Annotated in this window: 101 protein-coding genes and 3 pseudogenes (2 of these 104 cut by a window edge); 57 read left to right on the top strand and 47 right to left on the bottom strand. The window is 71.1% G+C overall.

What is annotated here, in order from left to right; all coding sequences use genetic code 11:
- Positions 1–854 carry the 3' portion of a class I SAM-dependent RNA methyltransferase gene (locus tag P2L57_RS24480; RefSeq protein ID WP_275818097.1) on the top strand. Its footprint begins 508 nt before the window's first position, so 854 of the gene's 1,362 nt are visible here — the last part of the coding sequence; the start codon falls outside the window, past its left edge; it ends in the stop codon at positions 852–854.
- Between the two features lie 8 nt (positions 855–862).
- Here P2L57_RS24480 and P2L57_RS24475 read toward each other — a convergent pair whose 3' ends face one another.
- A complete protein-coding gene (locus P2L57_RS24475) occupies positions 863–1,489 on the bottom strand; it encodes a glycoside hydrolase family 25 protein (RefSeq protein ID WP_275818095.1) in 627 nt (208 codons plus the stop codon).
- A 139-nt stretch (positions 1,490–1,628) separates the two neighbouring features.
- On the opposite strand from P2L57_RS24475, the gene P2L57_RS24470 reads away from it, so the two are divergent.
- Positions 1,629–1,778 (top strand): hypothetical protein, encoded by a 150-nt coding sequence (locus P2L57_RS24470; protein WP_275818093.1) that lies wholly within the window; start codon positions 1,629–1,631, stop codon positions 1,776–1,778.
- An 82-nt stretch (positions 1,779–1,860) separates the two neighbouring features.
- Here the strand turns inward: P2L57_RS24470 and P2L57_RS24465 are convergent, their stop codons facing one another.
- Entirely contained in the window at positions 1,861–2,412 is a 552-nt protein-coding gene (locus P2L57_RS24465; RefSeq protein WP_275818091.1) for a DUF1697 domain-containing protein, read from the bottom strand.
- A 94-nt stretch (positions 2,413–2,506) separates the two neighbouring features.
- Here P2L57_RS24465 and P2L57_RS24460 point away from each other — a divergent pair, with 94 nt between their 5' ends.
- From P2L57_RS24460 to P2L57_RS24450, 3 genes are all read left to right on the top strand, one after another.
- The gene (locus tag P2L57_RS24460) at positions 2,507–3,772 is read left to right on the top strand and encodes an AAA family ATPase (protein WP_275818089.1); all 1,266 of its coding nucleotides are present in this window, start codon (positions 2,507–2,509) and stop codon (positions 3,770–3,772) included.
- The gene (locus P2L57_RS24455; protein ID WP_275818087.1) at positions 3,765–4,085 is read left to right on the top strand and encodes a nucleotide pyrophosphohydrolase; all 321 of its coding nucleotides are present in this window, start codon (positions 3,765–3,767) and stop codon (positions 4,083–4,085) included. The genes P2L57_RS24460 and P2L57_RS24455 overlap by 8 nt, the downstream gene beginning before the upstream one ends.
- A 140-nt stretch (positions 4,086–4,225) precedes the next feature.
- Positions 4,226–4,696, top strand: a complete 471-nt coding sequence (locus P2L57_RS24450) for a DUF6099 family protein (protein WP_275818085.1) — start codon at positions 4,226–4,228, stop codon at positions 4,694–4,696.
- 89 nt (positions 4,697–4,785) lie between these two features.
- On the opposite strand, the gene P2L57_RS24445 is transcribed toward P2L57_RS24450, so the two are convergent.
- Entirely contained in the window at positions 4,786–5,010 is a 225-nt protein-coding gene (locus tag P2L57_RS24445; RefSeq protein ID WP_275818130.1) for a hypothetical protein, read from the bottom strand.
- Between the two features lie 352 nt (positions 5,011–5,362).
- Between P2L57_RS24445 and egtA the strand changes: the two genes are divergently transcribed.
- From egtA to P2L57_RS24375, 14 genes and pseudogenes are all read left to right on the top strand, one after another.
- Positions 5,363–6,667, top strand: coding sequence for an ergothioneine biosynthesis glutamate--cysteine ligase EgtA (gene egtA / locus P2L57_RS24440; protein WP_275818083.1), 1,305 nt, complete (start codon positions 5,363–5,365; stop codon positions 6,665–6,667).
- Complete coding sequence (gene egtB, locus P2L57_RS24435) at positions 6,664–8,016, top strand: ergothioneine biosynthesis protein EgtB (RefSeq protein ID WP_372515891.1); 1,353 nt, start codon at positions 6,664–6,666, stop codon at positions 8,014–8,016. The genes egtA and egtB overlap by 4 nt, the downstream gene beginning before the upstream one ends.
- Positions 8,016–8,768 carry an ergothioneine biosynthesis protein EgtC gene (gene egtC, locus P2L57_RS24430; protein ID WP_275818081.1) on the top strand — a complete coding sequence of 251 codons (753 nt, stop codon included), beginning with the start codon at positions 8,016–8,018 and terminating at the stop codon, positions 8,766–8,768. Before egtB ends, egtC begins: the two co-directional genes overlap by 1 nt.
- Positions 8,765–9,739: an L-histidine N(alpha)-methyltransferase gene (egtD, locus tag P2L57_RS24425; RefSeq protein WP_275818079.1), complete on the top strand. Its 975-nt coding sequence runs from the start codon at positions 8,765–8,767 to the stop codon at positions 9,737–9,739. Before egtC ends, egtD begins: the two co-directional genes overlap by 4 nt.
- Before the next feature lie 39 nt (positions 9,740–9,778).
- Complete coding sequence (locus P2L57_RS24420) at positions 9,779–10,702, top strand: LLM class F420-dependent oxidoreductase (RefSeq protein ID WP_275818077.1); 924 nt, start codon at positions 9,779–9,781, stop codon at positions 10,700–10,702.
- 41 nt (positions 10,703–10,743) lie between these two features.
- Positions 10,744–11,664, top strand: a complete 921-nt coding sequence (gene mmuM, locus P2L57_RS24415) for a homocysteine S-methyltransferase (protein WP_275818126.1) — start codon at positions 10,744–10,746, stop codon at positions 11,662–11,664.
- Positions 11,665–11,708: 44 nt separating this feature from the next.
- Positions 11,709–13,169 carry a 3' terminal RNA ribose 2'-O-methyltransferase Hen1 gene (locus P2L57_RS24410; RefSeq protein ID WP_275818075.1) on the top strand — a complete coding sequence of 487 codons (1,461 nt, stop codon included), beginning with the start codon at positions 11,709–11,711 and terminating at the stop codon, positions 13,167–13,169.
- Positions 13,166–15,775, top strand: a complete 2,610-nt coding sequence (locus P2L57_RS24405) for a polynucleotide kinase-phosphatase (RefSeq protein WP_275818072.1) — start codon at positions 13,166–13,168, stop codon at positions 15,773–15,775. The genes P2L57_RS24410 and P2L57_RS24405 overlap by 4 nt, the downstream gene beginning before the upstream one ends.
- A 96-nt stretch (positions 15,776–15,871) precedes the next feature.
- Positions 15,872–17,095, top strand: a complete 1,224-nt coding sequence (locus P2L57_RS24400; RefSeq protein WP_275818070.1) for an arginine deiminase — start codon at positions 15,872–15,874, stop codon at positions 17,093–17,095.
- A gap of 119 nt (positions 17,096–17,214) precedes the next feature.
- Positions 17,215–18,213, top strand: coding sequence for an ornithine carbamoyltransferase (gene argF / locus P2L57_RS24395; RefSeq protein ID WP_275818068.1), 999 nt, complete (start codon positions 17,215–17,217; stop codon positions 18,211–18,213).
- A 61-nt stretch (positions 18,214–18,274) separates the two neighbouring features.
- Positions 18,275–18,632: pseudogene (locus tag P2L57_RS24390) on the top strand (amino acid permease); the annotation flags it as partial.
- Entirely contained in the window at positions 18,612–18,734 is a 123-nt protein-coding gene (locus P2L57_RS40850) for an amino acid permease C-terminal domain-containing protein (protein WP_275818124.1), read from the top strand. The pseudogene P2L57_RS24390 and the gene P2L57_RS40850, both read left to right, overlap by 21 nt.
- Before the next feature lie 103 nt (positions 18,735–18,837).
- The gene (locus P2L57_RS24380; RefSeq protein WP_275818066.1) at positions 18,838–19,665 is read left to right on the top strand and encodes an enoyl-CoA hydratase family protein; all 828 of its coding nucleotides are present in this window, start codon (positions 18,838–18,840) and stop codon (positions 19,663–19,665) included.
- Positions 19,650–21,968, top strand: coding sequence for a bifunctional salicylyl-CoA 5-hydroxylase/oxidoreductase (locus tag P2L57_RS24375; RefSeq protein WP_275818064.1), 2,319 nt, complete (start codon positions 19,650–19,652; stop codon positions 21,966–21,968). The genes P2L57_RS24380 and P2L57_RS24375 overlap by 16 nt, the downstream gene beginning before the upstream one ends.
- Here P2L57_RS24375 and P2L57_RS24370 read toward each other — a convergent pair.
- The 3 genes from P2L57_RS24370 to P2L57_RS24360 form a co-directional block, all read right to left on the bottom strand.
- Positions 21,961–22,518 (bottom strand): Uma2 family endonuclease, encoded by a 558-nt coding sequence (locus P2L57_RS24370; RefSeq protein ID WP_372515896.1) that lies wholly within the window; start codon positions 22,516–22,518, stop codon positions 21,961–21,963. The genes P2L57_RS24375 and P2L57_RS24370 overlap by 8 nt on opposite strands.
- 114 nt (positions 22,519–22,632) lie before the next feature.
- Positions 22,633–23,466, bottom strand: a complete 834-nt coding sequence (locus P2L57_RS24365) for a PaaX family transcriptional regulator (RefSeq protein ID WP_275818059.1) — start codon at positions 23,464–23,466, stop codon at positions 22,633–22,635.
- 4 nt (positions 23,467–23,470) lie between these two features.
- A complete protein-coding gene (locus tag P2L57_RS24360) occupies positions 23,471–25,090 on the bottom strand; it encodes an AMP-binding protein (RefSeq protein WP_275818057.1) in 1,620 nt (539 codons plus the stop codon).
- Between the two features lie 173 nt (positions 25,091–25,263).
- Here P2L57_RS24360 and P2L57_RS24355 point away from each other — a divergent pair, with 173 nt between their 5' ends.
- Positions 25,264–26,379 (top strand): acyl-CoA dehydrogenase family protein, encoded by a 1,116-nt coding sequence (locus P2L57_RS24355; protein WP_275818055.1) that lies wholly within the window; start codon positions 25,264–25,266, stop codon positions 26,377–26,379.
- 250 nt (positions 26,380–26,629) lie between these two features.
- Here P2L57_RS24355 and P2L57_RS24350 read toward each other — a convergent pair whose 3' ends face one another.
- On the bottom strand, positions 26,630–28,159 hold the full coding sequence (locus P2L57_RS24350) for a helix-turn-helix domain-containing protein (protein WP_275818053.1): 1,530 nt from the start codon (positions 28,157–28,159) through the stop codon (positions 26,630–26,632).
- A gap of 456 nt (positions 28,160–28,615) precedes the next feature.
- Here P2L57_RS24350 and acnA point away from each other — a divergent pair, with 456 nt between their 5' ends.
- From acnA to P2L57_RS24295, 11 genes are all read left to right on the top strand, one after another.
- Positions 28,616–31,336: an aconitate hydratase AcnA gene (gene acnA / locus P2L57_RS24345; protein ID WP_275818051.1), complete on the top strand. Its 2,721-nt coding sequence runs from the start codon at positions 28,616–28,618 to the stop codon at positions 31,334–31,336.
- A gap of 300 nt (positions 31,337–31,636) precedes the next feature.
- Positions 31,637–33,040, top strand: coding sequence for an N-acetylglucosamine/diacetylchitobiose ABC transporter substrate-binding protein (gene ngcE, locus P2L57_RS24340; RefSeq protein WP_275818049.1), 1,404 nt, complete (start codon positions 31,637–31,639; stop codon positions 33,038–33,040).
- Positions 33,041–33,111: 71 nt separating this feature from the next.
- Entirely contained in the window at positions 33,112–34,044 is a 933-nt protein-coding gene (locus tag P2L57_RS24335) for a carbohydrate ABC transporter permease (protein WP_275818047.1), read from the top strand.
- A 14-nt stretch (positions 34,045–34,058) separates the two neighbouring features.
- Positions 34,059–34,991, top strand: a complete 933-nt coding sequence (locus P2L57_RS24330) for a carbohydrate ABC transporter permease (RefSeq protein ID WP_275818045.1) — start codon at positions 34,059–34,061, stop codon at positions 34,989–34,991.
- Positions 34,992–35,156: 165 nt separating this feature from the next.
- Entirely contained in the window at positions 35,157–36,353 is a 1,197-nt protein-coding gene (locus P2L57_RS24325; protein WP_308292511.1) for an ROK family transcriptional regulator, read from the top strand.
- A 119-nt stretch (positions 36,354–36,472) separates the two neighbouring features.
- On the top strand, positions 36,473–37,570 hold the full coding sequence (locus tag P2L57_RS24320) for a substrate-binding domain-containing protein (protein WP_275818043.1): 1,098 nt from the start codon (positions 36,473–36,475) through the stop codon (positions 37,568–37,570).
- A 262-nt stretch (positions 37,571–37,832) separates the two neighbouring features.
- Complete coding sequence (locus P2L57_RS24315; protein ID WP_275818041.1) at positions 37,833–38,621, top strand: ATP-binding cassette domain-containing protein; 789 nt, start codon at positions 37,833–37,835, stop codon at positions 38,619–38,621.
- Positions 38,618–39,928 carry a sugar ABC transporter permease gene (locus P2L57_RS24310; RefSeq protein WP_372515890.1) on the top strand — a complete coding sequence of 437 codons (1,311 nt, stop codon included), beginning with the start codon at positions 38,618–38,620 and terminating at the stop codon, positions 39,926–39,928. The genes P2L57_RS24315 and P2L57_RS24310 overlap by 4 nt, the downstream gene beginning before the upstream one ends.
- Positions 39,929–40,129: 201 nt before the next feature.
- Positions 40,130–42,049 carry a 1-deoxy-D-xylulose-5-phosphate synthase gene (dxs, locus tag P2L57_RS24305; RefSeq protein WP_275818039.1) on the top strand — a complete coding sequence of 640 codons (1,920 nt, stop codon included), beginning with the start codon at positions 40,130–40,132 and terminating at the stop codon, positions 42,047–42,049.
- A 174-nt stretch (positions 42,050–42,223) separates the two neighbouring features.
- Positions 42,224–43,729 carry an amino acid permease gene (locus tag P2L57_RS24300; RefSeq protein WP_275818037.1) on the top strand — a complete coding sequence of 502 codons (1,506 nt, stop codon included), beginning with the start codon at positions 42,224–42,226 and terminating at the stop codon, positions 43,727–43,729.
- A gap of 47 nt (positions 43,730–43,776) precedes the next feature.
- On the top strand, positions 43,777–45,315 hold the full coding sequence (locus P2L57_RS24295; protein ID WP_275818035.1) for a glycosyltransferase family 39 protein: 1,539 nt from the start codon (positions 43,777–43,779) through the stop codon (positions 45,313–45,315).
- Here P2L57_RS24295 and P2L57_RS24290 read toward each other — a convergent pair.
- Complete coding sequence (locus tag P2L57_RS24290; RefSeq protein WP_275818033.1) at positions 45,310–45,720, bottom strand: PIN domain-containing protein; 411 nt, start codon at positions 45,718–45,720, stop codon at positions 45,310–45,312. The two genes, P2L57_RS24295 and P2L57_RS24290, sit on opposite strands and share 6 nt — an antisense overlap.
- Positions 45,721–45,804: 84 nt before the next feature.
- Between P2L57_RS24290 and P2L57_RS24285 the strand changes: the two genes are divergently transcribed.
- The 3 genes from P2L57_RS24285 (at position 45,805) to ltrA (ending at position 49,704) form a co-directional block, all read left to right on the top strand.
- Entirely contained in the window at positions 45,805–46,698 is an 894-nt protein-coding gene (locus tag P2L57_RS24285; protein ID WP_275818031.1) for a DsbA family protein, read from the top strand.
- An 81-nt stretch (positions 46,699–46,779) separates the two neighbouring features.
- Positions 46,780–47,790, top strand: coding sequence for an SPFH domain-containing protein (locus P2L57_RS24280; protein WP_275818029.1), 1,011 nt, complete (start codon positions 46,780–46,782; stop codon positions 47,788–47,790).
- A 660-nt stretch (positions 47,791–48,450) separates the two neighbouring features.
- Entirely contained in the window at positions 48,451–49,704 is a 1,254-nt protein-coding gene (gene ltrA, locus P2L57_RS24275) for a group II intron reverse transcriptase/maturase (protein ID WP_275818027.1), read from the top strand.
- 85 nt (positions 49,705–49,789) lie between these two features.
- Here ltrA and P2L57_RS24270 read toward each other — a convergent pair whose 3' ends face one another.
- From P2L57_RS24270 to P2L57_RS24250, 5 genes are all read right to left on the bottom strand, one after another.
- A complete protein-coding gene (locus P2L57_RS24270; protein ID WP_275818025.1) occupies positions 49,790–51,919 on the bottom strand; it encodes a 3-hydroxyacyl-CoA dehydrogenase NAD-binding domain-containing protein in 2,130 nt (709 codons plus the stop codon).
- Entirely contained in the window at positions 51,916–53,136 is a 1,221-nt protein-coding gene (locus P2L57_RS24265) for a thiolase family protein (protein WP_275818023.1), read from the bottom strand. Before P2L57_RS24265 ends, P2L57_RS24270 begins: the two co-directional genes overlap by 4 nt.
- A gap of 361 nt (positions 53,137–53,497) precedes the next feature.
- Positions 53,498–54,745 (bottom strand): HRDC domain-containing protein, encoded by a 1,248-nt coding sequence (locus P2L57_RS24260; RefSeq protein WP_275818021.1) that lies wholly within the window; start codon positions 54,743–54,745, stop codon positions 53,498–53,500.
- A gap of 89 nt (positions 54,746–54,834) precedes the next feature.
- Positions 54,835–55,497, bottom strand: coding sequence for a response regulator transcription factor (locus tag P2L57_RS24255; RefSeq protein WP_255930217.1), 663 nt, complete (start codon positions 55,495–55,497; stop codon positions 54,835–54,837).
- Between the two features lie 248 nt (positions 55,498–55,745).
- A complete protein-coding gene (locus P2L57_RS24250; protein WP_275818017.1) occupies positions 55,746–56,369 on the bottom strand; it encodes a DUF3000 domain-containing protein in 624 nt (207 codons plus the stop codon).
- Between the two features lie 123 nt (positions 56,370–56,492).
- Here P2L57_RS24250 and hemE point away from each other — a divergent pair, with 123 nt between their 5' ends.
- From hemE to hemQ, 3 genes are read left to right on the top strand one after another with little or no spacing between them, the layout of a single operon-like run.
- Positions 56,493–57,560 carry a uroporphyrinogen decarboxylase gene (hemE, locus tag P2L57_RS24245; RefSeq protein WP_275818015.1) on the top strand — a complete coding sequence of 356 codons (1,068 nt, stop codon included), beginning with the start codon at positions 56,493–56,495 and terminating at the stop codon, positions 57,558–57,560.
- Between the two features lie 22 nt (positions 57,561–57,582).
- Positions 57,583–59,088 carry a protoporphyrinogen oxidase gene (gene hemG, locus P2L57_RS24240; RefSeq protein ID WP_275818013.1) on the top strand — a complete coding sequence of 502 codons (1,506 nt, stop codon included), beginning with the start codon at positions 57,583–57,585 and terminating at the stop codon, positions 59,086–59,088.
- A 4-nt stretch (positions 59,089–59,092) separates the two neighbouring features.
- Positions 59,093–59,815: a hydrogen peroxide-dependent heme synthase gene (gene hemQ, locus P2L57_RS24235; protein WP_275818011.1), complete on the top strand. Its 723-nt coding sequence runs from the start codon at positions 59,093–59,095 to the stop codon at positions 59,813–59,815.
- Between the two features lie 30 nt (positions 59,816–59,845).
- Here hemQ and P2L57_RS24230 read toward each other — a convergent pair whose 3' ends face one another.
- Together P2L57_RS24230 and P2L57_RS24225 are read right to left on the bottom strand one after the other, a co-directional pair.
- The gene (locus P2L57_RS24230) at positions 59,846–60,709 is read right to left on the bottom strand and encodes a TIGR04222 domain-containing membrane protein (RefSeq protein WP_275818009.1); all 864 of its coding nucleotides are present in this window, start codon (positions 60,707–60,709) and stop codon (positions 59,846–59,848) included.
- Between the two features lie 103 nt (positions 60,710–60,812).
- A pseudogene (locus P2L57_RS24225) lies at positions 60,813–62,145 on the bottom strand (MbnB/TglH/ChrH family RiPP precursor modification enzyme).
- A 205-nt stretch (positions 62,146–62,350) separates the two neighbouring features.
- Between P2L57_RS24225 and P2L57_RS24220 the strand changes: the two are divergent.
- Entirely contained in the window at positions 62,351–62,953 is a 603-nt protein-coding gene (locus tag P2L57_RS24220; protein ID WP_275818007.1) for an ATP-binding protein, read from the top strand.
- A 28-nt stretch (positions 62,954–62,981) separates the two neighbouring features.
- Here the strand turns inward: P2L57_RS24220 and P2L57_RS24215 are convergent, their stop codons facing one another.
- Positions 62,982–63,701, bottom strand: coding sequence for a peptidyl-tRNA hydrolase (locus P2L57_RS24215; protein WP_275818005.1), 720 nt, complete (start codon positions 63,699–63,701; stop codon positions 62,982–62,984).
- Positions 63,702–63,834: 133 nt separating this feature from the next.
- Between P2L57_RS24215 and P2L57_RS24210 the strand changes: the two genes are divergently transcribed.
- From P2L57_RS24210 to P2L57_RS24200, 3 genes are all read left to right on the top strand, one after another.
- A complete protein-coding gene (locus P2L57_RS24210) occupies positions 63,835–64,716 on the top strand; it encodes an ATP-binding cassette domain-containing protein (RefSeq protein ID WP_275818003.1) in 882 nt (293 codons plus the stop codon).
- Entirely contained in the window at positions 64,713–65,378 is a 666-nt protein-coding gene (locus P2L57_RS24205) for an ABC transporter (RefSeq protein WP_275818001.1), read from the top strand. Before P2L57_RS24210 ends, P2L57_RS24205 begins: the two co-directional genes overlap by 4 nt.
- 73 nt (positions 65,379–65,451) lie before the next feature.
- Positions 65,452–65,940, top strand: a complete 489-nt coding sequence (locus tag P2L57_RS24200; protein ID WP_275817999.1) for a GNAT family N-acetyltransferase — start codon at positions 65,452–65,454, stop codon at positions 65,938–65,940.
- An 18-nt stretch (positions 65,941–65,958) separates the two neighbouring features.
- Here P2L57_RS24200 and msrB read toward each other — a convergent pair whose 3' ends face one another.
- The 4 genes from msrB to P2L57_RS24180 all read right to left on the bottom strand — a co-directional run bounded on the left by msrB (position 65,959) and on the right by P2L57_RS24180 (position 69,267).
- Positions 65,959–66,366 carry a peptide-methionine (R)-S-oxide reductase MsrB gene (gene msrB / locus P2L57_RS24195; RefSeq protein ID WP_275817997.1) on the bottom strand — a complete coding sequence of 136 codons (408 nt, stop codon included), beginning with the start codon at positions 66,364–66,366 and terminating at the stop codon, positions 65,959–65,961.
- Between the two features lie 10 nt (positions 66,367–66,376).
- Positions 66,377–67,780: a UDP-N-acetylmuramate--L-alanine ligase gene (gene murC, locus P2L57_RS24190; protein WP_275817995.1), complete on the bottom strand. Its 1,404-nt coding sequence runs from the start codon at positions 67,778–67,780 to the stop codon at positions 66,377–66,379.
- A 77-nt stretch (positions 67,781–67,857) separates the two neighbouring features.
- Positions 67,858–68,325 carry an indole-3-glycerol phosphate synthase gene (locus P2L57_RS24185; protein ID WP_275817993.1) on the bottom strand — a complete coding sequence of 156 codons (468 nt, stop codon included), beginning with the start codon at positions 68,323–68,325 and terminating at the stop codon, positions 67,858–67,860.
- Positions 68,326–68,493: 168 nt separating this feature from the next.
- Positions 68,494–69,267, bottom strand: coding sequence for a pyrimidine reductase family protein (locus P2L57_RS24180; RefSeq protein WP_275817991.1), 774 nt, complete (start codon positions 69,265–69,267; stop codon positions 68,494–68,496).
- A 344-nt stretch (positions 69,268–69,611) separates the two neighbouring features.
- On the opposite strand from P2L57_RS24180, the gene zapE reads away from it, so the two are divergent.
- On the top strand, positions 69,612–70,598 hold the full coding sequence (zapE, locus tag P2L57_RS24175; RefSeq protein WP_372515895.1) for a cell division protein ZapE: 987 nt from the start codon (positions 69,612–69,614) through the stop codon (positions 70,596–70,598).
- Positions 70,599–70,684: 86 nt separating this feature from the next.
- Here zapE and treZ read toward each other — a convergent pair whose 3' ends face one another.
- Positions 70,685–72,427 carry a malto-oligosyltrehalose trehalohydrolase gene (gene treZ / locus P2L57_RS24170; RefSeq protein ID WP_275817989.1) on the bottom strand — a complete coding sequence of 581 codons (1,743 nt, stop codon included), beginning with the start codon at positions 72,425–72,427 and terminating at the stop codon, positions 70,685–70,687.
- 240 nt (positions 72,428–72,667) lie between these two features.
- Here treZ and P2L57_RS24165 point away from each other — a divergent pair, with 240 nt between their 5' ends.
- A complete protein-coding gene (locus P2L57_RS24165; protein ID WP_275817987.1) occupies positions 72,668–73,213 on the top strand; it encodes an FHA domain-containing protein in 546 nt (181 codons plus the stop codon).
- Between the two features lie 7 nt (positions 73,214–73,220).
- Here the strand turns inward: P2L57_RS24165 and P2L57_RS24160 are convergent, their stop codons facing one another.
- From P2L57_RS24160 to glgX, 3 genes are read right to left on the bottom strand one after another with little or no spacing between them, the layout of a single operon-like run.
- A complete protein-coding gene (locus P2L57_RS24160) occupies positions 73,221–73,733 on the bottom strand; it encodes a ribonuclease FAU-1 family protein (protein ID WP_275817986.1) in 513 nt (170 codons plus the stop codon).
- 30 nt (positions 73,734–73,763) lie between these two features.
- Complete coding sequence (treY, locus tag P2L57_RS24155; protein WP_275817983.1) at positions 73,764–76,151, bottom strand: malto-oligosyltrehalose synthase; 2,388 nt, start codon at positions 76,149–76,151, stop codon at positions 73,764–73,766.
- Between the two features lie 41 nt (positions 76,152–76,192).
- Positions 76,193–78,337: a glycogen debranching protein GlgX gene (gene glgX / locus P2L57_RS24150; RefSeq protein ID WP_275817981.1), complete on the bottom strand. Its 2,145-nt coding sequence runs from the start codon at positions 78,335–78,337 to the stop codon at positions 76,193–76,195.
- A gap of 260 nt (positions 78,338–78,597) precedes the next feature.
- Between glgX and P2L57_RS24145 the strand changes: the two genes are divergently transcribed.
- Positions 78,598–79,860 (top strand): DUF5919 domain-containing protein, encoded by a 1,263-nt coding sequence (locus P2L57_RS24145; RefSeq protein ID WP_275818116.1) that lies wholly within the window; start codon positions 78,598–78,600, stop codon positions 79,858–79,860.
- An 83-nt stretch (positions 79,861–79,943) separates the two neighbouring features.
- A complete protein-coding gene (locus P2L57_RS24140) occupies positions 79,944–80,636 on the top strand; it encodes a 3'-5' exonuclease (RefSeq protein ID WP_275817979.1) in 693 nt (230 codons plus the stop codon).
- A gap of 43 nt (positions 80,637–80,679) precedes the next feature.
- On the opposite strand, the gene P2L57_RS24135 is transcribed toward P2L57_RS24140, so the two are convergent.
- The 15 genes from P2L57_RS24135 to P2L57_RS24070 all read right to left on the bottom strand — a co-directional run bounded on the left by P2L57_RS24135 (position 80,680) and on the right by P2L57_RS24070 (position 92,921).
- The gene (locus P2L57_RS24135) at positions 80,680–81,546 is read right to left on the bottom strand and encodes a phosphotransferase (RefSeq protein WP_275817977.1); all 867 of its coding nucleotides are present in this window, start codon (positions 81,544–81,546) and stop codon (positions 80,680–80,682) included.
- A gap of 458 nt (positions 81,547–82,004) precedes the next feature.
- Entirely contained in the window at positions 82,005–82,754 is a 750-nt protein-coding gene (locus P2L57_RS24130) for a sirohydrochlorin chelatase (protein WP_275817975.1), read from the bottom strand.
- Positions 82,754–83,632 carry an ABC transporter permease gene (locus P2L57_RS24125; RefSeq protein WP_275817973.1) on the bottom strand — a complete coding sequence of 293 codons (879 nt, stop codon included), beginning with the start codon at positions 83,630–83,632 and terminating at the stop codon, positions 82,754–82,756. Before P2L57_RS24125 ends, P2L57_RS24130 begins: the two co-directional genes overlap by 1 nt.
- The gene (locus tag P2L57_RS24120; RefSeq protein ID WP_275817971.1) at positions 83,619–84,413 is read right to left on the bottom strand and encodes an ABC transporter ATP-binding protein; all 795 of its coding nucleotides are present in this window, start codon (positions 84,411–84,413) and stop codon (positions 83,619–83,621) included. The genes P2L57_RS24125 and P2L57_RS24120 overlap by 14 nt, the downstream gene beginning before the upstream one ends.
- Positions 84,414–84,445: 32 nt before the next feature.
- Entirely contained in the window at positions 84,446–85,489 is a 1,044-nt protein-coding gene (locus P2L57_RS24115; protein WP_275818114.1) for an aliphatic sulfonate ABC transporter substrate-binding protein, read from the bottom strand.
- Between the two features lie 276 nt (positions 85,490–85,765).
- Complete coding sequence (locus P2L57_RS24110; protein WP_275817969.1) at positions 85,766–87,100, bottom strand: sulfate adenylyltransferase subunit 1; 1,335 nt, start codon at positions 87,098–87,100, stop codon at positions 85,766–85,768.
- Positions 87,101–88,036, bottom strand: a complete 936-nt coding sequence (cysD, locus tag P2L57_RS24105) for a sulfate adenylyltransferase subunit CysD (protein ID WP_275817967.1) — start codon at positions 88,034–88,036, stop codon at positions 87,101–87,103.
- Complete coding sequence (locus tag P2L57_RS24100; RefSeq protein WP_275817965.1) at positions 88,033–88,155, bottom strand: hypothetical protein; 123 nt, start codon at positions 88,153–88,155, stop codon at positions 88,033–88,035. The genes cysD and P2L57_RS24100 overlap by 4 nt, the downstream gene beginning before the upstream one ends.
- Entirely contained in the window at positions 88,152–88,730 is a 579-nt protein-coding gene (gene cysC / locus P2L57_RS24095) for an adenylyl-sulfate kinase (protein WP_372515887.1), read from the bottom strand. The genes P2L57_RS24100 and cysC overlap by 4 nt, the downstream gene beginning before the upstream one ends.
- Positions 88,712–89,419 carry a phosphoadenylyl-sulfate reductase gene (locus tag P2L57_RS24090; RefSeq protein WP_275817961.1) on the bottom strand — a complete coding sequence of 236 codons (708 nt, stop codon included), beginning with the start codon at positions 89,417–89,419 and terminating at the stop codon, positions 88,712–88,714. The genes cysC and P2L57_RS24090 overlap by 19 nt, the downstream gene beginning before the upstream one ends.
- A complete protein-coding gene (locus P2L57_RS24085; RefSeq protein WP_275817959.1) occupies positions 89,416–89,598 on the bottom strand; it encodes a hypothetical protein in 183 nt (60 codons plus the stop codon). Before P2L57_RS24085 ends, P2L57_RS24090 begins: the two co-directional genes overlap by 4 nt.
- Positions 89,595–91,292, bottom strand: a complete 1,698-nt coding sequence (locus P2L57_RS24080; RefSeq protein WP_275818111.1) for a nitrite/sulfite reductase — start codon at positions 91,290–91,292, stop codon at positions 89,595–89,597. The genes P2L57_RS24085 and P2L57_RS24080 overlap by 4 nt, the downstream gene beginning before the upstream one ends.
- Positions 91,293–91,427: 135 nt before the next feature.
- A complete protein-coding gene (locus P2L57_RS40845) occupies positions 91,428–91,511 on the bottom strand; it encodes a putative leader peptide (RefSeq protein ID WP_342673503.1) in 84 nt (27 codons plus the stop codon).
- A gap of 92 nt (positions 91,512–91,603) precedes the next feature.
- A complete protein-coding gene (locus P2L57_RS24075) occupies positions 91,604–92,176 on the bottom strand; it encodes a GNAT family N-acetyltransferase (RefSeq protein WP_275817957.1) in 573 nt (190 codons plus the stop codon).
- A gap of 49 nt (positions 92,177–92,225) precedes the next feature.
- Positions 92,226–92,921 carry a class F sortase gene (locus tag P2L57_RS24070; RefSeq protein WP_275817955.1) on the bottom strand — a complete coding sequence of 232 codons (696 nt, stop codon included), beginning with the start codon at positions 92,919–92,921 and terminating at the stop codon, positions 92,226–92,228.
- Positions 92,922–93,243: 322 nt separating this feature from the next.
- Between P2L57_RS24070 and P2L57_RS24065 the strand changes: the two genes are divergently transcribed.
- On the top strand, positions 93,244–93,846 hold the full coding sequence (locus P2L57_RS24065) for a hypothetical protein (RefSeq protein WP_275817953.1): 603 nt from the start codon (positions 93,244–93,246) through the stop codon (positions 93,844–93,846).
- 196 nt (positions 93,847–94,042) lie between these two features.
- Complete coding sequence (locus P2L57_RS24060; protein ID WP_275817951.1) at positions 94,043–95,494, top strand: amino acid permease; 1,452 nt, start codon at positions 94,043–94,045, stop codon at positions 95,492–95,494.
- Here P2L57_RS24060 and P2L57_RS24055 read toward each other — a convergent pair.
- Positions 95,487–96,356 (bottom strand): Fpg/Nei family DNA glycosylase, encoded by an 870-nt coding sequence (locus P2L57_RS24055; protein WP_275817949.1) that lies wholly within the window; start codon positions 96,354–96,356, stop codon positions 95,487–95,489. The genes P2L57_RS24060 and P2L57_RS24055 overlap by 8 nt on opposite strands.
- Before the next feature lie 262 nt (positions 96,357–96,618).
- Between P2L57_RS24055 and P2L57_RS24050 the strand changes: the two are divergent.
- Positions 96,619–96,762 (top strand): annotated as a pseudogene (locus P2L57_RS24050) (IS481 family transposase); the annotation flags it as partial.
- Here P2L57_RS24050 and P2L57_RS24045 read toward each other — a convergent pair.
- Positions 96,759–98,033, bottom strand: a complete 1,275-nt coding sequence (locus P2L57_RS24045; RefSeq protein WP_344184256.1) for a GAF domain-containing protein — start codon at positions 98,031–98,033, stop codon at positions 96,759–96,761. The pseudogene P2L57_RS24050 and the gene P2L57_RS24045 sit on opposite strands and share 4 nt — an antisense overlap.
- Positions 98,034–98,329: 296 nt before the next feature.
- A complete protein-coding gene (locus P2L57_RS24040) occupies positions 98,330–99,964 on the bottom strand; it encodes an acyl-CoA dehydrogenase family protein (RefSeq protein ID WP_275817944.1) in 1,635 nt (544 codons plus the stop codon).
- An 18-nt stretch (positions 99,965–99,982) separates the two neighbouring features.
- On the opposite strand from P2L57_RS24040, the gene P2L57_RS24035 reads away from it, so the two are divergent.
- A complete protein-coding gene (locus P2L57_RS24035) occupies positions 99,983–101,170 on the top strand; it encodes a YihY/virulence factor BrkB family protein (RefSeq protein WP_275817942.1) in 1,188 nt (395 codons plus the stop codon).
- A 117-nt stretch (positions 101,171–101,287) separates the two neighbouring features.
- Positions 101,288–102,418 (top strand): ribosome small subunit-dependent GTPase A, encoded by a 1,131-nt coding sequence (gene rsgA, locus P2L57_RS24030; RefSeq protein WP_275817940.1) that lies wholly within the window; start codon positions 101,288–101,290, stop codon positions 102,416–102,418.
- Between the two features lie 37 nt (positions 102,419–102,455).
- Here the strand turns inward: rsgA and P2L57_RS24025 are convergent, their stop codons facing one another.
- Positions 102,456–102,593, bottom strand: a complete 138-nt coding sequence (locus P2L57_RS24025; RefSeq protein ID WP_275817938.1) for a hypothetical protein — start codon at positions 102,591–102,593, stop codon at positions 102,456–102,458.
- 238 nt (positions 102,594–102,831) lie between these two features.
- On the opposite strand from P2L57_RS24025, the gene P2L57_RS24020 reads away from it, so the two are divergent.
- Positions 102,832–104,289, top strand: a complete 1,458-nt coding sequence (locus P2L57_RS24020) for an AlkA N-terminal domain-containing protein (protein ID WP_275817936.1) — start codon at positions 102,832–102,834, stop codon at positions 104,287–104,289.
- A complete protein-coding gene (locus P2L57_RS24015; protein WP_275817934.1) occupies positions 104,286–104,795 on the top strand; it encodes a methylated-DNA--[protein]-cysteine S-methyltransferase in 510 nt (169 codons plus the stop codon). The genes P2L57_RS24020 and P2L57_RS24015 overlap by 4 nt, the downstream gene beginning before the upstream one ends.
- A 238-nt stretch (positions 104,796–105,033) precedes the next feature.
- Here P2L57_RS24015 and P2L57_RS24010 read toward each other — a convergent pair whose 3' ends face one another.
- Positions 105,034–105,840 carry a polysaccharide deacetylase family protein gene (locus tag P2L57_RS24010; RefSeq protein ID WP_275817932.1) on the bottom strand — a complete coding sequence of 269 codons (807 nt, stop codon included), beginning with the start codon at positions 105,838–105,840 and terminating at the stop codon, positions 105,034–105,036.
- A 110-nt stretch (positions 105,841–105,950) separates the two neighbouring features.
- Here P2L57_RS24010 and P2L57_RS24005 point away from each other — a divergent pair, with 110 nt between their 5' ends.
- From P2L57_RS24005 to P2L57_RS23995, 3 genes are read left to right on the top strand one after another with little or no spacing between them, the layout of a single operon-like run.
- On the top strand, positions 105,951–106,655 hold the full coding sequence (locus P2L57_RS24005; protein ID WP_275817930.1) for a response regulator: 705 nt from the start codon (positions 105,951–105,953) through the stop codon (positions 106,653–106,655).
- Complete coding sequence (locus tag P2L57_RS24000; RefSeq protein ID WP_275817928.1) at positions 106,652–108,142, top strand: sensor histidine kinase; 1,491 nt, start codon at positions 106,652–106,654, stop codon at positions 108,140–108,142. Before P2L57_RS24005 ends, P2L57_RS24000 begins: the two co-directional genes overlap by 4 nt.
- Complete coding sequence (locus tag P2L57_RS23995; protein WP_275817926.1) at positions 108,139–108,678, top strand: hypothetical protein; 540 nt, start codon at positions 108,139–108,141, stop codon at positions 108,676–108,678. Before P2L57_RS24000 ends, P2L57_RS23995 begins: the two co-directional genes overlap by 4 nt.
- A gap of 43 nt (positions 108,679–108,721) precedes the next feature.
- On the opposite strand, the gene P2L57_RS40305 is transcribed toward P2L57_RS23995, so the two are convergent.
- Together P2L57_RS40305 and P2L57_RS40300 are read right to left on the bottom strand one after the other, a co-directional pair.
- Positions 108,722–109,000, bottom strand: a complete 279-nt coding sequence (locus P2L57_RS40305) for a DUF456 domain-containing protein (RefSeq protein WP_308292510.1) — start codon at positions 108,998–109,000, stop codon at positions 108,722–108,724.
- Positions 108,925–109,158 carry a DUF456 domain-containing protein gene (locus tag P2L57_RS40300; RefSeq protein ID WP_308292512.1) on the bottom strand — a complete coding sequence of 78 codons (234 nt, stop codon included), beginning with the start codon at positions 109,156–109,158 and terminating at the stop codon, positions 108,925–108,927. The genes P2L57_RS40305 and P2L57_RS40300 overlap by 76 nt, the downstream gene beginning before the upstream one ends.
- A 161-nt stretch (positions 109,159–109,319) precedes the next feature.
- Here P2L57_RS40300 and P2L57_RS23985 point away from each other — a divergent pair, with 161 nt between their 5' ends.
- Positions 109,320–110,666: a protein phosphatase 2C domain-containing protein gene (locus P2L57_RS23985; protein ID WP_275817924.1), complete on the top strand. Its 1,347-nt coding sequence runs from the start codon at positions 109,320–109,322 to the stop codon at positions 110,664–110,666.
- Positions 110,667–110,687: 21 nt separating this feature from the next.
- On the opposite strand, the gene P2L57_RS23980 is transcribed toward P2L57_RS23985, so the two are convergent.
- A complete protein-coding gene (locus P2L57_RS23980) occupies positions 110,688–113,765 on the bottom strand; it encodes an alpha-mannosidase (protein WP_275817922.1) in 3,078 nt (1,025 codons plus the stop codon).
- Between the two features lie 347 nt (positions 113,766–114,112).
- On the opposite strand from P2L57_RS23980, the gene P2L57_RS23975 reads away from it, so the two are divergent.
- Positions 114,113–114,225, top strand: partial view of an ATP-binding protein gene (locus tag P2L57_RS23975; RefSeq protein WP_303656618.1) — the 5' portion only. It continues 256 nt past the right edge of the window; the window shows 113 of its 369 coding nt (coding positions 1–113); it begins with the start codon at positions 114,113–114,115; its stop codon lies off the right edge, out of view.

Here is a 114,225-nt window from a genome sequence, read left to right as displayed (position 1 = left end):
GCCGGGCCGGGCTGCGCCGCCACCGCTCGCACGAGGTCGAGCCGGTGGACCACTGCCTGATCGCCGCACCGGGCGTCAGCGAACTCGGCATCGAGTCCCGTGAATGGCCCGGAGTCGCCGCCGTCGAGGCCATCTCCGCGACCGGTTCCTCGGACCGCCAGGTGATCGTCACCCCGGCCCCCGGCGAGCGGCTGCCGATCGTGGAACTCGACCGCCCGGTGTCCGTGATGCGAGTGGACGAGCAGGGCGGCGTCCACCGGGTGCACGGCCGCGGGTTCGTACGGGAACGCGCGATCGGCCGCACCTGGCGGGTCGGCTCCGGCGGTTTCTGGCAGGTCCACCCGCAGGCCGCGGAGATCCTGGTCGGCGCGGTGCTCGACGGGCTGAAGCCGCGCAAGGGGGAGACGGCACTCGACCTGTACTGCGGTGTCGGCCTGTTCGCGGGCGCGCTGCGGGAGCGGCTCGGAGACCGCGGCGCCGTGCTCGCCATCGAGTCCAACAAGCGCGCGGTGGAGGACGCCCGGCACAACCTCGACGACCTCGACCGGGTGCGCATCGAACTCGGCAAGGTCGAACAGGTCCTGCCGCGTACCGGCATCTCCGAGACCGACCTCATCGTTCTCGACCCGCCACGCGCGGGCGTAGGCAAGCCCACGGTGCGCCATCTCGCGTCGCTCGGCCCCCGCCGCATCGCCTACGTGGCCTGCGACCCCGCAGCCCTCGCCCGCGACCTTTCCTACTTCGCGGCAGAGGGCTACCGCCCGGTCTCACTGCGCGCTTTCGACCTGTTCCCGATGACGCATCACGTGGAGTGCGTGGCGATTTTGGAGCCGGTCCGCGAGGGCTCGGCCTGACGATGTTCTCAGCCTGACGATGCCTCAGAGGCCGGAGCCTGAGGAGCCTCGGCTTCGGCCGTCAGGTGGTGCGGCACCCCCGCCCAGGAGCGCAGCGCCGCGAGGCTGGAGAAGTTGGCGACATCCTTGTCCAGCGGGGTGCTGGTGTACTGGTGGAAGGTCCAGTGGTGCTTGATGCGCGGATGTCCGGCGTTCGTGTAGTCGGCGATCCACAGGCCGTCTCCGCAGTTGGAATCGGTGTCCACGGTCAGCCAGTTGGTCCGATCGCAGTAGACGACGACGCGGTGACCTTTCGCCTTCGACCGGACGTGCCCGACCCAGGCGTCCTTGTACGCGCGGGCTCGGTCGGCCGAAATGTTTTGCCCGTACCATTCCCAGTCGAGGCAGATGATGTCGCCCGCAACCAGGTTGATTTGGGCGAGGAAGTGGTCCGCTTCCGCCGTTGGGGAGTTGGCGATGTGCGGATAGTGGTAGAAGCCGGTCACCAGGCCAGCATGTCGGGCGGTGGTGCGCTGGGCGACCCACTTCGGATTGACGTAACCCAGGCCTTCAGTGATCTTGATGAAGACGAAGGAAAGTCCCGTGGTGGAGTAATCGCTGGGTTGGTAGGAGCTGACATCGATGCCCTGCAACATGGCGGGGCGCCTCCTCGGGGTGGGGGGGAAGAGGACGGGGCGGGTGGAGCGGGTGCGGCCCACAGGAATGTTGTACCCGTGTATGACACGGATGTTGCACCCGTGTGACACGAGGATCTTGAACCCGTGCGGCGAGTAGGTGATCCGCGACCGACCCGAGGTCAAAATCCCGAACTCGCTCTCCGGTAGCAAACCGGCCATCGAGCCGGACATCGAATCCGGCATCAAACCGGGGGTCAAGCCCGACATCAAACCCGACATCAAACCGGAGATCAAAAAGGCATCCTGACAGATCTCGGGCGGAGCTCAGTCCCGTACCCGGTCGTGGGCCGCCCGAACATCATCTCCGTGTGATCGTCCGGCTTTCCGGGCTAGTCGCTGGTCAATGCAGCGAGTTTGGTAACGGTGTTCCAGTTGCGGGCGGTGCCGGTCACGCCGAGACGTGCCGTAGTGAGATCGCGGACGAGACGGCTGTCACTGATGCCGTTCGGGCAATGAACATACAACTCACTCTCTCCTTGCCGGAATTGGTCCGGAGCGTACCGTTCCGGGTCTGGTTCCGAGAGCTTCGACGCGTCGAGTGGCCCGGAAAGGAACGTCACGACGAGCCTGGCCGGGTCGACCGGCACCCCGGCGATCGCGCCCGACAACTCCTTGGCGAACGGATTTCGCTCGACCACCCGCTGGATGTCCGCGCCGGTGCGGATCACACATGGCACCGTCAGCCCGGTCTCCTCGGCGATGCGCGATTCCAGCTCCCCGGCGAGCCGGGCGGGGTCGGCCTCGACGTGCTCGAAGACCGCATTGCCGCTCTGCAGCAGCGTCTTGACGTCCTTCCCGCCCATGGCGGCGATCAGCTCGCGCAGGGTGCGCATCGCCAGGCGGTTCCGCGAACCGAGGTTGATGCCGCGCAGCAGGGCCACGTATCTCGTCACGGCCTCACGGTAGTCCTTTCGGAGGACTGGACCCGGGGCGGAACGGTTCGGCGCGCGGGGGTGTGGCCTACGTTCGGCGATCATGAACCCCAGCAGCGCACGGCCCACCGTTTCCGAACTGCGGCTGGCCGCCTTCAAGTCACACCGCGACACCCACTTCCCGCTCGGCCCTCTCACGTTGATCGCGGGAGGCGGCGGTAGCGGAAAGTCCAGCAGCCTGGAGGCGCTGTCGATCCTGGCGCGGCTGGCAGCCGGCGACGAGCTAGGGGGTGTCTTCGACGGGGTGGTGCGCGGCGGCGCTCCCGCCTGCGCGCCGCAGAGCACCCGGCCGGACACCCAGCGGCGGCGCGGCTTCCGCATCGGCTGCTCGGTCGACGGCCCGGTCGGGACGGTACGGCTTGATGTGGCGGTGCAGACCGAGCCGGAACCCCGCATCGTCGGCGAGCGTCTCACCGGGGCGGGCCGGACCCTGCTGACGACGGCGCTGCGGGACCCGGCGCGGCGCGCCGTCCAGGCCGCCTGGCACACCGCCGGCCTCGTCCAGGTCACCCGTGCGCCACTGCCCGACGACCGGCTGGCCACCGCCCTGCTGCCGCTGCGCGTCGCCGGTACGACGGACGGGCAGCGGCTGGTGCTGGCCGCCGCGGAACAGGTGGTCATCGCGCTCCGCGCGGTCTTCCCCGTCGATCCGCAGCCGTGGCGGATGCGGGAGCCCGCCCGGCTGGGCGACGGGCTGTTGCGCAGCGGGTGCGACAACCTGTCCGCCGTGCTGTACCGCACCCAGGACGAGTGCCGCACCCGGCACGCCGCCCTGGTGGGCGCCGCCCGGGTGGCCTGCGAGGGGCCGGTCGACGGTCTGGTGGTCGCCCGCCAGGCGTTGCGGGAAGCGGGCCACGAGAGGGTGCTGGCCGCCGTGGACCGCGGACCGCTGGGCACGACACCCCTGGACCGCCTGGGCGACAGCGAACTGCGCTTCCTGGCGCTGGCGTTGGTCCTGCTGACCGGCCCTGGCGTGCTGGAGATGGACCAAAGCGCCGAAGTCCCGCCCGCGTTGCGCGCCATGACGGTGCTGGCCGACGGTCTGGACAGCGGCCTGGACCGCCGCCAGACCACCGAACTCCTCTCGCTGGCGGCGCGTGCCGCACGCCGGGGGCATGTGCGACTCCTGGGGACGGTGTACGACGCGGACCCGTTCGAGGACGCGGAGTTGGTCTCGGTGATCAGACTGCGGCGCGGCGCCCGGACGGGCCGAGCCGACGCCGCGGCGCGGGTGCCGCAGCAGCGGGGTGCGGCGCAGGGGTGCGGCCGCGCCGCGGACGGCCATGCGGTAGACCTGGGGGGTGAGTGAAGAACTGCAGGGGCTGCGGCGCAGGTTGGCCGACTTCGCGGCGGCGCGCCATTGGGAGCCCTACCACACGCCCAAGAACCTGGCGGCGGCGCTGAGCGTCGAATCGGCGGAGCTGCTGGAAATCTTCCAGTGGCTCACGCCGGAGGAATCGTCGCGCGTCATGGCCGACGCGGACACCGCGCACCGGGTCGAGGACGAGGTCGCTGACGTGCTGGCATATCTGCTGCAGTTCTGTGAGGCGCTGGGGATCGATCCGCTGGCAGCGCTGTCGGCGAAGATCGATCGGAACGAGGAGCGCTTCCCGAAGCCGTAACTCACCCGTTCCGGTGGGCGAGTTATCCACATCGGGCGGCTTGTCCACCGAATTCACCACCCCGCTTTCCGTGTTGAGCGCCAGCGGTCACGCTGAGTGTTGCCCGGTCGACGGAACCGGACCACGGAGGGGAGAAGACGATGGACGCGGCACGGCTCATCGCGGCGACCCGGCATGCTCTGACGCAGGCCACAGAGGTGGCGGCGGTCATCGCCGAGGCCTGGCAGGCACAGGGCCTGGCACAGGCCATCGGCGGCTATCTCGCGGTGCGTGGTGACCCCGCGTCACGGGACGCCGCCCGCGCGCTCTGTCTGGCGGGAGATCGCGCCCGGGACGCGGCTCAGCCTCCCGGAGCGCGGTCGAACGCGGTACGCGCGGCCCGCCTGACCGGGGTGCGTGATCCGACAGCCGTCTTACGGCAGCTGCTGGCGATACTGGCGGAGACGGGCGCCGCCCTCGCGGCGATCGCCTGCGCGACGGAGGACGAGCGCGTCTACTGGCAGTGCATCGAGGCGCTTGACGCCACGGACGACTCCAAGGACCGCGTCCGCGCGCTGCTCCGCCGGTACGAGGCGCTGCGCCCGGACGACCCCGAGGAGGCGCCGCCGTGAGCCCCGCGACGGGGGCGCGGTGTGGGGCGACGGACTCCGGGGGCCGCGCTCAGGGTGATCTCCGGGGGGCGTGCTCAGGGCGGCCGGACTCAGGAGGAGGCGCCGCCGATGTCCGACGGTGCGGGGGAGTCCGGGTCGGCGGACGACCGCAGGTCCGCGTCGAGCCAGGCGAGGTCCGCACTCACGGCGGCGAGGAGTTCCTCCATCTGCTGGAGCAGCCCCTTGGGCGGCGCCGTGTCCGCGCCGGTGTCGGCGCTCCGGCTGGTCTCCGCCTCGGCCGTGGGGCTCTGGTCGGGGGCGGCCTCCTGGGACAACGTGGCGTCCTCGGGGCCTGGCCCTCCCGAGCGGGCGGGCGGTATTACTGACCGCGGCGGGCCGCGGCCCGGGCGGGCCCGGCGGCCGGGCTGCGCCCGAGCGAACGACCACGGAGGCGGGTGGTCACTGCCAACGCACCCTGGCCCGCGCGGAGTTGGCGGATGTTCACCCTCCGGTGGCAGCCGGAAGTCGATGTTCGCGATCGGGGATTGACCGGGCCGCCGGTGGGCAGACAGGCGAAAGGAGTGGTCAGCGTGTGAACATGTGTTCGTAAAGCGCATGCGGTTTGCGCGCGAACGTGATGCAGTGGAGTGGTTGTCCGACAGCGACCGTCGACAAGGGGTCCCCGCGATGACAAGTGACCGTCCGATCAGCGAGACCGAGGCAGCGGCCCGAGCGCACGGCATCTGCTTCAAGAACGGCCCACCCCGGAGCACGGGCGTCGAACTGGAATGGCTGGTCCACGACGACCTCGACCCCCTGCGCGCGGTCGGCCAGGCACGACTGCGCGCCGCTCTGACCGACCTGAGACGACTCCCGCTGCACTCCGCGCTCACCCAGGAGCCGGGTGGCCAACTCGAACTCAGCTCCCCGCCCGCGGACTCGCTCACCGAGTGCGTGGAAACCATGACGGAGGATCTGGCAGCGGTACGGGAAGAACTGCGCCGCCACCACCTACGCCTCGTCGGATACGGGCACGAGCCCTGGCGAAGACCGCGGCGGCTGCTGCGGCTGCCGCGCTACACCGCCATGGAGGAGTACTTCGACCGGGCGAGCCCGGTCGGCCGCTCCATGATGTGCAACACAGCGTCCGTCCAGGTCTGCCTGGACGCCGGTACGGCAGGGCCGGGCCCCGACGGCTATGCGGCCCGCTGGCGGCTGGCCCATCTGATCGGGCCCGTCCTGGTCGCATCGTTCGCCAATTCGCCGTTCAGCCGCGGACGCCCGACCGGGATCCGATGTACCAGGCAGGCGGTCTGGGCGGCGCTCGACCCGCCCCGCACCATGGCTCCGGCCGATGCCGCCGACCCCCGCGACGCCTGGGCCGCGTACGCGCTCGACGCCCCCGTGCTGTGCATACGGCAGGACGGCGGATCGTGGGCCGTGCCCGAGAAGCTGTCCTTCCGCGACTGGATACGCGACGGCGGCCGTCTCAGGGCGCCGCGTCCGCCCACCCCCGATGATCTCGACTACCACCTGACCACCCTCTTTCCGCCGGTCAGACCGCATGGCCACCTGGAGCTGCGCATGATCGACGCGCAGCCCGGCGAGGACGGCTGGATCGTCCCGCTGGCGGTCACCGCCGCGCTGCTGGACGACCCGCTGGCGGCAGCGGCGGCACACCGCGCGGTGGGCGCGCTGGACCTGCGGCCCTACGAACGCGCCCCCGGCAACCCCCTGTGGCGGCGAGCCGCCCGCCACGGCCTGACCGACCCGGCCCTGCACAGTGCCGCCGAGGAATGCTTCGCCGCGGCGCGCGAGGCCCTGCCCAGGCTGGGGGCCTCGGCGGCGATCCGGACCGCCGTGGACGCCTTCACCGAGCGCTATGTCGCACGGGGCCGATGTCCCGCCGACGACCTGCTTGACCACGTGACACAGGGGCAGCGGCCCACCGCCCGCACCGCCCCGCTGATCGGAAAGGACGGCCGATCGTGACGGCTCAGCACTCCGATACCGCCGAGGGCGCCGACCCCGCACTCCTGAGGGAGCGGGTCGCGCGGGTGCTCGACACCGCGCGTGCCCGCACCAGCACCCTTACCACCTGCGTCGACGACCACGACCTGATCACCCAGCACTCACCGCTGATGTCGCCACTTGTGTGGGACCTGGCGCACATCGCCAACCAGGAGGAGCAGTGGCTGCTGCGGGCCGTCGGCGGGCGCGAGGCGATGCGCCCGGAGGTCGACCCGGTCTACGACGCCTTCGAACACCCCCGGGCCGCCCGCCCGAGCCTTCCGCTGCTGTCGCCCACCGACGCCCGCGGCTATGCCGCCGAGGTCCGCGGACGGGTCCTCGACCTGCTGGACACCACCCGGATGCGCGGCACCGCGCTGCTCGACGCGGGCTTCGCCTTCGGCATGATCGCCCAGCATGAGCAGCAGCATGACGAGACGATGCTCATCACCCACCAGTTGCGCAAGGGACCCGCCGCGCTCACCGCGCCACCGCCCGGCCCAGCCCCCGCTGACGCACTTGTGCTGCCGACCGAAGTCCTGGTCCCCGGCGGCCCGTTCACCATGGGCACCGACACCGAGCCATGGGCCCTGGACAACGAACGGCCCGCGCACCGCGTGGACGTCGCGCCGTTCTTCCTTGACACCACCCCCGTCACCTGCGGCGACTATCTGCGATTCATCGACGACGGCGGCTACGGCGATCCGCGCTGGTGGGATCCGAAGGGCTGGGCCATGGTGCGCGAACACACCATGGAAGCACCGCTGTTCTGGACGCACGAGGGCGGTCAGTGGCTGCGCCGCAGCTTCGGTGTGGTCGAGCCGGTGCCGGTCGACGAGCCGGTGCTGCACGTGAGTTGGTACGAGGCGGACGCCTACGCGCGCTGGGCGGGCCGCCGACTGCCCACCGAGGCCGAGTGGGAGAAGGCCGCGCGCCATGACCCGGCCACCGACCGGTCACTCCGCTACCCATGGGGCGACCACGACCCCACCCCGGCACACGCCAACCTCGGCCAGCGGCACCTGCGCCCCGCACCCGCGGGCAGTTACCCCGAGGGCGCCTCGCCGCACGGCATCCGGCAACTGATCGGCGACGTGTGGGAGTGGACGTCGAGCGACTTCCTGCCGTACCCGGGGTTCCGCGCCTTCCCCTACCGCGAGTACTCGGAAGTCTTCTTCGGCCCCGAGTACAAGGTGCTGCGCGGTGGATCGTTCGCCGTGGACCAGGTCGCCTGCCGCGGCACCTTCCGCAACTGGGACTATCCCATCCGGCGGCAGATATTCGCCGGCTTCCGCACCGCGCGCGACGCCGACCCCGCCGAGGTCGCCTGATGTGCCGCCACATCGCCTACCTGGGCCCCGACGTCCCGCTGGGCCGGATCCTGACCGAGCCGCCGCACTCGCTGTACCGGCAGTCCTGGGCACCGCGCAGACAGCGCAACGGCACGGTCAACGCGGATGGCTTCGGCGTCGGCTGGTACGCCCCGGGCGACCCCGTTCCGGCCCGCTACCGCAAGGCCGGGCCGATCTGGGCCGACCCGTCGTTCACCGATCTCGCCCGCGTCGTGCGCACCGGGGCGCTACTGGCCGCCGTGCGGGACACCACCGACGGCTCGGCGCCGGACGAGTCCGCCACCGCGCCCTACGGCGAGGGCAGCTGGCTGTTCAGCCACAACGGCGCGGTGCCCGGCTGGCCGGGTTCCGTCGCCGACCTGGCCGCGGACCTGTCCGCCGAGGAACTGCTCGGCATCGAGGCACGCTGCGACGCCGCACTGCTGTGGGCGCTGATCCTGCACCGGTTGCGTGCGGGCTACGCCCTCGGCGACGCCCTCGCGGAGACGGTCACCGATGTCGCGGCCCGCACCGAAGCGCGACTGAACTTCCTGCTCACCGACGGCAGCTCCATCGCCGCCACCGCCTGGGGCGACTCCCTGTGGCACCGGCTGGACCCCGGCCGCTCCGTCGCTGTCGCCTCCGAACCGTACGACGACGAACCCGGCTGGATCGAGGTCCCCGACCGCACGCTGCTGCTGGCGACGCGGGACCGGATCGAGACCGCCCTCCTCAAGGAGCCGCCCGTATGAGCGCCTTCACCCTGACCAGGCAGCTGCCGGTGGACGCCACCATCGCGGCGCTGCGCGCCGATGCCGCCGTTGGGCTGACCGCCAACCCCAAGTGGCTGCCGCCCAAGTGGTTCTACGACGCCCGCGGCAGCGAACTGTTCGAGGAGATCACCCGGCTCCCCGAGTACTACCCGACCCGCGCCGAGCGCGCCATCCTCGACCGCGTCGCCCCCGAGATCGCCGCCGCCACCGGCGCCCGGACCCTGGTGGAGCTGGGCTCGGGTTCCTCGGAGAAGACCCGGCTGCTGATCGGCGCACTGCGTGCCCACGGCACCTTGGCCGCGTACGTTCCCATCGACGTCAGCGAGTCCGCCCTGGAACAGGCGGGCCGGGCGCTGCTCGCTGACTACCCCGGGCTGTCCGTGCACGCCCTGGTGGCCGACTTCCAGGCCGGACTCAACCTCCCGGACTGCGCGGGGCCGCGATTGCTGGCGTTCCTCGGCGGCACGATCGGCAATCTGCTGCCCGCCGAGCGCGCCGCGTTCCTCAGGACCGTGCGCACCGCGCTCGGTCCGGACGACGCGCTGCTGCTCGGCACCGATCTGGTCAAGGACGAACGCGTACTGGTCGCCGCCTACGACGACGCCGCCGGAGTCACCGCCGAGTTCAACAAGAACGTGCTCACCGTGCTGCACCGTGAACTCGGCGCCGAAGTCGACGCGTCCGACTTCGACCATGTGGCGCTGTGGGATCGCGAGCAGGAGTGGATAGAGATGCGGCTGCGCGCCCGTCGGCCGCTCACCGTCAAGATTCCGGCACTTGACCTCAAGGTCGACTTCGCGGCGGGTGAGGAACTGCGCACCGAGGTGTCGGCGAAGTTCCGCGAAGCGGGGGTGCGGTCCGAACTGGCCGTCGCCGGGATGGAACTGGTGCGCTGGTGGACCGACCCGCAAGGCCGGTTCGCGTTGTCCCTGGCCCGCCCCGCCCGCTAGAGCGCCGCACCGCGGCCGTGCCCGGTGCAGGATGGAGGTATGGATCTACGCATTTTCACCGAGCCCCAGCAGGGGGCCTCCTACGACACGCTTCTCTCGGTGGCCAAGGCCACCGAGGAGCTGGGCTACGACGCCTTCTTTCGCTCCGACCACTATCTGCGGATGGGGTCGGCCGACGGTCTGCCCGGCCCCACGGACGCCTGGATCACCCTCGCCGGGCTTGCCCGTGAGACCAAGCGCATTCGGCTCGGCACGCTGATGACCGCGGGCACGTTCCGGCTGCCCGGCGTGCTCGCGATTCAGGTCGCGCAGGTCGACCAGATGTCCGGCGGCCGGGTCGAACTCGGCCTCGGCGCGGGCTGGTACGAGGAGGAGCACACCGCGTACGGCATTCCGTTCCCCAAGGAGAAGTTCGCCCGCCTTGAGGAGCAGCTCGCCGTCATCACCGGGCTGTGGTCCACGCCGGTTGGTCAGACCTTCGATTTCAACGGCCCCTACTACCAGCTCAAGGACTCACCCGCACTGCCCAAGCCCGCGCAGGACAAGGTCCCGGTGATCATCGGCGGCCACGGCGCCAAGCGCACCCCGCGGCTCGCCGCCCGGTTCGCCGATGAGTTCAACATCCCGTTCGCCTCGATCGAGGACACCGAGCGGCAGTTCGGCCGGGTCCGCGAGGCCGTCGAGGCGCACGGCCGCAAGCCGGACGACCTCGTGTACTCCAACGCCCTGGTCGCCTGTGTCGGCAAAGACGATGCCGAGGTCGCCCGTCGCGCCGCCGTCATCGGCCGGGACATCGACGAGCTCAAGGCCAACGGCCTCGCCGGTTCGCCCGACGAGGTCGTCGACAAGATCAACCGCTACCGCGAAGCCGGCTCGTCCCGCGTCTACCTGCAGATCCTCGACCTGCACGACCTGGACCACCTGGAGCTGATCGCCTCCCGCGTACAGCCGCAGCTCGGCTGACGCGCGGCGCCCCAGCCGAACACCCGCAAGGAGCATCCGTGTTGCCCGCCCCGACCACCCCGCTCGCCACCGCTCTCGCCGAAGGGCCGGTCGTCCTCGACGGCGGCCTGTCCAACCAACTCCAGGACCAGGGCTGCGACCTGTCCGACGAGTTGTGGACCGCCAGGCTGCTCTCCGACGCCCCCGGCCAGATCGAAGCGGCCCACGCGGCGTACCTGCGGGCGGGCGCGCGGGTGCTCACCACCGCCAGCTACCAGGCCACTTACCAGGGCTTCGCCCGGCGCGGGCTGTCCCGGGACGAGACCTCGGCCCTGTTGCGCCGCAGTGTGGAACTCGCCCGGCGGGCGGCGCGGGAACTGCCCGGTGTGTGGGTGGCCGCCTCCGTCGGCCCGTACGGCGCGATGCTCGCCGACGGCAGTGAGTACACCGGCCGGTACGGGCTGTCCGTAGCGGAGTTGCAGCGCTTCCACCGCCCTCGGATAGCGGCGCTGGCCGAGGCCGGGCCCGATGTGCTCGCGCTGGAGACCGTCCCGGACACCGACGAGGCGGAGGCGCTGCTGCGGGCGGTCGACGGCATCGGGCTGCCGGTCTGGCTGTCGTACAGCATCCGCGGGGACCGCACCTGCGCCGGGCAACCGCTGGCGGAGGCGTTCGCGCTCGCCGCCGGTGTCCCCGAAGTGATCGCGGTGGGCGTCAACTGTTCCAGCGCCCGGGACACCGGCCGGGCGGTGGCCCTCGCGCACGCCACCACCGGGAAGCCGGTGGTGGCCTACCCGAACAGCGGAGAGTGGGACGCCGAGACCCGCACCTGGCGCGACGAACCTTTCGAGGTTCCGACCATGGTGCGTGACTGGCAGTCAGCCGGAGCCCGGCTGATCGGCGGATGCTGCCGGGTCGGGCCACCGGGCATCGCCCGGATCGCGGCCGCCCTGCAATCCCCGGGGGACGCTGCCAGCCGGTGAAAATCCGCTGGTGACAAGGGCCGAACCGGGCAATACTCGGGCGGGTGTTCCTGACGATATCGACCACCGGCAGTGCGGAGTACCCGGCCACCGACCTCGGGTTCCTGCTGCACAAGCACCCCGAAAAGGCCCAGTCCTTCGCCACCTCGCACGGCACCGCCCATGTCTTCTACCCCGAGGCGTCGGAGCGGCGCTGCACAGCGGCACTGCTGCTTGAGGTCGACCCGGTGGCGCTGGTCCGCCGTGGAAAGGGCAAGGGGCGCGGTGGCCCGTCCGACATGGCGCTGGCCGGTTACGTCAACGATCGCCCGTACGCGGCGTCCTCGCTGCTCGCCGTGGCGTTGAGCGCCGTGTTCTCCACCGCGATGAAGGGCGTGTGCCGTACCAGGCCGGAGCGTGCGGCCGAGCCCCTGCCGCTGTGTGTCGGGATACCCGCGCTGCCGGCCAAGGGCGGTGCGGCCGTGGTGCGCGCGTTGTTCGAGCCGCTCGGCTGGACCGTGACCGCGGAACCCCGCGCACTGGACGAACGGTTCCCCGAGTGGGGTGACTCGCGGTACGTGGCATTGACGCTGGAGGGGCGGCTTCGGCTCTCGGACGCCCTGCGCCACCTGTATGTGCTGCTTCCGGTGCTGGATGACGCCAAGCACTACTGGATCGCGTCCGACGAGGTGGACAAGCTGCTGCGCGCCGGTGACGGCTGGCTGGCCGGCCACCCCGAGCAGAAGCTGATCACCTCCCGCTATCTGTCACGCCGTTGGTCGCTGACCCGGCAGGCCATGGAGCGCTTGGAACTGGCCCGCCTCGCCGCCGCCGACGACAGCGAGGCCGAGGAGATCGACAACGCGGTCGACGAGACGGCCGACACCGAGGAGCGGCCGGTACCGCTCGCCGTACGCCGACGGGAGGCCATCCTCGGCGCGCTGCGCGCCGCGGCTGCCGGCCGGATCCTCGATCTCGGCTGCGGCCAGGGCCAGTTGGTGGGCGAGCTGCTCAAGGACGCGCGGATCACCGAGGTCGTCGGTGTCGATGTGTCGGTACGGGCACTGACCGCGGCCGCGCGACGACTGCGCCTGGAGCGCATGCCGGAGCGGCAGTCCGACCGGGTGCGGCTGATCCAGGGCTCGCTGACGTACACCGACACCCGGCTCAAGGGGTACGACGCGGCGGTCCTCAGCGAGGTCATCGAACACCTCGACCTGCCAAGGCTGCCAGCCCTGGAGTACGCGGTGTTCGGCGCCGCCCGGCCCGCGAGCGTCATCGTCACCACGCCGAACGCCGAGTACAACGTGCGCTGGGAGACGCTGCCCGCGGGCCGGATGCGGCACGGGGACCACCGCTTCGAGTGGACCCGCGCGCAGTTCCGCCACTGGGCGCAAGGCGTCGCCGAACGGCGCGGCTACGGCGTGGAGTTCAGCGCGGTCGGTGACGACGATCCCGAGGTCGGCCCGCCGACCCAGATGGCCGTGTTCAGCAGGTCCGACGCAAGCGAGGGGGTGGCAGCATGACAACGGTGCGAAGCGCCCCGTTCGACGGTGGCGGGCGACGGGAGGGCAGGACACTGGCCGTCACCGACCTGTCCCTGGTGGTACTGGTCGGCTCCACCGGCTCCGGCAAGTCCACTTTCGCCCGGCGCCACTTCAAGCCCACCGAGGTCATCTCCTCGGACTTCTGCCGCGGCCTGGTCAGCGACGACGAGAACGACCAGAGCGCCAGCTCGGACGCGTTCGACGTACTGCACTACATCGTGGGCAAGCGGCTCGCCGCCGGACGGCTGACGGTGGTCGACGCGACCAACGTCCAGTCGGAGAGCCGGGGGCAGCTGGTCCGGCTCGCCCGCGAGCACGATGTGCTGCCCATCGCGATCGTGCTCGACGTCCCCGAAGCGGTGTGCGCCGAGCGCAACGCCACCCGCCGGGACCGCGCGGATCTGCCGCGCCATGTGATCGCCCGCCAGCAGCGTGAACTGCGCCGTTCGCTGCGGTCATTGGAGCGGGAGGGCTTCCGCAAGGTGCACATCCTGCGCGGAGCCGAGGAGGTCGCGGCGGCCGAGGTCGAGCTGGAGCGGCGGTTCAACGATCTGCGTCATCTGACCGGCCCGTTCGACATCATCGGCGATGTCCACGGCTGCCGCGCGGAGTTGGTGGCCCTGCTGGTCCGCCTCGGCTACGAGCCGCGGTACGACGAGGCGGGTCGGCCGGTCGGCGCCGCGCATCCGAAGGGGCGCACCGCGGTCTTCGTCGGCGACCTGGTGGACCGCGGCCCGGACAGCCCCGGTGTGCTCCGCCTGGTGATGGGCATGGTGGCCGACGGTGACGCACTGTGCGTGTCCGGAAACCACGAGAACAAGCTCGGGCGCCATCTCAAGGGACGGCAGGTGAAGCACAGTCACGGTCTCGCCGAGACCATCGAGCAGTTGGCGGCGGTGCACCAGGAGGAGCCCGGATTCACCGCACGGGCACAGGAGTTCATCGGCTCGCTGGTCAGCCACTACGTGCTGGACGGCGGCGGCCTGGTCGTCTGCCACGCAGGTCTGCCCGAGAAGTACCACGGCCGCACCTCGGGCCGGGTCCGCTCGTTCGCCCTGTACGGCGACACCACCGGGGAGACCGATGAGTACGGCCTGCCGGTCCGCTATCCGTGGGCCGAGGAGTACCACGGCCGCGCCACGGTCGTCTACGGACACACACCCGTTCCGCATGCCTCCTGGCTCAACAACACCATCTGCCTGGACACCGCGTGCGTCTTCGGCGGCAAGCTGACCGCGCTGCGCTGGCCGGAGCGCGAGCTGGTCGACGTGCCCGCCGAGCGGGTCTGGTACGAGCCGGTCAGGCCGCTGGCCGGCGAGGCCCCGGGCGGTCATGACGGCCGCCCGCTCGACCTGGCCGACGTCAGCGGGCGGCGGGTGGTCGAGACCGCCCACCACGGCCGGGTCGCGGTGCGTGCGGAGAACGCGGCGGCGGCGCTCGAGGTCATGAGCCGTTTCGCCATCGATCCCCGGCTGCTGGCCTACCTGCCGCCGACCATGGCCCCCTGCGCCACGTCGGAGCGCGACGGCTACCTGGAGCATCCGGCGGAAGCCTTCGCCGCCTATCGCGCGGACGGCGTCCGCCAGGTGGTGTGCGAGGAAAAGCACATGGGCTCGCGCGCCGTGGCCCTGGTGTGCCGCGACGCCGAGACGGCACGCAAGCGCTTCGGCACCGGCGGTGACGAGACCGGTGCGCTCTACACCCGTACCGGCCGACCGTTCTTCGACGACCCGGCGATGACCGAGCGGCTGCTGGGCCGGCTGCGCGGCAGCGTCGAGGCCGCGGGCCTGTGGGACGAACTGGGCAGCGACTGGCTCCTGCTGGACGCCGAGCTGCTGCCCTGGTCGCTGAAGGCGTCCGGGCTGCTGCGCAGGCAGTACGCGGCGGTGGGCGCCGCGTCCCGGGCGGTCTTCCCCGGTGCGCTGGCCGCCCTGGGAGACGCGGCGGCGCGCGGCGTCGACGTCGAGGAGTTGCTCGCCCGCCAGCGGGAGCGCGCCGCGGACGCCAGTGCGTTCACCGAGGCGTACCGCCGCTACTGCTGGCCGACCGTGGACCTGGACGGGGTGCGGTTCGCCCCCTTCCAGCTGCTGGCTGTCGAGGGCCGCAGCCTCGCCGCGCTTCCGCACGACGAGCAGCTGGCCCTGATCGACCGGCTGGTCGACCACGACGGCACCGGGCTGCTCGCCCGCACCCGCCGACTCATCGTCGACACCGAGGACGAGGCGTCGCTCGACGCGGGCATCCGGTGGTGGCTGGACCTGACCGCAGAGGGCGGCGAGGGCATGGTGGTCAAGCCGCTCCAGGCCTCCGTACGCGGTCCGAAGGGCCTGGTGCAGCCGGGCATCAAGTGCCGTGGCCGCGAGTACCTGCGGATCATCTACGGTCCCGAGTACACCCGGCCCGGCAACCTGGCCCGGCTGCGCTCGCGGTCGCTCGGTCACAAGCGCTCGCTGGCCCTGCGTGAGTACGCGCTCGGCCTGGAGGCACTGGACCGGCTGGCCACGGGTGAACCGCTGTGGCGGGTGCACGAGGCGGTCTTCGCGGTGCTCGCGCTGGAGTCGGAACCGGTCGATCCGCGGCTGTAGCGGCGCCGCCCCGGGCGGTTCCCGTCCCCCGGGCGGGCAGAAGGTCGCCGCGTGCGGGGTGGGGTGCGGCCGCCCGGCGTGGGAAGGTCTTCCTCCATGGGCTTCCATGTGGATTCCGAGGCCGGGCGGCTGCGCCGCGTCATCCTGCACCGCCCGGATCTGGAGCTGAAGCGGCTCACGCCGACGAACAAGGACGCGCTGCTCTTCGACGATGTGCTCTGGGTACGAAGGGCGCGTGCCGAGCACGACGGTTTCGCGGACATACTGCGGGACCGCGGTGTGGAGGTGTACCTCTTCGGCGATCTGCTGCGCGAGACGCTGCAGGTGCCCGAGGCGCGCCGACTGATCCTTGACCGGGTCTTCGACGAGAAGGAGTTCGGACCGCTGGCCACCGACCACCTGCGGGCGGCCTTCGCCGAACTGCCCGCACCGGATCTGGTGGAGGCGCTGGTCGGGGGGATGACCAAGCGCGAGTTCCTGGAGCGGCACGCCGAACCCACCTCGGTGCGCTTCCACGTCATGGAGCCGGACGACTTCCTGCTCGCCCCGCTCCCCAACCACATCTTCACCAGGGACACCTCGGCGTGGGTGTACGACGGGGTGAGCATCAACGCCATGCGCTGGCCGGCCCGTTGGCGCGAGACGGTGCACTTCGAGGCGATCTACCGCTACCACCCGATGTTCGCGGGCGGCCTGTTCCATGTCTGGTCGGCCGGACAGGAGGCCTATCCGTCGACGATCGAGGGCGGGGACGTGCTGGTGATCGGCAACGGGGCGGTGCTGATCGGGATGAGCGAGCGCACCACACCGCAGGCGGTGGAGATGCTGGCGCGCGGGCTGTTCGCGGCGGGCTCCGCCAAGACGATCGTGGCCCTCGACATGCCCAAGAGACGCGCGTTCATGCATCTCGACACGGTGATGACGATGGTCGACGGCGACACCTTCAGCAAGTACGCGGGCCTGGGCATGCTGCGCTCGTACACCATCGAACCCGGGGCGAGCGAGGGGGAGCTGAAGGTCACCGACCATCCGCCGGAGCACATGCACCGGGCGATCGCCGCGGCGCTCGGCCTGGACGACATCCGGGTGCTGACGGCAACCCAGGACGTGCACGCGGCCCAGCGCGAGCAGTGGGACGACGGCTGCAACGTGCTGGCCATCGAGCCGGGGGTGGTCGTCGCCTACGAGCGCAACTCCACCACCAACACCTACCTGCGCAAGCACGGCATTGAGGTGATCACCATCCCGGGCAGCGAGCTCGGCCGCGGCAGAGGCGGCCCGCGCTGTATGAGCTGCCCGATCGAGCGGGACCCGGTCTAGCCCGCACGACAGGCGCGGGGCGATGATGCCGGTGGGCGACGCGCGTACCGTCCGCATAAGGATGCGCATCGTCGTATACACTTCCGGCATCTCTGTCGCCCCATCTAGGAGCATCCGCCATGGCCATCGACCTCACGGGCCGCCACTTCCTCAAGGAGTTGGACTTCTCGGCCGAGGAGTTCCGCCACCTGGTGGAACTGGCGGCCCAGCTGAAGGCCGCCAAGCGGGCGGGCACCGAGGAGCAGCGGCTGCGCGGCCGGAACATCGCGCTCATCTTCGAGAAGACCTCGACCCGTACCCGCTGCTCGTTCGAGATCGCCGCCGCCGACCAGGGGGCGAGGACCACCTACCTCGACCCGGCGAGCTCGCAGATCGGTCACAAGGAGTCGGTCAAGGACACCGCCCGGGTGCTTGGGCGGATGTTCGACGGCATCGAGTACCGGGGCCATGCCCAGGAGATCATCGAGGAACTCGCGGCCCACGCGGGCGTACCGGTCTGGAACGGGCTCACCGACGAGTGGCATCCCACGCAGATGCTCGCCGATGTGCTCACCATGACCGAGCACACCGACAAGCCGCTCTCCGAGATCGCCTACGCCTATCTCGGCGACGCCCGCTACAACATGGGCAACTCGCTGCTGATAACGGGAGCGCTGCTCGGCATGGACGTGCGCATCGTCGGGCCGAAGATCCTCTGGCCGGGCGAATCCGTGATCGCCGCGGCCCGCCGCCTCGCCGAGCGGACCGGCGGCCGGGTCACCCTGACCGAGGACGTGGCGGACGGGGTGCGCGGCGTCGACTACGTGCACACCGACGTCTGGGTGTCGATGGGTGAGCCCAAGGAGATGTGGGACGAGCGGATAGCGCTGCTCGGTCCCTACGCGGTGACCATGGACGTGCTGCGAGCCACCGGGAATCCGCAGGTGAAGTTCATGCACTGCCTGCCCGCCTTCCATGACCTGGGCACGGCGGTCGGCCGGGAGATCCACGAGCAGTACGGACTGAGCTCGCTCGAGGTCTCCGACGAGGTCTTCGAGTCCGCGCACTCGGTGGTCTTCGACCAGGCGGAGAACCGGATGCACACCATCAAGGCGGTACTGGTGGCCACGCTCGGCTGACCGGGCGGCCAGACGGATGTCGTGAATCGCGGCGAGTGCCGCGATTCGCCACGATCTGTCCATGCTCCGTAGCAAGTCGCCCGATCTGCTGGTCGCCGAATCCGGCGCCTACCTGGAGGGGCACGGGCTGCGGCGCAGGCCTGTTCCAGCCGGTGTGCTTCGGCGTGGGCGCGATCGTCGGCACCGGCATCTTCGTCGTGCTGTCCGACACCATGCCAAAGGCCGGGCCCGCGATCGTCATCTCGTTCGCCCTCGCGGCGATCACCTGTGTGTTCACCGCGTTCTCCTTCGCGGAGCGGGGCGGCGCCATCCCGGTCTCCGGCAGCTCGTACTCCTACGCCTACGCGACGATGGGGGAGTTGACCGCGTCAGTCCCGCTGCTCGGGGTCGGCTTCCGCCTGTGTCTGGTCTACGGACTCGGCGGCACGACCTGGCTGCGGTTCGCGGGCTACCTGGTCGTGGGGGCGCTGGTGTACGTCGCGTACGGCCGACGCCGCTTCCGGCCGGCCGGGTCCGGATAGCCGGGCGAACTTTATGCCGTACTCATGACGGCAGTCACAAAGCGGTGATAGCTTCGACGTTGCGAGCGTCCGTCCGCCCTCCCACAGCGAAGGAGGCCGTGCCATGAGCCCGATGCGTGGCTCAGCGACGATCACCGAGGAGTGGCGCCACCTGAGGCTGGAGCGAGCCGGGGGCGTCACCACCGTCACCCTCGACCGTCCCGACCGGCTCAACGCGCTCACCTTCGGCGCCTACGCCGATCTGCGCGACCTGCTGGCCGAACTCGCCCAGGACGGCCGGACACGAGTCCTGGTGCTCGGCGGGGAGGGGCGCGGGTTCTGCTCCGGCGGCGATGTGGACGAGATCATCGGCGCCACCCTGGCGATGGGCGTCGGTGAACTGCTGGACTTCAACCGGATGACCGGCCAGGTCGTGCGGGCGCTGCGCGAGTGCCCGTTCCCGGTGATCGCGGCCGTGCACGGGGTCGCCGCCGGCGCGGGGGCGGTGCTGGCGCTGGCGTCCGACTTCCGGGTGGTGGAGCGCTCGGCACGGTTCGCCTTCCTCTTCACCAAGGTCGGCCTGGCCGGAGCCGACATGGGCGCCGCCTATCTGCTGCCCCGGGTGGTCGGGCTCGGCCATGCCACCCGACTGCTGATGCTCGGCGAGCCGGTGTACGCCGCCGAGGCCGAACGGATCGGGCTGGTCAGCGAGTTGGCCGAGGACGGCGAGGCCGGGCGGTCCGCCGCCGCCCTCGCCCGCAGGCTCGCGGACGGCCCCGCCCTCGCCTACCGCCAGACCAAGGCACTGCTCACCGCCGAACTGGACATGCCGCTGGGCGCGGCCGTCGAAATGGACGCGGCCGCCCAGGCGTTGCTGATGACCAGCGCCGACTACGCCGAGTTCCACGCCGCGTTCACCGGCAAGCGGCCGCCGAAGTGGGAGGGGCGGTAGCGGTGGCGGCCGCCAGCCACGCGACGCCCCCGCTGCGGATCGCGGTGATCGGCGCGGGCCCCGGTGGCCTGTATGCCGCCGCCCTGCTCAAACGGCTGGACCCGGCACGCGAGATCACCGTCTGGGAACGCAACGCACCGGACGACACCTTCGGTTTCGGTGTCGTCCTCTCCGATGAGACCCTCGGCGGAATCGAACACGCCGATCCCGTTGTCTTCCGGGCGCTGCGCGATGAGTTCGTCCGCTGGGACGCGATCGACGTGTCCCACCGCGGTACCGTCATCCGCTCCGGCGGCCATGGCTTCGCCGCGCTCGGCAGACGCCGTCTGCTCGCCGTTCTGCACGACCGCTGCCGGGACCTCGGCGTACGGCTGCGATTCGCCGAACCCGCCCCGGACGCGGCCGTCCTGACCCGCGACCACGATCTGGTGATCGCGGCGGACGGGGTGAACAGCGCGACCAGGGCCGGGTACCGGGAGGTGTTCCGGCCCAGCCCGACCACACACCGCTGCCGCTACATCTGGCTGGCCACCGATCTGGTCCTGGACGCGTTCCGCTTCGAGATCGCCGAGACCCCACACGGCCTGATGCAGGCACACGGTTACCCCTATAGCGCGGATCGCAGCACCTTCATCGTGGAAATGCGCGAGGAGGTCTGGCGGCGCGCCGGCCTCGACCAACTGGACGAGGAAGGCTCGATCGCCGTCTGCGAGAAGGTCTTCGCCGACCTGCTCGACGGGCACCGGCTGCGCTCCAACCGCTCCCGGTGGACCGCCTTCACCACCGTCGTCAACGGAAGTTGGCGCGCGGGGCGGGTGGTGCTGCTCGGCGATGCCGCGCACACCGCGCACTTCTCCATCGGCTCCGGCACCAAACTCGCCATGGAGGACGCCCTCGCCCTCGCCGCCAATCTGCGTGAACACGGCGATCTGGACACGGCGTTGGCGCACTACGAGACCGAGCGCCGCGCCGTGGTGGAAAGCACCCAGCGTGCGGCGCTCGCCAGCCTGGAGTGGTTCGAGGAACTGGCCCAGTACGTCGACCAGCCGAAGCGTCAGTTCGCCTTCAACCTGCTCACCCGCAGCCGCCGCGTCACCCATGACAACCTCCGGTTGCGCGACCCCGCCTTCACCGCCACGGTCGAGACCGAGTTCGGTACCGATCCGGGTATCCCGCCGATGTTCACCCCGCTCCGGTTGGGCGGGCTCACGCTGCGCAACCGGGTGGTCGTCTCACCCATGGACATGTACTCGTCCACCGACGGCATCCCAGGCGACTTCCATCTGGTCCATCTGGGCGCGCGAGCGCTGGGCGGGGCGGGCCTCGTGATGACCGAGATGGTCTGCGTCAGTCCGCAGGGGCGAATCACACCGGGCTGCGCCGGGCTCTACACGGACCAGCACGAGGTGGCCTGGCGGCGCGTCGTCGACTTCGCACACGGTCAGTCCTCCGCGGCCATCGGCCTGCAACTCGGACACAGCGGCCGCAAGGGCTCGACCCGGCTGATGTGGGAGGGCATCGACCAGCCGCTGCCGGACGGCAACTGGCCACTGACCGCGGCCTCCGCACTGCCCTACCGGCCGGGGGTGAACCAGGTGCCGCACGCACTGGACCCGGGCGGACTCGCCGAAATCCGCGAGCAGTTCAGGTCCGCTGCGGTGCGCGGCGCCCGCGCGGGCTTCGACCTGCTCGAACTCCACTGCGCCCACGGCTACTTGCTGTCCGGTTTCCTCTCCCCGCTCACCAACCAGCGCACCGACCGCTACGGCGGCGACCTGACCGGGCGGCTGCGCTACCCCCTGGAGGTCTTCGACGCCGTACGGGAGGTGTGGCCCGCGGAGCGCCCGATGACGGTACGGATCTCGGCCACCGACTGGGCCGACGGCGGCACCACCGCCGATGACGCCGTGGAGATCGCGCGCGCCTTCGCCGAACACGGCGCCGACGCCATCGACGTCTCGACCGGCCAGGTCGTCCCCGACGAACGCCCGGCCTTCGGCCGCTCGTACCAGACCCCGTACGCCGACCGCATCCGCAACCAGTTGGGCGTCCCGGTCATCGCGGTCGGCGCCATCTCCTCCTGGGACGACGTCAACTCCCTGATCCTGGCGGGGCGTACGGATCTGTGCGCGCTCGCCCGACCGCATCTGTACGACCCCAACTGGACGCTGCACGCGGCGGCGGAACAGGGATACACGGGGGCGGGTGCGCAGTGGCCGCTGCCGTATCAGGCGGGCTCCCGGCGCCCGCCGACGGGGCGGACGGATGGGCCTAAGCCGCGGTTGACGCTGGATGTCAGGTGAAGATGGAGGTGTCGAGGGTGAAGCCGAAGGGAGTGGGGAGGTCCAGGGGCTTGCCAAACGGGACCCGGGCGTCCTGCCGGTAATCCCCATCACCCGGATCGCTGAAGAGCGTGACCTCGCCCTTGCTCCGGTCAACCAGCAGGTAGAACGGGATGCCAGCAGCGGCGTATCCCCGGCGCTTCTGGTCCCGATCTCTGTTCGGGTGGGTCGAGGTCACCTCGACGGTCATCACGATGCCATCGGGCTCGGACCACGACTCCATGCCGCGGAACAGCCCCACCGGGCCGATCGTCGCGTCAGGGATGAAGTGGCCGAGCGGCGTCACGATCCCCTTGGTACCGACGCCGTACAACTCCGCGGTCGATTGGCGGGCGACCTGCCGCAACAGGCGGCCAATCGCGTCCTCGTGGTCTCCGTCGGGCGGCGGGCTCACGACGATTTCCCCCTCGATCAGCTCGGCGCGGTAGCCCTCGGGCAACGAGAGGTCGACGTTGAAGAAGGCTGCAAGCAGCTCGTCTTCGCCAGGGCCAGGGCGCTCGATCGCAGGCATGGCCACCACCCGCACCTCCTCGATCGTCATGAACCGCTCCGATGTGGTCAGGATAGTCCCCAGCCGCTTCCCGGCAGGCGTACATCACCCATAACGACCACCGCCCTCCGCCGGTCACGTCATCCGATGAACCGCCCGTACGAACTCCGCGCCCGGCTCGCGCAGCCGGTCGTGCAGCTCGGTGAACACCTGCGCCGCTCGGCCGCCCGGCCAGTCGGCGGGCAGTAGCTCGGCCGGGAGGCCGGGATCCGCGTACGGCAGCCGACGCCACGAGTCCAGCGCCCGCAGGTAGTCCCGGAAGGCATCCTCCGGGCGTACGGACGAGCGGCCGGACCAGGCGGCCAGCACCGGCTCCTGCGCCTCAAGGAACGCTCGGTGCAGCGCGGCGATCGCGTCCAGGTCCCACCAGCGGCGTACCGCCTGCCTGGTGGGCTCGAAGCCCAGATGGGCGCCGCGGAACAGATCGACGTAGCTCGCCAGGCCCAGCCGTTCCAGGGTGTGCCGGGCCTCTGCGTACACCTGGGCGGGGGCGATCCACACACCCGGTGCCGCCGTGCCGAAGCCCAGCCGGGCCAGCCGGGAGCGCAGCAGATGGCGCTTGTGGCGTTCGCTCTCCGGTACCGAGAAGACCGCCAGCACCCAGTCGTCGGCGGCCGGGACGGGGGCGCCCCGGTAGATCCGGCGGTCGCCGTCCGCCAGCAGTTCGGTGGCGTCCGGGGAGAGCCGGTAGGCCGCCGCCCCGCCGACCCGGTCGGCGACCAGCAGCCCGCGTCGCTTGAGCCGGGAGACCGCCGAGCGCACCGACTGCGGATCGACGTCCGCGGCGCCCAGCAGCCGGATCAGCGCGGCGACCGGCACCCGCCCGTCGCACTCCGCCCGGCCGTAGGCGCCGAAGAACGTCACGATCAGCGAACTCGGCGTATGCCCCTCGGCGCGTTGCCCTTCCACGTGATCACTCTAGGTCGCGCAGCCGGAAGCGTTGCAGCTTGCCCGTGGGGGTCCGCGGCAGGGCGTCCAGGAACGCGATCTCGCGCGGGCACTTGTACGGCACGATCTCGCCCTTGGTGAACTCCCGCAGTCCCCGCACCGTCTCCTCGTCCCGTGGCACACCGTCGCGCAGCACCACGAACGCCTTGGCGATCCGCCCGCGGTGCGGGTCCGGAACGCCGATCACCGCCACCTCGCGCACATCCGGATGCCGCAGCAGCGCGTCCTCGACTTCCGGCGCCGCGATGTTGTGCCCCGCCGAGACGATCATGTCGTCGGCGCGTGCGATGTAGGTGAAGTAGCCCTCCGCGTCCCGTACATAGGTGTCGCCGGTCATGTTCCAGCCGTCGCGTACGTAGTCGTTCTGCCGGGGGTCGGCCAGGTAGCGGCAGCCGGTCGGCCCGCGGACGGCGAGCAGTCCGGGTTCGCCGTCCGGCAGTTCGGCGCCCGACTCGTCGACGATCCGCGCCTGGTAGCCGGGGACGGCGACCCCGGTGGTTCCGGGGCGGATCGCTGCGTCGGCCGCGGAGATGAAGATGTGCAGCATCTCGGTGGCACCGATGCCGTTGATGATCTCGATGCCGGTGCGGTCATGCCATGCGTGCCAGGTGGCGGCCGACAGGTTCTCCCCAGCGGAGACGCACCGCCGCAGCGAGGAGATGTCGTACCGGCCGGACTCCAGTGACCCCAGCATCGTGCGGTACGCGGTCGGCGCGGTGAACAGCACACTCACCCGGTGCCGGGTGACGGCCTCCAACAGCCGTTCGGGACTGGCCTGTTCGAGGAGCAGCGTGGAAGCACCCGCGCGCAGCGGGAAGACCACCAGACCACCGAGCCCGAAGGTGAACCCCAACGGCGGGCTACCGGCGAAGACATCGGATCGCCCCGGCCGCAGCACCCGGGCGGAGAAAGTGTCGGCGATGGCCAGCACGTCCCGGTGGAAGTGCATGCACCCCTTCGGTGTCCCCGTCGTCCCCGAGGTGAAGGCGATCAGCGCCACGTCGTCCGCCGAGGTGGCGACCGCGCGGAAGCGGTCCGGCTTGTGCTGTGCCAGCCGCGTCAGATCGTCCGCCGCCTCGCCGCCGTAGGCCGCCGTCCGCAGCCCCGGCACCTCGGCCTTCTCCAGATCGTCCAGTGACCGGGCGTCACACAGGGCATGCCGCACCCGGGCGATCCGGCAGATCACCGCCAGCTCCCGCGGGCGGTGCGCGGCCAGCACGGTGACGGCGATCGCACCCGCCTTCATCACCGCGAACCAGCAGGCCACCAACCACGGTGTGTTGGGTCCCCGCAGCAGTACCCGGCTTCCCGGTACCACTCCCAGGTCGTCGACCAGCACCCCCGCGATGCGGTCGGACACCGCCCGCAGATCCTCGTAGCTCCACACCTCACCGCCCGGCATCCGCAGGCACGGACGGTCCGGGCCGAGGCGCTCGGCGGTGGTGTCCAGCAGTTCTGTGCCGCAGTTGAGCCGGTCCGGGTAGGGCGGCCCCGGTCCGTCGAGCAGCAGCCTGGGCCACTGCTGCCGCGGCGGCAGATGGTCGCGCGCGAAGGTGTCCAGATGAGCGGAGGGCAGCAAGTCCATCGTGGGTCGCCCCTTTGCGACGGTCCGGGCGAGGGGTGGGAATCCGGCCGTGCGATTGCCGGATCAGCGTAACGTGATGGTGACGACAGTCAAGAGATCGCGATAAGCACTCGGCCGAGTCCGTCAGTTCGTCAGATCCTGGCGGGACAGACCGCGATACGAGGAGGCAGTCGATGCCGGTGTTCGCACTCGATCCCGAACAGCAGGCGTGGTGTGAGCGAGTCCGCGAGCAGGCGGCCACCCGGCTGCGCCCGCTCGCCGAGAAGGGTGAACCCGGGCGGGTCAACCGGCCGCTGCTCGCCGAACTCGCCCAGCTCGGCCTGCTGGCCCGGCTGTTCCCGCCCGCGGGCCCGCCGCGTGCGCTCGATCTGTGCCTGCTGCGGGAGTCACTCGCCCGTGAGTGCACCGAAGCGGAGACCGCCCTCGCACTGCAGGGCCTCGGGGCCCATCCGGTGCTGCGCTCCCCGGAGCTGGCGGAACGCTGGATCCCCCGGGTGACCTCGGGCCGCGCGGTCGCCGCCTTCGCCCTCACCGAGCCGGGCGCCGGGTCCGACGCGGCGGCGCTCGAGCTACGGGCCGAGCCCGACGGCGCCGGATGGCGGCTGACCGGCACCAAGCGCTGGATCTCCAACGCCCCGGAGGCCGACTTCTACACCGTCTTCGCCCGTACCGCGCCGGACGCCGGGGCGCGCGGGGTGACCGCCTTCCTGGTACCCGCCGACCGGCCGGGGCTGTCCGGTGAGGCACTGGACATGCTGTCCCCGCATCCCATCGGCAGCCTGTCCTTCGACGGTGTGCCGGTCGGTCGCGACGATCTTCTCGGCGAACCGGAACGCGGCTTCCGGGTCGCCATGGAGACCCTCAACCTGTTCCGGCCGAGCGTCGGCGCCTTCGCCGTCGGCATGGCGCGAGCCGCGCTGGACGCGGCGGTCAGCCACGCGGGCCAACGCACCGCGTTCGGCGGCCCGTTGAAGGACCTGCAGGCCGTCGGGCACACCCTGGCCGAGATGGCGACCCGCACCGAGGCCGCCCGGCTGCTGGTGCTGGCCGCGGCGGACGCGTACGACTCCGGTGCCGCCGACATCGCGAAACGCTCCGCCATGGCGAAGCTCTACGCCACCGAGACCGCCCAGTACGTCGTGGACGCCGCCGTCCAACTGCACGGCGCCCGCGCGCTGCAGAGCGGCCACCTGCTCGAACACCTCTACCGTGAGGTCCGCGCACCGCGCATCTACGAGGGCGCGACCGAGGTCCAACGCGGCATCATCGCGAAGGAGTTGTACCGCTGACCGTCATACGGTGAGCCGCGGCTCGGACGCGGGGGCCCGCGCGACCACGGCGGCCGCCTCCCGGGGCCGCTGCTGCCGCAGGGCCGACTGGTCGAGATCGCGGACTCGCGCACGCTCGGCCCCGCGGACCAGCCGCCCCAACGGGCAGCCGCCATCCGTCAGTTCGTCGCCAAAGCGACCTGGCGGCGGGGCGGCCCGTCCGAGGGAACGACGTGTCGTCAAACGGCGCTGAGGACACACCGGACCGGCACTAGATGTCGCGGAACGTCTCAATCTGCGCGCCGATCGAGTTCAAACGCTCTGCCAGCTCCTCGTAACCCCGGTTGATGACATAGACGTTGCGCAGCACCGAAGTGCCCTCCGCCGCCAGCATCGCCAGCAATACCACCACGGCGGGCCGCAGGGCGGGCGGGCACATCATCTCCGCCGAGCGCCAGCGGGTCGGGCCTTCGACCAGCACCCGGTGCGGGTCAAGGAGTTTGACGCTCGCGCCGAGCCGGGTCAGCTCGGTCAGATAGATCGCGCGGTTGTCGTACACCCAGTCGTGGATCAGTGTGGAGCCCTGGGCGGTCGCCGCGATCGCCGCGAAGAACGGCACGTTGTCGATGTTGAGGCCGGGGAACGGCATCGGGTGGATCTTGTCCAGCGGTGCCCGCAGCTTCGACGGCCGCACGGTGAGGTCGATCAGCCGGGTACGGCCGTTGTCCGCCGGGTACTCCGGGCTGCGCTCGTGGTCCAGGCCCATCTCCTCCAGCACCGCCAGCTCGATCTCCAGGAACTCGATCGGCACCCGGCGGATGGTGAGTTCGGAGGAGGTGACGACGGCGGCCGCGATCAGGCTCATCGCCTCGACCGGGTCCTCCGACGGCGCGTAGTCGACATCGCGGTCGATGTGCGGGACGCCGTGCACGGTGAGCGTGGTGGTGCCGATGCCCTCCACCCGTACGCCGAGCTGCTCAAGGAAGAAGCACAGGTCCTGGACCATGTAGTTGGAGCTGGCGTTGCGGATCACCGTGACGCCGTCATGCCGGGCGGCGGCCAGCAGCGCGTTCTCGGTCACGGTGTCGCCGCGCTCGGTCAGCACGATGGGCCGGCTGAGCGAACGTGACGGGTCGACCTGCGCGTGGTACGAGCCGGAGGTGGCCGTCACATCGAGCCCGAAGTGCCGCAGCGCCGCCATGTGCGGGTGCACGGTCCGGGTGCCCAGGTCGCAGCCGCCCGCGTACGGGATCTTGAACTGGTCGGTGCGGTGCATCAGCGGACCGAGGAACATGATGACGCTGCGGGTGCGGCGCGCCGCCTCGGTGTCCATCGAGTCCAGGTCGAGTTCGGCGGGCGGCACGATCTCCAGGTCGTTGCCGTCGTTGATCCAACGGGCGCGCACCCCGATGCTGCCCAGCACCTCGAGGATCCGGTAGACCTCCTCGATCCGGGCCACCCGGCGCAGCGTGGTGCGCCCGGCGTTCAGCAGCGAGGCGCACAGCAGGGCGACGCAGGCGTTCTTGCTGGTCTTGACGTCGATCGCACCGGAGAGCTGCCGTCCGCCCACCACGCGCAAATGCATGGGACCCGCGTAGCCGAGGGAGACGATCTCACTGTCGAGTGCCTCACCGATTCGGGCGATCATCTCAAGGCTGATGTTCTGATTTCCGCGTTCGATGCGGTTGACCGCACTCTGGCTGGTGCCGAGCGCCTCCGCGAGCTGTGACTGCGTCCAGCCACGATGCTGACGCGCGTCACGGATGAGCCTGCCGATACGTACGAGGTAGTCGTCAGTCATAAGGGCAGGCTATCTCAGATATGAGATGCCGCCTGGCAAGGGGGTGGCGTGGCGCCGGTCCGTCCCGGCGGATGGCGCAACTCGCGGCGGGGGCTTGCCGCCTGGGGCCTTGGCCTGAAGTGCGCCCTGACCGGTCCGGAGCGGGTGACGGCCCGGCGGCAGCCGGCTCCCCGGCCAGGCCATTGCGCCAATGGGTTTCGGAGAGCGTCGCCGCCTTCCGCCGAGCCCCTGGCGGTGCGTAACGGTCCGGGTTTGGGGGCCGGGACGGCCGGGGTCAGGGCATGACCGCGCGGCGGCGATGTACTAGGGTTATCTCGACATCGAGATATCTGCCGAGAGCCGTACCGCCGTCGCGCTAGTAAGGCTTGCCTAACTTAGGCTCACCTTAGTGCATCGACATGGACCTGCGACGGCAGGATGCCGTGGTACGCGCGAAACATGCATAAGGAGACTGTCGTGTCGGCGAACAGCTTCGACGCCCGCAGCACGCTGCGCGTGGGCGACGAGTCTTACGAGATCTTCCGGCTGGACAAGGTCGAGGGCTCCGCCCGTCTTCCGTACAGCCTGAAGGTGCTGCTGGAAAACCTGCTCCGCACCGAGGACGGCGCGAACATCACCGCCGATCACATCCGGGCGCTGGGCAACTGGGACGCGAGCGCCCAGCCCAGCCAGGAGATCCAGTTCACGCCGGCCCGCGTGATCATGCAGGACTTCACCGGCGTCCCGTGCGTCGTCGACCTCGCCACCATGCGTGAGGCCGTCAAGGAGCTCGGCGGCGACCCGTCCCGCATCAACCCGCTGGCCCCGGCAGAACTGGTCATCGACCACTCGGTCATCGCCGACCGCTTCGGCACCCCCGACGCCTTCGCGCAGAACGTGGAGTTGGAGTACGGCCGCAACAAGGAGCGCTACCAGTTCCTGCGCTGGGGCCAGACCGCGTTCGACGAGTTCAAGGTCGTCCCGCCCGGCACCGGCATCGTCCACCAGGTCAACATCGAGCACCTGGCCCGTACCGTCATGGTCCGAGGCGGCCAGGCCTACCCCGACACCCTGGTCGGCACCGACTCGCACACCACCATGGTCAACGGCCTCGGTGTGCTGGGCTGGGGTGTCGGCGGCATCGAGGCCGAGGCCGCGATGCTCGGCCAGCCGGTCTCGATGCTCATCCCGCGGGTCGTCGGCTTCAAGCTCACCGGCGAGCTGCCCGCCGGCACCACCGCCACCGACCTGGTACTGACCATCACCGAGATGCTGCGCAAGCACGGTGTGGTCGGCAAGTTCGTGGAGTTCTACGGTGAGGGCGTCGCCGCCACCTCGCTGGCCAACCGCGCCACCATCGGCAACATGTCGCCGGAGTTCGGCTCGACCGCCGCGATCTTCCCGATCGATGGCGAGACCATCAACTACTTGAAGCTGACCGGCCGTTCGGAGCAGCAGATCGCCCTCGTCGAGGCGTACGCCAAGGAGCAGGGCCTGTGGCTGGACCCGGCCGCCGAGCCGGACTTCTCCGAGAAGCTGGAACTGGACCTGTCCACGGTCGTTCCGTCGATCGCCGGTCCCAAGCGTCCGCAGGACCGCATCGTGCTGGCCGAGGCCGCCGAGAAGTTCGCGCAGGACGTGCGTGCGTACGTGCCGGTCGCCGACCTCGACGAGGCGGGCGTGGAGTCCTTCCCGGCCTCCGACGCCCCGGCCGTCTCCAACGGCGTGCCGAGCAAGCCGACCCAGGTCACCGCCCCCGACGGTTCGACCTACGAGATCGACCACGGCGCCGTCACGGTCGCCGCGATCACCTCCTGCACCAACACCTCCAACCCGTACGTCATGGTCGGCGCCGCGCTGCTGGCCAAGAAGGCGGTGGAGAAGGGCCTGACCCGCAAGCCGTGGGTCAAGACCACGCTGGCCCCGGGCTCCAAGGTCGTCATGGACTACTACGACCGCGCAGGGCTCACCCCGTACCTGGACAAGCTGGGCTTCAACCTGGTCGGCTACGGCTGCACCACCTGCATCGGCAACTCCGGCCCGCTGCCGGAGGAGGTCTCCAAGGCGGTCAACGACAACGACCTGGCCGTGGTCTCGGTGCTGTCCGGCAACCGCAACTTCGAGGGCCGGATCAACCCGGACGTCAAGATGAACTACCTGGCGTCCCCGCCGCTGGTCGTCGCGTACGCCATCGCGGGCTCCATGAAGGTGGACATCACCAAGGACGCCCTCGGCACCGACACCGAGGGCAACCCGGTGTTCCTGAAGGACATCTGGCCCTCCGAGCAGGAGGTCGAGCAGGTCGTCGCCTCCGCCATCGGCCAGGAGATGTTCGCCCAGGACTACGCCGACGTCTTCGCGGGCGACGCGCAGTGGCAGGCGCTGCCCATCCCGACCGGCAACACCTTCGAGTGGGACGCCGAGTCCACCTACGTGCGCAAGCCCCCGTACTTCGAGGGCATGACGATGGAGACCACCCCGGTCGAGGACATCGCCGGTGCCCGGGTGCTCGCCAAGCTCGGCGACTCGGTGACCACCGACCACATCTCCCCGGCCGGTGCCATCAAGGCCGACACCCCGGCGGGCAAGTACCTCACCGAGCACGGTGTGGAGCGCCGCGACTTCAACTCGTACGGCTCGCGCCGCGGCAACCACGAGGTGATGATCCGCGGTACGTTCGCCAACATCCGGCTGCGCAACCAGATCGCGCCGGGCACCGAGGGCGGCTTCACCCGCGACTTCACCCAGGCGGACGCTCCGGTCACCTTCATCTACGACGCCTCGCAGAACTACCAGGCGGCGGGCATCCCGCTGGTCGTCCTGGCGGGCAAGGAGTACGGCTCCGGCTCGTCCCGCGACTGGGCCGCCAAGGGCACCGCGCTGCTGGGCGTCAAGGCCGTCATCGCCGAGTCGTACGAGCGCATCCACCGCTCCAACCTCATCGGCATGGGCGTGCTCCCGCTGCAGTTCCCGGCGGGCGCCACGGCCGAGTCGCTGGGCCTGACCGGTGAGGAGACCTTCTCCATCAGCGGTGTCACCGAGCTGAACGAGGGCCGCACGCCCGGCACCGTGAAGGTCACCGCGGACACCGGTGTCGAGTTCGACGCCACGGTCCGCATCGACACCCCCGGTGAGGCGGACTACTACCGCAACGGCGGCATCATGCAGTACGTGCTGCGTTCGCTGATCAGGAAGTAAACGGCCGGTCGGGCCGGGTGGCCCGACACGACCGACAGGGCCGCACTCCGCATCCGGGGTGCGGCCCTGATTTATGTTTCAAGCGGAGGCGGCCGGAGCCGGGAGGTCTCAACTCGGGAAACTTCGCGTCCGGGACTGTGCCCGATCTTGCCGCCCCACAGGAAGTGGACTATACCTGTCGGCGTCCAACGGCCTTTCGATTTCAGCCCAGCTTCACCGTACGACCCAGCTTCGACCGACAGCGGTAGCCGGCGGGTTCCGGTGCACCGCCTGAGTCCTGAAGAAGGCGAGGACTTGAGCATGGGATCCACCATCGAGCCGAACCGGCTCAACCGCCGCGACCTCATCAAGCGGGCCACGGCGATCGGAATCGCCGCCGTTCCGGCCAGTGGGCTGCTGAGTGCGTGCGCCGCCAGCGGCGGCGGCAGCAAGCAGGAGACCGGAAAGAAGACCGCCACCAACCCGTTCGGCGTGGCCGACAGCGCCGGCCTCGAAGTCATCATTTTCAAGGGCGGGTTCGGGGACGACTACGCCAAACGATTCGAGCAGCTCTATTCGAAGCAGTACCCCAGCGCGAAGGTCACCCATACGCCGACCCAGAACATCACCGGGCTGCTGCAGCCTCGCCTGAACGGCGGCAATCCGCCGGACGTGGTGGACGACTCGGGAAACGCGCAGATCAAGCTGGACGTCCTGCAGAAGGCCGGTCAGCTGACCGATCTCACACCGCTGCTTGATGCGCCGTCAATAGACGATCCAGGTAAGAAGGTCCGGGACACCCTGCAACCGGGCACCGTCGAGTTGGGCACCATCGGCGGCACGTTCTGCACGCTGCAGTACGTCTACACGGTCTTCGGCCTGTGGTACTCGGGGAAGCTGTTCCGGCAGCACGGCTGGAGCGCGCCCAGGACATGGGCCGACTTCATGTCGCTGTCCGCGGAGATCAAGAAGGCGGGCATCGCGCCGTTCGCGCACCAGGGCAAGTACCCGTACTACATCAACGTCGCCATCATGGACCTGGCCATCAAGAACGGCGGCCCGGACTTCATGAACCGGGTCGACAAGCTGGACGACACGGTGTGGGACGAGGCCCCGGCGAAGAACGCCATCGAGGCCGTCTACCAGATCGTCAGCAACAACTACCTGCTGCCCGGTACCAACGGCATGACGCATATCGAGTCGCAGACCGCCTGGAACCAGTACCGGGCCGCGTTCGTCCCGTGCGGCGCCTGGCTGGAGAACGAGCAGCTCAAGTCCACCCCTTCGGACTTCGAGATGACCTTTATGCCGATGCCCTCGCTGCCGGGCGACAAGCTGCCTTTCGAGGCGATCCGTGGTGGCGCCAACGAGCCGTACATCGTGCCGGCCAAGGCGAAGAACGCGGCGGGCGGTATGGAATTCATGCGGATCATGCTGAGCAAGGCCGGCGCGGTCGCCTTCGCCCAGACCGCGAATTCACTGACCGTGGTCAAGGACGCGATCGGCCCGGAAGTCCAGCTGCGGCCGGGCACCAAGTCCACGGTCACCGCGCTCAAGGCGGCGGGCGGCAACGTCTTCAATCCCACGTACCTCTACACCGCCAGCCAGCTCGACGTCGACATGGGCAATGCGAGCAGCGAGCTGATGGCCAATCGCATTCAGCCCGCCGAATGGCTGAAGCGGGTCAAGACGGCGACGCAGAAGGCGAAGAAGAACGGTTCCTGACAGCGCAAGGTGGCGGTACGCGCTGGACGTGCCGCCACCGCGGCGGGCATCTCGATCGTCAGGTAGGAGCTATGCGACACCGCAAGTACCCGTTCATCGTGGGATTCCTCATCGTGCCGGTCGCGTTGTACGCGCTGCTGGTCATCTGGCCGTACCTGCAGACCTTCGGCTACTCGCTCACCGACTGGTCCGGCGAGTCGACCGTGATGCACTTCGTGGGCCTGCGCAACTACACCGCGCTGTTCTCCGACGCGGTGTTCCGCCAGGCCCTGCTGCACAACGTGCTGCTGCTGGTCTTCCTGCCGGTGATCACCATCTTGCTGGCGCTGTTCTTCGCCTTCATGCTCAATGTCGGCGGACGCGCCGGCACCGGGGGAGTGCAGGGCGTGCGCGGTGCCGCGGTGTACAAGGTGGTCTTCTTCTTCCCGCAGGTGCTGTCCATCGCGATCCTCGCCGTGCTGTTCGAGGCGGTCTACCGCAGTGACGGCGGCGGGCTGCTCAACGGTGTCCTGCTGAAACTCGGTCTGGAGGACCCGCAGCATCCGATCGAGTGGCTCAACGACCCTGGTCTGGTGCTGTGGAGCATCCTCGCCATCCTGGTGTGGTCCGGGGTCGGCTTCTACCTCGTGCTGTTCTCGGCCGCCATGCAGTCCATCCCCAGAGAGATCTACGAGGCCGCGCTGCTGGACGGCGCCGGGCGGGTGCAGACCTTCTTCAGGGTCACCCTGCCGCTGCTGTGGGACAGCGTGCAGACCGCCTGGGTCTATCTGGCGATCGCCGCGATGGACGCCTTCGCCCTGGTCTCCACGCTGACCCCGGGCGTGGCCTACGGCGGCGGACCCGACTACCACGGCGAGGTGATGGCCACCTACCTGATGCGCAACTTCCTGTACTTCGGCAAGAGCGGCTACGCCTGCGCCATGGGTGTGGTGATCCTCTTCCTGACCCTGATCCTGTCCGCCATCGCGCTGCGGGTCACCCGCCGCGAGCGCATCGAGTTCTGAGCGGGGACCGAGTCATGAGCACACCCATCAAGGACCCCACCCCGGCCCCGGCGGATCTGGGCCCGGCACCCCGCCCGCGCAAGGCGGACGCACCGGCGCGGTTCGCCGACAGCGGCGGGGTGCTCAACGTCTTCTCCCACGGGTTCCTGGCCCTGTGGGCGGTCATGATCGTGCTGCCGCTGGCGTGGATCGTCCTCAGTTCGTTCAAGACCGATGCGCAGATCGGCGGCAGCGCCTGGACCTGGCCGTCGCACTGGTCGTTCGAGGTGTTCGTCCGGGCCTGGAACAAGGGCATCGGCGGGTTCTTCCTCAACACTGTCATCGTGCTCGCGTTCTCGGTCGCGCTGACCATGCTGTTCGGCGCGATGGCCGCGTATGTGCTGGCCCGCTACGAGTTCCCGGGCAACCGGGTCATCTACTACTTCTTCGTCGCCGGTGCGATGTTCCCGGTCTACCTCGCCCTGGTGCCGTTGTTCTTCATGGTCCGGAACCTGGGCATGCTCAACACGTACCAGGGCCTGATCCTGGTCTACGTCGCCTACTCGCTGCCCTTCACCGTCTTCTTCCTGCACTCGTTCTTCCGTACCCTGCCGACGGCCGTCCACGAGGCGGCGATGATCGACGGCTGCTCGCACACCCGGGCCTTCTTCCAGGTCATGCTGCCGATCGCCAAACCCGGCCTGCTCAGCGTCGGGATCTTCAATGTGCTGGGGCAGTGGAACCAGTACATCCTGCCGCTGACCTTGATGCAGAAGCAGAGCGGCGCCGACCGGGACCACTCGATGCTCACCCAGGGCCTGGTCAACCTCGCACTTCAGCAGGGGTACGCGGGTGACATGCCGGCGCTGTTCGCCGGGATGACCATCGCCATGCTGCCGGTGCTGGTGGTGTATCTCTCCTTCCAGCGGCAGGTACAGGCCGGGCTCACCGCGGGCACGCTGAAGTAGCGCTGGCCAGGGACGGTACCCTCCGGTGCGTGAGCCGGGGGTGCGGTTTCCCTGCGTACGATGTGTGATCATCCGGGGGTTCTTACCGCTCAATCCCTTGACGGGGCACAACCCCTGAGGCTCTGCTTAGAGTTCATATGTTGGATGAACGGCAGGGAGATGGTCGTGGAGACTCCGGGATCGCAGTCCTCGCTGCACCGGGCCAATCTTGAGCGGGTGGTCCGCGCCGTGCGGCTGGCGGGCTCGCTCACCCAGGCGGAGATCGCCCGCGGTACGGGACTGTCCGCCGCCACCGTCTCCAATATCGTCCGCGAGCTGCGGGACAACGGAACGGTCCAGGTCACCCCGACGTCCTCGGGCGGCCGCCGGGCCCGCAGCGTGTCGCTGTCCGGAGACGCCGGAATCGTGGTCGGCGTCGACTTCGGCCACTCCCACCTGCGGGTGGCCGTCGGCAACCTCGCCCACCAGGTGCTCGCCGAGCAGACCGAGCCGATCGATGTGGACGCCTCCGCGGCGCAGGGCTTCGACCGGGCGGAACAGCTGGTCGGACAGCTGATCGCGACCACCGGGATCGGCGCGGACAAGGTGATCGGCGTCGGGCTCGGTGTGCCGGGGCCGATCGACGTGGCGAGCGGGGTGCTCGGGTCGACCGCGATCCTGCCGGGGTGGGGCGGTATCAACCCGCGCGAGGAGCTGGCCGGGCGGCTCGGCATGCCGGTGCACGTCGACAACGACGCCAACCTGGGCGCCCTCGGCGAGCTGGTCTGGGGCGCGGGCCGCGGGGTGAAGGACCTGGCGTACATCAAGGTCGCCAGCGGTGTCGGCGCCGGACTGGTGATCAACGGCCAGATCTACCGGGGCCCCGGCGGTACCGCGGGCGAGATAGGCCACATCACCCTGGACGAGTCCGGACCGGTCTGCCGCTGCGGCAACCGCGGCTGCCTGGAGACCTTCACGGCCGCCGGGTACGTGCTGGACCTGCTGCGCAGCAGTCATGGTCCGGATCTGACCGTGCCCAGGATGGTGCGGCTGGCCCGGGACGGCGACCCCGGGTGCCGCCGGGTGATCGCCGATGTCGGCCGGCACGTCGGCATGGGCGTGGCCAACCTGTGCAATGTGCTCAACCCCAGCCGGGTGGTGCTCGGCGGGGATCTGGCCGAGGCCGGAGAGGTGGTGCTCGCCCCCATCCGGGAGTCGGTGGCACGGTACGCGATCCCGAGTGCGGCGCGGCAACTCGCGGTGGTTCCGGGCGCTTTGGGGGCACGGGCGGAAGTGCTGGGCGCGTTGGCATTGGTGCTCAGCGAAATGGGCGATTCAACGCTTTTGCCAGATTCTGCGCCGGCAACGCTCGCGTTCACATAGATAACGAGGCGTGTCGTTGTCATCTCGTTAATAATTTACTTCTTGACGGCATGCTGTGGTGGGAGTTGACTCACGTCCACCTCGGCCGCAACGTCGCGGCCCCGTCAGGGAGGTACCCCGTGAACACCACTCTGCGTCGTGCAGTCATCGCGACGGCGGCCGTTTCCATGGCCTTGTCCATGGCGGCGTGTGGCAAGGCCGGCGGCAGCAAAACCAGCGCGGCCGACGTGAGCAACGGATTCCGTATCGGTCTGGCTCTCCCGGAGAACCAGACCGCCCGGTACGAGTCCGTCGACCGGCCGAAGATCGAGGCGAAGCTCCACGAGCTCTGCCCCAAGTGCCAGGTCGACTACGAGAACGCCGCACAGAACGCCAATACCCAGCAACAGCAGGTCGACACGCTCATCAATGACGGCGACAAGGTCATCATTCTCGACTCGGTCGACTTCAAGGCCATTCAGCCGTCGGTGGAGAAGGCGCACAACAAGGGCGTCAAGATCGTGGCGTACGACCGCCTCGCCCAGGGCCCGATCGACGCCTACACGTCCTTCGACAACACCCAGGTCGGCAAGCAGCAGGGTCAGGCCCTGCTGCAGGCCATGGGCTCCAAGGCCAGCCCGAGCAGCCAGATCGTGATGGTCAACGGCGACAAGGGCGACCCGAACGCGGCGCAGTTCAAGGCCGGTGCGCACAGCGTGCTGGACGGCAAGATCAAGATCACCTCCGAGTTCGACACCAACGGCTGGCTGGCCAACAACGCGAACAACGAGGTCTCCGGCGCGATCAGCCGCATCGGCGGCAGCAACATCGCCGCGGTCTACTCGGCGAACGACGGCATGGCCGCCGGTATCATCTCCGCCCTGCAGTCCGCGCACATCAGCCCGCTCCCGCCGGTCGGCGGCCAGGACGCGCAGCTCGACGGCGTGCAGCGGGTGCTCGCCGGTACGCAGGCGTACACCATCTACAAGCCGTACAAGGACGAGGCCGACACCGCGGCCCAGATGGCGATCGACGTCGCGACGGGCAAGTCGGTCTCCACGGCCGACACCAAGGTGGACAGCGCGACCACCAAGGGAATTCCGGCCAAGCTGATCCCCACGAGCATCATGACCGACAAGAACATCCAGCAGACCGTGATCGCCGGTGGTCTGTTCACCGTGGGCCAGCTGTGCACCCAGCAGTACGCGTCCGACTGTGTCAAGGCGGGGCTGAAGTAGCCTCCTTCGCAGTTAATTACCGCAGGTAATAGCTGTCCGGTGCTCTGTCTCCGCAAACAGACCCCGCTAATGGAGACGGGGCGCCGGACTACCGCCCCGCCGTCCGGGGCCCCGCGGCGCCAGCCGATGCCGCGGTGATGTCGCGGCCCGCGGATAGCGCAGTCTCGCTTTTTCCATCGCAGGATTCCCGTACTTTTCTTGCTTAGCCTTCCGCGTTTGCCCTCGCAGCGCGGCATCCCCCGCCGGTCAGGCGGCGAAGGAGATGGTTCACGTGTCCGCTACGCCCGTGCTGGCGTTGCGCGGGATCTCCAAGCGGTTCGGCGCCGTACAGGCGCTCACCGATGTCGAATTGGAGATCCACTCCGGTGAAGTGGTCGCCTTGGTGGGCGATAACGGCGCCGGAAAGTCGACGCTGGTGAAGACGATCGCCGGAGTCCACCCGATTGATGAAGGCGTCATCGAGTGGGAGGGCCGGCCCGTGACGATCAACCGGCCGCACGACGCCCAGGGCCTGGGCATCGCGACCGTCTACCAGGACCTGGCGCTGTGCGACAACCTCGATGTCGTACAGAACCTGTTCCTCGGCCGGGAGATCCGCAGAGTCGGGGTGCTCAACGAGGTCGAGATGGAGAAGCGGTCCCGCGAGCTCCTCAACACCCTGTCGATCCGGATTCCCAGCGTCCGTATCCCTATCGCCTCGCTCTCCGGGGGTCAGCGCCAGACGGTGGCCATCGCCCGCTCCCTGATCGGCGACCCCAAGGTCGTCATCCTGGACGAGCCCACCGCCGCCCTCGGTGTCGAGCAGACCGCGCAGGTCCTCGACCTGGTCGAACGGCTCCGCGAGCGAGGCCTCGCCGTCATCTTGATCAGCCACAACATGGTGGACGTCATGGCGGTCGCGGACCGGGTCGCGGTGCTGCGGCTCGGCCGCAACAACGGCGACTTCTCGACGAAGACCACCACCCAGGAAGAGATCATCTCCGCCATCACCGGCGCCACGGACAACGCCGTGACCCGCCGGAAGGCGCGCACCGCGGAGGCGGACAAGTGAGCAACTCCGACCTGACCAAGCCCCCGGTCTCGGACGAGGTCGCCGAGGAACCGGCGGTCGCCGCGCCGCCGCCCGCGGCCGACGCCATCGTGGCGGTCGACCCCCGTCTGCTCATCCGCGAGCAGGGGCTCGCGGGCTATCTGACCGAGTTCAAGCGCCGGATCCACAGCGGTGATCTCGGCTCCATGCCGGTGATCGTCGCCCTGATCCTCATCTGGGGCATCTTCCAGGGCCTGAACAGCACGTTCCTGTCGGCGAACAACCTGTCCACCATCGCGTTCAACGTGGTGGGCACCGGCATGATCGCCGTCGGCATCGTCTTCGTCCTGCTGCTCGGCGAGATCGACCTGTCGGTGTCGTACGTGAGCGGTCTGGCGGGCGCGGTGTTCGCCGTGCTCAGCGTCTACCACGGGTTCCCCGAGCCGCTGGCGCTGGTGCTCGGCATCCTCACCGGCGCCGCGATCGGTGCGCTGCAGGGCTTCTTCTTCGCCAAGGTGGGCGTACCGGCGTTCGTCGTGACGCTGGCCGGCTTCCTGGCGTGGAACGGCGCCATGCTGTGGGTGCTGGGCAAGAACGGCACCATCAACCTCAAGGCCAACGGCCTGCTGTACAACCTCTACAACTACACGTTCACCGACGTCGCCTACGCCTACGGCCTGGCGGTGGTCGCGGTACTGGTCTACCTCGGCTCCTCGCTGTGGCAGGCGAGCCGCCGCCGGCAGGCCGGGGTCCCGTTCCGTCCGCTGACCGACATCGTGGTCAAGACCGTTCTGCTGGCGGTCGTATCCTTCGCGGCGGCCGCCGTGCTCAACCAGGCGGACGGTCTGCCGCTGTGCCTGCTGCTGTTCCTGGTGGTCGTCATCGGGCTGGACCTGGTGCTGCGCCGCACCACCTACGGCCGGCAGATCTTCGCGGTCGGCGGTGGCATCGAGGCCGCCCGCCGCGCGGGCATCAACGTCGCCTGGATCCGGATCTCGGTGTTCATGCTGGCCGGCACGATGGCCGCGATCGGCGGTATGTTCCTGGCCGGTCAGGTCAACTCCGCCCAGTCCACCCAGGGCGGCGGCAACACGCTGATGAACGCGATCGCCGCGGCCGTCATCGGCGGTACGAGCCTGTTCGGCGGCCGGGGCAAGACCTGGTCGGCGCTGCTCGGCGCGCTGGTGATCGTCTCGATCCAGCAGGGGATGTACATCCTCAACCTCAACACCGCGATCCAGTACATGATCACCGGTGCGGTGCTGCTGGCCGCCGTCGTGGTCGACTCGGTGTCGCGTAGGACACAGAAGGCGTCCGGCCGCGCATAGCGGCGGCCCTCGCGGGTGCCCGGCGTGCCAAGGCGCGCCGGGCACCCGCGCGTTCACCGACGCTTGCCGGGTCGCCCCCCCGGGAAACGCGGCCGGGTGACGTGAATCGCATCGCCCGGCCGACTTCGCCCAAGCCGGAACATTAGACTCGACGGACTGAACGGCAACGCTCGACAGGTTCGACAGCACAAGGAGGCACGGGTGGCCCTGCTATCCCGTATCAAGGGACCGCGCGACCTCGACCGGCTCACCCAGGAGCAGCTGGTGGAGCTGGCGGGCGAGATCCGGACCTTCCTCGTCGAGGCCGTGTCCAAGACCGGCGGGCACCTGGGACCCAACCTCGGCGTGGTGGAACTGACCATCGCGCTGCACCGGGTCTTCGACTCGCCCAAGGACAAGGTGCTGTTCGACACCGGGCACCAGAGCTATGTGCACAAGCTGCTCACCGGCCGCCAGGACTTCTCCCGGCTGCGCAACAAGGGCGGCCTGTCCGGCTACCCGTCGCGCGCCGAGTCCGAGCACGACGTCATCGAGAACTCGCACGCCTCCACCGTGCTCGGCTGGGCCGACGGCCTGGCCAAGGCCAACCAGGTGCTGAGCCGCAAGGACCACGTCGTCGCGGTGATCGGTGACGGCGCGCTGACCGGCGGCATGGCCTGGGAGGCGCTGAACAACATCGCCCCCGCCAAGGACCGCCCGCTGGTCATCGTGGTCAACGACAACGAGCGCTCCTACGCGCCCACCATCGGCGGCCTCGCCAACCATCTCGCCACCCTGCGCACCACCGACGGCTACGAGCGCTTCCTCGCCCGCGGCAAGGACCTGCTGGAGCGCACCCCGCTGATCGGCCAGCCGCTGTACGAGACCCTGCACGGCGCCAAGAAGGGGCTGAAGGACTTCATCGCACCGCAGGGCATGTTCGAGGACCTCGGGCTGAAGTACGTCGGCCCGATCGACGGCCACGACGTGGAGGCCCTGGAGTCCGCGCTGCAGCGCGCCAAGCGGTTCGGCGGACCGGTGATCGTGCACTGCCTCACCGAGAAGGGCCGCGGCTACAAGCCGGCCGAGCAGGACGAGGCCGACCGCTTCCACGGCATCGGCGTCATCCACCCCGACACCGGCCTTCCGGTCTCCGCCGCGGGCACTGACTGGACGTCGGTCTTCGGCGAGGAGATGCTCAAACTCGGTCACGAGCGCGAGGACATCGTGGCCATCACGGCGGCGATGCTCCAGCCGGTGGGTCTGGCGCCGTTCGCCGAGGCGTTCCCCGACCGGGTCTACGACGTGGGCATCGCCGAGCAGCACGGTGCGGTGTCGGCCGCCGGTCTGGCCACCGGCGGGCTGCACCCGGTGTTCGCGCTGTACGCCACCTTCCTCAACCGTGCCTTCGACCAAGTGCTGATGGATGTCGCGCTGCACCGGTGCGCAGTGACCTTCGTCCTGGACCGCTCCGGCGTCACCGGCCCCGACGGCGCTTCCCACCACGGCATGTGGGACATGTCGATCCTTCAGGTCGTCCCCGGGCTGCGGCTCGCCGCGCCGCGCGACGCCGACCAGGTGCGCGCCCAGCTGCGCGAGGCCGTCCTCGTCGACGACGCGCCGACCGTGGTGCGCTACTCCAAGGGCGCGGTGGGTCCGGCCGTGCAGGCCGTGGGCCGCATCGGCGGTATGGATGTACTGCGCGACCCGGCGGACGGGCAGGACCGCCCCGACGTGCTCATCGTCTCCGTCGGCGCCCTCGCCCCGATGTGCCTGGAGATCGCCGAACTCCTCGACGCCCAGGGCATCTCCAGCACCGTGGTGGACCCGCGCTGGGTCAAGCCGGTGGACGAGGCGTTGCCCGGGCTCGCCGCCCGGCACCGGGTGGTCGTCACCGTGGAGGACAACTGCCGTACCGGCGGCGTCGGTTCGGCCGTCTCGCAGGCGCTGCGGGACGCCGAGGTGGATGTGCCGCTGCGGGACTTCGGCATTCCGCCGGTTTTCCTCGACCATGCCTCCCGCAAGGAGGTCATGGCCGAGATCGGCCTCACCGCGCCCGACATCGCACGTCAGGTGACCGGCCTGGTCGCCACGTTGGACGGCCGGTACGAGGACGAGCCGACCAGCGTCGCCAGCGACTGAGCATCGCTCCGTACCCCCCGTCGGTGGGCCGGGCGGGCCACTCCAAAGAGTGGTCCGCCCGGCCCATCGGCCTATGCCCAGGCGTGCCCTTTCGGGTGATCTGCCCATCCGGGTGCTGAGATGGCCGATCGGCCGTCCCGACCATGTGGGCAGGACAACCGTGGAGGTGCGTCGATGGATGCCAGAACGCCACAGCCCGCGAACCGGCAGCGGAACCCGATGTTCCGTACCAAGTCCGTCGAGCAGTCCATCCTGGACACCGAGGAGCCCGAGCACGCCCTCCGCAAGTCCCTGTCCGCCCTCGACCTGACCGTCTTCGGCGTCGGCGTCATCATCGGCACCGGCATCTTCGTCCTCACCGGCCAGGTGGCCAGGACCTACGCGGGACCCGCGGTCGCCCTGTCGTTCGTCGCCGCGGGTGTGGTGTGCGCGCTGGCCGCGCTGTGCTACGCCGAGTTCGCGTCCACCGTGCCGGTCGCCGGATCCGCGTACACCTTCTCGTACGCCTCGATCGGTGAGCTGCCCGCGTGGATCATCGGCTGGGACCTGGTCCTTGAACTCGCGCTCGGCTGCGCGGTGGTGGCGGTCGGCTGGTCCGGGTACATCAGATTGCTGCTCGACACCGGAGGGATCCAGCTGCCGCACGCCCTGACCGGAATCGCCGACGGCGGCGACTTCGACCTGCTGGCCTTCCTGCTGGTGCTGGTGATCACCGGGGTGCTGGTCGCGGGGATGAAGCTGTCGGCGCGGGTGACCTCGCTCATCGTGGCAATCAAGGTGACCGTGGTGCTCATCGTGATCATCGCCGGGGTGTTCTACATCAACGGCGACAACTACACACCGTTCCTGCCCGCCGCGCAGCGGGCCACCGGTGCCTCCTCAGGTCTCGGCGCACCGCTGATCCAGCTGATCTTCGGCTACAAGCCGACGACCTTCGGCGTCTGGGGCATCTTCACCGCCGCCGCCGTGGTCTTCTTCGCGTTCATCGGCTTCGACATCGTCGCGACCGCCGCCGAGGAGACCAAGAACCCCGAACGGGACGTCCCGCTCGGCATCCTCGGCTCGCTGGCGATCTGCACGGTCCTGTACGTCGCGGTGTCGGTCGTCGTGACGGGTATGCAGAAGTACACCCAGCTGGCGGTGGACGCCCCGCTCGCCGACGCCTTCAAGGTGAACCATGCGCCGGTCTGGTCCGGGGTGATCAGTTTCGGCGCGGCCGTCGGTCTCACCTCGGTGTGCATGATCCTGCTGATCGGCCAGAGCCGGGTGTTCTTCGCGATGAGCCGCGACGGTCTGCTGCCGAGGTTCTTCTCGCAGGTCCACCCTCGGTTCGGCACCCCCTACCGGTCGATCCTGCTGCTGGGCCTGCTGGTCGCGGTCGTGGCCGGTTTCACCAGCATCGCCGAACTGTCGGAACTGGTGAACATCGGCACGCTCTTCGCCTTCGTCGTCGTCGCGATCGGCGTGGTGGTCCTGCGTCGGACCCGGCCCGACCTGCCGCGCGCCTTCACAACCCCGTGGGTGCCGCTCGTTCCGGTGCTGTCGGTGCTCGCCTCGCTGTGGCTGATGCTCAATCTGCCCGCCGAGACCTGGCTGCGGTTCGCCATCTGGATGGTCGCCGGCTTCGGCCTCTACTTCGCCTACGGCCAGCGGCGCAGCCGCGTCGGCCTGCGGGGCTGAGCAGGTCTCGTTTCCCAGCCAGGTCCGCGCCGGGTACGTTGGACCGCATGCCAGCCGCCCCCGAGACCGCCGGTGTCACGGCAGCGAAACTGCCGTCACAGCGGGGCGGCGGCCGGACCGTGGCCGCCCGGGCGAGGGCCGCGGTCGCCGGTCCGCACCACTACTGGGTGCGGCTGCTCCCGGTGCTCGCCGTGCTGGCCGCCGTCACCCGTCTGCCGTCCTTCCTGCGTCCGATCTGGAACCCGGATGAAGGTTTCCTCGCGACCCAGGCCCGGATGCTCGCGCACGGCGGTGTGCTCTACGACACGGTGGTGGACCGTAAACCGCCGCTGGTGCCCTGGCTGTACGAGGGCGCGTTCTGGCTGTTCGGGCACGGCTCGCTGTGGCCGCTGCGCAGTGCCGCGGTGCTCGCGCAACTGGTCACTGCGGCGTTGCTGGCCGCCCTCGCCCGGCGGCGCTGGGGAAACCGGGCAGGGGCCACCGCGGGCATCGGCTATCTGCTGCTGTCCATCGGGCTCGCTCCCGAGGACAGCCAGGCGGCGACCTTCGAGGTCTTCATGCTCCCGTGGACGGTGGCGGCGGTCGTCTGCGCGGATCGCCTTCGAGGTCCGAGGCCCGGCCCGGCCATGAGATGGGGGTCGCTGGCCGGACTCGCCGTGGCCGGCGCCGCGCTCACCAAGCAGACCGGCGGCGCCGTGCTGCTGCCGGTGGCCTGGCTGCTGTGGCGGTCGGCACCCCGGCGGGCCCGGGCCGCCGCGGGGCTGGCGGTCGGCTTCCTCGCGCCGCTGCTGGCGGTGGCGCTGGCGGTCGGCCCGCACCGGTTCCTGTTCTGGACGGTGACCGGTTCGGGGTCGTACGTGTCGGCGAGCGGCGCGTGGCTGGTGGCCGCCGGGCGGGCGCTGGGCAACACCGGGATCCTGGCCGCCGCCTGCGCGGGCGTCGTCATGCCCGCGGTGTACCTGCTGGCCAGGCGGCGCCGGTTCGCGGAGTCCGACCTGTGGATATGGCTGGCCGGGTCGGCGGTCGCGGTCGCCGCCGGTTTCCAGTTCTACGGCCACTACTACCTGCAGCTGCTGCCGCCGCTGGCGCTGCTGGGGGTGGCCGCCCTGCGGCGGCTGCCGCGCTGGCGGCGCCCGGCGGCCGCGTGGACCGCGCTGGCGGCATGCGGCTTCCTGGTCTGGGGGTTGGCCGCGCCGCGCTGCCAGATGGACCACGCCGGCAAGGTCGCGTCGGCGATCGCGGTCCGTACCGCGCCCGGGGAAACGGTTCTGGTGTGGGGCATGCACCCTGAGGACTACTGGCTTTCCGGCCGCGCTCCCGCCAGCCGCTATCTGACCGCCGGTTTCCTCACCAACTTCAGCGGTGGCCGCGGCGGTGCGCGGGTCGGCGAGCGGTACGCGGTGCCCGGGGCCTGGCGCACCTTCCGGCAGGAGGTGGCACGCCGCCCGCCCGCCCTGATCGTCGACGACTCGCGCGGCCAGCCGTACGGCCCGGCCCGCATCCCGGGCTTCCGTCAGCTGCTGGAGGCGGGCTACCAGCGCGCCGCAACCGCCGACGGCGCCGTGCTGTACGTCAGGCGGTCATGAGCGCACCGCACGCGGGCCCGCGGACTCCGCGCCGTGGGCGGCGGCCCGCTCGCGCAATGCGCGGTCGGCCGTGATCAGCAGCAGCGGGCGGTCGGGCGTCTCCCGGGCCGCCTCCGCCAGCAGCTCGACGATCCGGTCGTCACCGCTGCGCGGCGCCGACACGACCCGTACCCCCGGCACCGCAGGGACATCGCGCGCCGCTCCCTCGACGACGAGGACGACGTCCAGCGGTGGGCGACGTGCCCACTCGGGCACGTCGTCGCGGTCCGGCAGGCCCTGCTCGGCCAGTGGTGCGATGGCGTCGCGCAACCGCTCGGTCGCGCCGTGCCGGTCCCGCCACCAGCCGTCCGGTACGGCGCCGACCGTGTTGGCGGCGTCCACGACGACCAGCGGTTCAAAGGTCATACGCCTACCCTGGCACGGTTCCGCTCCGAGGGGCGGTGGTATACAGGCGCGGTAGGGCATACGCAGGAAGTGATGGGACGCGTGATGGCAGAGTCCAAGGGGTCGCAAGGGGCCACCGGGCAGGTTGAGCCGACGGCTTCGGACACGATGGGCCCCCGGAGCGGCTGGCGGCGTTGGCGTCCCTACTCGGCGGCGATCGTGGCGGTCGCCGCGATCTTCGCGGCGTCGGCGGTCATCGGCGCGCACGTACGGGCCGGGAAGTCGACCGACATCAAGCCGCCGAACGGCGTCCCCAGCGCGGCTCCGCTCAGCATTCCGGTCAATCCCGGTGTGCCGGTGACGGTCACCGTGTACATGGACATGCGCAGCGCGCAGTCCAAGGCGTTCGCCGAGAGCTATGCGAGCACCTTCGACAAGCTGCTGAACTCCGGCCAGGCCAGGATCGACTACCGGCTGGTCACGCAGACCGACGCGAGGCTCGGCGGCAAGGGTTCCGCGATGGCGGCGAACGCGGTGGCGTGCGCCCAGGACCAGGGCAGGGACCAGTTCGAGGCCTATGTCAAGCAGCTGTGGAAGCACCAGCCAGCTCAGGACCACGACAAGTTCGCCAGCGCCGGGTACCTGGAGAAGCTGGCGGAGAAGGTGCCCGGACTGCCCAAGACGGAGAAGCTGCAGGCTTCGGAGTTCGTGCCCTGTGTCAACAGTGACGACCACGGCGGCTGGGTCATCGCTTCGCAGAAGGACTTCCAGAAGGCCGGCCTCGGCGATGTCCCGGTGCTGCGGATCAACGGCCAGACGGTGTCCGTGGCCAAGGACGGACTGACCCCGGCCAAGCTCACCGCGCTGGTCGAGAAGGCGGCGGCGCAGGCCGCAGGACAGTCCCCGTCGGCTTCCGCTTCCAGCTCCGCTTCTGCCCCGTCACCGGCGCCGAGCGCTTCGGCCTCGGCCTCGGCCACCGCCACGCCGTCGGCCGGCTGACGCCGTCTCCGTTCCGCCAACCGGAGACTCAAAAGCACATAATCCGACTCGCCCAGCCTGCCTTGCACCGATTTCCGCCGGATGTCTCGCAGGATGGTCATCGAGGTGCTGGGCAGCTGGATGACGGAGGGCGGTGCCATGGTGCTACCGGTGTTCGCCGGGTCTGTCGCCACTGCCACGGAACGGGCACCCACCGCTTCCGAGCCGACGGAACGCCAAGGCTCCTGCCTGCCGGGCTGGTTGGCGGTCAGCACGGGCGCCGCGGCCGCGGGCGCCGCGCTGTGGCTGCTGTGGTGGCGAGGTGTGCTGCCGGACCGGGTCGGGGGCTATGTGGTGCTGCCCGGCAGTCCGGGCTACGGCGCCGACTACGCGACCTGGGGCGAGGTGATGCTGCTCGCCGCGCTGGCCGCGATCGCGGTCGGCGGACTGAACCGCGGCAGACCGGGCAGCGTATGGGTGCTGACGTGGTGCGGCGCCTACCGCGGCACCGTACGGCGTACCGGACTGCTGTGGATCAGTCCGCTGCTGACCCGGCGCCGGGTGGACGTGGCGCTGCGGCACTGGCGCAGCCGGCCGATCGAGGCCGTGGACGCGGACGGCACCCGGCTGCATGCGACGGTGCTGCTGGTCTGGCGGGTACGGGACAGCGCCCGCGCCTGCTTCGCCGTCGACAACCATGTCGTCTATCTGCGCGACCAGATGGAGTGCGCGGTGGCGCGGGTGCTGTCCCGGCTGCCGACCGATGACTTCCGCACCCGCTCCAGGACCCTGCGCGACGCCGATCACGTGGGCGATGCGCTGACCCTCGCCCTGATGGAGGAGATGCGCCCGGTGGGCATCGAGATCATCTCGGCTCGGCCGATCCGCATCGACTACGCGCCCGAGATCGCCGTGATCATGCGCCGAAGGCAGCTGGCGGCGTTGGACGCCCGGCATCGGCAGGCGCTGGTGGGCGATGTGGTCGCCACGGTCGCCGAGACCGTCTCCGGGCTCACCGACCGGGGCCGGATCGCCCTCGACGACAACGCGCGCACGGTGCTGGTCAAGGATCTGACCGCCGCCCTGTGCGTGCACGGCAGGCCGCCCGGTTGAAGCGGGGCCGCGCCGGACGGACAAGGGCCGCCTGGGATCTCCCAGGCGGCCCTTGCCGTGGTGCGCCCAGCATGGGCGATTGCTTGGGGGTGGAAGTCCCCTGGGGGAAGAGGTGGTGCTAACCCCGAGCCGGAGGCAAGGGCGTCATCGTGAGGTGGGGTCTGGAGGAAGCCCGAGGCGAGACCTGGGTACCGAGGAACACGAATCGCGTATGAGGCGTGCTGGTTGGGTGAGCCTGCCACGCATGGCGATGCCCGTCTCCACCAAGAAGGCCAGTGCGTAAACGCGGCGGGGATCCAGGGACAGTGATCGTTCTTACCTGGGGAGATCTGTTCGGGTGTCGGTTGTGCTGAGGTTGCCGCCGCGCCGACGGTCTGCGTCGAGAGGCGTGGGCTGACCGGGCAGAAGTCAGCAGAGGTCGTAGTACCAGCCGGGATGGCCGCCGATGTGTGGTGGGCTGGGAAGGGCCGAACATCGAGTGGAACGGGTGATGTGGTGGTTGCTCGTGCTGGTCACGGTGATCGCAGCCGACCCGCCTGGGCGGGGCCGCAGAGAGTAGAGCCGGTGCATCCGGCAAGGCTCTCAGCGGAGCGTAGTGACCGGTCGGCGCTCCTCACGGAGGACGTTCACCGCGAACAGGGGCCCTCGCTTTGGGAGCTGATGCTCTCGAAGGAGAACCTGCTCGCGGCGCTCAACCGCGTCGAAGCGAACCGGGGTGCTCCCGGGGCGGACGGCATGACCACGGCTGAACTTCGGCCGTGGCTGCTCGTTAACTGGCCCGCTGTCCGGGCCGAACTCGACGCGGGCACCTACCGGCCGTCGCCGGTCCGTCAGGTGATCATCCCGAAGCCTGGCGGCGGCGAGCGGATCTTGGGGGTGCCGCGTGTGCTGGACCGCTTGGTCCAGCAGGCCATCGCGCAAGTGCTCGTGCCCATCTTCGACCCGCAGTTCTCGGGGGCGTCCTTCGGTTTCCGTCCCGGCCGGTCCGCGCATCAGGCGGTTCGTGTCGCGCGACGGGCGATCGAGGACGGCCACCGGTGGGTCGTGGACCTTGATCTGGACCGGTTCTTCGACCGCGTTCAACACGATGTCCTGATGGCGCGGGTGGCGCGCAAGGTCGATGACCGCAGGGTCTTGAAACTGATCCGCAGGTTCCTGGAAGCCGGGATCATGGTGGACGACGTGAGGACGCCGAGCGAGGAGGGGACCCCGCAGGGCTCCCCGCTCTCTCCCGTCTTGTCGAACATCATGCTCGACGACCTGGACCGGGAGCTGTTCGAGCGCGGTCACAGGTTCGTGCGTTACGCCGATGACGTGCGCGTCTTCGTGCGGAGCGAACGGGCCGCCCACAGGGTGCTCGCCTCGGTCACGGCCGTGGTCGAGCAGCGGCTGAAACTGAAGGTCAACCGGGAGAAGTCGAAGGTGGTCCACGCCCGCTCAGCGGTGCTGCTGGGGTTCGGCTTCTACTTCACCCGGGGCGGCAAGGTCGGTATCCGGGTCGATCCGAAGGCGGTCAAACGCCTGAAGGACCGGTTGCGGGAGCTGACCTCGCGCCGGTGGAGCATCGCGATGGATGAACGCGTCGCGAAGATCAACCGCTTCACCACCGGATGGATGGGCTACTTCCAGCTCGCGGACACCCCGAAGGTGTTCAGGGAGCTGGACGAGTGGTTCCGCCGCAGGATGCGGCAGATCCGCTGGAAGGAATGGAAGCTCCCCAAGGCCCGGTTCAGGAACCTCCGCGAGCTCGGTATCGCCGAGTGGAAGGCCCGCGAGTGGGCTGGCAGCGGCAAGGGGTACTGGCGGATCGCGGGATCGGCCGTCCTTCAGCGGGCACTGCCCAACTCCTACTGGGACGACCTGGGTCTGCGCATGCTCAAGCCGACCTGGCAACGGTTGAGATCAGCTTGGTGAACCGCCGGATGCGTGGCCCGCATGTCCGGTGGTGTGGGAGGCGGGTCGGGTGACCCGACCCGCCTACCCGATTACTGCCGTGGCGTTACGCCGGGACGTTGGCGACGCCCTGGGCGAGGAACCGCTTGCCGTTCACCCGCTCGGAGACGCCCTCACGGTCCAGGTACGGGGTGATGCCGCCCAGGTGGAACGGCCAGCCCGCACCGGTGATCAGGCACAGGTCGATGTCCTGCGCCTCGGCGACCACGTCCTCGTCCAGCATCAGCCCGATCTCCTGCGCGACCGCGTCCAGGACACGGTCCCGCACCTGCTGCTCGGTCAGGGCGACATCGCCCTGCTGGAGAAGGGCGGCGACCTCGGGGTCCAGCTCCGGCTTGCCGGAGTCGTAGACGTAGAAGCCGCGCTTGCCCGCCTTGACGACGGCGGCCAGGTTCGGCGAGACCTTGAAGCGGTCCGGGAAGGCGCCGTGCAGCGTCTCCGAGACGTGCAGACCGATCGCCGGGCCGACCAGCTCCAGCAGCACCAGCGGGGACATCGGCAGGCCGAGCGGCTCGATGGCCTTCTCGGCGACCTCGACCGGGGTGCCCTCGTCGATGACGTTCTGGATCTCGCCCATGAAGCGGGTCAGGATCCGGTTGACCACGAACGCCGGGGCGTCCTTGACCAGTACCGCGGTCTTCTTCAGCTTCTTCGCCACACCGAAGGCGGTGGCCAGCGACGCGTCATCGGTCTGCTCGCCGCGCACGATCTCCAGCAGCGGCAGGATCGCGACCGGGTTGAAGAAGTGGAAGCCGACGACCCGCTCCGGGTGCTCCAGCTTCGACGCCATCTCGCTCACCGACAGTGAGGAGGTGTTGGTCGCCAGGATGGTCTGCGGTCCGACGACCGCCTCCACCTCGGCGAACACCTTCTGCTTGACGCCCATCTCCTCGAAGACGGCCTCGATGACGAAGTCGGCGTCACCGAACGCGGCGGCCTTGTCGAGGGAGCCGGTCACCAGCGCCTTGAGGCGGTTGGCCTTGTCGCCGCTCACCCGGCCCTTGGCGAGCAGCTTGTCGATCTCGCCGTGGACGTAACCGACACCCTTGTCGACGCGCTCCTGGTCGATGTCGGTCAGCACGACCGGCACCTCAAGGCGGCGGGCGAACAGCAGCGCCAGCTGGGAGGCCATCAGACCGGCGCCGACGACGCCGACCTTGCTGACCGGGCGGGCCAGGTTCTTGTCCGGTGCGCCGGCCGGGCGCTTGCCGCGCTTTTGCACCAGGTTGAACGCGTAGATACCACTGCGCAGTTCGCCGCCCATGATCAGGTCGGCGAGTGCCTGGTCCTCGGCGGCGAAGCCCTGCCGCAGGTCGCCGTTCTTGGCGGCGGCGATGATGTCCAGCGCGCGGTACGCGGCCGGGGCCGCGCCGTGCACCTTGCCGTCGGCGATGAAACGACCCCGCTGCACGGCCTGGTCCCAGGCCTCACCGCGGTCCACCTCGGCCCGTACGACCTCGGTCTCGCCCTTCAGGACGGACGCGGTCCAGGCCAGCGACTGCTCCAGGAAGTCAGCGCCCTCGAAGATCGCGTCGGCGATTCCGAGCTCGTGTACCTGCGAGCCCTTCAGCTGCTTGTTCTGGTTGAGCGAGTTCTCGATGATCACGCTCACGGCACGGTCCGCGCCGATCAGGTTCGGCAGCAGGGTGCAGCCGCCCCAGCCGGGCACCAGCCCGAGGAACACCTCGGGCAGCGAGAACGCGGGCAGCGCCTTGGAGACCGTGCGGTACGAGCAGTGCAGGCCGACCTCGACACCGCCGCCCATCGCCGCGCCGTTGTAGTACGCGAAGGTGGGGACGGCGAGGGCGGACAGCCGCTTGAAGACGTCGTGGCCGCCCTTGCCGATGGCCAGCGCGTCCTCGTGCCGCTTCAGCAGCTCGACGCCCTTGAGGTCGGCGCCGACCGCGAAGATGAACGGCTTGCCGGTGATGCCCGCACCGACGATCTCGCCGTCCGCGGCCTCCTTCTCGACCTGGTCGATCGCCGTGTTGAGGTTGGCGAGCGACTGCGGGCCGAAGGTGGTCGGCTTGGTGTGGTCCAGGCCGTTGTCCAGCGTGATCAGGGCGAACCTGCCCGCGCCCTGCGGGAGTTCGAGGTGACGTACGTGAGACCGGGTCACGACCTCGTCGGGGAACAGCTCGGCTGCGCCCTTGAGGAGCTCGGCGGTGGTGGTCACTTGCTGCCTCCGTCGAAGTGCGGGTTCTCCCAGATGACCGTTCCGCCCATGCCGAAGCCGACGCACATGGTGGTCAGGCCGTAGCGGACGTTCGGCTGCTCCTCGAACTGGCGGGCCAGCTGCGTCATCAGCCGGACGCCGGAGGAGGCCAGCGGGTGGCCGAACGCGATCGCGCCACCGTACTGGTTGACGCGCGGGTCGTCGTCCGCGATGCCGTAGTGGTCGAGCAAGGCGAGCACCTGCACGGCGAACGCCTCGTTGACCTCGAACAGGCCGATGTCGGAGATCGACAGGCCGGCCTTGGCCAGCGCCTTCTCGGTCGCCGGGACCGGGCCGATGCCCATCACCTCGGGCTCGACGCCCGCGAAGGCGTAGGAGACCAGGCGCATCTTGACCGGCAGGCCCAGCTCGTTCGCGACGTCCTCGGCGGCGAGCAGGGAGGCGGTGGCGCCGTCGTTGAGGCCCGCGGCGTTACCGGCCGTCACCCGGCCGTGGGCGCGGAACGGGGTCTTGAGGGAGGCCAGGCTCTCCAGCGTGGTGCCCGGGCGCATCGGCTCGTCGGCGGTGGCCAGACCCCAACCGGTCTCGCCCACCTCCGGGTTGGTGCGGCGCACCGAGATCGGCACCAGGTCCTGCTGGATCTTGCCGTTGGCGTAGGCCTTGGCGGCCTTCTCCTGGCTGCGCACCGCGTACTCGTCGGCGCGCTGCTTGGTGAGGTGCGGGAAGCGGTCGTGCAGGTTCTCCGCCGTCATGCCCATGAACATGGCGGACTCGTCGACCAGCTTCTCCGAGACGAAGCGCGGGTTGGGGTCGACGCCCTCACCCATCGGGTGGCGGCCCATGTGCTCGACACCACCGGCGACGACCACGTCGTACGCGCCGAAGGCGATACCGCCGGAGGTCGTGGTGACCGCGGTCATCGCGCCCGCGCACATGCGGTCGATGGAGAAGCCGGGGACGGTCTTCGGCAGCCCGGCGAGGATGCCGGCGGTACGGCCCAGGGTCAGGCCCTGGTCGCCGATCTGCGTGGTGGCGGCGACGGCGACCTCGTCGATCCGCTCCGCCGGCAGGTCCGGGTTGCGCCGCAGCAGCTCCCGGATGCACTTGATCACCAGGTCGTCGGCGCGGGTCTCGTGATAGATGCCCTTGGGGCCCGCCTTGCCGAACGGGGTGCGGACGCCGTCGACGAAGACGACGTCCCTAGCGGTACGAGGCACGTTGGCTCTCCCTTAATCGTGTTCGCTCGCCGCCGGGCGCGCGCGCCCCACGGCGCGCGCCGCAGCTGGGCAACCCGGCGGAGCGCCGCATGGCGAAACCAGCGGCGGCTCACACCGTCATGCTACTTGCGGGTAACCAACGTGCACAGTCCCCCCGCGCTAAGCGGTGAATGTCACATTCCCCGCAGGTCCGGGGGCGTTTTCCGGTGCCCTCTCCGCCACCCGTTCCCCTGGTCCGCAGCCTTGCCGTTGCGCACGGCGGGTGTGGGGCCAGGGGTGTGCCGGTGCGGGCCGGGAGGCGGTCACGGGCGGCGGGGCGGGAACGTTCCCTGGACGCCGGCCCGCGGCGCGCCGAAAGGCGTTACGACTCCGGCTGGACAGCCGTCAGCGCCTCGGCGACCGCGCCGGCGACGAGTTCGATCTGCCAGCGCCGTGCGCCCCGTTCGGCGAGGCGGGAACCGACCGCCTCGGCGGTCGGTTCCGCGGGCGGCTCCCAGCACACCCGCCGTACGGCGTCCGGGGCGACCAGGTTCTCCTGCGGCACGTTGAGCCGCTCCGCGAGCGCGCTGACCGCCGCGCGGGCGGCGCTCAGCCGGGCCGCCGCGGCCGGGTCCTTGTCGGTCCAGGAGCGCGGCGGCGGCGGACCGCCCTGCACCGGACCCAACTGCGGCTGGTCCCGCTCGGACAGGGCCCGCGCCCGGTCCACCGCGGCCTGCCAGACGTCCAGTTGACGGCGTCCCATCCGGTTGCCGAAGCCGGGCAGCGCGGCGAGCGCGTGCACGTTGGGCGGTATCGCCAGCGCCGCCGCCACGATCGCGGCGTCGGTCAGCACCCGCCCCGGTGAGACATCGCGCTGCCGTGCGATCTCGTCCCGTATGGTCCACAACTCCCGGACGACGCCGAGCTGTCGGCGCCGCCGTACCTTGTGCATGCCCGAGGTGCGGCGCCACGGGTCGGTACGCGGGGCGGGCGGCGGGGCGGCGGCGATCGCCGCGAACTCCTGCAGTGCCCACTCCAGCTTGCCCTGCTCGCGCAGCTCGGCCTCCAGCGCGTCGCGCAGATCGACCAGCAGCTCCACGTCGAGTGCGGCATAGCGCAGCCACGGCTCGGGCAGCGGCCGGGTCGACCAGTCGACGGCCGAGTGGCCCTTCTCCAGGGCGTAACCGAGCACGTTCTCCACCATGGCGCCCAGGCCGACCCGGGCGAAGCCGGCCAGCCGCCCGGCCAGTTCGGTGTCGAAGATCCGGCTCGGCCGCATCCCTATCTCGGCCAGGCACGGCAGGTCCTGGGTGGCCGCGTGCAGCACCCACTCGGTGTCCGCGAGGGCCTCGCCCAGCGCGGACAGATCAGGACAGGCGATGGGGTCGATCAGCGCGGTCCCTGCCCCGGCGCGGCGCAGCTGGACCAGATAGGCCCGCTGTCCGTAGCGGTAGCCGGAAGCGCGCTCGGCGTCGACGGCGACGGGACCGGTGCCCGCGGCGAATGCCGCCACGACTGCGGCGAGCGCCTGCGGGCTGGCGGTCACCGGCGGGATGCCCTCGCGCGGGTCCAGCAGCGGGACCGGCGCCGGGATTGCTTCGCTTGCTGCGGTCTCTCGGGCGTCGGTCACCCGTCAAGGGTAGCCGGGACCACTCATGCGTCGCGCCCGTCGATGGAACGTTCCATGAACGGGCGCGTTGACCGCGGCGCGGTTCGGGGTCAGTGGATGATGCCGGTACGCAGCGCCACGGCGACCATTCCGGCCCGGTCGCCGGTGCCGAGCTTGCGGGCGATACGGGCCAGGTGGCTCTTGACGGTGAGGGCGGACAGCCCCATCGAGACGCCGATGGCCTTGTTGGACTGCCCCTCGGCCACCAGCCGGAGCACCTCCACCTCGCGCCCCGACAACTCGCGGTAGCCGCCGGGGTGGCCGGGGGCGCCCGGCGGGCGCCGCTGCAGCCGGGCGCCGGGTGCCCCGATCGGGGCGGCGCCGGGCCGCTGGGCGAGACCTACGTTCGTACGGGTGCCGGTGACGACGTAGCCCTTGACGCCGCCGGCCAGCGCGTTGCGTACGGCGCCGATGTCATCTGCGGCGGACAGGGCGAGTCCGTTGGGCCAGCCCGCGGCCCTGGTCTCGGCGAGGAGGGTCAGCCCGGATCCGTCGGGCAGGTGCACATCGGCGACACAGATGTCGCGCGGAGTGCCGACCCGGGGACGGGCCTCCGCGATCGACGAGGCCTCGATCACGTCGCGTACGCCGAGTGCCCACAGATGCCGGGTGACAGTGCTGCGGACGCGCGGGTCGGCGACGACGACCATGGCCGTCGGCTTGATCGGGCGGTAGGCGACCAGGCTTGTGGGGTGGTCGAGAAGAACCGACACCGGGCCTCCTGTGACGTGGCGGAACCGGACCGGCCGGTGGGGGAGGGGGCCGGTGCTCCGTGGGGATTAAGGTCACAGTCCTCTTCGGCAGTATCGGAACGGGGCTTTAGGGAAAGATCACGATTTATTGCGTAACAATCGGGGCAAGTCGGGTGCAGGCTTGATCGATTCCGAACAAAAGAGCCAACGGATCGATCAACGAAGGACATCCATCGCGACGTCCGGCAACCGACCGTTACCGTGGATCGTTATCGCGGGCCGCGTCGGTTGGGTAGCGACACGATCCCGCTGCCGCCCGGTTCGCCCAGCGTCGGCGGCAGTCCGGCGCTGGTGCACAGCAGCTCGCACCAGGCCACCAGATGCGCCGCCATGTCCGGGAACCCGGCCGCCGAGTCGGCGGGCGTCCAGGACGCCCGGACCTCGATCTCCGTGCTGGCGGGACGCTCCGCGAGCCCGCCGAAGTGGTGCGAGGAACTGCACGAGACGGTGCCGCTCGGCTCGCTGTACGCCGCGCCGCGCGCGGCCAGCGCACCGGTCAGCCATGACCAGCACACGTCGGGCAGCAGGGGATCGGCCGCCATCTCCGGTTCGAGCTCCGCGCGGGCCAGGGTGACTACGCGGAACGTGCCGTGCCAGTTCTCCTGGCCCACCGGATCGTGCAGCAGCACCAGCCGGCCGTCCGCCAGTTCCTCGCCCTCGACCAGCACCGCGGCCTCCACCGCATACGCGTGCGGGGCCAGCCGCTTCGGGGCCGGGATCTGCGCCAGTTCCACCTCGGGCCGCGTCCGTGCGGTCCCTAGTGCCTCCACTGCCCGTTGGAATACGAGCGGTGCCCCATCCTCGTCCGCGAGGTGCCCCTGAGCCGCGACCATGCCCGGAAGACTAGGCCGCTGGCCCCCTCCGGCATGGGAGGAACACCGGTATGGGCGGGTCGTCCCTTCGGCTGACAGCCGGTCGGCATTCGGTGGACATTCGGCGCGTGCGAAGATTCATCCGTGAATGCTCAGCAGCGGACAGACCAAGCACGCCAACGGACCGCCGATTCGGCGTTCATCCGGGCGTGTCGACGCGAGCCGGTGTCGCACACCCCGGTGTGGTTCATGCGGCAGGCCGGGCGTTCGCTGCCCGAGTACCACAAGGTGCGCGAGGGCACCGCGATGCTCGAATCGTGCATGCGCCCGGACCTCGTCACCGAGATCACGCTGCAACCGGTACGGCGCCACAAGGTGGACGCCGCCGTCTACTACAGCGACATCGTCGTCCCGCTCAAGGCCATCGGCCTCGACCTCGACATCAAGCCGGGTATTGGCCCGGTGATCGCCGAGCCGATCAGGACCCGCGCCGACCTCGACCGGCTGCGCCCGCTGGAACCGGATGACGTCAGCTATGTCACCGAGGCGATCGGCATGCTGACCGCCGAACTCGGCGGCACCCCGCTGATCGGCTTCGCGGGCGCGCCGTTCACCCTGGCGAGCTACCTCGTCGAGGGCGGCCCGTCGCGCAACCACGAGCACACCAAGGCGCTGATGTACGGCGACCCGCAGCTGTGGTCCGAACTCCTCGACCGGCTCGCCGACATCACCGCCGCGTTCCTCAAGGTGCAGATCGAGGCGGGCGCCTCGGCCGTGCAGCTCTTCGACTCCTGGGTCGGCGCGCTCGCCCCAGAGGACTACCGGCGCTCCGTCATGCCCGCCTCGGCGAAGGTCTTCGAGGCGGTCGCGCCGTACGACGTGCCGCGCATCCACTTCGGCGTCGGCGCCGGCGAGTTGCTCGGCCTCATGGGAGAGGCGGGCGCGGACGTGGTCGGCGTCGACTGGCGGGTCCCGCTGGACGAGGCAGCCCGTCGGGTGGGACCGCACAAGGCGCTCCAGGGCAACCTGGACCCCGCGGTGCTGTTCGCCCCTCAGCCGGCCGTCGAGACCAAGGCACGCGAGGTGCTGGACTCGGCGAAGGACACGCCCGGGCACATCTTCAACCTCGGCCACGGCGTGCTGCCGAACACCGATCCGGACGCGCTGACCCGACTCGTGGAGTTCGTCCACCAGGCGTCCGAGGCACGCTGACGGCGGTGGCACAGTGGAGGGCATGAACGCAGTGCGGGAGCAGTCCGGTCGCGGACCCGGCGCGGGTCATGTCCTCGTGGTGGGCGGTGGTATCTCGGGACTGGCCGCGGCGTTCCGCTTGGTCGCCGGCGGGGCCCGGGTGACCGTACTGGAGTCGTCCTCCCGGCTCGGCGGCAAGCTGTACGCCGACGAGATCGCCGGGGTGCCGGTCGACCTCGGCGCGGAGTCGATGCTCGCTCGGCGGCCGGAGGCGGTCGAGCTGGCTCGGGACGCCGGGCTCGGCGACGAACTGCAGCCGCCCGCCACCGCGCGAGCCGCGCTGTGGACCCGCGGTCGGCTACGGCCGATGCCGCGCGGCCACATCATGGGCGTGCCGGGTGATCTGGGGCCGCTGTCCGCGTCCGGTGTGCTGTCGCCCGCCGGGCTGGCGCGGCTGCCGCTGGACCATGTGCTGCCGCGCACCGAGGTCGGCGAGGACGTCGCGGTCGGTGCGTACGTGGCCGCCCGGCTCGGCCGGGAGGTGGTCGACCGCCTGGTCGAGCCGCTGCTGGGCGGGGTCTACGCGGGCAACGCGTACCAGATCTCGCTGCGCGCCGCCGTTCCCCAGCTCTACGAGGCGGCACGCGGTCAGCGCTCACTGATCGAGGCGGTACGCGGCGTCCAGCGCCGGGCCGCCGCCGCGGCCCAGGACGGAGCCGTCTTCATGGGCATCCGCGGCGGCGTCGGACGCCTGCCGTTGGCCGTCGCGCAGGCCTGCCGGGCGGCGGGTGTGGACATCAGGACCCGTGCTGAGGTGCGCGAGCTGCGCCGCACCGCCAGCGGATGGCAGGCGGTCGTCCAGACAACCGGCGGCCGGTCGGTGCTGGATGCCGACGCGGTTGTGCTCGCAGTGCCCGCACCGGCCGCCGCACGACTGCTGGCCGCCGAATCACCCGCCGCCTCAGCCGAGTTGGCGACCGTGGAGTACGCCGGCATGGCACTGGTGACCATGGCGTTCCGCCGCCGCGACCTGCTGAACATGCCCGGCGGCAGCGGCTTCCTGGTGCCACCGGTGGATCGCCGCACGATCAAGGCGTCCACCTTCTCCAGCCGCAAGTGGGGCTGGATCGCGGAGGCCGGACCCGACACGTTCGTCCTGCGCACCTCGGTCGGCAGATACGGCGAGGAGGCGGACCTCGCATGGGACGACACCGACCTGGTGCGGCTGTCCCGCGAGGACCTCGCCGAGGCGGCCGGGATCACCGCGGCGCCGATCGCGGCGCGGGTGACCCGGTGGGACGGCGGACTGCCGCAGTACCCCGTCGGCCATCTGGAGCGGGTGGCCAGGATCCGTGAGCAGGTCGCCAAGCTGCCGGGCATGTCGGTGTGCGGCGCGGTCTACGACGGTGTGGGCATCCCGGCGTGCGTCGCGAGCGCCCACAAGGCCGCCGACGAGGCTCTGCGGACCTTCGGCACCCCGGTGCCCGACCGGCCCGCGGAGCCAGCGGGCACCCCGGGGCTGGGCATCGAGGACGGCGCGGGAGAATAGCCGCATGACCGAGAACGCTGCCGCCGCGAAGGCACCCAACGCGGGCAAGAAGGCCCGTGACCTCAACGAAGTGATCCGCTACACCCTCTGGTCGGTGTTCAAGCTGCGCTCCCCGCTGCCCGAGGACCGCACCGGGTACGCGGACGAGGTCGAGGAGCTGTTCGAGCAGCTCGCCGCGAAGGACGTCACGGTACGCGGCACCTACGACCTGTCCGGCCTGCGCGCCGACGCCGACGTCATGATCTGGTGGCACTCCGAGACCTCGGACGCGCTCCAGGACGCCTACAACCTCTTCCGCCGCACCAAGCTCGGCCGCGCGCTGGAGCCGGTGTGGTCGAACATGGCGCTGCACCGCCCCGCCGAGTTCAACAAGTCGCACATCCCGGCGTTCCTCGCCGACGAGACGGCGCGCGACTACGTGAGCGTCTACCCCTTCGTACGGTCCTACGACTGGTACCTGCTGCCCGACGAGGACCGGCGGCGGATGCTCGCGGACCACGGCAAGATGGCCCGCAGCTACCCGGACGTGCGGGCCAACACGGTCGCCTCCTTCTCCCTCGGTGACTATGAGTGGATCCTCGCGTTCGAGGCCGATGAGCTGTACCGCATCGTCGACCTGATGCGGCACCTGCGCGGCTCCGAGGCGCGGCGGCACGTCCGCGAGGAGGTGCCGTTCTTCACCGGCCGCCGCAAGGCCGTCTCCGAGCTGGTGGCCGGCCTGGCCTGAGCCGCCGCGGCGGGCGGCCGTCAACTCCCCTCAGCAGGAACGCGGTTCGCGGCGCGCGCCGAGCACGGTGCGGCGGCCCGCCCCGAGCGCCGCGCGCAGTGCGGGGTCGCTCAGGGCGGCGGGCCCGCGTACCGCCAGCGCCGTGAGCAGCGAGCGGTCATCGGTGCGACCCGCAAGCCCCTGGCCCGCGGCGCCGCCCGCTGGGCGGTGCCGCGGCCGGGGCACGGGTATCGCCCGCAGCAGTTCCTGACCGGCGGGCGAGGCCCAGCGGGCGTACGGGTACACCTCGACCCGGGCGATGACCAGGCACCCCACGGTCAGCAGCAGCGGCAGCGCGAACCACAGGGGGCCGGCGTCGTCCGCGCCGGGCCGGTCCACACCGGTGGAGGCGGCCAGCAGGGCGCAGATGAGCACAGCACTCGCCCGCGCCTGCCGGATCCCCGCGGTCATCCCGTCGCGGACCGGCGCGGGCACCGCGAGGCCGGCCGAGGCGAGGCGCTCGCCGAGCGCGCGGACGCAGTCGGCGGCGGCGTGCACCGTGCGGACCGCCGGTATGAGGGACTGGCCGCCAGGTCCTATCGAGGCGATCAGCGAACGCTCCACCTCATCCCGGCCGACCGGGTCGACGACGGTGGCCCAACCGGTGTAGGCCAGCAGCAGCCGCCGCTGCCGGGACATCGCCACCATCGCGAGGTCGGTGACCCGGTTCGGCCCGCCGGCGAGGAACGCCGCCTCGTACAGGCCGAGTTCCGGCGAACCGGCGTCCGTCTCCGGATGGCCGCGCTGGTCGTCGACGGCGGGGGACTCCCGGGCGGCGGCGACCGCCGCCCGGCACAGCCGCGCACAGGAGGCAAGCGCCGCCGCCCAGGCGACGAGAAGCAGGGAAACCCACATAAGGGTGTTGTACTGGATGCCACTGACAATCCGCCTCGGGATTTCGGTGCCCAGTGCGACGTACAGGCTTGCGGCGCCCGGGAGTTCGGCCGATCTCTCGGGGTCAAGCGGGCGTGCGGCCGGCACGCCCACGCGTTGCCCGCAGCGTCGTACGGGGGTTGAGACGGCGCAGCACACGGCTAGCGCGCGCGGCCCTCAGCGGCGCCGGTCCTGAACGCTCCGCCCACCACGAGGCCAGTTCCTCGCGGCGGCCGGGCGGCTGCGCGGGCCCGCCCTGATCGTCCAGCAGCGAGGCCACGAAGGCCAGGGCGTCACGCCGGTAGCCGCCCGGCAGCGGCCGGGAGCGGGCGTAGCGCACGAAGGCGGGCCGGTAGTCCGCGCCGAGGATCACCGGGAGTTCGGGCGCCACCTTCGCCACGATGTCGGCCCGCTTCGCGGCCAACGCGACGGTCTGCACCCGGATCCTGGCCGGGTCGAACCCACCGGGTACCGGAGTGGACGCGACCAACGCGGACAACAGGGCGGTCTGGGCGAGCGCGAGGCGCTGACGCGCGCCCTCCACCCCGACCGCTGGCGTGCGACCGGCGGAATCAGACATGACGCACCTCCCGGCGCGTTCCCGTCAACGTACCCCGGACCGCGTCGAGTTCGGCGGCCAGCTCGGTCCCCGGCGGAAAGTCGTCATCGCGCTCCAGCAGCACACCCGGCGGACACAGCCGCGAGCACAGCCCGGCGAGCACCTCCAGCACCGGCTCGGACACCGGATGGGCATGCGTGTCGTGCCACACGCCATCGCGTTCGACCCCGCCCGCGACATGGACGTAGACGATCGCCTCCAACGGCAGCCGGTCGAGGGTACTGGCCGGATCCGTACCGCGGTTGACGTGGTTGGTGTGCAGGTTGGCCACATCGACCAGCAGGCCGACGCCGGTGCGCTCGACGAGTTCGGCCAGGAACTCGCCCTCGGACAACTCCTCGTCCGGCCAGCGCAGCAGCGCCGCGATGTTCTCCAGCGCCAGTGGCACCGGCAGCGCGTCCTGCGCGATCATCACGTTCTCGCAGAGCACGTCCAGCGCGTCGCGGGTGTGCGGCACCGGCAGTAAGTGCCCGGCCTCCAGGGCGGGAGTGCCGGTCAGCGGTCCACCGGCCCGTACGAACGCGATGTGCTCCGTCACCAGCGGGGCGCCCAGCGCCCGCGCGCGCTCGGCGAGCGCCGCCAGTCGCACCGGGTCGGGCCGCTCGGCCCCGCCGAGCCCGAGCGACACACCGTGCGGGACGACCGTGGTGCCACGCTCGCGCAACCGCCGCACCGAGTCCGGCAGATGGTCGGGGCAGATGTTCTCGGCGACCACCTCGACCCACTCGACGCCGTCCAGCCCCTCGACCACCGTGTCGATCTCCGGCCGCCAGCCGATACCAACGCCCAGGTGCTGCATGCGGTCCCCCTCCGGATGCGAAACGTCTGCCAGTACCGTTCGGATGCCGTTCCCGCCGGGGCGCGCGGCATGGTCGGCTGACACGTGCCCCCGCGGGGCTCTTCACCAGCCGTGGCGGCACCGAACCCCCCAACGACGGGGTTCAGAGGTCGATTTGAGGTTGCGCTCTGGCGGTGTGCTGCGGTCCGGACCACACTGACGCGCCATGGGGGTCGAAACGGACGGGCGAAGCGGCGGAAACATCGCGGACACGGTGGACGTACTCGTCATCTGCGGCGCGGCGGGCGTGGGCAAGAGCTCCACCGCGTACGAGGTGTCGCTGCGGCTTGCCGCGGAGTCGGTGGCACACACCGTCCTCGACTGCGACGAGTTGGACCGGATCCACCCCTGGCCGGTGCCGGGGCTGCCGGTGTGGGAAGTGGCCCGCCGCAACCTCGCCGCGGTCTGGGCGAACTACGCGGACCTCGGCCACCGTCGCCTGACGCTGTGCGGGGTCTTCGCGGACCTGCGGCAGGAGCTGCCGTGGATCGCCGAAGCGGTGCCCGACGCGGCGTTCACCGTGGTCCGGCTCACCGCGGACCGTGACGTGCTCCGGCGGCGGGTGCTGCGCCGGGAGTCGGGCAGCGAAGCGGGTGAACAACTGACCAGGACCGCACGTCAGTTGGAGGAGATCGCGGCGTCCGACCCGCCGGGCACCCTGGTGGTGGACACCGGCGGCCTCAGCGTCCGGGAAGTGGCCGACCGGGTCATCGCGCTGTGGCCCGCGGTGGCCCCAGCGGGGCCGGACACGCCGTACGGGCCGCCGTAGCCGGGGCCCACGGCGGCCCCGGTAGCCGTCAGCGGGCCGCGCGCAGCGCCGGGTGGTCCGCGACGACCGTGCAGGAGCCGGGGGCGATCTCGGTGAAGCCCGCGTCATGGACCAACGGCAGATCGCTTCCGGCCAGTTCGGCCCAGTGCGCGGGTTCGGGGGTGCGTACGGCCAGGTCGAAGCCGCTGCCCTGCCATGCCTTGCGCGCGCTGGCGGGCAGTGCCCACCAGGCCAGCTGCGCGGCGTGCCCCGTCTGGGCCATCGCCTTGCCCGCCGACATCTCCAACCCGGGGTTGAGCCACAACACCGGCAGCGAAGGGTCCGGCGGGCCCGAGGGGTCGGGGTCCGCCAACTCCGTACCGGAGACCTGCAACTTCGCCAGCTCCTTGGGCCAGCCGTCCAGCGGCACCGGCGGGTACACCCGGACCATCGCCGACCGGCCCGCCACCGTGATGCCGGGCAGCGACTCGGCCCTGCGCCATTCCGCGCCGCGGGCCCGGCGTACCACCTTTCGGATCCTGCCGTCCTCCCAGCCGCGCAGCAGTTCCGCCCACTCGCCGTCGTCCGCCGTGCGCGGATCGGAAAGGAAGGTGAGCACCGCCCGGGCGGACGTCTCCAGGGCGTCGGTACGGGCCGGCGGAGTGTCACGTTCGATCCGGACCACCAGCGGCAGCACGAACTGCGGGGCGGCGTCGCGGTCCACGGCCGCCGAATCGGCGGGAGCGGCGAAGGGGTCAGCGCTGGTCACCGGGCCAGCATGCCACGATCCGCCACACGAACGGGTGAACGATCGGCGGCCGGGAACGGACCCCGGAGCGGGTCCGTTGGCCGTACGACAGGAACACGCCGCGCGGCGGCGTCGACGACGGGGGGCGAGCGACATGAGGCTGGAGGCGGTGGGGCGGCGCTACCGGATGCGCGGGCCATGGGTGCTGCGCGACATAGACCTCGATCTGCCAGCCGGTGCGCTGCTGCGCATAGCGGGCACCAACGGCAGCGGAAAGTCCACGCTGCTGCGGCTGCTCGCGGGGATCGACGCGCCGACCACCGGCCGGATCACGGGCCGCCCCCGCACCGCCTATGTGCCCGAACGCTTCGCTGCCACCCTGCCGTTCGACGCCGCCGGGTACCTCGTCCACATGGGCCGGGTGCACGGGCTGTCCGGTCGGCAGGCGGCCTCGCGCGCCGACACATGGCTTGAGCGCTTCGCCATCACCGGCTACGCGGGGACCTCGCTGGACCTGCTGTCCAAGGGGACCGCGCAGAAGGTCGCCGTCGCGCAGGCCCTGCTGGCCGAGCCGGAGCTGCTCGTACTCGACGAGGCGTGGACGGGGTTGGACACCGCGGCCCGCGCACATCTCGACGAGGCCGTGACCGAGCGGGTGGCCGCGGGCGGCACCGCCGTCTTCGTCGACCACGATCCTCGGCGGCTCACCGGGGCCGGGGCCCGAGTCCACCGAGTGGCGAACGGGCGGCTCGCCGACAGCCGCGCCGGCTCCCCCGAGGTGCCGCAGGTGGTGATCGAGGCCGAGGGCACCGGCGAGCCGCCCGCGGCGCTCGCGCGGCACACCGGCGCCACCGCGCCGCAGCCGCCCGCCGACCAGGCGGGCACCCCGAGGCTGCTGCGGATCACCCTGCCCGCCGACCGGTCCGATACCGCGCTACGCGCACTGCTGACCGCGGATCCGCCCTGGCACATCCGCGCGGTGCGTCCCGCCCACCCGCCCGGTGGCGGTGCGATTCCCTACGGAGTGGCCCGATGACCGCCCTGCTGCGCTATCAGGCCGCGCTCCTGCTGCGATCACAGCGCTGGCTTCCGCCGCTGCTGCTCTACGGCGTCATCATCGGCATCGGCATCCAGTCGGGGCAGCCGGTGCTGGACTCCCTCGGTGTCACGGCCGCCGCGATCCTCCCGGTGTCCGGGTGGCTGGTACGGGTCTGCGCGACCGGTGAGCCGCCCGCCGCCCGTGCCATCACCCAGGCCGCCGCGGGTCCGACCCGGGTGCAACTCGCCTGTACCGTCACGGCGTTCACCGCGTCTGCGGTCCTCGGCGCGGTCGGGTCGCTGATCGTCGCCGCCATCAGCGACCCGCAGACCGACAACCACACACTGCGGGTGCCGATGGGACCGGCCGTGGCCGCCGGGTTGCTGGCCACCCTTGCCTGCGCCCTGCTCGGCACCGCGGTCGGCGCCCTGTGCAACCCGCCGGTACTGCGCCGCCCCGGCTGGCCGATACCCGTCACCGCACTGGCGGCGTTGCTGTTGCTGGTCGCCTCGGGGTCTCCGGCGAACGCCGCGGTCAGCGGCCTGGTCAGCGGATCGAGCACCGGCGCGGTGCACCTGCCGGTGCTCCCGCTCGCCCTCGCGGTCGTGGCCTGCGCCGCCGCCACGGCGTTCAGCTGCCGGCTGGCCGCCAGACGGTGAGCGCCGCGCGCGGCCTCGGCACCGGTCGTCAAAGCGTTGGCGGCCGAACTGGTCGGGGGAGCATGCTGTCCCCATGCTGATCAGGGAAGCGACGCTCTCCGACTGGCCCGAGATCTGGCCGTTCATGCGGGACATCGTCGCGGCGGGTGAGACCTACACCTACCCCCGTGACCTGTCCGAGGAGCAGGCCCGTGCCATGTGGCTGCTGGAGCCCCCGGGCCGTACGGTCGTGTCCGTCGACCACGGTGGGACCGTTCTCGGCACGGCCAAGATGAACCCGAACCACATGGGCGGCGCCGCGCACATCGCCGGTGCGAGCTTCATGGTCGCTCCCGGGCACTCCGGCCGAGGTGTCGGCCGGGCCCTCGGCGAGCACGTGTTGGAGTGGGCGCGCGCCGAGGGCTATCGGGCGATGCAGTTCAACGCGGTGGTGGAGACCAACTCCCGGGCGGTCGCGCTGTGGCGCTCGCTGGGCTTCGAGGTGATGACCACGCTGCCCGAGGGCTTCCACCACCCGACCAAGGGCTATGTCGGACTGCACATCATGTACCGACGCCTGTGACCCTCCCCGGCGGGAGGGTCAGCCCTCGTCGGGGGCGAGCCGCAGTGAGATCGAGTTGATGCAGTACCGCTGGTCGGTCGGGGTCGGGTAGCCCTCGCCTTCGAAGACATGGCCGAGGTGCGAGCCGCAGCGGGCGCAGCGGACCTCGGTGCGCACCATGCCGTGGGAGCGGTCCTGAAGCAGCTCGACGGCGTCGCTGTCCTTCGGGTCGTAGAAGGACGGCCAGCCGCAGTGCGAGGCGAACTTGGTGTCGGAACGGAAGAGTTCGGCCCCGCAGGCGCGGCAGGAGTACACGCCCTGCGTCTTGGTGTCGGTGTACTCGCCGGTGAAGGCGGGCTCGGTGCCCGCCTGGCGCAGCACCGCGTACTCGGCGGGGGACAGCTCCGCGCGCCACTCCTCGTCCGGCTTCTCGACCTCGTACGGCATCGCTCGCTCCTCAGCTCTCCACGGTGGCAAGGGCGGACAGGATCTTCGGACCGAGTTCGGTCACGTCGCCCGCCCCCATGGTGAGAACGAGATCACCTGGCTTGGCCATTCCGGCGATCCGGTCCGGGACGGCGTTCTTGTCGTGCTCCGCGGTGGTGTCGGCGCCCTTCGCGGTGGCCGCGTCGATGATGAGCGCGCTGGTGACGCCGGGGATCGGGTCCTCGCGGGCCGGGTAGATGTCCAGGACGACGGAGGCGTCGGCGAGCGCGAGTGCCTCGCCCATCTCGGTCGCCAGCTGCTGGGTGCGGCTGAACAGATGGGGTTGGAATACCACCAGGACCCGGCCGTCGGCCGCGCTGCCGCGGATCGCTTCGAGGTCGGCCGCGATCTCGGTGGGGTGGTGCGCGTAGGAGTCGATGACCTGTACCCCGGCGGCGCTGCCCTTGAGCTGGAGGCGGCGCTTGACCCCGGTGTAGGAGGCCAGCGCCGGTGCGAGCTCGGCGGCCGGGATGCCGAGCGCGGTACCGGCGGTGAGCGCGGCGACGGCGTTGTGCGCGTAGTGGCGGCCGGGCACGGAGACGGTGAAGGTCAGTTGGTCGCCGCCCAACAGGACGGTGACCTCGCTGGTCAGACCGTGCGGGGCGATGCCCACGATCCGCACGTCGGCGTCGGCCGCCTCGCCGTAGGTGACGATCCGCAGGTCCTCGCGGCCACGCAGTCGCGAGGTCAGCTCGCGGGCGCCCGCGTGGTCGGCGGCGATCACAAGGGTGCCGCCGGGCACGGTGCGGTCCGCGAAGGTCTCGAAGGACTCGTAGATCTCGTCCATCGAGGCGTAGTTGGCGTGGTGGTCCAGTTCCACGTTGAGCACGATCGCCACCTCGGGCGCGTACTTGTGGAAGCTGCGGTCGCTCTCGTCGGCCTCGGCCACGAAGATCTCACCGCCGCCGTGCCGCGCGTTGGAGCCGGGCACGTCCAGGTCGCCGCCGATGGCGTACGAGGGGTCGAGGCCCAGGGTACTGAGGCTGACCGCCAGCATCGAGGTGGTGGTGGTCTTTCCGTGCGTACCGGCCACGGCGATCGCGCGGGTGTCCGTCATCAGCGCGGCCAGCGCGTCGGAGCGGTGCACGACCGGAACACCGCGTTCGCGGGCGGCCGCCAGCTCCGGGTTGTCATCACGGATGGCGCTGGAGACCACCACGCAGGTGGCGTCGTCCGCGAGGTGCGCCGCGGCGTGGCCGATGTGCACCATGGCGCCGAGCGCCCGCAGGGCCGCGGCCGTCTCGGAGTCCTTCGCGTCGCTGCCCGCGACCCGCGCGCCGCGCGTCGCGAGGATCTTGGCGATGCCCGACATCCCGGCGCCGCCGATACCGATGAAGTGCGGTCGGGCCATGGCAGTGGGGACGGCGGGTGCCATACGCGGGTCTCCTTCGGTGACGGCTGAAACTCCTCGGCCGTGATTGTCGCACTTGGCTCCGGCCGCGCAGTTCCGGATCACTCGTTGTGCGCGTACAGCTTCAGTACGGGCACGCCTACCGTGTGGCGGGCGCGGGAGGCCCAGTCGCGGTGGAAGAACTCTTCCACCAGGTGCGGGGCGGTGAGCACGATCACCTCGTCGGCGTTGGTCTTCTCGACGACGGAGCGCAAAAGGACGAGCGGATGCTCCTCGACGATCTCGCCGACCGCCTGCGCTCCGGTCCTGCGCAGCTCCCGCAGGCTGTGTTCGAGGGCCTGCGCCGCGGGTTCGAGGGCCTGCTCGCCTTCCGGTACCTCGTCCTCGTGTGCCGCATCGTGCAGTTCGCCCAAGGCCACATCGTCCAGTGCGCGCAGCAGTCGTTCCTGGTCGCCGCGCGGCTGCATCAGGACCACGAAGGAGACGGGCTCGTCGGCGTGCAGGGTGGTGACAAGCTGCACGTCGACAGGGGCGAGCGGCTTCTCGATCATGAGTACGGTCGTGATCACGGACTCGTCCTTCTTTCTCGCGGGCCACTGGTCCCCACAGAAACCATCCTGCCCCGACTCCCTGTGAGGGCGCGCTGGATACTCCCTCTCGGGGGACAAAAACGGAACAAGCCATTCCGTAGGGGTGCTCGGACGGGTGTCCACGGGTGTTGCCAGAGACAACGGCGGTCAGGCCCGGACGTAGCGGGTGAAGAGGAAACCGTCCTCCTCCAAGATGGCCGACGGGGTGAAGCGTTCCGGTACCGCCAGGCCCGGACCGTCCATGATCCGCGGTGCGGTACCGGCGGCGATCAGCGGCGCGATCGACAGGCACAGCTCGTCCAGGGCCCCGGCCGCCGCGAACTGCGCCAGCAGCCGCGGTCCGCCCTCGGTCAGCAGCCGGGTCAGACCGCGACCGGCCAGCGCGCTCACCACCTCGGCCGGGTCGACCCGTACGCCCTGCCCGGCGACGACCACCTCAGCGCCGGAGGCCTGCGCGGCGCGCACCCTGGCCGGGTCCGCCTGGGCGCCGGTCACCACCAGGGTCGGTACCAGCGGTTCGGTGAACAGCGGAAGGGAGAAGTCCAGATCCAGCCTGGCGCTCACCACCGCGATCAGCGGCGCGATCGGCTGCCCGAGCGCCGCGCGCCGCTCGGCGAAGGCGTCCCTGGCCTTCGCCGGTCGGTAGCCCTCCTGCCGCACCGTCTCCGCACCGACCACCACGGCGTCCGCCAGCCCTCGCAGTACGCCGAAGATTCGCATGTCGGCGGCCGAGGACAGCGACTGGGAACGGCCGTCGTGCCGCGCCGCCCCGTCCAGCGAGGCGACCATGTTCCCCCGCAGCCAGGCCGCGCCCTCGGCGCGGGGCGCCGGATAGGCGTAGGCATCGGCCAGCGCGTCAAGGGTGTCGAACGTCTCACGGGCGGCCTCGTCGGCCGTGGGCACGGGGTACAAGCGGCGCATGCCGGAAGTCTGGCATGCGCCGGGTGCGGCACTCCGGGGACCGCCCCGGCTGCTGAAATCAGCCCGTCCGGCGCTTCAGGACCGGCGCTTGAGGACAAGCGGGCGAAGCCGCTTGCGGCGGGCGCACCCGGTGGAACCGGCCCAGGGCGTGCGGCGCCCGCCCTGGGGAGCCCGGCGACGCGTCGGCGCGGTGGCCGATACGCTTGGGGGCTGTGTCCTCTCCCGCCTCCGCTGCCGAATCGCGGCACTCCGGTTCGCCTTCCATAGCCGACGTGTCCGGCGACGTTCCCGCGTCGCTGTGCGAGCGTGCGCCGCATGTCCCGGCTGACCGGCTGGTCGCCGAGATGGTGCCGCCGCCGCGGTTCGACTCCGTACGGTTCGAGAACTACCTGCCGGACCCGAACCAGCCCAGTCAGGCCCAGGCGGTGAACGTGCTCAGCGGGTTCGCCGGCACCCTCGGCGGGGACGCGACCGCGGCCGGGGGCAAGAAGCGGTGGTTCCGGCGAGGGCGTGAGGCGGCCCCGTCCACCGGGCCCAGCGGTGTCTACCTGGACGGCGGATACGGCGTCGGCAAGACGCACCTGCTGGCCTCGCTCTGGCACGCCGCCCCCGCGCCGCGAGAGCGGAAGGCGTTCGGCACGTTCGTCGAGCTGACCAACCTCGTCGGCGCCCTCGGCTTCCAGCAGGCCGTGACCGCGCTCAGCGGCCACCGCCTGCTGTGCATCGACGAGTTCGAGCTGGACGACCCCGGTGACACCGTTCTGGTCTCCACCTTGCTGGGCAAGCTGGCCGACGCGGGCGTCAAGCTGGCCGCCACCTCCAACACGCTGCCCGGCAAGCTCGGCGAGGGGCGGTTCGCCGCCTCCGACTTCATGCGCGAGATCCAGGGCCTGTCCGCCCGCTTCCAGGCGCAGCGGATCGACGGTGAGGACTACCGGCACCGCGGGCTGCCGCAGGCCCCGCCGCCGTACTCCGACGAGGAGGTCACCGAGGCCGCGTACGCGACACCGCACGCGTCCCTCGACGACTTCGGCTCGCTGCTCGGGCATCTGTCGCGTGTGCACCCCAGCCGTTACGGGGCGCTGTGCGACGGCGTCGGCGCGGTCTTCCTGCGCGGGGTCGTCCCGGTCACCGACCAGGCCACCGCGCTACGGCTGGTGGTACTCGCCGACCGGCTCTACGACCGGGAGGTCCCGGTGATGGCCTCCGGCACCCCGTTCGACCGGATATTCAGCGAGGAGATGCTGGCGGGCGGCTACCGCAAGAAGTACTTCCGGGCGATATCCCGGCTCACCGCCCTCGCCCGCGACGCCGGTTCACGCCGCGCGTAGGCCTGTCCGGCGGTTCCAGAGCACGACGACGCCGACCGGCGGCATCGCACCCGCCGTGACCGGATCAACCCCGCCCCAGCGAGGCATCACCCCCGCGGTGTGCCTTCGCGCAGTACCGCCGCCGATTCGGCGGGCAGGACCAACTGGCCGCCGGTGTCGGGGAGTTCGCTCCAGGCGGCCAGGACACGGTGGCCGGACAGCGGAAGCGCGCACGGCTGGTCGGCGAAGTTCACCGCGGTGCACAGCGTGCCACGGCGCACCAGGATCCAGCGGGCGTCCTCGTCGAAGCTGACCCGGGTCGCCGCCAGATCGGGTGCGGCCGGCTCGGGCGCGGCCGTGCGCAGCGCGATCAGCGTGCGGTACCAGCGCAGCAGTCCCGCGTGCGGCTCCCGGTCCGGCTCCGACCAGTCCAGACAGGAGCGCGCCCGGGTCGCCGGGTCCTGTGGGTCCGGGATCCGCGACTCGGCCCAGCCGTACGCGGCGAACTCCCTGCGGCGCCCGCTGCGTACCGCCGCGGCGAGTTCCGGATCGGTGTGGTCGGTGAAGAACTGCCACGGTGTGCTCGCGCCCCACTCCTCGCCCATGAACAACATGGGGGTGAACGGCGCGGTCAGCACCAGCGCGGCGGCCAGCGCCAGCTGGCGCACCGTCAGCCGATCTCCGGTGGCCCGGTTGCCGATCTGGTCGTGGGTCTGGGCGTAGCCGAGAAAGCGGTGGGCGGGCACGGTGCCGGGGAGCGGGCGGCCGTGGGCGCGGCCCCTGAACGACGAGTACGTGCCGTCGTGGAACCACACACCGGTCAGTGTCTTGGCCAGCGCCGCCAGCGGCGCCCGCGCGAAGTCCGCGTAGTAGCCCTGGGACTCACCGGTCAGCGCGGTGTGCAGGGCGTGGTGGAAGTCGTCGCTCCACTGCGCGTGCAGGCCGAGTCCGCCCGCCTCGCGGGGCGCGGTGGTGCGCGGGTCGTTCAGATCGGATTCGGCGATCAGGAACAGCGGCTGTCCGGTCTCGGCCGCCAACGCGTCGACCGCGGCCGACAGTTCCTCCAGGAACGGCAGCGCCCTGGTGTCGGCGAGGGCGTGCACGGCGTCCAGCCGCAGTCCGTCCAGCCGGTAGTCCCGCAGCCAGGCGAGCGCGCTGCCGATCAGGAAGCCGCGGACCTCGTCGGACCAGGGCGCGTCGAGGTTGACCGCCGCTCCCCAGGGCGTCTGGTGCCGGTCGGTGAGGTACGGCCCGAAGCTCCGCAGATGGTCGCCGGACGGTCCGACGTGGTTGTGTACGACGTCCAGCACCACCCCCAGGCCGTGCGCATGCGCAGTGTCGACAAAGCTCTTAAGCCCCTCAGGGCCGCCGTACGGCTCGTGGACCGCCCACAGCGCCACGCCGTCGTACCCCCAGCCGTGTCTGCCGGGAAAGGGGCACACCGGCATCAGCTCGACGTGGCTGACCCCGAGCGCGGCCAGGTGGCCCAGCCGCCGCGCGGCGGCGTCGAAGGTGCCCTCGGGGGTGAAGGTGCCGATGTGTAGTTCGTACAGGACGGCTCCCGGCAGCGGTCTGCCGTGCCATGGGTACCGCCAGGTGTGGCGGGAGTGGTCTATGACCGCGCTCGGGCCGTCCAGCCCGTCCGGCTGGCGACGCGACCGAGGGTCGGGCAGCGGATCGCCGCCGTCCAGGACGTACGCGTACTGGATGCCGTCCTCGTACGGCGGCGCGCTCGCGCCGTCCGCCAGCCACCAGCCGGGGCGCGCCGGATCCGACCGCAGGGGATGGTCCTCGCCCGCGACGCGTACCGCGACGTGCCGGGCCTGCGGTGCCCACACCTCGTATCCCACCGTCGTCCTCCCTGCCGGCGCGCGAGCGGTCGTGACGGTATGTACCCCGCGGACGGCCGCGCATCGCAGCGCACGGCTGTCCTGTCCCGCTCCGGCGCGTTCCGGCGCGACGTCGAAGTCGAGGGGGCGGGGCGCGAGTTCGGCGGCCTGCGCCGCGCACCGGCCAGTGGCCCGCGCGGCCGCTACCCACTGGTACGTACCCGCTGGACACCCCGTGGCGATGACCGGACAATCCCCTCTGTGACGTCATATGAGTTCCAGACGCGACCCGACCGGCCTTCGGACGCCGACCGGGACGCCGCCATCGAGGTGCTTAAGGAGAACGCCGTCCGCGGACGGCTGTCCCACGACACGTTCCTGCAGCGGATGGAACTCGCCATCGCCGCGCGCGGCCGCGACGAACTCGACGCCCTCGTCGCCGACCTGCCGACCGGCGGCCGGATGACGCGCTGGGCGACCGGCGTCGTCAGCACCGCCTCCGCCTTCACCGTGCGGCTGCGAAAGGCATGGTGGGCCGAGCGGCTGCCGAAGCTGATGCTGCCGGAACCTGGCCCGTTTCCGCTGCGGATCGGCCGGGACCACGCCTCGGGACTGCGGATAGGCGATGACTCGGTGTCCCGGATACACGCCGAACTGCGCCGCGAGGGGGACGTCTGGGTGCTGCGTGACCTCGGGTCGATGAACGGCACCTGGATCAACGGACAGCGGCTGACCGGCGCCGCCACGGTACGCCCCGGCGACCTGGTGACGTTCGGCCGGATCGGCTTCCGGCTCGCCGCCCGATAGCCCCGTCTCACCGGACCAGGGAAAGCCACTCCAGGTACCCGCCGCCGAACGGCTCGACGCCCTCGCCGATCGCCTTCATCAGCCACTGGGCTGCGTGCTCGGCGCTCTGGACCACCTCGGCGGGGTACCCGTACCGCACCCGGTGCTCGGCGAACTCGTCCTCGTCGTCGACGAAGAGTGAGCCGCCACGGCGGCGGACCACGTCGAGGTCGAGGTCGGCCATGGTGACCATCCCGTCGCGCCACTGCGGAACCGTGGAGATGTCGCAGTAGATCTCGGTCCTGTGGGGAGCCGCGTTGAACACGGCCGTCCACCACGCGTCCCGGGGGATGAGCAGCACGAACGCGTGATCGTAGGTTATCGGCGGCTCATGGCCCCGCTGGGCAGTGTTCCCGGCCGGACAGCCCAGCCACACGCCGTGCTGGTCCTCCCCGAGCCGCGTCGCGTACTGGTGCCAGTGCAACGCACCGTCATATTTGGTGTAGACCACCCTTACCGTCTGCTGCCCTGTCTCCGTCATGGTGCCTGACAGTACGTGACGTCCGGCAGGTCAGACGAGCCGCAGCAGGGCCACCGGGCAGTCCGTGAGCAACTCGGCCAACCCGGCCGCGCCGCTGAGCTCCCGACCGGTCGGTACCGCGCGCCAGGTGCCCGGCGGCAGTGGAAGCCGGGTGTCCCGCCAGCCGCCCGCCTCCTGCAGACGGCGGCTGAGCCGGGTGACCACCGTGGTCACCCGGCCCGCCCGGCAGAACGCCACGCAGTGCCCGGCCGCCGGGCCCTCGGCGGGCAGCGGCTGGTACGCCCCCAACCCACCGAAGACCTGTGGCTGTTCGCGGCGAAGTCGCAGCGCCGCCGCCGTCAGCAGCCGCTTCTCGCCGTCCACGCCGCGGGGCGCGCCACCGGCGTCCAGTTCGGCGAGCAGGTCCGGCAGGAAGCGCGCCGGAGCCCGGTTGTCCGGGTCGACCAGCGCGGTGTACTCGCCCTCCGTGCCCTGGTAGAGATCGGGCACGCCGGGCATCGTGAGATGGATCAGCGCCGCGCCCAGGCTGTTGGCGCGCGCGTGGCCGTCGATACCGCGGTTGAACCGGGCCAGGGCATGCCGCGGCGGCCCGCACGGCCCGGCCCGCAAGAAGGCCTCCACCGCCTGCTCGTACCGCTCGTCGCGCTCCGTCCACCTCGTCCGCAGCCCTGCCTCGCGCACCGCCTTGAGCATCGCCGGAACCAGCCTGTCCGGGGGCGTCGAGCCGAGGCCCAGGGCGCTCTGCCAGGCGGCGTACGCCATGTGCCGATCGGGCGGCGGGTCCGTGCGCGCACTGACCTCGGCCAGCAGGTCCGCCCATCGCTCGGGGAGTTCGGACAGCACGGCGAGACGCGCGCGGACGTCCGCGCTGCGCTTGGTGTCGTGGGTGGACAGTACGGTCCCGGTGTCCGGCCAGTCGCGCAGCAGCCGCGCGCAGAAGGCGTGGAAGGCGTCGGGGGCGGTGCCGGGCTGCCCGGGGTCACCGCCGACCTCGTTCAGCGACAGCAGCGGTACGTAGCGGTAGAAGGCGGTGTCCTCCACGGACTTGGCGTGCAGCGCGGAGGCGACCTGTGCGAAGCGGGCCGCGAAGTCGTCGTGGTCACCGCCGCGTCCGAGCCGCCCGAGGGCCAAGTCCCGTACGACGTCGACCGCATGGGACTCCTCGGGCACGCTGAAGGCGCGCCGAGCCCGTTCGGCCGCGTCCTGCAGCAGCCGGGCCGACTCCTGCCGCCCGGGGTAGGGGCGGTAGACGGGGAGCCGGACGAGCAGTTCACGCAGTGCGGTGCGCAGCGCCCACGGCGCGTGGTCGGCCAGGGCGGCGCGGGACCGGCAGACCCGGTCGGCGGTTCGGCCGAGGCGCTCGATCTCGGCGGCCAGTTCGTCCGTCACGACCCGGTATCCGGCCCGGCGCGCCGTCGCCCGCCAGGCGCCCCCGCGGTCCGGCTCGGGGGCCGCGAAGTCCCGGTAGACGGCCTCCAGTTGCCCGACGCCCGCCGGGTCGACGAACAGGCCGTCGATCCGGCGCAGCGCGTCGTACCCGGTGGTGCCCGCACAGGCCCAGTCGTCCGGCAGCCGTTCGTCACCGCACAGGATCTTCTCCACCACGATCCAGCGTCCGCCGGAGGCCTTGCGCAGCCGCTCCAAGTACCCGGCGGGGTCGGCGAGTCCATCGGGATGGTCGACGCGCAGGCCGTCGGCGACACCGTCGTGCAGCAGCCGCAGCAGGGTACCGTGGGTGGCCTCGAAGACCTCGGAGTGCTCCACCCGCACTCCGATGAGCTGCGAAACGGTGAAGAAGCGCCGGTAGTTGAGATCGGTGCGGGCCAGCCGCCACCACGCGAGCCGGTAGTGCTGCGCCTCCAGCAGCTCGGGCAGCGGCAGCCGCTCGGTGCCGGGGCGCAGTGGGAAGACGTGGTCGTGGTAGCGCAGCTCGCCGTCCTCGACGCTGACGCTCAGCGCGGACAGTTCGTCGCCGAGCCGTCCGCCGAGCACCGGCAGCAGCACCTTGCCCTGGCCCGCCTGCCAGTCGATGTCGAACCAGCGGGCGTACCGGCTGTCGGGACCGTCCCGCAGCACCTCCCAGAGCGGCCGGTTCAGCCGCTCCGGTACCGGCACCGCCATGTGGTTGGGCACCGCGTCCAGGATCAGCCCCAGACCGTGCGCCCGGGCGGTACGGGCCAGCGACCGCAGTCCGTCCTCGCCGCCGAGCTCCTCGCGTACCCGGGTGTGGTCGATGACGTCGTAGCCGTGGGTGGAGCCGGGGACCGCCTCCAGGACCGGGGAGAGGTGCAGATGCGACACCCCGAGGCGGGCCAGGTACGGCACCGCCTCCTCGGCGGCCCGGAAGGGGAACTCCGGCTGCAGTTGCAGGCGGTAGGTCGCGGTGGGCGGTGCGGCGCCCGGCAGGTCGTCGCTCATCAGCTGCCTTCCCGTCGTCGGACTCGCCGTCGCGTCCCTGTCTACGCCGGACGCATCAGTACCACCAGACTGCGGTCCATCAGCCGCAGCCGGTCGCCCGCGCGGACCTTGCGGCCACTGCCCGGCAGCACACCGTCCGGGATCGCGGTGTCCACGACGACCTGCCACTCCGTGCCGTGATTGATCGGAACGACGAATTCCATGGCTGCCTGGTGGGCGTTGAACATCAGTAGGAACGAAGCGTCGGTGATCTTCTCGCCGCGCGGCCCCGGTTCGGAGATCGCCTGCCCGTTCAGGAAGACCACCAGCGACCGCGCATGGGCCGCCTGCCAGTCCCGTTGCGTCATCTCCTCGCCCTCAGGGGTGAACCAGGCGATGTCGGAGAGGTCGTCATGGGTGCCCTCGACCGGGCGGCCGTGGAAGAAGCGGCGGCGGCGGAAGACCGGGTGGTCGCGGCGGAGCCACACCATGCTGCGGGTGAACTCCAGCATACGCAGCGCCTCGATGTCCGCCGTGCCGCCGCTGCCGCTCTCCGCCCCCTTCGGCCAGGGCACCCAGGTCACCTCGGAGTCCTGGCAGTAGGCGTTGTTGTTGCCGCCCTGGGTGCGGCCGAACTCGTCGCCGTGCGAGATCATCGGCACGCCCTGCGACAGCATCAGCGTCGCGATGAAGTTGCGCAGTTGGCGGCCGCGCAGCGCGAGGATGCCCTCGTCCTCGGTCGCGCCCTCGACGCCGCAGTTCGACGAGCGGTTGTAGTTCTCGCCGTCCCGATTGCCCTCGCCGTTGGCCTCGTTGTGCTTCTCGTTGTAGCTGACCAGGTCGCGCAGGGTGAAGCCGTCATGGCAGGTGACGAAGTTGATGGAGGCGAGGGGGCGGCGGCCGTCGTCCTGGTACAGGTCGGAGGAGCCGGTCAGCCGGGAGCCGAACTCCGCCAGCCGGGCGGGCTCACCCCGCCACAGGTCCCGCACGGTGTCGCGGTACGCGCCGTTCCACTCGGTCCACAGCGGCGGGAAGTTGCCCACCTGGTAGCCGCCTTCGCCGAGGTCCCAGGGTTCGGCGATCAGTTTTACCTGGCTGACCACCGGGTCCTGCTGGACGAGGTCGAAGAACGACGACAGCCGGTCCACCTCGTGGAACTGCCGGGCGAGGGTGGACGCCAGGTCGAAGCGGAATCCGTCGACATGCATCTCGGTCACCCAGTAGCGCAGCGAGTCCATGATCATCTGCAGGGTGTGCGGGCTGCGCATCAGCAGTGAGTTGCCGGTGCCCGTGGTGTCGGTGTAGTACCTCGGGTCGGGGCCGAGCCGGTAGTACGAGGCGTTGTCCAGGCCGCGCAGCGACAGCGTCGGGCCGAGGTGGTTGCCCTCCGCCGTGTGGTTGTAGACGACGTCGAGGATCACCTCGATCCCGGCGGCGTGCAGGGCGCGGACGGCCGTCTTGAACTCCAGGACCTGCTGGCCGCGGTCGCCCATCGAGGCGTAGGCGTTGTGCGGGGCGAAGAAGCCGATGGTGTTGTAGCCCCAGTAGTTGGTGAGCCCGGTGTCCACCAGCCGGTTGTCGGTGACGAACTGGTGGACCGGCATCAGCTCCAGCGCGGTGACGCCCAGCTCCACCAGGTGTTCGATCACCTCGGGGTGCGCCAGCGCCGCGTAGGTGCCGCGGATCTCCTCCGGCAGCCCGGGGTGCAGCATCGTCAGACCCTTGACGTGGGCCTCGTAGAGCACCGTGCGGTGGTAGTCGATGCGCGGCGGCCGGTCGTCGGCCCAGTCGAAGAAGGGGTTGATGACCACCGACGTCATCGTGTGCGGCGCGGAGTCCAGGTCGTTGCGCGCGTCCGGCCGGTCGAAGCGATAGCCGTAGACCGCCTCATGCCAGTCGATGCTGCCACTCATCGCCCTGGCGTACGGGTCCAGCAGCAACTTGGCGGAGTTGCACCGATGGCCGCGCGCCGGGTCGTACGGGCCGTGCACCCGGAAGCCGTACCGCTGGCCGGGCATCACCCCGGGGATGTAGGCGTGGCGGACGAAGGCGTCGCTCTCGCGCAGTTCGACGGCCGTCTCCGAGCCGTCGTCGTGCAGCAGGCACAGTTCGATGCGGTCGGCCACCTCGGAGAAGACCGCGAAGTTGGTGCCGGCGCCGTCGTAGGTGGCGCCAAGGGGGTATGTCTGTCCCGGCCAGACCTGCATGTCGTCGACTCTTCCACTCAAGTTGGCGGGCACCGATAGGGCACCATACCCACTGCATCCTCGCCTACCGGACCGCTCGGATGTCCGTTTTCGCAAGATCTTCCCCTGAACGGGTGCCCGAACGGAGCCGTACCGAACGCCTGGTGGCTGGATGACGAAGCCGTGAATGTCGTGAAGTCGCGTCCGTAACGCTGCGACCTGTCCCGCGCCCGCAGTACCCTTCCTTGATCGTGGACGGGGGCGGGAAAGGCGGTGTGGTGGTGGCGTCGGGAGGTCTGGTGCTGCCAGGCGGCGGTGACCAGGAGAACCAGGGCGGCACCACTGACGGGACGACCGGTGCGGTCTCCCTGGCACAGGCGGGCGTGAAACTGGACATCGGACCAGAACTGGACTGGGGCGCCGAAGCCTGGGCCGAGGTGCGCACGCGCGCCCGGCGCGCTGGGCGGGCCTATGTATGGCTCAATCTCGTCGAACAGCGGCTGCGTGCTGTCGTCGGCGCGGTGCTGCGACCGATCTACGAGCCGGTGCACGGCGAGGAGTGGGTGGTCGCCGCCGCGGGACCGGCCGGACACGAGTGGGTGCAGCGGGCGGCGGCGGTACGGGAGGTGAGCCGCCGCAAGGGCTATCTGCTCGACCCGGCCGACGACAACGTCCTGAGCTTCCTGACCCTCCCACAGCTGCGCGAGCTCATCATCCAGCACTGGCCGTGCTTCGAGCCGTACCTGGACGAGCGGCGGGAACTGGAGCTGGTGCTCGACGAGTTGGAGGTGGCCCGGCACGTCGTCAACCGCAACCGGGCGCTGTCCGAGACGGTCCTTGCGCAGGCCGAGCGCGCCGCCGCCCGGCTGATCGACATGCTCGGCGGTGACGCCCAGGCGAGCTCCGGCAGACGGCTGCCGGTCGACGCGGTCGAGGAGATCGTCGGCGACCGCTTCGCCGACGTGGTGGGCGTCTACCCGGACCGGGTGCGGCTGCTGCGCAAGCTGCCCGCCGAGGACCTGTTCAGCGGTGCGCGGCGGCTGGACGCGATCGGCATCGGCCTGAACATGCTGGTGCAGAACTACTCGGGCCGCCGCCTGGTCCGGCTCGCCGAGACCGGCTGCCGGGTGCGGCTGCTGTTCCTCAACCCGGCCAGCAGCGCGGTCCGCCGCCGGGAGCGCGAACTCGGCCTGGGGCGTGGTGAGATCAGCCGCTCCGTGGAGATGAACATCATGCACATGCGCCGGGTCCGCGCCCGGCTGCGGGACCCGGACGCCTTCGAGATCCGTGTCTTCGACGAGACCCCGCGCTTCACCGCGTACCTGGTGGACGGCGACGGGGCGGACGGCGTCGCCATCGTCCAGTCCTATCTGCGCCGGGCCCGCGGTATGGAGTCCCCCGTGCTGGTCCTGCGCGGCGGCAGCCGGAAGGTGGTGCAGGACGACGGCGGCACCGTGCTCGAACGGCACGGTGAGCATGGGCTGTTCGAGATCTACCGAGAGGAGTTCGAGGGCTTTTGGGGGGATTCGCGCCCAGTGTCGTAGCGCCTCCTGATCCCTGGACTGTCAGTGGTGCGCGAGATGATGGCCAGGCACCGATGGAAGACGTTGGGGGAGGGGTGCTCGGCATGGCGTGGCACGGGGAACCGCTGGTGGGGTTCGACCTGGAGACGACGGGCACGGACCCGGCGACGGCGCGGATCGTCACGGCCGCCGTCACCGAGGCCAAGGCGGGTGAGCCGGTGGCGCACCGGGCCTGGTTGGTCGATCCCGGTGTGCCGATACCGCCGGACGCGGCCCGGATCCACGGCATCACCACCGAACGGGCCCGCGCCGCCGGGCGCCCGGCGCGGGAGGCGGTCGCCGAGATAGCCGAGGCACTGGCCGGGTACTGGGCGGACGGGGTTCCGGTGGTCGCCTACAACGCGTCGTACGACCTCAGCGTGCTGGCCGCCGAGTTGGCCCGGTACGGCCTGCCGCCGCTCGGCGCGGACCTGGGACCGGTGCTCGACCCGCTCACCGTGGACCGCGCCGTCGACCCCTACCGCAAGGGCTCCCGCACGCTGCAGGCCGCCTGCCAGGAGTACGGCGTGGTGCTCGACGGCGCACACGAGGCGGGCGCGGACGCGCTGGCCGCGGTCCGGGTCGCCTGTGCGCTCGCCGAGCGGCACCCGCGGATAGCCGCCGCCGAGCCCTGGGAACTGCACCGCCGCCAGGTGGTCTGGTACGGCGAGTGGGCCGACGGCTATCAGCGGTGGCTGCGGCGGCGCGATCAGGACGCGTTCGTCGACGGCCGCTGGCCGGTGCGGGTCGGGCCGTAAGGGCGCCCGGCCGTAACGGCGCCCGGCCAGAACGGATACCCGGCTAGAACGGATACCAGCGCACCGTCTCATCACCCTCGCGCAACGAGGCCACCCGGCGGCGGAATTCGGCGAGGGCGGCGGGGTTGCCGGGAGCGTGCTGCGCCACCCAGGCACAGCTCGCGGTCTCCCGGGCGCCACGCAGCACCGCGCAGCCGTCCCACTCGCGAACATCCCAGCCGTACACCGCGGCGAAGGCGTCGTACTCCGCGGGGTCGAGTCCGTAGCGGTCCCGGCTGAGTGCCATCACCACCAGGTCATGCTCGCGCAGATCGCCGGAGAAGGTCTCCAGGTCCATCAGCACCGGGCCGTCCGGGCCGACCAGGACGTTGCGCGGCAGCGCGTCCCCGTGGATCGGGCCGGGCGCCAGGTGCGGCCGCAACGCGGCGGCCTCGGCGGCGAACGCGTCCCGCCGGTGGCGCAGGAACGCCGCGTCCGCCGGGTCGACGGCGTCGCCCGCCAGCCGCAGCCAGCGCTCCACGCCGCTGAGCAACTCGCGCTTGGGCAGCGAGAAGTCCGGCCGCGGCAGTGCGTGCACCAGCCGCAGCAGCGCGGCGAGATCGGCGGCCGTGGCCGGGCGGACGGCAGCGGGCAGCCGATGCCAGTAGGTGACCGGATGGCCGTCCACCAACTCCGCCCGCGGGCGTGCGGCGCGTACCGCCGGGACGTCCTGCCGGGCGAGCCATCCGGCGGTGTGCACCTCGCGCTCGGCGCGCTCCAGCAGTCCGGAGTCCCGGCCGACCTTGATCACCAGGTCGTCGACGGCGAACACCGCGTTCTCGCCGAGCGCCAGCAGTTCGGCGTCCGCCGCCGCGTCCGGCCGTCCCGCCGCCGCCAGCACCGCCCGGGCCCGCTCCTGCGTGAACGCCACGATGTTCCCCTCCCGGGCCCCGCCGCCGACATGATCGCGTCCAGTCTCGCATCCGCGACAGGGCCGCCGGATCGCCCCGGCGGCCCTGCGTCTCTCCGTACCCCCGTAACGGAGTTCGTCCCAGACGGTACGGGCACCGGACGGGCGCTCCCATCCGGCTGACTGGTGATCCGCCGGTGGGCCTCCTCCTACCCGGGCACTGTGCCGAGCTCCCTCGGGAAGGGAGGGGCCGCTCCTACTCCAGGAGGATGCGCCGCCATCTGGAACCACAGGGATGCCGGGGTGAGCCCCGCAGCCTTCCTCCCCCGACCCCGACGACCGAGCGCAACGGCACGCTGCGCAGTGCGGCGACGCAGGGGCAGGTGCGGCGACGCAGGGGCAGGCGCGGGGACGCAGGGGCAGGCGCGGCGACGCAGGGGCAGGCGCGGCGACGCAGGGGCAGGCTGGGAGAAGGGCCCCTAGGCGACCCGCCCCGCGGAGGAAAGTCCCCGGCGGTCAGCAGCCGCGTACCGCAGCAGCACCAGCCGCGCCACCTCGGGCGCGTCCCCCAGCACGGGCGCCAGCACGTCCGCCTCCGCTGCCCCCTGGGCGATCCGATCCGGAAGGAACCCGGGAGCGATCACATAGGGCACCACGGCGACCCGCCGCGCGCCCTCCGCCCGCAGCCCCCGCACCGCGTCCGATGTGCGAGGAAGAGATGCGGAGGCGAACGCGGGCCGCACGGCACACCAACCGGTGCGCCGCCACTCCCGCGCGATTTCTGCGATCACCGCGTTCGCCTCCGGGTCTGTGGAGCCGGCCGAGGCCAGCACGATCCCCGTCGCCCCCCGGTCCTCCAGGTCGACTCCCGCTTCGCACAGCCGCCGCTCCATCGCGGTCGTCAGCAGCGGTGACGGACCCAGCACCCCGGCCTGGCGGATGGTCAGGCCGCCGTGCGGCGCGGAGGCCTCCCGCAGCACCGCGGGGATGTCCGACTTGGCGTGGAACGCCCGGGTCAGCAGCAGCGGCAGTGCGACGACCTCCCGTACGCCCTCGGCCGCCAACCGGTCGATGACCTGGGGGACGCTCGGCGCGCAGTGGTCCAGGAAGCCGGCCTCCACGCGTACGCCCGGGCGCAGCGACCGTACCCGCGCGCACAGCGCGCGCACGGTGGCGGCATGCCGCGGATCACGGCTGCCGTGGGCGATGACGAGGAGGACCGGAGCCATCAGCGCGCTCCCGCCAGCAGACCGCGGCTGCGCAGCACCCGGCGCTCAACCGGCCTGAAGACAAGCAGCTCGATGCCGATGCCGACGGTCAGGATGAGCAGGATCGCGGCGAGTACGCCGGGCATGTCGGCGTTGGTGCGGGCGTTCTCCAGCAGTTGGCCGAGTCCGGTGCCGAGATCGGGCGAGGTCGCGATGATCTCCGCGGCCATCAGCGACCGCCAGGAGAACGCCCAGCCCTGCTTCAGTCCGGCGAGGTAGCCGGGCAGTGCGGCGGGCAGCAGCACATGCCGCACACCGTGCAGACCGGTCGCGCCGATGGTGCGGCCGGCCCGCAGGAACAGCGGCGGGACCTGGTCGATGCCGGAGACCAGCCCGTTGGCGATGGAGGGGACCGCGCCGAGCAGCACGACCGCGTAGATGGTGGAGTCGTTCAGCCCGAACCAGATGATCGCGGCCGGTACCCACGCCACCGACGGCATGGACTGCAACCCGGACAGGATCGGTCCGATAGCGGCCCGGACCGGTGCGACCCGGGCGACCAGCAGACCGAGCGGCGTGCCGATCACCACCGAGGCGAGGAAGCCCAGCGCGCCGCGGGAGACGGACGTCCAGATGTAGCCCAGCAGCGTGCCCTGCAGCCACATGGTGTGCACCGAGCCCCATACGTCGGCGGGGCTGGGCAGTTGGTAGTGCGGTTTGAGCTGGAAGTGGTAGGCGAGTTGCCACAGGACCAGCACCAGTGCGATCGCGGCGATCGGGGGCAGTGCCTTCTCGCGCAGGATCTGGCCGACCGGCGCCTTGGCGGTGGTGGGGGCCTCCAGGGCGTCCAGCCCCGCTTCGAGCCCTGCGAGGTCCGGCTTGGCTTCAGTGCTGGCCATGGCGGCGGATCTCCCCCCGTAGCTGTTCGGTGATCTCCACGGACAGATCGGCCACCGCGGAGTCCTCGATGCGACGCGGCTGCGGTATGTCGACCGTCCACTCGCGCGCTATCCGGCCGGGCCGGGAGGAGAGCAGGATGACGCGCTGGCCGAGCCGTACCGCCTCGCGCACGTTGTGCGTGACGAACAGCACGGAGACGTTGGTCTCGGCCCAGATCCGGGTCAGCTCCTCGTGCAGCACGTCGCGGGTGATGGCGTCGAGTGCCGCGAACGGTTCATCCATCAGCAGGAGTTGGCTGTCCTGGGCGAGCGCGCGGGCCATCGCCACGCGCTGCCGCATACCGCCGGACAGTTCGTGCACCCGCTTGCCGTACGCGCCCTTCAGCCGGACCAGCTCCAGCAGCCGCTCCGCGTGCTCGCGCCGCTCGGTGCGGGGCACCCCGCGCAGCCGCAGGGCGAGTTCGACGTTGCGGCCCGCGGTGAGCCAGGGGAACAGGGCGTGCTCCTGGAACATCAAGGCGGGCCGCCCGCCCGGGGTTTCGATGCCCCCGGCGGAGGGCCGGTCAAGACCGGCGACCAGGTTGAGCAGCGTCGACTTGCCGCAGCCGGAGGCCCCGAGCAGGCAGACGAACTCTCCCGGTGCGACATCGAGGGTGATGCCGTCCAGCACCTGCTGCTGGGCGCCGGGTCGGCCGAACGACTTCGAGACGTGGTCGAGACGGGCGGCGTACGGGACGCCGGCGTCCTGCTGGACGGGCTGCTCGGTGACCGGAGTGGCCATGGGTGTCACCTCCTGGCTCTGGGGGGAAGCGGCTACAGGCCCGCGTCGGAGACCGGCGGCCTGCCGGCCGCCTTGAGGACCTTGTTCAGCAGCGTGAGGTCGTAGATGCCCTTCAGATCCGGCGACTTGAGCAGTCCGGCCTGTACGGCGTGGTCGGCTTCCGCCCGCAGGGTGGAGGCCAGCGGGTCGTCGGTGACCTGGACGTTCTTGAACGCCGGGTCAAGGACGCCGGTGGGCAGCGGCTTGCCGGACAGCCTCTGCAACTGGGCGTTGACCGCCTGCTCGGCCTGGCCGGGGTTGGCCTTGATCCAGGCGTTGCTGTTCACCGAGCCGCGCAGCACCGCCTCGACCACATCCGGGTGCTCCTTGAGGAACTTCTGCGACACGACGACGTTGGTGATCACGAACTGGCCGCCTCGCCACAGCGTCTTCTCGTCCAGCAGTGTCCTGGCACCCTTGGCGACCAGCTGCGAGGCCGTCGGCTCGGGCACCCACGCGCCGTCGATCTGGCCCTGCTGGAAGGCGATCGGGGTGGTCTTGTTGTCGATGCGCTCGACGGTGACATCGCCCTTGCCGGTCTGCGAGTCCTCCTTGAACCCCTTGGCGGCGAGGTAGTCGAGCAGCGCCACGTCCTGGGTGTTGCCCAACTGCGGGGTGGCGATCTTCTTGCCCCTGAGATCGTCCAGGCTCTTGATCTTGTCCGGGTTGACCACCAGGGCGACGCCACCGGACGCCGAACCCGCGATGATCTTCAGGTTCTGGCTGTGCGACTTCACATAGCCGTTGATCGCCGGGGAGGGGCCGATCCAGCCGATGTCGATCGCCCCGGCGTTCAACGCCTCGATCTCCGAAGGACCGGCGTTGAAGGCCTGCGTCTTGAGCTGCGTCCCGCCCAACTCCTTCTGGAACAGCCCCTTCTGCAGGCCGACCAGGGCGGTGGCGTGGGTGATGTTGGCGAAGTAGCCGATCGTGACGGAGCCGGCGGAGAGCTTCTTGCCGCCCGCGCTGGGCGCTGCGGGCGCCGCGCCGTTGGCAGGCTGGGAGCCGTAGCCACAGGCGGCCAGGCCCAGCAGCATCAGGGGAAGCGCGGCGGCCGTGATCAGGTTTCTGGGCGCGCGGTGCGGGCGATCGGCTGTCACGGGAGGGATTCCTCTCGTAGGCCCGGGGGTACGCGTCAGGGCGCGCCCGGGTCGATGGGGACGTGGCGTGGTGCGGGGGGAGGGCGGTTTGCGGTACAGCGGTGTGCGCGGGTCACCGTGCACACCGCGACACTCCGCCCTGGCCGCTGCCGAGCGTGCCGCTGCCGACGCGGCCGCCCTCCTTCGCGAAGCCGGAGAAGGTCTCGGTGGTCATCAGAAGTCCCAACCATCGTCGTCCACCGCGCAGTCGCCCCCGTTGCCGGCGGCGAACGCCTCGCCCACCATCCCGGCGGTCAGCGTGGTTCCGTCGGCCGGATCGATCAGCAGGAACGAGCCGGTCAGCCGGGAGTCCGCATAGGCGTCCAGCGGCAGCGGCTGCGCGGTACGCAGCACCACGGCGCCGATGTCGTTGGCGGCCAGTTCACCGGGGGCGGCCTCGTGCGCCAGGCCCTCGGTGAGGTTGATCCGGTACGGCAGCTCCTTGACGATGGCCTTGACGGTACGGGTGCCGTGCTTGAGCAGCACCCGGTCGCCGACCCGCAGCGGACGCTCGTGCAGATGGCAGGCGGTGGCCCTGACGTCCTGGGTGGGCGCGGGGGCGGTCCTCGACGGCGCGATGAGGTCACCGCGGGAGACGTCGAGGTCGTCGGCGAGCAGCACGGTCACCGACTGCGGCGCCCAGGCCACGTCCACCGGTTCGCCGAGCGCGTCGATAGCGGCGATGGTGCTGGTGGCGCCGGACGGCAGCACCGTCACCGGGTCGCCGACCCGCAGCACACCGGAGGCGATCTGGCCCGCGTAGCCGCGGTAGTCGTGGTGCTCGGCCGTCTGCGGCCGGATCACGTACTGCACCGGAAAGCGGGCCGGTGCGTCGGTCGGGTCGGAGCCGACCGGGACCGTCTCCAGGTGCTCCAGGATCGTCGGGCCGCCGTACCAGTCCATGCGGGCGGAGGGCGTCACGACGTTGTCGCCGTTGAGCGCGGAGATCGGGATCGCGGTGACCTCGGGCACCCCCAGCGATGCCGCGTATGCGGTGAACTCCTCGGCGATCGCGGCGAAGACCGGCTCGGCGTACTCGGCCAGGTCCATCTTGTTCACCGCCAGCACCACATGCGGCACCCGCAGCAGCGCGGCGACGGCGGCATGGCGGCGGGTCTGCTCGACCACGCCGTTGCGCGCGTCGACCAGCACGACCGTCAACTCCGCGGTGGAGGCACCGGTCACCATGTTGCGGGTGTACTGCACATGCCCGGGGGTGTCGGCCAGGATGAACCGCCGCCTGGGGGTGGCGAAGTAGCGGTAGGCGACATCGATGGTGATGCCCTGCTCCCGCTCCGCCCGCAGCCCGTCGGTCAACAGGGCGAGGTCCGGGGCCTGTTGGCCGCGCCGGCGCGAGGCGTGCTCAACGGCCTCCAACTGGTCGGCCAGCACCGACTTGGAGTCGTGCAGCAACCGGCCGACCAGCGTCGACTTGCCGTCGTCCACGGATCCGGCGGTGGCGAAGCGCAGCAGCGAGGTGGCCGCCAGGCGCTCGGTAGTGGTGCTCATCTAGAAGTATCCCTCGCGCTTGCGGTCTTCCATCGCGGCCTCGGACAGCTTGTCGTCGGCGCGGGTCGCGCCGCGCTCGGTCAACCGCGAGGCGGCGATCTCCGCGATGACCTGCTCGATCGTGACCGCGTCCGAATCGACCGCACCGGTGCACGACATGTCGCCCACCGTGCGGTAGCGGATCAGCCGCCGCTCGACGGCCTCCCCCGGCTTCGGACCGCCCCACTCGCCCGCGGTCAGCCACATTCCGTCCCGGGAGAACACCTCGCGCTGGTGCGCGTAGTAGATCTCCGGCAGCTCGATGCCCTCGCGGGCGATGTACTGCCACACGTCCAACTCGGTCCAGTTGGACAACGGGAACACCCGCACATGCTCACCCGGCGCATGGCGGCCGTTGTACAGCTGCCACAACTCCGGGCGCTGCCGCCGCGGATCCCAGGCGCCGAACTCGTCCCGGAGACTGAACACCCGCTCCTTGGCCCGCGCCTTCTCCTCGTCCCGGCGGCCACCGCCGAACACCGCGTCGTAGCGGCCCTCGCCGATCGCGTCCAGCAGCGGAACGGTCTGCAACGGGTTGCGGGTGCCGTCGGGGCGCTCGCGCAGCCGCCCGTCGTCGATGTAGTCCTGCACGCTGGCCACATGCAGCCGCAAGCCGTGCGCGGCCACCGTACGGTCGCGGTAGTCCAGTACCTCGGGGAAGTTGTGCCCGGTGTCCACATGCAGCAGCCCGAACGGCACCGCCGCCGGAGCGAACGCCTTCAGCGCCAGATGCAGCATGACGATCGAGTCCTTGCCACCGGAGAAAAGGATCACCGGCCGCTCGAACTCCCCCGCCACCTCACGGAAGATGTGCACCGCCTCGGACTCCAAAGCGTCCAAGTGGCTCAGGGCGTACGGGCTGTCGGTGCCCTCCGCCGCCTGCGTGGCCGTCGTCACGCCGCGCCCCTTTCGTTCGCCCCGCCGCGCCAGCGGCTGATGTCACCGTCGCCCGCCCGGCGCACGGGTGCGGCCATCGTCGCCGCCTGCGGCCGAGCGGCCGCGTGCGCGTCGCTCACAGCAGTCCCCTCTCGGTCAGCGCGGCATGCAGTGTTGCCGCGGATTCGGTGACGCTCTGCCGGTGCGCCTCGATCCGCAGGTCCGGCGCCTCCGGCGGCTCGTACGGGTCGTCCACCCCGGTCAGACCGGAGATCTCCCCGGCTGCCTGCTTCGCGTACAGGCCTTTCACATCGCGTACCGAGCACACCTCCACCGGCGTCGCCACGTGCACCTCGACGTAGGGGGTGCCGTTGCGCTCATGGCGCTTGCGCACCGCTTCCCGGCTGTCCGCGTACGGCGCGATCACCGGGACCAGCGCCTTGACGCCGTTCGATGCCAGCAACTCGGCCACGAAGCCGATGCGTTGCACATTGGTGTGCCGGTCCTCACGGGTGAACCCGAGCCCGGCGGACAGGAACTCACGGATCTCGTCGCCGTCCAGCACCTCCACCCGGTGGCCGCCGTCGCGCAGCGTACGCGCCAGCGTGCGGGCGATGGTGGTCTTGCCCGCGCTGGGCAGGCCGGTGAGCCAGATCGTGGCGCCCTGGTCCGTCACCGTCGTCTCCTCATGGTCCGTCATCCGTGCAGCCCGCATTCCGTCTTCGCCCGCCCCGCCCAGCGGCCCGCTCGGGCGTCCTCGCCCACCAGGACGCGCCGGGTGCAGGGCGCGCAGCCGACGGAGGCGTAGCCGTCCGACAGCAGCGGATTGGCGAGCACACCGTGCTCGGCGATGTACGTGTCGACGTCGCCCTGCGTCCAGCGGGCGATGGGGGAGACCTTGACCTTTCGGCGCTTGGCGTCCCAGCCGACGACCGGTGTGCCGGCCCGGGTCGGCGACTCGTCGCGGCGCAGGCCGGTGGCCCAGGCGTGATAGACCCGCAGCCCTTCTTCAAGTGGCTGGACCTTGCGCAGCGCGCAGCACAGATCCGGGTCGCGGTCGTGCAGCTTCTCGCCGTACTCCGCGTCCTGTTCCGCGACCGTCTGGCGCGGGGTGAGGGTGATGACGTTGACGTCCATCACCGCGGCCACCGCGTCACGGGTCCCGATGGTCTCCGGGAAGTGGTAGCCGGTGTCGAGGAAGACCACGTCCACGCCGGGGGAGACCCGGGAGGCCAGATGGGCCACCACCGCGTCCTCCATCGAGGACGTGACGCACCAGCGCGGTCCGAAGGTGTCCGCCGTCCACCGCAGGATGTCCAGCGCGTCGGCGTCCTCCAGCTCGCGGCCCGCCCGCTCGGCCAACTCCTGGAGCTCCGCATCGCCCGGTATGTGATCGGCTGTCATGTTCTGCCGCTCCCTTGGTCGTTGTCCCGCCGTAGGCCCTTGGCCAGCAGTCCGATGAACGACAGCCGGAACGCCCGGTTGCACGCACCGCATTCCCATGCGCCATGGCCCTCCTCGGAGGGCCGCAGGTCCTCGTCGCCGCAGTACGGGCAGTAGAACGGCGTGGCACGCCCACTCACGACAGTGCCTCCTCGCTCGCCCGCGCCGCCCAGGTGGCGAAGCGCTCGCCGTCCGCGCGCTCGGCCTGGAAGCGGCGGAGCACCCGCTCGACGTAGTCGGGCAGTTCCTCGGCGGTGACCTTCAGGCCGCGGACCTTGCGGCCGAAGCCGGGCTCCAGGCCCAGCGCGCCGCCCAGGTGCACCTGGAAGCCCTCGACCTGCCGGCCCTCGTCGTCCAGCACCAACTGGCCCTTGAGCCCGATGTCCGCGGTCTGGATGCGGGCGCAGGCGTTGGGGCAGCCGTTGACGTTGATGGTGATGGGCTCGGTGAAGTCCGGTATCCGGCGCTCCAGTTCGTCGATGAGCGAGGAGGCGCGCGCCTTGGTCTCGACGATGGCGAGCTTGCAGAACTCGATGCCGGTGCAGGCCATGGTGCCGCGCCGGAACGGCGACGGGGTGACCTGGAAGTCGAGGGCCTCCAGACTGGCGACGAGCGAGTCGACCTGGTCCCGCTCCACATCGAGGATGATCATCTTCTGCTCGACGGTGGTGCGCAGCCGGTCCGAGCCGTGGGCGGCGGCCAGTTCCGCGATCTTCGTCAGGGTGGTGCCGTCCACCCGGCCGACGCGCGGTGCGAAGCCGACGTAGCAGCGGCCGTCCTGCTGCTGGTGGACGCCGATGTGGTCACGCCAGCGGTTGCTGGGCTGATCTGGGGCCGGACCGTCGAGCAGCTTGCGCCCGAGGTACTCGTCCTCCAGTACCTGGCGGAACTTCTCCGGTCCCCAGTCGGCCATCAGGAACTTCAGCCGGGCGCGGGTGCGCAGCCGCCGGTAGCCATAGTCGCGGAAGATGCCGACGACACCCGCCCACACATCGGCCACCTCGTCGAGCGGCACCCAGGTCCCGAGGCGCTCCGCCAGCCGCGGGTTGGTGGACAGCCCGCCGCCGACCCACAGGTCGAAGCCGGGGCCGTGCTCGGGGTGCACGACACCGACGAACGCGATGTCGTTGATCTCGTGGACCACGTCCTGGACCGGGGAGCCCGAGACGGCGGTCTTGAACTTGCGCGGCAGGTTGGAGAACTCCTTGCTGCCGATGTACCGCCGGTGGATCTCGTCGACCGCGGGCGTTCCGTCGATGATCTCGTCGGCGGCGATGCCCGCCACCGGGGAGCCGATGATCACCCGCGGGCAGTCGCCGCACGCCTCGGTGGTCGACAGTCCGACGGCCTCCAGCTTCTGCCAGATCGCCGGTACGTCCTCGATCCTGACCCAGTGCAGCTGGATGTTCTGGCGGTCGGTGATGTCGGCGGTGCCCCGGGCGTACTGCTCGGACACCTCGCCGATGGCGCGCAGCTGGGCGACGGTCAGCCGTCCGCCGTCGATGCGCACCCGCATCATGAAGTACTTGTCGTCCAGCTCCTCCGGCTCCAGGATCGCGGTCTTGCCGCCGTCGATGCCGGGCTTGCGCTGGGTGTACAGCCCCCACCAGCGCATCCGTCCGCGCAGGTCGGCCGGGTCGATGGAGTCGAAGCCCCGGTGGGCGTAGATCGTCTCAATGCGTGTCCGCACATTGAGACCGTCATCGTCCTTCTTGAACTGCTCGTTGGCGTTGAGTGGCGTGAAGTGGCCGACGGCCCACTGCCCCTCGCCGCGGTGGCGGCCGGCCTTGCGGCGGGACGGTGCGGCTTGTGCGGGATTGGGTGTGCTGGCCATGGCGATGCGGTCCTTCAAGCAGGTGATGGTGCGTGATGCGGACCCGCGGGGCCGCCCTGGCCTGCGATTACCGTGGCAGTGGGCACCCGGGTGTCCGCGACGGCGTCAAAGCGTGGACGGGTCGGCGCTGGACGGTCAGCTCGCCGGACAGATGGCGCTGGACATGCGGCCAAGGTCGACGTGCAGTCGACCTACCAAGGCGATTCCAGCGCGAGACATGACGGAAGCGTGGCATGCCGCTCTCGCGGGAGTCCACCATTATCCAGAATGTGGACGCGCTTTTCCCGAATGTCGAGACGGTGTGTCCCGGGTCACCGCGCCGCGCCAGGCCAGGGACCCTCGACCAGCTGCTTGTCCTCCTCGCCGGTCACCGTCGCGAAGGTCCGGAAGCCGCGCCGCTCATAATTGGCCAACGCGTGCGGCCCGTCCAGGCTGCAGGTGTGCACCCACACCCGCTTCGTCGGCGGCCGGTGCGGCCAACGCTCCGCCAGGTCCCAGGCGCGGGCCGTCCCGTACGACAGCAGCAGTCCCCCGATCCGGCGGCCGCGGAACTCGGGCAGCAGACCGAAGTAGGCGATCTCCACCTGGCCCTCGTCCTGCCCCTCCAACTCGATGTACCCCGCGGGTGTGCCGCGCTCGTACGCCACCCAGGTCTCCACACCCGGCTGCTCCAGATACGCCTGCCACCGCGCGTGGTTCCAGCCCAGCCGGTCGGTCCAGGAGACGTCCGCGCCGACGGCCGTGTACAGGAACCGGTTGAACGCCGGACTCGGCAGCTCGGCCCGGACGACCCGGATCCCGGCGGGCGGCTCGGGCCCGTCAGCGGGGCGCAGATCGGCGGCGGAGGTCTGCTCCATGGACCAGGTGGTCACGGTGATGGTCATGCGGCACACCCAACCATGGGCGCGGTCGGCCGCGGCGCAGGCGGGGGTCTCAGCGCTCGGCGCTCAGCCGTGCGAAGACCACGACGTTCCCGGCGTATCCGTTCCGCCTGCTGAAGGCGCCGCCGCAGGTGATCACCCGCACTTCGGGGCGCCCGGTGTCGCCGTAGACCCGCTGGGCGGGGAAGGCGTTCTTGGCGAACAGCTCGATGCCGTAGATGGTGAAGACCGCCGTCCTGCCGTCGACCCGCGCCACCTCGATGTGGTCGCCCTTGTGCAGGGCGCCGAGGTTGTAGAAGACCGCGGGGCCCGCCTTGTTGTCGACGTGTCCGTCCATGACCGCCGTCCCGCGCTGCCCGGGGGCGGGGCCCTGGCGGTACCAGGCGGCGAGGTTCTTGTCGGCTGGTGGCGGCGCGCCGACGCCGCCGTCCTTGTCCAGGCCGACCCTCATCACCGGAGCGTCGACCCTGATGGCCGGGATCCTGATCCGGGAAGGCGCGGCGAACGGCAGTGGTGCCGGGCTGCGGGCGGTGGACGGTGAGGGGTCGGCGGGTGAGTCGACGGTGGTGGGGCGCGGGGGGCCCTCGGTCCGGGTGCCGTCGTGGATCAGGTATCCACCCAGCAGCGCGGTCAGGACTATCGCGACGGGGGCCAGCAGGCCGCCGCGCCGTCCGGGGCGGCGGTCGGCATCAGCGCCCGCGTCCGGCTGATGCCGTATCGGCTCCGGTATCCGGGGTATCTCCGCCATGCCTCCTCCTGAAGCCTCGCTGTGCGGAACGCTAGTCGCGGTCCTTCAGACGGGCGATATCTGACGGGCGAATGGGTGGTGGCGCCGCGATGGTGCGCACGCCCGATGGGGCCACCGCCGTCCGAGTGAACATCACAAACAATCTTCGATCCCGCGTGACCTGCGGTATTACCGGCCCCAACTCCCTTCACGGCAAGGATTCACGCTCGGCGCAGCCATGCCCCCGGATGCGGGGGCATAAGGGCCGGGTGAGTCTCGACGTGGACGTGTTCCAGCCGATCCCGGGGCGCCTCGCCCCAGGCGCGTCCAACGGAGGATCACCATGTTCGTCACTCGTGCCCTCGCAGCCACCGTCGTCGCCGGCGCCGCCCTCGGCCTGTCCGCCCCCCTCGCGGCGGCGGCTGCGGACCCGTCCGCCCCGAACAACATCATCGTCACCCCCAAGGACGTGAAGGCCGGTGGGACGCTGACCATCACGGTGGACGGCAGCTCGTGCCGTGGCAGCGGCAAGTCCAACGACGCCATCGTCGAGTCCAGTGTCTTCTCGCGTACCGCGCTCAAGGGGATCGTCAACCAGGGCTCCTCGGTCGCCACGGTGAAGATCTTCTCCACGGCCAAGAACGGCGCCTACAAGATCACCGCCACCTGCGGCGGTAAGTCCGTCACCGGCGGGGACTTCACCGTCGGCGACATCTACGGCAAGTCCACGGTCACCAAGTCCGGCAAGACCTCCGGCTCGACGTCGAGCTCGACGTCCGGTTCGACCACTGCCAGTACGCCGACCAAGGGCGCCAAGACCGGCGTCGGCGGCAGCCACGGCGGGATCAACACCGTCCAGGCCGCCCTCGGTGCCACGCTGCTGGCCGCCGCGGTCACCGGCGGCGGTGTCTACCTGCTGCGTCGCCGCGCGGGCTCGAAGTACTGACGCTCCGCGCCCAGCACGGTCCGCCCCCGCAACCGGTAGCCGCGCGGGGGCGGACATCCATCTCCGTCCGCCCATTGGACCCGACGGGGCATCAGGCGGAGCGCCGTCTTCCACGGCGGTGGGGCGTCGGCCACGATGGGCCGCCGTCAGCTGTCGGCGGATCGGCGGATCGGCGGATCGGCGGAGAGGACACACCATGGCCGCACTCCGGGCCGGACAGGGCGTGCTGCGCCGTAAGCCGGTCGCAACGATCGAGGAGATCGAGGACAGCGAGGCCGCGGCGACCGGAGGACGGCTCACCCGCACCCTCGGGCTGTGGCAGCTCACCGCCATCGGCATCGGCGGCATCATCGGCGCCGGGATCTTCACCCTGGCCGGGACCGTCGCCAACGGCATCGCGGGGCCCGCGGTCGTGGTGTCGTTCCTGATCGCGGGCGTCGCCAGCGCGGCGGCGGCGTTGAGCTACGCCGAGTTCGCCGGGCTCATCCCCAGAGCCGGATCCGCCTACACGTACGGGTACGCGGTGCTCGGGGAACTCGTGGGCTGGTTCATCGGCTGGGACCTGCTGCTGGAGTACACCGCTATCGTCGCTGTGGTGGCCATCGGCATCTCCGGGTACTTCGACTTCCTGCTGAGCCAGGCCGGGATCAAACTGCCGGCGTGGATGCTCGGCGCCCCGGGCACCGGTTCCGGTCACCGGGTCGACGTGTTCGCCGCCGTGCTGTGTCTGCTGATCGCCTATCTGCTCACCCGCGGCATCAGGAGCGCCGCCCGCTTCGAGACCACGGTGGTCGGCATCAAGGTCGCGGTGGTGCTGCTGGTCATCGCGGTCGGCTTCTTCCACATCAACACCGCCAACTACCACCCGTTCTTCCCCTACGGAGTGGCCGGCAGCTTCACCGGCGCCGCCACCGTCTTCTTCGCCGTCTTCGGCTACGACGCGATGAGCACGGCGGCCGAGGAGTCCAAGGACGCCCAGCGCCACATGCCCAGGGCGATCGTCTACTCGCTCGCCGTCTCGATGGTGCTGTACGTACTGGCGTGTCTGGTGCTGACCGGTATGCAGCGCTACACGGACATCAACAAGACCAGCGGCTTCTCCACGGCGTTCAAGTCGGTGGGACTGAACGGCATCGCGAACGTGGTCGCGGTGGGCGCGATCATCGGCATCCTCACGGTGATGTTCACGTTCATGCTCGGGGTGACCCGCGTCTGGTACTCGATGAGCCGGGACGGGCTGCTGCCGAGATGGTTCGCGCACACGCATCCCAGGCGGCACGTCCCGATCCGGGTGACCTGGATCGTCGGCGTGGCCTCCGCGGCCATCGCCGGATTCGTGCCGATCGGCACGGCGGCCGAGCTGACCAACATCGGCATCCTGCTGGCGTTCGTCGTGGTCTGCGTCGCCGTGGTGGTGCTGCGCTACCGGCAGCCCGACCTGCCACGCGCCTTCCGCTGCCCCGGCATGCCGGTGGTGCCCGCGCTCGGCGCGGTCTTCTCGGTCTGGCTGATCACGTTCCTGCACTGGCAGACATGGGCGCGGTTCGCCGTGTGGTTCGTGGTCGGGCTCATCGTCTACTTCGGATACTCCTACCGCCGGTCGGAGCTGGCCCGGGTGTCCACCGGCCAGTCGCCGGACGCTACTTGAGCAACCGGGACAGCCGCCGGTCCGCGAGCGGTCGGCCGCCGGTCTGGCAGGTGGGGCAGTACTGCAGCGACGAGTCGTGGTACGACACCTCCCGTACCGTGTCGCCGCAGACCGGGCACGGCTGACCGGTGCGTCCGTGGACCCGCAGGCCGCTCTTCTTCTCGGCCTTCAACTCGCCCGCGACCAGCCCCCGCGATCGTCGAACGGCATCGCGCAGCGTCTCGCGGAGCGCCTCGTACAGCGCGCTGACCTCGCCCTCGTCCAGCGACGCGGCGATCTTGAACGGGGACATCCGGGCGGCGTGCAGCACCTCGTCCGAGTACGCGTTGCCGATCCCGGCGATCACCGACTGATCCCGCAGCACGCCCTTGATCTGGCGGCGCTCGCCCGCCAGCAGCCCCGCGAAGACGTCCAGGGTGAACGCCTGGTCCAGCGGGTCGGGGCCCAGCCGGGCGATTCCCGGCACTTCGGCCGGATCACGTACGCAGTACACGGCGAGCCGCTTGTGCGTACCTGCCTCGGTCAGATCGAAACCCGCCCCCCGCGGCTCGGCGAGGCGCAGCCGCAGCGCCAGCGGCCCCTTGCCGGGACGCGGCGGCTCGTCCGGCAGCTTGTCCTTCCACCGCAACCAGCCCGCCCGGGCCAGATGGACGACCAGGTGCGTGCCGTCGTCGGCCACGATGTCCAGGAACTTCCCATGCCGTCCGACGCCGGTGACAGTGCGGCCCTCAAGGCCGGTCAGCGGCGGATCGTAGGTCTTCAGCACCTGGACGGACACCGGGTACACCCGGGCGACCTCGCGCCCGGTCAGCCGCTCGGCCAGGAACCCGCTGAGAGCTTCGACCTCCGGTAGCTCCGGCATGCGACCAGTGTGCCACCCGCCGGGCGGCTTGCCGCCGCCCCGCGGATCCGCCCCCGGGACGCCCGGTCCGGCCAGGTTCCGCCGCGAGCGGGCTCGGCCGGTTCGGTGGATCTTCGTCGGGTTGCCGGCGGTTGGGCACCGGCGGTCCACACCATCGTGGTCGCGCCCCGCCGCGGCGGACACTTCCTTCTGCCGGATCTCGGCTGTCCGGGTGTCATGGATCGCGGCGGCCGCGCTACCGCCGATCCGCGGCGAGCAACTGCTGCGGCCCTGCACCAGCAACACCGAGCGCAACGCGGCCCTCGAAGACTTCCCGCACGCGTACAACCACCATCGCTGCCACACCGCACGCGCAGGCCAGCCACCGATCAGCCGGGTGAACAACCCCGCGGGACAACACAGCTAGGCCAAAGGGCCGCCGTCAGGGCGTACCGCGCCGCGCGCCGCCCGTACCACCGGGGCCGAGGAGAACGGCAGCAGATCCACCGGGTCGTCGGGCCGCAGCAGTCCGACCGCCACCTCGTCGGCGAAGCGGTAGGGGCGATGGGCCAGTACCCCCGCCAAGTTCCGCCGCAGCCGGGACAGTTCGGCGCGCACCGTCACCTCACGGGTGGCGTCGCCGAACAGATCGGCCGCCAGCTGCGCGGCGCTGCGCCCGCACCGATGGACGGCGAGGGCGAACAGCAGCTCGGCGTGGCGGGGACTGAGCCGCTGCGACCAACTACCGGACGGGCCGCTGACGGTGACCGTCCAGGACCGGGCGCAGGTCAGGTCCAAGGTGACCCGGCTCGGGGCGGCGGTCTCCCGCTTCGGCGCCGGGCCGACCCGCACCAACCAGCCGCCGGGCAGCGGCTCCAGCACACACTGCCCGAGCGACGGCAGCCATGTCTCGCCAGCCATGGGGGAGTCGGGCAGCGCCACCCGGTCCATCGGCGGCAGCCCGGTGATCGCCGCCGTCCAGCCGTCGCGGTCCACGGCGACCGCCTGGCCGTCCAGCCGGGCCAGCACCGGCGCGGCGGCTGACCGCAGCCGCTCGACCGACTCCCAGTGCCGTAGCCGCAGTTCACCCTCGGCGACCCGGGCGACGGCGCTGACCAGCGCGAGGGTGGCGGGGTGCGTGGTGGCGGCGGGACAGGTCACGTCCACCGCACCGAGCAGTCGGCCGTCGCGCGGATCGTGCAGCGGCGCGGCGGCACAGGTCAACTGGTGCAGGGCGCGCACATAGTGCTCGGTGGAGTGCACCTGTACCGGGCGCCGGGTCACCAGGGCGGTGCCGATCCCGTTGGTGCCCGCCACCTCCTCCGCCCAGGCGGCGCCCTCGACCAGTTCGAGGCGGTCCGCGCTGCGCCGCACCGCCGGGCTTCCGGCCCGCCACAGCACCCGGCCGTCGGCGTCGGTGACGACGACGAGATGGCAGCCGGTCTCGGTGACGGATCGCAGCGACTCATGCAGGGTCGGCAGCACCTCGCCGAGCGGGGAGGTCCTGCGGCGGTGCTCGATCTCGTCGAGCGGCAGGAAGCCGAGGTGGTTGCCCCGCTCGGGGTCGACTCCGGTGCGGAGCATCCGGTGCCATGAGTCGCCGATCAACGGTCTTGGTTCGCCGCTCGGTTGACGGCCTGCCAGTGCCGCGTCACGCGCCTGAGTGAGTACCACCGGGTCTGCTGGCTGCTGGTTCACGTGCGGTCTCTCCGAGCTGTCGTCCCCCGTGCCCTTCCGCGTTGTCCCTTATGGTGCCGTCCCGGTGGCGGCCCGCGCCGGGTATGCGCGAAAGAAGTGCAACGTTCTGCAACGGTTGCCGCCGCATGCAGGCCTACCGGAAAGTGGCGCGGGGTCGGACCAGCAGCCCCTTCCCCCCCTGGGGCCGCCGGTCGAAGGCCGGGGTGGTGCCGAGTCGGCGCGGCACCACCCACGCCTGTCCACGCTTCGGCCTTCCGGCCGAGGGGACTTCCCGGCGGGGCCCCGGAAGGTGACAGCTACGTCACCGGGCGGGCCCGGTCCACCACTGACGCCAGGTCGAGGGTGTGCGGCAGGGTGCCGAACGCCGAGCCCCAGTCGCCGCCCAGGCGGGAGGCGCAGAACGCGTCGGAGACCTGCGGCGGAGCGAAGCGCACCAGCAACGACCCCTGCAGTACCAGTGCCATCCGCTCCACCACACGGCGGGCGCGCGCCTCGATGCCCTCCAGGTCGGCCAGTTCGGTCAGCAGGTCCTTGATCGCGGCGTCCAGCCGGTGGTCCGCGCCGCGGGACAGGCCGAGCTCGCCGAGGAAGGCGCCCAGCACGTTCGGCTCGCGCTGCAGCGCGCGCAGCACATCGAGCGCCTGGACGTTGCCCGAGCCCTCCCAGATGGAGTTGAGCGGCGACTCGCGGAACAGCCGGGGCATGCCCGAGTCCTCCACGTAGCCGTTGCCGCCCAGGCACTCCAGCGCCTCGCCCGCGACCGCGGGGCAGCGTTTGGTCACCCAGTACTTGGCCACCGGAACGGCGACCCGCCGCAGGTTCCGCTCGTGCTCGCTGTCGCTGTCGTAGCTGGCGGCCAGCCGCAGCGCGGTGGTGGTCGCCGCCTCGGACTCCAGGGCGAGGTCGGCCAGTACGTTGCGCATCAGCGGCTTGTCGATCAGCAGCCCGCCGAACGCCTCGCGGTACGCCGTGTGGTGGATGGCCTGGGCCACCGCCTGCCGCATGATCGCCGCCGAGCCGGAGACGCAGTCCAGCCGGGTCGCCGCCACCATCTCGATGATCGTCGCGACCCCGCGGCCCTCCTCGCCGACCCGGCGCGCCCAGGTTCCGGAGAACTCCACCTCGGAGGAGGCGTTGGAGCGGTTGCCGAGCTTGTCCTTCAGCCGTTGGATGGCGAACGTGTTGCGGGTCCCGTCGGGCAGTACGCGTGGCAGCAGGAAGCAGGTCAGGCCTCCGGGCGCCTGGGCGAGGACCAGGAAGGCGTCGGACATCGGCGCCGAGCAGAACCATTTGTGCCCGGTGAGCAGATACGTTCCCTCTTCGGCCAGCGGTTCGGCCCGGGTGGTGTTGGCCCGTACGTCGGAACCGCCCTGCTTCTCGGTCATGCCCATCCCGCACAGTGCGCCGGGCTTCTCGGCCGGCGGCAGCAGCTGCGGCTCGTAGACCCGGGAGGCCAGCAGCGGCTCCCACTCCGCGGCCAGTGACGGCTCGTGCCGCAGCGTGGGCACCGCCGCGTGCGTCATCGACAGCGGGCAGCCGTGCCCCGCCTCGACCTGCGTCCAGGTGATGAAACCGGCGGCTCGCCGCAGATGGCCGTCCGGACGGGACCAGGCGTCCGTCAGGCCCGCGGAGACGGCATGGCCGAGCAGCCGGTGCCAGCTGGGATGGAAGTCGACCTCGTCGACACGGTTGCCGTACCGGTCATGGGTGCGCAGCACGGGAGAGTAGGCGTTGGCCTGCTCACCCCAGCGCTGGGCCTGCGCCGAACCCGCAGCGCGGCCGAGCTCGCTCAGCTCCGCCGAGATCTCGTCCAGTCGCTCCGGCGCGGCGTGCCGGGCGACGCCCTCGGTGAGGGCCGGGTCGGAGGCGTAGACATCGTAGGCGACCAGCGGCGGAGCCTGGTTGGTCACCGTGTGTGTAGGGGCAGCCATGGCAGCTACGGTAGGCAGGTGGAGGCAGCAGAGGGAACACCACCGCCGCGACCAGGGCGGTTGCACAGGGCTCGGGCCCTGTACCGGAATGTCTCGAAGCGGAAACTGGTCTGGCTGCTGGTCAAGGACACCTTCAACTCCTGCCTGGAGTACCGGGTCACCGGCCTCGCCGCGGAAGCCGCGTTCTTCGTGCTGCTCTCCCTGCCGCCGCTGCTGCTCGGCCTGGTCGGCGCCATCGGCTACCTCGACGTGGCCATCGGCGCCGACACCGTCGGCCACATCAGGAAGAACATCCTCACCGCCTCCGCCACCGTCCTGTCGGACAAGGGGGTGAACCAGCTGGTCCGGCCGCTGGTCGACACCGTCTTCCGGACCGGCCGGGCGGATGTCATCTCGCTCGGCTTCATCATCGCCCTGTGGTCCGGCTCCCGCGCGGTCAACGTCTTCGTCGACACCATCACGATCATGTACGGGCTGGAGGGGCGGCGCGGAATCGTCCGCACCCGGCTGCTCGCCTTCGGGCTCTATGTCATCGCGCTGGTCGTCGGCGCGATCGTGCTCCCGCTGCTGGTCGCCGGGCCGGAGGCGGTGGTCAGTCTGATCCCGCACAGCGCGGCGGTGGTCAGCGCGCTGTACTGGCCGGTGGTGCTGGTGCTGTCCATCGCCTTTCTGACCACCCTCTACCACGTGTCCGTGCCGGTGCGCTCGCCATGGATCGAGGACATTCCGGGCGCGCTCGTCGCACTGCTGATCTGGGTGCTCGGCAGCTTCCTGCTGCGCATCTACCTCACGCACACCGTCGAGGGGCCGACGATCTACGGTTCGCTGGCCGCGCCGGTGGCGGTGCTGCTGTGGATCGGTGTGTCGGCGTTCGCGGTACTGGTCGGCGCGGCCGTCAACGCCGCCATAGACCGGATCTGGCCGTCGGTGGCCACCGCGGCGGCCCGCGCCGAACGGGAGCGGGAGAACGAGAAGGCCGCCGAGGAGATGGTCGCGCGCGCCGAGGCCCGGCGCGCGGCGAACCACGACAGCCCCGACGACGAGATCGGCCCCGCCGACGAGCCGCCCGCCGAATTCCCCGAGCGCTGGGCGGGCTTCCTCCCGCACCGGGAGCTGCGAGCCCGACTGACGGGCAGACGACACGGCGGCCCCGCCGAGAACGACACGGCGAAAAAACCAGTGGATGACGAACCGGACGATACGTAACGTCCCACATGCCAACGGCTGATGAGGGCCGCGCACTTCGCGCGGTCGTCACGAGAAGAGCGGGAGGTGAGGACCGATGACCGTCATCGCGCTGGGCGCTGCCCACATCCGGACGGCATGCCACGTCACTCCATCCAACCAACCCGCTCCTGCCGAAGGTTGACCCTCTTGAACTCCTCGCTTTCCGGCTACGGCTGGCACAGCACGCTTGACACCGCATTCGCCCCGTACGCGGCTGAGGGACTGGTTCCGGCCCGTATTGTCCGGGTGTACGGCGACCTCTGCGACGCCGCCACGGCGAGCGGCCCGGTCAGGGCCGGTATCGCTCCCATCACTTCGTCCGACCCGCTGAAGTGGGTGTGCACCGGCGACTGGGCGGCGCTCGACCTCGGCGGCGACCCCTTCCTGGTACGGGCGTTGCTGCCGCGCAGCACCGCCATCGTCCGCAACACCTCGACCCGGCGCTCCGAGGGACAAGTGCTGGCCGCCAACGTCGACCACGCGGTGGTGGCCGTGTCCCTCGCCGCCGAACTCGATCTCGGCCGGGTCGAACGGTTCCTGGCCCTCGCCTGGGAGAGCGGTGCGCAGCCGCTCGTGGTACTCACCAAGTCGGATCTGGTGCCGGACCCGGCCCTGGGCCATCTACTCGCCGACACCGAGGCCGCGGCGCCCGGTGTCCAGGTGCTCGCGGTGAGCGCGGTCACCGGCGAGGGCCTCGACGTCCTCGCCGCGATCCTGTCCGGGACCACCTCCGTACTGCTGGGCCAGTCCGGTGCGGGCAAGTCCACCCTGGTCAACGCCCTGTTGGGGGAGGAGCCGCAGCAGGTGCGGGCGATCCGCGACGCGGACGGAAAGGGCAGGCACACCACGACCACCCGCGATCTGCTGCCGCTGCCCGGTGGCGGTGTGCTGATCGATACCCCGGGCCTGCGCGGCGTCGGCATGTGGGACGCGGAGTCCGGGGTGGCCCAAGTCTTCGCCGAGATCGAGGAGTTGGCGCGGGAGTGCCGGTTCCACGACTGCGCGCATACCGCGGAGCCGGGCTGCGCGGTGCTCGGCGCACTGGAGGACGGCACGCTGCCGCAGCGGCGATGGGAGAGCTATCTCAAGCTGCTCAGGGAGAACGCCCGGATCGCCGCCCGCACCGACGCACGGCTGCACGCCGAGCGGCGCCGGGAGTGGAAGCGGCGGGCGGCATCCGGCCGTGCGTCGGCCGAGGCCAAGCGCGGCGGTCGGACGCCTCGCTGAGCTGCGGGTCCGCGCCGGCGTTCGCTGGTGTTCGCGCTCAGCCGGCGCCGTTGTGGCGCCGGCGGCGTGCGGTGATCGGGCTGCCTTCGTGCCAGAACGTGTACACCACGCTGCCGACGCCGAGCGCGACGATCACAATGCCGAGTACGACGGTGTAAACCATGCGCTCCTCCAACGAGTCGATCAGATCTGGCAGTTGGCCTGGGCTTCACGCCGCCTTCACGGTTGCTATGTGCCCGTGACATTCCCCCGCGGGGTGATTTCCACACCCGTTCTCCCCCGCAAGTCTGTTCCCGGCCCTGATCGGCGGCGGAGTCTGTCAGCTGCCCGCTGAAAAGGGCCTGAAGGGCGGCTGAAGGGCGACGTCCGATTTCCGCCAGTCGGGGGGCGCGCGGTGCCGCAGACTGGGTTGTGTGATCGACGTAGAGACCGGATACCAGGCGGTTCGCAGCCGGGACAGCCGCTTCGACGGGGTGTTCTTCACCGCCGTGCGGACCACCGGCATCTACTGCCGGCCGAGCTGCCCGGCGGTGACCCCCAAGCGGCAGAACGTCACCTTCTACCCGACGGCCGCCGCCGCGCAGGGCGCCGGATACCGCGCCTGCCGCCGCTGCCGCCCGGACGCGGTGCCCGGCTCGCCCGAGTGGGACGTGAGGGCGGACCTCGTCGGACGGGCGATGCGACTGATCCGGGACGGGATCGTGGACCGGGACGGCGTAGCCGGGCTGGCCGCACGGCTCGGCTACAGCGCCCGCCAGGTCCACCGCCAGCTCACCGCCGAAGTCGGTGCCGGACCGGTGGCGCTCGCCCGCGCCCAGCGGGCCCAGACGGCGCGGGTGCTGCTGCAGACCACCGACCTGCCGGTGACCGAGGTCGCCTTCGCGGCCGGATTCGCGAGCGTCCGGCAGTTCAACGACTCGATCCGGGAGATCTACGCCCGCACCCCCAGCCAACTGCGCGCCGTGACGCGGAGCCACCGCGCCGCTGCCAGCGCGCCGCCCGCCGCCACCGGGAGCCCCGCGGTACCCGCCGCCGGGGTGCCGTTGCGGCTCGCGCATCGCGGGCCGTATGACGCGGCCGTCTTCGACCTTCTCGCATGGCGGGCGGTACCCGGTGTCGAGGAGATCATCGGCCGGCCCGGCGCACGCACCTACCGCCGCACACTGCGGCTGCCGTACGGGGCGGGGATCGCCGAGGTCGACGAACCCGGAGCGCGAGCCCGGGCCGGCCGCTGGCTGGACTGCCGACTGCGGCTGGCCGACCTCAGGGATCTGACCACCGCCGTCCAGCGGGTGCGCGGCATGTTCGATCTCGACGCCGACCCGGAGGCGGTCGCCGCGTCGCTGGGCGCCGACCCACTGCTCGCCCCGCTGGTCCGCGCCGCTCCCGGGCGGCGCTCGCCGGGTGCGGCGGACCCGCACGAGTTGGCGGTGTGCGTCCAGCTCGGTGCGCGGCCGACACGGACAGCCGCGCTGGTGACCGCGTACGGCGACCCGCTGCCCGGCGCGCCCGATGGCTCCCTCACCCATCTCTTCCCGGCCGTCGACGCCCTCGCCGACGCCGATCCGGCCGACCTGCCGGAGGCCGTGTCCGGCCTGGCGACCGCGCTGGCCGACGGCACGCTGTGCCTCGACCCCGGGGCGGACCGCGAGCGGGCACACGCGGCGCTGCTCGCCCTGCCCGGCGTCGGCGAGTGGACGGCCGGATACATCCGGATGCGCGCGCTCGGCGACCCGGACGTCTACCTGCCCACCCCGAACGTCACCCCGCATGCCGCGAACGCCTGGCGCCCCTGGCGCTCTTACGCCCTGCGCTACCTGTGGGCCTCGGACCCGGGCCACCTCACACCGCGAGAACAGGAATCACCATGACCGTCTACACCACACTCGACAGCCCGCTCGGTGAGCTGACCCTCACCGGAGAGCAGACGCCGGACCTCGGCTTCGTGCTGACCGCGGTCAGCGTGCGGGGGCAGCGCGGCGGAGTGACGGTAGAGCCCGCATGGCAGCGCGACCCCACGCCGTTCGTCGAAGCCGAGCGGCAGCTGAAGGCATATTTCGCGGGGGAGTTGCACGACTTCGACCTGCCGATCGCGCCGCGCGGAACCGAGTTCCGCGAGCGGGTGTGGGCCGCGCTGGACACCGTTCCGTACGGCAGCACCGTCACGTATCGCGAACTGTCCGCCATGGCGGGCGTCCCGGGTGCGGTCCGGGCGATCGGTGGCGCCGTCGGCGCCAACCCGCTGCTGATCATCCGCCCGTGCCACCGCGTGATCGGCTCCGACGGCACCCTCACCGGCTACGCGGGCGGCCTGGACCGCAAGCGCGCCCTGCTCGCCCTGGAGGGCGCGTTGCAGCCTGCGGCCCGCACCGTGTGATCTTGCGCCGGGTTGCGGGCCGTTCGGCACCGCCGGTCCGCTCTCGCGTCGGGTTGCGGGCGGTTCGGCACCGCCGGTCCGCGCCGTGGGGCTTCTTGCCGCCCCGGCGGCAGAAACCGGTCCGCCGCGCGATGGCAAAAGTCCTCCGCCGCCAGCGTGGGCAGCCACGACGCAAGCAGCCCGGCGGCGCCCAACCGCCCCCGATCCGCCGGGACTTGGCGGACATCCCCGGACAGTCTCACTGGACGGGAAAGCTGAACCCGTAGCCCTGCTGCTTCAGCCATGGGACCAGGCGCTCCAGTGCGGCCACGGTCTGGGAGCGGTTGCCGCCGCCGTCGTGGAAGAGCAGCGTCGGGCCGTTCTTCAGCTCGTTCTTGACCGTGCGCACGATGGCGTCGGTGCCCGGCTTCTCGAAGTCCCTGCTGTCCACGTTCCACCCCAGCGGCCGCATCCCGTTGGCGGCGGCTATCTGCCTGCTGTACGGAGTGAAGGCGCCGCCCGGCGCGCGGTAGTACATCGGCTCGACCCCGCCGGAGGCCTGCTCGATGTCCTTGGCGGCTTCCAGGATCTGCTGCTTCTGGTAGTCGTCGGGCCGGTGGTCCATCGCCGTGTTGTGCGAGACCGTGTGGTCGCACAGCCGGTGGCCGTCCGCCACGATCTGCTTGACGAGGTCGGGGTGGGCCGCTGCCTGCGGGCCGATCATGCAGAAGGTCGCCTTGACGCCGTTGTCCTTGAGCACCTTGAGGATCTTCGGGGTCCAGGTCGGGTCGGGTCCGTCGTCGATGGTGATGTTCACCGCCTTGCCGCCGCTCTCGGCGGCGTGCGCGATGTCCGTGTCGACCTTCGGGGTGGGAAGCCCCGTGCTCGGGCTGGAGGGCCGGCCGGGGACCGGAGCCGCGGAGGACCGGGCGGGCTTGGGCGCGGGACCGGTCGGTTCACCCGCCTGGGCGCTCCACCACCCGGCCAGCATCCCCGCCCCGGCGAGGGCGACCGCCGCTGCCGCCACCACGCGCCCGTTGGCTGCCCGCATACCCCTGCGCATCATGATCCCCGGCCTTCCTGACTCCGTCGCGATGTCGCAGAGGGAGACGGCCGAGGCCGGGTGATGGATCCGCTTGTGACCGTTTGCTCATAAAACCCGTCGATACTTGACGCATGTCGCGAGTGCTTTTGATCGAAGACGACCCCGCGGTGCGGCACGGGGTCACCCTTGCCCTGCGCCGCCGCGGTCACGAGATCGAGGCGGCGGCAACGGGTGAGGCCGGACTGGCCGCCCTGGAGGGCTTCCGGCCCGACCTCGTGCTGCTCGACCTGATGCTGCCGGGTGCCTCCGGGTTCGAGGTGTGCCGGCGCATCCGCGCCACCCGGCAGTTGCCGATCATCATGCTCACCGCACGCGGCGACGACATGGACGTGGTCCTCGGACTGGAGGCCGGAGCCGACGACTACATCGTCAAGCCCGCTCGCGGCGAGGTGCTGGAGGCGCGCATCCGCGCGGTGCTGCGCCGTACCGCCCCCGCCGACGGCGACGAGGTCACCGGACTCCTGATGCCCTCGGCCGTGGAGACCTACGGGAACCTGAGCATCGACCGTGCCGGGCTGATCGTCACCAAGGACGGCCAGGACCTCGCCCTGCCGCCGTCCGAGATGAAACTCCTGTGCTACCTGTCCGCGGCGCCCGGCCAGGTCTTCAGCCGCCAGCAACTGCTGGAGAGCGTCTGGGAGCACAGCTACCACGGTGACTCCCGGCTGGTCGACGCCTGCGTGATGCGGCTGCGGGCGAAAGTAGAGGACAACCCGCGCTCCCCGAAGTACATCCAGACGCTGCGCGGCTTCGGCTACCGCTTCGGGCCGCTGTGAGACGTCCCCGGCTCCGCTGGTCGGCCGCGCGCGGCCTGCGCGCGCGGCTCGCCCTGGCGTTCCTGCTGGTCGCCGCGCTCAGCTCGCTGACCACCGCCGCGCTCACCTTCCAGGAAGCCAGGAAGGCGATCCTGCAGCGCAGCCAGGACACCGCCATCAACGCGCTGCGCTCCCAGGTCAACTCGCTCGCGCCCGATCTGCCCTTCCCGCCCACCGCCAGCGATCTGCAGCACTTCGCCCAACAGCTCGACGGCGGCGGCCAGGCCCAGAACTGGCAGGCGTACGCGAGCTACCAGAACGGCCCCTTCATGCCGCAGCGCCCGGCCAACACCAGTACCGCCATCACCCCCGAGCTACGCAAGGCCGTCACCACCAAGGGCGTCCCGGTCTTCCAACGAGTCATGAAGGACGGCCGCCCCTGGCTGGCGATCGGCATGCCGGTGACCTACGCGCGCACCGACCGTACGCAGTCCGGCCTCGCCGTCTACGCGGAACTCCCGCTCACCGCGGAACAGGCCAACACCAGCGCGCTGATCAAGGCCGCGGAGCGGGGCGCGGTACCCGCGCTCGCCCTGTCCCTGGTGGCCGCGCTGCTCGCCGCGCAGGGCGTGCTGCGGCCGGTACGCGGGCTGCGCAGGGCCGCCGGGGCCATCGCGGCGGGCAAGCTGGACACCCGGCTCGCGGTTCGCGGCGGTGACGAACTCGCCGATCTCTCCCGCACGTTCAACCACATGGCCGCGACCCTGGAGGAGAACGTCATCGAGTTGCGCCGCCTGGAAGCCACCGCCCGGCGCTTCGCCTCCGACGTCTCGCACGAACTGCGCACCCCGCTGGCCGCGATGACCGCGGTCACCGACGTGCTGGACGAGGACGCGGCCACCCTCGACCCGGACACCGCCGCCGCCGTCCGGCTGGTGAGCGGGGAGACGGCCAAGCTGGTCCGGATGGTCGAGGACCTGATGGAGATCTCCCGCTTCGACGCCGGAGCCGCCGCCCTCCACCTCGACGAGGTGGACGCCGCGGAGACGGTACGCAAGTCCCTGCAGGCCCGTGGCTGGCAGGACCAGGTGGAAACCCGACTTCCGCAGGCCGTACGGGCGTCGCTCGATCCGCGACGCATAGACGTGGCCGTCGCCAACCTGGTCGGCAACGCGCTGCGGCACGGCGGCGCGCCCGTCCGGGTCTCGCTCACAACCCAAGGAGACCGCTTGCTGATCGAGGTCGCCGACAACGGCCCCGGTATCCCGGCCGAGGTGCTGCCGCACATCTTCGAGCGCTTCTACAAGGCCGACGCGGCCCGCGCCCGCTCGGAGGGCAGCGGACTCGGGCTCGCCATCGCCGAGGAGAACGTCCGGCTGCACGGCGGCGAACTGCGCGCCGCCAACCGGCCCGAGGGCGGTGCGGTCTTCACGGTGGATCTCCCGCTGCGCGCCCGGGACCCGCACGCGGACGACCCGTGCCCCGGCGACGGCGAGGAGTGGAAGTGAGGACGGCGCGGCGGCTGGCGGCCGCCACCTCGGGGCTCGCCGGGCTCGCGGCGCTCGCGGGCTGCGGTATCCAGCCGACCGGCGTCATCGAGGCCGGGGTACCGGCGACCGGTGTCCATCCGCAGGCCACGGTCCGGCTGTACTTCGTCTCTGCGACCGGCCTGCAGTCGGTCACCCGGCCCGCCTCCGGTCCCGTCGGTCCCCGGGAGACGCTCGACCTGCTGCTCAGCGGCCCCAACAGCGCGGAGGCGGCCCGCGGTCTGACCACGGAGCTGGCGCCGCCGGTCGGTGTGGCCAAGGTCGTCACCGGCACCGAACAGGTGCAGATCGTGATGTCCACCGATGTCTCCGCCCTCACCCCCAACGCGGTCAGCCAGTTGACCTGCACGGCGGCCAACGCCGCGGCCAAGGAGGGCGAAGGACCGGCGGCCCGGATCGACGTACGGATCACCGGCGGCCGCGCCACCCGCGGTCCGCTGCGCTGCGCGGTCCCGGCCACCCCGGCCACTCCCGCCCCGGCCACCACGGCGCCGTAGCGGCCCGACACCGGTGCCGTCAGCGGAAGACGACCGCGCCCAGTCAGGCCCCGGCCACCAGCAGACAGGCCAGGAGTTCGGCCAGTACGGACAGGCCGACCGCGCGCATCGCCGTACGGGGGGTGACGCGGGCCGCGCCGTGACTGCCCAGGCGGTGGCGTTCCTGGCCGTGGATTCCGCCGACGAAGCCCAGCAGCGCGCCCCGCACGGGCAGGAGGAGGAATCCGGCGATGCCGTAGCGCCCGCTCAGCAGCAGGGTCTGCCGGGTGATGCCCGCGTCCCGCATCCCGCGTCCCGCATCCGGCGCCCGGGGGCGAACCACCTCAGTACCTGACCGACCACCAGGACGACCGCGGAGCCGAACAGCACGTACCAGGCCGGCGCGGTATGGACGGTTGACGCCCACCACGGCACGGCGGCCCAGCACAGCAGCGGTCCCGGTAACCCCGGCACCAGAACCGCGAGCAGTCCTGCGAGCATCACCGGTCCCACAAACCGCACTTGGGCGGCCGCCATGTGCCAAGACTGCCGGAAGCCGTACCGCCGCGCCTCATGACCTCCGACAGGACGCGGACCATGGCGAACCGTAGCCTTTTGCCAAGAACCGTTTCCGCAGGCGCGTCGCGGCGGACAATGACGACATGAGTCATCAGGGGGAGCAGCACCACCACGATGATGCGTGGTGGCGGCAGCTCTACGACGACGATGGAACACCCGACCTGGCCGGCGCACCGGCCGACGGTTCGCTCGACGAGCACTTCGACACCGTCCGGCGGGCCTTCGCGGCCCCGCCTTCGAAGCCGCCGGACCCGCGGCCACCGGCGACCGCCACGCCACCAGCGGCCAGCACGCCACCAGCGGCCGACGGGCTGCCCGTGGCGCATCCCCCCTCATCGGACCCTCCGCGACCGCTTGGCGGTCCGCCCCCCGGTGCGGCCGCACCGCCCCCGCACCTGCCGCCGGTCCGCTCGGCGGTGAAACCCGCGGCGACCCCGGCGCCGCCGCCCGACGCCCGAACTCCGCTACCACGGCAGGGCGCTGCCCCCGCCCCCGGAGCACCGTGGACCCCCACCGGAGCCTTCGCACCGCCTCCCGACCCCCCGGCGCCGCCCGCCGCACCGTCCCCACCGCAGGTCGTCCACCTGGGGGACCGGCCGCCCACCTACGCCGCGGAGCCGACCGCCTGGCCGCCCGCCGACCCCGAACGGCTGGACGGACTGGTCCCGGACACCGTGCTGGACGGCGCCCGCTACGGGCTGCTGACGGTGCGTGCGGTCTCCGGACGCGGGGACTCCGCGCGGTACCGGGGAGCACCGCGCGCGGACGCCCTGCTGACCGCGCGGTTCGGCTCGGGGGATGACGCGCTGCTGTTCATCGCCGTCGCGGGCGGCGCCCGGGCCGCCGAGGACGGGCCGCGCGCCGCCCGCGACGCCTGTCACGCCCTCGGCAGCGCCGTGGGCCGTAGCAGGACCCGGCTCGCCGAGGACATACGATCCGGGCAGCGCGGCGCACTGAAGGCGGGACTGCGCCGACTCACCGCGCGGGCCTACGGCAACCCGCACGCGGAGGACGAACCCGCCGCGCCACCGGGCGAGTTCGTCGCCTCGCTGCGCTGTCTGCTGCTTCCCGTGGACCCCGAGTGCCGGACCCGGGTGTTCTTCGGCGTCGGATCGGGCGGCCTGTTCCGGCTCCGCGACGGCCAGTGGCAGGACCTCGACCCCGACGGCGAACCCGAGGACGAGGCGAGCCCACCGGGCGGACGGTTCCGGTTCCGGGCCTCGGTGGCGCAGCGCGGAGATACCTTGCTGCTGTGCAGCGCCGGGCTCGCCGACCCGCTGCGCGAGGTGCCGGAACTGTCCGAACACCTCGCGCGGCGCTGGGGCCGGGCGGAGCATCCGCCCGGCCTCGCCACGTTCCTCGCCGACGCCGCGACCCGGGTCAAGGGGTACGCGGACGACCGGACCGCCGTCGCCGTGTGGGAGGGCTGAACCGCCCACCTGGCAACGGTCCTACGCCGAAGGACGCAGCCGCAGGGTGAGAATCTGGAACGGCCGCAGCCGCACCGCGATCCGGCCCCCCTCGGCCGCCGCGGTCTCCTGCGGCCGCTCCAGCAGATCGGTGACATGTGCCCCGGCCACCGGGAAACCCGCGGCCAGCGTCCCGTGCGCCCGCCCGCCGCGCGACTCGTAGAGCCGTACCACCACATCGCCGGAGCGGTCGTCGGCCGACTTGACCGACTCGATGGTGATCGCCGGATCGTCCACCGAGACCAACGGGTCGAGCAGTGCGTCGGGCGCGCTGACGACCGCGGGTCGCAACGGCAGGTTGAGCGCCAGCCCCTCGGCGACCGCATCGCCGATCCGCGCACCGGGAAGCAGCGCATAGCTGAACCGGTGGGCGCCCTGGTCGGTCTCCGGATCCGGGCTGTGCGGCGCGCGCAGCAGCGTCAGCCGTACCGTGGTGGCGGTCCCGGCCGCACTGGTGCCGCGCCTGGTGTCATGCCCGTACGTCGAGTCGTTGAGCACCGCGACGCCGTAGCCGGGCTCGGCGACATGCGTCCAGCGGTGCGCGCAGGTCTCGAACCGGGCCGCGTCCCAGCTGGTGTTGGTGTGCGTCGGCCGGTGCACATGCCCGAACTGGATCTCGGAAGTGGCCTGTTCGGCGTGCACGTCGAGGGGGAAGGCGGCCTTGAGCACCTTCTCCGACTCGTGCCAGTCGACCTCCGTGGTGATGTCGAGGCGCCCGCTGCCCGCCCGTAGCTCGATGTCCTGGACCACCCGCGAGCGCCCGAACTTCCGCACCACGCGCACCACCGCGCGCAGCGGCCCCGGCTCGGTCAGCCGTACGGACTCGGCGGTGGTCAGGTCGGTGTGCTGCCGCCGGTAGTGCCGGTCGATGTCCCAGGCGTCCCACTTGTTGGGGTGGTCAGGGTGGAGCTGGAGCAGGTTGCCCCGGCTTGCGGGGGCCAGCACCTCGCGGTCCGCCGCCTTGTCGTACACCGAGTCCAGCAGGCCGTCGGAGTCGATGGCCACCCGCAGCAGATCGTTCTCCAGCACATGGCCGCCGGGATCGGCGCGCGCCTCCACCCGTACACCGCGCGGAGCTTCGGTCACCCGGCCCGCCCCGAGGGCGGGCGCCTGGGACCAGACGGTGCGCCCGTCGCGGAGCACCACCGGCTCGGCGCGCGGGTACGGCGAGGTGTTGAGCAGCACCACCGTGTCGCCGCTCGCGCCGGGACCGCCCAGCGCCGCGACCGCATCGGCGATGAGCTGCTCCAGCTCGGCGCGTACCCGCTGATAGGTGTCGCGGGCCTCCCGGTGCACCCAGGCGATGGAGCTGCCCGGCAGGATGTCGTGGAACTGGTGCAGCAGCACCGTCTTCCAGATCCGGTCCAGATCGTCATAGGGGTAGGCGTAGTCCGGCGCGCGCAGCGCGGCGGTGGTGGCCCACAACTCCGCCTCGCGCAGCAGGTGCTCACTGCGCCGGTTGCCCTGCTTCGTCTTGGCCTGGGTGGTGTACGTGCCGCGGTGCAGTTCCAGATACATCTCACCGGACCACACCGGTGCCCGCTCACCGTATTCCGCTTCGGCCTCCGTGAAGAACGCCGACGGCCGGTCGACCTCGACCCGCGGCGAACCTTCGAGGGAACGCAGCCGCCGCGCCTTCTCCAGCATTTCGCGGGTCGGTCCGCCGCCGCCGTCTCCGTAGCCGAAAGGAACCAGCGAGCGGGTCGCCAGTCCCTTCTCGGCGAAATTCCGCACCGCGTGTGCGAGTTCCGAGGCGCGCATCTCGCTGTTGTAGGTGTCGACCGGCGGAAAGTGGGTGAACACCCGCGTGCCGTCGATTCCCTCCCACCAGAAGGTGTGGTGCGGCATCTTGTTGGACTGGTTCCAGGACATCTTCTGGGTCAGGAACCAGCGGACCCCGGCGAGCTTGGCGAGTTGCGGAAACGCCGCGGTGTAGCCGAAGGAGTCCGGCAGCCAGATCTCCTGGGTGTCGACCCCCAGCTCGTCCAGGAAGAACCGCTTTCCATGGGTGATCTGCCGGGCCAGCGCCTCACCGCCCAGCATGTTGGCGTCCGACTCCACCCACATCGAGCCCACCGGCGCCCAGTTGCCGCTCGCCACCGCCTTCTTGATGCGCTCCCAGATGTACGGCTGGTGTTCCTTGACCCAGGCGTACTGCTGGGCCTGGGAACAGGAGAAGACCAACTCCGGGTACTCCCGGGCGAGATCGGTGACATTGGCGAAGGTGCGGGACGCCTTGCGCACCGTCTCGCGCAGTGGCCACAGCCATGCGGAGTCGATGTGCGCATGGCCGGTCGCGGTGATGCGATGGGCGCTGGCGTGCGCCGGGCGGGCCAGTACCCCGGCCAGCTCGCCGCGCGCGGCCACCGCGGTGCCGCCGACATCGTGCAGGTCAAGGGCGTCGAGCGCGCGCTCCAGGGCGCGCAGGATCTCGTGGCGGCGCGGATCGTGCAGGGCCAGCTCGTGCATCAGCTCCGACAGCACCTCGATGTCGAAGACCAGATGCCAGACGTTCTCGTCCAGCACCGCCAGTTCCGCCGAGCCGAAGCGGTACAGCGGGGCGTCCCCGGCGGTGGTGATGTCGCCCAGCCGGGTCGGCCGGAAGTCGTGCAGCACCTGCGGGTTCGCCGCCGCCTCCAACAGCAGCCGGACCGACTCGCCGCCCGCGACCGGGGAGCCCACCGGCACCTGCCGGTTGCGCGGATGGATGCCCTTGATCGGCACGCCCTCGTGGTCGTGGACCAGGCCCTCCGCCTGGAACCCCGGATGCACACCGGTGAACCCCGGATCGAGCAGCGCCTCCACCCGGCGTCCCGCCCACTCCGGGGGCACCCTGCCCTCGATCCGGAACCAGCTGGTGGCCCACGGCGAGCCCCATGCCGTCCCGGGGGCGAACGGCTCGTAGGAGGCCTTCAACGCCTCCTCGACGGGCACCGGCTCGCCCTGGACATGCCAGGCGCGCACCGTCATCGGTGTGCGCGCCGAATACACCGCGGCTCTGATGAACTGGGCGAGCGCCCGCTCCAAGCGCCCCTCGACCAGCAAGCGATCGTCGTGCATCGCGGCTCCTCCCGCACTGCTGATGGCCATCGGTCATCCCACGCCGTGCCCCAGGATGACCATTCCCCAAGGAGGCCGTTGGCGCACTCCGTACCGATATGAGATCCGCGTTCGGGGAGTGGACCGCGGGTGGGTGGGAATGCATTCGGCGACGCACGTTCGAAGGGGGACTTGTGACGGGGGCCGGAGCGGAATCAGTGGACCGACTGTCGGGGGAACGGGTGGCACGGGACGCCGGACTGGCGTCCCACGGATCACGGGGGTCTCGGATATCCCGTGGGTCCCACGGGACGCGCGGATCCCGGGGGGCTCAACTCACCACACGCAGGCGGGAGGTGCGGCGCCAGTTGCGGCGCGCGGACCTGCCCGCCGTCGGAGAGGTACGCGCCCTGCTGCGCGAGCACTTACGCCGCTGGGAGGTACCGGGCCTGGTCGACACGGCCGAGCTGCTGACGAGTGA

This window comes from Streptantibioticus ferralitis (genome assembly GCF_029223525.1).
In the GTDB taxonomy this organism is placed as follows: Bacteria; Actinomycetota; Actinomycetes; order Streptomycetales; family Streptomycetaceae; genus Streptantibioticus_A; species Streptantibioticus_A ferralitis.
The sequence above is the reverse complement of the archived record's forward strand: the minus strand, read 5'-3'. Positions and strand labels throughout refer to the sequence as shown.

What these genes read in the sequence shown, in the direction of transcription:
- P2L57_RS24205 (WP_275818001.1), top strand. Translation starts at nt 64,713, where the DNA reads ATGACCGCCCTGCTGCGCTATCAGGCCGCGCTCCTGCTGCGATCACAG.
- P2L57_RS24295 (WP_275818035.1), top strand. Translation starts at nt 43,777, where the DNA reads ATGCCAGCCGCCCCCGAGACCGCCGGTGTCACGGCAGCGAAACTGCCG.
- murC (WP_275817995.1), bottom strand. Translation starts at nt 67,780, where the DNA reads ATGGCACCCGCCGTCCCCACTGCCATGGCCCGACCGCACTTCATCGGT.
- P2L57_RS24420 (WP_275818077.1), top strand. Translation starts at nt 9,779, where the DNA reads ATGGATCTACGCATTTTCACCGAGCCCCAGCAGGGGGCCTCCTACGAC.
- P2L57_RS24380 (WP_275818066.1), top strand. Translation starts at nt 18,838, where the DNA reads ATGAGCCCGATGCGTGGCTCAGCGACGATCACCGAGGAGTGGCGCCAC.
- P2L57_RS24460 (WP_275818089.1), top strand. Translation starts at nt 2,507, where the DNA reads ATGAACCCCAGCAGCGCACGGCCCACCGTTTCCGAACTGCGGCTGGCC.
- P2L57_RS24065 (WP_275817953.1), top strand. Translation starts at nt 93,244, where the DNA reads ATGTTCGTCACTCGTGCCCTCGCAGCCACCGTCGTCGCCGGCGCCGCC.
- cysC (WP_372515887.1), bottom strand. Translation starts at nt 88,730, where the DNA reads ATGCGGGCTGCACGGATGACGGACCATGAGGAGACGACGGTGACGGAC.
- P2L57_RS24370 (WP_372515896.1), bottom strand. Translation starts at nt 22,518, where the DNA reads ATGCCTGCGATCGAGCGCCCTGGCCCTGGCGAAGACGAGCTGCTTGCA.
- rsgA (WP_275817940.1), top strand. Translation starts at nt 101,288, where the DNA reads ATGCCACGTCACTCCATCCAACCAACCCGCTCCTGCCGAAGGTTGACC.
- P2L57_RS24335 (WP_275818047.1), top strand. Translation starts at nt 33,112, where the DNA reads ATGCGACACCGCAAGTACCCGTTCATCGTGGGATTCCTCATCGTGCCG.
- P2L57_RS24130 (WP_275817975.1), bottom strand. Translation starts at nt 82,754, where the DNA reads ATGGCTCCGGTCCTCCTCGTCATCGCCCACGGCAGCCGTGATCCGCGG.
- P2L57_RS24400 (WP_275818070.1), top strand. Translation starts at nt 15,872, where the DNA reads ATGGGCTTCCATGTGGATTCCGAGGCCGGGCGGCTGCGCCGCGTCATC.
- egtC (WP_275818081.1), top strand. Translation starts at nt 8,016, where the DNA reads ATGTGCCGCCACATCGCCTACCTGGGCCCCGACGTCCCGCTGGGCCGG.
- P2L57_RS24200 (WP_275817999.1), top strand. Translation starts at nt 65,452, where the DNA reads ATGCTGATCAGGGAAGCGACGCTCTCCGACTGGCCCGAGATCTGGCCG.
- hemG (WP_275818013.1), top strand. Translation starts at nt 57,583, where the DNA reads ATGAACGCAGTGCGGGAGCAGTCCGGTCGCGGACCCGGCGCGGGTCAT.
- egtD (WP_275818079.1), top strand. Translation starts at nt 8,765, where the DNA reads ATGAGCGCCTTCACCCTGACCAGGCAGCTGCCGGTGGACGCCACCATC.
- hemQ (WP_275818011.1), top strand. Translation starts at nt 59,093, where the DNA reads ATGACCGAGAACGCTGCCGCCGCGAAGGCACCCAACGCGGGCAAGAAG.
- P2L57_RS24055 (WP_275817949.1), bottom strand. Translation starts at nt 96,356, where the DNA reads ATGCCGGAGCTACCGGAGGTCGAAGCTCTCAGCGGGTTCCTGGCCGAG.
- P2L57_RS24250 (WP_275818017.1), bottom strand. Translation starts at nt 56,369, where the DNA reads ATGGTCGCGGCTCAGGGGCACCTCGCGGACGAGGATGGGGCACCGCTC.
- P2L57_RS24280 (WP_275818029.1), top strand. Translation starts at nt 46,780, where the DNA reads ATGTCTCGCAGGATGGTCATCGAGGTGCTGGGCAGCTGGATGACGGAG.
- P2L57_RS24220 (WP_275818007.1), top strand. Translation starts at nt 62,351, where the DNA reads ATGGGGGTCGAAACGGACGGGCGAAGCGGCGGAAACATCGCGGACACG.
- ltrA (WP_275818027.1), top strand. Translation starts at nt 48,451, where the DNA reads ATGCTCTCGAAGGAGAACCTGCTCGCGGCGCTCAACCGCGTCGAAGCG.
- ngcE (WP_275818049.1), top strand. Translation starts at nt 31,637, where the DNA reads ATGGGATCCACCATCGAGCCGAACCGGCTCAACCGCCGCGACCTCATC.
- P2L57_RS24450 (WP_275818085.1), top strand. Translation starts at nt 4,226, where the DNA reads ATGGACGCGGCACGGCTCATCGCGGCGACCCGGCATGCTCTGACGCAG.
- P2L57_RS24140 (WP_275817979.1), top strand. Translation starts at nt 79,944, where the DNA reads ATGGCGTGGCACGGGGAACCGCTGGTGGGGTTCGACCTGGAGACGACG.
- glgX (WP_275817981.1), bottom strand. Translation starts at nt 78,337, where the DNA reads ATGCAGGTCTGGCCGGGACAGACATACCCCCTTGGCGCCACCTACGAC.
- P2L57_RS24180 (WP_275817991.1), bottom strand. Translation starts at nt 69,267, where the DNA reads ATGCGCCGCTTGTACCCCGTGCCCACGGCCGACGAGGCCGCCCGTGAG.
- P2L57_RS23980 (WP_275817922.1), bottom strand. Translation starts at nt 113,765, where the DNA reads ATGCACGACGATCGCTTGCTGGTCGAGGGGCGCTTGGAGCGGGCGCTC.
- zapE (WP_372515895.1), top strand. Translation starts at nt 69,612, where the DNA reads ATGGTGCCGCCGCCGCGGTTCGACTCCGTACGGTTCGAGAACTACCTG.
- P2L57_RS24015 (WP_275817934.1), top strand. Translation starts at nt 104,286, where the DNA reads ATGACCGTCTACACCACACTCGACAGCCCGCTCGGTGAGCTGACCCTC.
- P2L57_RS24080 (WP_275818111.1), bottom strand. Translation starts at nt 91,292, where the DNA reads ATGGCCAGCACACCCAATCCCGCACAAGCCGCACCGTCCCGCCGCAAG.
- P2L57_RS40300 (WP_308292512.1), bottom strand. Translation starts at nt 109,158, where the DNA reads ATGCTCGCAGGACTGCTCGCGGTTCTGGTGCCGGGGTTACCGGGACCG.
- P2L57_RS24360 (WP_275818057.1), bottom strand. Translation starts at nt 25,090, where the DNA reads ATGGACTTGCTGCCCTCCGCTCATCTGGACACCTTCGCGCGCGACCAT.
- P2L57_RS23985 (WP_275817924.1), top strand. Translation starts at nt 109,320, where the DNA reads ATGAGTCATCAGGGGGAGCAGCACCACCACGATGATGCGTGGTGGCGG.
- P2L57_RS24355 (WP_275818055.1), top strand. Translation starts at nt 25,264, where the DNA reads ATGCCGGTGTTCGCACTCGATCCCGAACAGCAGGCGTGGTGTGAGCGA.
- P2L57_RS24475 (WP_275818095.1), bottom strand. Translation starts at nt 1,489, where the DNA reads ATGTTGCAGGGCATCGATGTCAGCTCCTACCAACCCAGCGATTACTCC.
- P2L57_RS24070 (WP_275817955.1), bottom strand. Translation starts at nt 92,921, where the DNA reads ATGGCGGAGATACCCCGGATACCGGAGCCGATACGGCATCAGCCGGAC.
- P2L57_RS24010 (WP_275817932.1), bottom strand. Translation starts at nt 105,840, where the DNA reads ATGATGCGCAGGGGTATGCGGGCAGCCAACGGGCGCGTGGTGGCGGCA.
- P2L57_RS24210 (WP_275818003.1), top strand. Translation starts at nt 63,835, where the DNA reads ATGAGGCTGGAGGCGGTGGGGCGGCGCTACCGGATGCGCGGGCCATGG.
- P2L57_RS24300 (WP_275818037.1), top strand. Translation starts at nt 42,224, where the DNA reads ATGGATGCCAGAACGCCACAGCCCGCGAACCGGCAGCGGAACCCGATG.
- P2L57_RS24115 (WP_275818114.1), bottom strand. Translation starts at nt 85,489, where the DNA reads ATGCTGCTGGGCCTGGCCGCCTGTGGCTACGGCTCCCAGCCTGCCAAC.
- P2L57_RS40845 (WP_342673503.1), bottom strand. Translation starts at nt 91,511, where the DNA reads ATGTCTCGCGCTGGAATCGCCTTGGTAGGTCGACTGCACGTCGACCTT.
- P2L57_RS24315 (WP_275818041.1), top strand. Translation starts at nt 37,833, where the DNA reads ATGGTTCACGTGTCCGCTACGCCCGTGCTGGCGTTGCGCGGGATCTCC.
- P2L57_RS24005 (WP_275817930.1), top strand. Translation starts at nt 105,951, where the DNA reads ATGTCGCGAGTGCTTTTGATCGAAGACGACCCCGCGGTGCGGCACGGG.
- P2L57_RS24075 (WP_275817957.1), bottom strand. Translation starts at nt 92,176, where the DNA reads ATGACCATCACCGTGACCACCTGGTCCATGGAGCAGACCTCCGCCGCC.
- P2L57_RS24110 (WP_275817969.1), bottom strand. Translation starts at nt 87,100, where the DNA reads ATGAGCACCACTACCGAGCGCCTGGCGGCCACCTCGCTGCTGCGCTTC.
- P2L57_RS24290 (WP_275818033.1), bottom strand. Translation starts at nt 45,720, where the DNA reads ATGACCTTTGAACCGCTGGTCGTCGTGGACGCCGCCAACACGGTCGGC.
- P2L57_RS24125 (WP_275817973.1), bottom strand. Translation starts at nt 83,632, where the DNA reads ATGGCCAGCACTGAAGCCAAGCCGGACCTCGCAGGGCTCGAAGCGGGG.
- treY (WP_275817983.1), bottom strand. Translation starts at nt 76,151, where the DNA reads ATGAGCGACGACCTGCCGGGCGCCGCACCGCCCACCGCGACCTACCGC.
- P2L57_RS24040 (WP_275817944.1), bottom strand. Translation starts at nt 99,964, where the DNA reads ATGGCTGCCCCTACACACACGGTGACCAACCAGGCTCCGCCGCTGGTC.
- P2L57_RS24405 (WP_275818072.1), top strand. Translation starts at nt 13,166, where the DNA reads ATGACAACGGTGCGAAGCGCCCCGTTCGACGGTGGCGGGCGACGGGAG.
- argF (WP_275818068.1), top strand. Translation starts at nt 17,215, where the DNA reads ATGGCCATCGACCTCACGGGCCGCCACTTCCTCAAGGAGTTGGACTTC.
- P2L57_RS24285 (WP_275818031.1), top strand. Translation starts at nt 45,805, where the DNA reads ATGGCAGAGTCCAAGGGGTCGCAAGGGGCCACCGGGCAGGTTGAGCCG.
- P2L57_RS24230 (WP_275818009.1), bottom strand. Translation starts at nt 60,709, where the DNA reads ATGTGGGTTTCCCTGCTTCTCGTCGCCTGGGCGGCGGCGCTTGCCTCC.
- egtA (WP_275818083.1), top strand. Translation starts at nt 5,363, where the DNA reads ATGACAAGTGACCGTCCGATCAGCGAGACCGAGGCAGCGGCCCGAGCG.
- P2L57_RS24330 (WP_275818045.1), top strand. Translation starts at nt 34,059, where the DNA reads ATGAGCACACCCATCAAGGACCCCACCCCGGCCCCGGCGGATCTGGGC.
- P2L57_RS24160 (WP_275817986.1), bottom strand. Translation starts at nt 73,733, where the DNA reads ATGACGGAGACAGGGCAGCAGACGGTAAGGGTGGTCTACACCAAATAT.
- P2L57_RS24060 (WP_275817951.1), top strand. Translation starts at nt 94,043, where the DNA reads ATGGCCGCACTCCGGGCCGGACAGGGCGTGCTGCGCCGTAAGCCGGTC.
- P2L57_RS24350 (WP_275818053.1), bottom strand. Translation starts at nt 28,159, where the DNA reads ATGACTGACGACTACCTCGTACGTATCGGCAGGCTCATCCGTGACGCG.
- P2L57_RS24120 (WP_275817971.1), bottom strand. Translation starts at nt 84,413, where the DNA reads ATGGCCACTCCGGTCACCGAGCAGCCCGTCCAGCAGGACGCCGGCGTC.
- P2L57_RS24090 (WP_275817961.1), bottom strand. Translation starts at nt 89,419, where the DNA reads ATGACAGCCGATCACATACCGGGCGATGCGGAGCTCCAGGAGTTGGCC.
- msrB (WP_275817997.1), bottom strand. Translation starts at nt 66,366, where the DNA reads ATGCCGTACGAGGTCGAGAAGCCGGACGAGGAGTGGCGCGCGGAGCTG.